This window comes from Hymenobacter sp. 15J16-1T3B (assembly GCF_020711235.1).
Taxonomy (GTDB): domain Bacteria; phylum Bacteroidota; class Bacteroidia; order Cytophagales; family Hymenobacteraceae; genus Solirubrum.
The window spans coordinates 1-112,733 of record NZ_JAJFAV010000013.1; the positions used below are offsets into that span (position 1 = coordinate 1).

Below are 112,733 nucleotides of genomic sequence, written 5' to 3' on the forward strand. Positions count from 1 at the left end.
AGTTGGTAGTCGTCGAGCAGGCGGTAGGGAGCGGCGCTGCCCGCCGGGCGCCACTCCACCACTTCTTTCACCACGTTATAGCGCATTTGGTAGCGCGTTAAAAGGTAGTCCTCCACGGCCCGCAGCTTCTGATCCACCTCACCTTGGTCGTGTTCCGAAACGCCGGCCTGTTTTGACGTCGTCTTCATAGGCCAGCCTGCGTGGTGAGTTGGGCCAGCGTTTCCGGGCGGCAAATCTGAGCGGGAATACGATGGCATTGGCCTTGGGGAGCGGGCCCACCGATGCGTACCACAACTTCGGTAAGAGTGGGATCTTGCTCCAGCAGACGGATCAATTCCTGCTCGATTTCGTGCCACATCTCCGGCCACAGCAATAGGGCTTCAATTGCCGAGGCTGGCATTTGCCCGCGCAACGAATGCACGAGGCAGTGAATTTCCTTCAAATCCTGGCCAAACTCCTGTTGCCTGGAGCGGGCCAGTTCCGACATCGTAGACTTCGGGCGTCCGGCCGTCCAGCCGGCCACCTTCAGGTGCAGTACCAGGCTTTTTTCTTCAATGGTGGTAATGGTGGTTAGCACGGCTGGCGCCCCTCCTTCGGCTTGGAAGCCTCCAGGTACGCGACCAACTCGCTGCGGCGGTAGAGCACGCGCTTGTCGGAGGAGTGGTACGCCGTGATGCGGCCCTCGCGGCGCAGCTTGTTGAGCGTGGGTTTGGAGAGGTGCACAAACGCCAGCGCCTGCCGGGTCGTCAGATATTCCGAACCGCCTTGCGTGGCGCTCAGGTGCACGGCGGCGAGCAAAGGCTGGAGCTTCTCGTCCAGCAGCATGCTCAGCAGCTCGTGCAGTTGGGGAAGCGACAGCATGACCAGTGCCACTTCGTGTAGGGTGTTGGGTAACTTCATTTGCCTTGTCTGTAAGGTTCAGGCAAATGTTTAGGCGGTGGGAAAGACGCAAGAGGGACGCCTTTCCCACAAAATGTCAGACTTACCTATTTCTTACGGACTTCACGTAGGTCGAACGCGTCGACGTCGATGCCAGGCATAATGCGGCGAATGTAGAGGAGGGCTTGATCGAAATTTTCCTGGGTATAGATGTATTCTTTCCCCCGTTCCCGCGCCTTCTCTGTCAAATTGGAGTTGAGGTAACGTCGGATCAGTCCCCTGTTGCCCTTGAGGGCCTTCACGATATAGTCTGCTTGCTGGTCAACATCGTTTCGGTTGGGCAGCTCAATGAGCCCGTACACGAACAACGTTTTATAAGCCAACACCTTCTGATTGATAAAAATATGCTTGGCCGGACCTTCCTGCTTAGCGGCGGCAATTCGCTCCGCTCGCATCTCTTTGCACAAGGCCTCGAACAAAGTCAGAGTGCCTTGCAACACAAATCGGGTGGTCTCCTGAAGTCCCGGCTCCAACACACGTTGCGTAGTTTGTTGAAGCAAGATTTCTCAGAAATACCCCTGCAACTCCGTCTGTGCTCGGGAACTGGTCAACTGCCGCAAGTGAAACGTGAGCAGTTCCATGTTGTACGCCTCGCTGGGTTGTACCCAGGCGCCAGCGCCGCCGACGTCTATTCCGCCCGTCCGTAAGCGATTGAGCAAAAAGCTTCGAAGGTTCGCTGGGAGGCTGGTTCGCAGCGCCCGGCCAAGTCTACTTCGTAGACGCAAGGAAAAGCCAACGGCTGCTTCAGTTTGCCTTCATCCGCGAGCTTTGTCGGCAAGGTGAAGTCCTCGCCTGCGGCAGTTGCTGCATCAAACGCTTGGACGACGCACGGAGCATACACATACTGCTTGACGTCCTGCTCTACGGTTAAGTGGAAGAACTTTACAGCCCCCTTCGACATACTCATTACAACAGCTTACCGCAATTTACGGGGCGGCTGAATACGACAGGCACAAACACAGTCTACCGCGGTCCCACTTGCGGCCCCAGTAAATAAAAAACCCTGTTTGCAAGTTGCAGACAGGGTTTTCAGTGATTCCGCTGGGATTCGAACCCAGGACCCATACATTAAAAGTGTATTGCTCTACCAGCTGAGCTACAGAATCGTTTTCTTTGCATCCGGCGACCTACTGTCGTCGATTGTGGCACAAAAGTAGTTGGCTACGCATCGAATGCCAAACTTTCCGGCAAAAAAAATTACCGTTTGCAGCCTGCTGCTCGTGTTTTTGACGCAAACAGCTCTCGTTCAGGCTGCTCCCCCTCATTCGCTCGTAGCCGATTCGCTGTTTGAGGCTGGCAAGCCCATGGAGGCCTACCAGCATTACCGCGCCCTGCTCCACCAACGCGTGGTCAGCCGCCAGCAATTGCTGCGCATGGCGGCCGTGCAGGAAAGCCGCGACCAATACCCCGCGGCACTGTACTACCTCAACCTGTACCAGGAATTCTACCCGAGCCCGGTGGTGTGGCGCAAAACCGCGGAGCTGGCGGCCTCCCACCGCCTCACCGGCTACCCCGACAACTGGCGGCAACAGTTAGCGTTGTCGCTGCGGCGCTACTACCCTACTGTGCTGCAGGGCTTGCTGGCCATCGGGGTGGCCGTGGGCACGCTGCTGCTGGTGCGTCGCCGCGGGTTGGCGCGGGGCTGGTGGCTGACGTACGGTTTCTACCTGCTCTTCGTGGCAGCGTTTCTCAACATCTTCACCACCAGCACCGTCGGGTTGGTGTGCCGGCCCCGCGCGGCGCTGATGAGCGCCCCCAGCGCCGGGGCGGCCTGGCTGACTACCGCCGCCGCCGGTGACCGGCTGCTGGTGCGCGGCCAGCAGGACATCTGGTACAAAGTGCTCTGGCGCGGGCGCACGGCCTACATCCGCCAGCACGACCTGCTGCTGGTGCAGTAACGCGCGCCTAGCGCACCGGCGAGTCTTTCTCCTTGCGAAACTCGTTGAGCACGAGCCGGTCCATAATGCCGGCGGGCAGCCACTTGTTCAGGAATACCGTCAGCTTGCCTTTGCCGGTGAGCACCAGCGTAGGGCTGCGTTGCTGCACGGCGCGCAGGATGTGGTCGGCCACTTCCGCGCTGCTCATCATGCTGGCCTCGTCGCGCGGCGACTCGCCCTGCTGCGAGCCGTCGGCGGCCAAGGCGGTGTTGCGGATGTTGGAAGCGGTGAAGCCGGGGCAAGCTGTGAGTACGTGCACGCCCTGGGGCGCGAGTTCCGTGCGCAACGACTCCAGGAAGCCGTTCATGGCAAACTTGGAAGCCGAGTAGCCCGTGCGGCCCGGCAGGCCGCGGTAGCCGGCGATGCTGGAAATGCCTACCACGCTGCCGCGGCGGCTGAGCAAATGCGGCAGGGCAAACTTGGTGGTGTAGACGGTACCGAAGAAGTTGGTTTGCATCAGCCGGCGGATGACGTCGAGCGAGGCGTCGGCGAAAACAGCGCGCATGGAAATGCCGGCGTTGTTGATCAGCACGTCGAGGCCGCCGAAGGCCTGCACGGTCTCGGCCACGGCGCGCTGGCAGTCGGCTTCCTCGCCCACGTCGGCGCGGATGGCCAGGGCCTGAATGCCCTGGGCGGTGAGCTCGGCGTGGGTTTGGGCGAGGCGCTGGGCGTCGCGGCCGGTGAAGGCGACGCGGGCGCCGGCCCGGCCGAATGCCACGGCGCAGGCCTGCCCGATGCCGGAGGTACCGCCCGTAATCAGAACTACTTTGTTGTGCATCTGCAAAAGCGAATTCGGACCGCGGCGGCAAGCCGCAGCCAGCGGACAAAACTACGGGCTTTTCGGGCAGGCACGGGGCACGGCGGGCATTAGTCGACAAATCCGGCGAAACCGTCGATTACGGGCCCCAAAAGTTGGATTAAGGGGCGTTAAGCTTTGTATTTAGTCGCTACATTTAAGGCGGTGAATTCCCTTCTCGCCGTTGACTTTATGACGCAGCATTTACGGTCCTGGCGCCTAGCGCCCTTATTTCTTGTGTTGGCCGGCTGGTTTTCGGCCCTCTCGGCGGCGGCCCAGTGCCCGGCCACGACCAGCAGCTGCACGCCCGGGTCGGCACCGGCCTCGTCGTACCCCTTCGCCATGGGTATTTTCAACGTGACGCTGGGCACCATCAACAGCACCACGGCCGGCGTGGCCGACGGCTACCGCGACTACTCCTGCACGGTGGGCACCTCGCTCACCATCGGGCAAAACTACACCCTGCAGGTGCGCACCAACGCCTCGGCCGACGAGAACGTGCGCGTGTGGATTGACCTGAACAACGACGGGCAATTCAACAACACTGCCCAGACCAGCGGCGGCGAGTTGGTGTTCAGCTCGTCGGGCCGCGGCACGCAGTCGGGCACGGTGCGCATCGGGGCGGGCGCTACTACGGGCGTGGCCCTGCGCATGCGCGTGGCCGCCGACTACGTGAACGTGGCCGTGCCCACGCCCTGCTCGACGCCGCAGTACTCGCAGACCGAGGACTACCGCGTGACCCTGCAGGCGGCCACGGCCGCGCCGGTGGCCGCCTTCGTGGCCGACCAGACGCTGACCTGCTCGGGCTGCGTGCAGTTTACCGACCAGAGCACGAACGGGCCGACCAGCTGGCTCTGGGACTTCGGCGACAACACCACCAGCACCCAGCAAAACCCGCGCAAGTGCTACACCACGGCCGGCACCTACACCGTGACCCTGACGGCTACCAATACCTCGGGCTCGAACACGAGCACCCGCACCGGCTACGTCACCTACAACAGCCAGGTGCCGGTGGCCGCTGCCTGCACCCCCACCACCCTCAACTACTGCTGCAACTACGGCATCACGGCCGTGAACCTGGGCACGCTCACCAACACCTCGACCGGGGGCTCGGCCGGCTACCAGGATTTCACCTGCACCGGCCGGGTGTCGCTGACGGAGGCCACCCGCTACCCGCTTACCATCATCACCAGCAGCAACCGCCAGGACACCCGCGTGTGGCTCGACCTGAACAACGACGGGCAGTTCGCGAGCAGCGAGCAGCTGCTGCAGTCGCTGGACCAGGCCTCGCCGGTGACGGGCTTCGTGACTATTCCGAACACGGCGGTGAAAAACGTGCCGCTGCGCCTGCGCATCGTGTCGGACTTCGTCGGGTCGAGCTTCACGGCCTGCGCCGGCGTGCAGCAGGGCCAGGCTGAGGATTACACCGTGACGGTGCTGGCCAACACCCAGCCGCCGACGGCCGACTTCACCTCCAACTACGCCACGACCTGCACCAACCCGGTGCAGTTTACCGACCAGAGCTCCAATGCTACCAGCTGGGCGTGGACGTTCGGGGACGGCGGCACCTCAACCCAGCAAAATCCCACGCACACCTACGCCACCTCGGGCGTGTACGACGTGAGCCTGACGGCGACCAACTCCTTCGGCAGCCAGACCATGACCAAGCGCGCGTACATTGCCGTGTCGGTGCCGTGCCTAACTTACTGCGCCTCCACCGGCACGAATCTTAACTCCTGGATTACGACGGTGCAAATCAGCGGCGGTTCGCTCGCCACGCCCTTCGTCAACACCTCGGCGGCGGACCCCAACGGCTACGGCAACTACACCACACGCGTGGCGGAGTTGCGCCTGGGCACGAGCTACACGATGAGCGTGGCCGCGGCCAACAACTTTCAGCGCACCACCACGGTGTGGATTGACTACAACCGCAACGGCTCGTTTACCGACGCCGGGGAGCAGGTGCTGAACATCGCGGGCACGACCACCATGACCAGCGCCTTCACGCTGCCCACCGCCGCGGCCGCCGCGGGCTTCACCCGCATGCGCGTGCTGATGCGCCTGAATGGCAACGCCCCGCAGCCCTGCGTGCAAAACCAGGTAAACGCCGAAACGGAAGACTACTCGGTGAATATTTCGCCGGCGCTGGCCACGGCCGCCCCCCGCGACCTGCCGGGCCTGGAAGTGTACCCCAACCCCACCCCCGACGGCCAGCTGCAGCTGCGCCTGGCCGCGGCCGGGGCCGGCCTCTACGAAGCCACCGTGGAAAATTTGCTTGGCGCCGTGGTGCTGCGCCAGCCGGTGCGCCTGGGCGCCGCCGAAACGGTTCTGAGCCTGGCGGCGCTGCCGCAGGGCGTGTACGTACTGCGCCTGCACAGCGCCGGCGGCCAGCAGGCCACGCGCCGCATCGTGCGCAATTAAGTAGCTGCATCCGGTTATCCGGCCGAAACGAGGGTTTCGGCCGGCTTTTCTTGTTTTCCTCTCCCCACTATATGATCAAACTTTTCCTCCGCTACGGGTTGCTCCTGTTGCTGCTGGCCGGCCTGGCCGCCCCGCAGGCACGAGCCTCCCACCTGCTCGGCGGCGAAATGACGTACAGCTACCTGGGCGCGCTGGGCTCCGGCTCGACCCCGTTTCGCTACCGCGTGACGGTGCTGATTTACGTGAATGCCGCCACCGGGGGCTCGACGCCCTCCAGCGTACCCGACGGCCGCCCGACGATTACTGTCAATTTCTACAACAAGTCGCAGAACGGGGCGCTGATTCGCACGCTGACCATGAACCGGTTGAGCAACCCGCTCATTGTGCCACCGGGCTGCACCTCGGCGGGCACGCCGGTGCCGGTGCGCCTGTGCCGCTACGAAGCCACGGTGGACTTGCCCGTGTCGTTCGATGGCTACTACGCTACCTACACCGACGGCACCCGCAACCGGGGCATTACCAACCTGGCCAACCCGTCGGATTCGCAGCAGCAGACCATTTACATGGAAATGGCCCCGCCGCTGCTGCCCAACACCTCCCCTACCTTCTCCGACACGGCCGTGGTGGTTATCTGCCAGGGCGACACCAGCCTGTTTTTGAACAACGCCGTGGACCCCGACGGGGACCGGCTCGTGTACTCGCTGGTGACGCCCTACGACCGGTTGGCCAACGTCAACCAGTTCACGCCGCCCCCCATTGCGGTGCAGTACGCCCCGGGCTACGGTCCGACCACGCCGTTTGGTACGGCCGCGGGCAACTTTGCCACCCTCAACGCCAGCACCGGTCTGGCGACTTACGCCGTCACCCAGCTGGGCAATTTCGTGGTGTCGGTGGAAGTCAAGGAATTCCGCACCATCAACGGGCAGCAGGTGCAGGTGGGCTCCACCAGGCGCGAGGTGCAGCTGGTGGTCCGAACGTGCCCGCCGAACAACTCACCGCAATTTACGCCCAACACCGTGGCCCAACACCTTTTCACGGTGGAAGAAGGCCAGACCCTGAACTTCACCGTGGGCACCACCGACGCCGACGGCAACACCATCACCCTGAGAGCCAACAGCGTCCTGCTTGACGGCGCCGGCGGCTACAATACTACGTTTGGCGGGCAGGCGGGCATGGTGCTTCCCGGCGCGCTGACCGGCAGCGCCACCGTGGTGGGCAGCGGCGGCAGCGCCAGCGCCTCGTTCCGCTTTACGCCCCGCTGCGGCGACGCCCGCGCCAACCCCTACGACGTGGCCATTACGGCTACGGACCAAGTCAACTGCAATTCCAAAACCATTGCCGACGTCTTCCAGATTCAGGTAACGCGCACGCCGGCGCCCACGGCCCTCAACGGGGACAGCGTGATTTGCGACGCGACCCAGGTGCGGACCTACACCGCTACCGGCCCCGCGCCGGCCGGGGGCTACACCTGGCGCGTGCAGGGCGGCGCCATCCAAGGCTCGGCCTCGGGTTCCGCCATTCAGGTGCGCTGGAACGGCACGGGCCAAGGCCGCGTGACGGTGCGCAACCTCTCCGCCTTCGGCTGCCAGAGCGACTCGGTGAGCCGCACCATCAACATCCGCCCGGCCAGCAACCTCGCCGTGACGGCCTCGCAGCCGAGTATTTGCGTGGGGCAGTCGGTGACCTTGACGGCGACCAACGGCACCACTTACACCTGGACCGGCGGCACGGGCACGCTGCCCAGCGGCGCCACCATTACCGTGTCGCCCACCCAGACGACGACGTACACCGTGACGTCGGGCGACGGGGTGTGCACCGCTTCGCGCACCGTCACCGTAACGGTGAACCCGCTGCCGCAAGCCAACGTGGGCGCCAGCCCCACCCCCAGCCTGTGCTCGGGCGAGTCGATTTCGCTGGGCGCGGCGGCCGTAACGGGCCTGACCTACCAGTGGAGCCCGGCCACCGGCCTGAGCAGCGCCACCGTGGCCAACCCCACCGTGACGCTGACCAACTCGACCGGCGCCCCCGTCACGCAGACCTACACGCTGACGGTGACGTCGACCAGCACCGGCTGCAGCAGCACGGCCACGGTAACCGTAACGGTGAAACCCGGCGCCACGGCCAGTGCAGGCCCCAACCGTACCTTCTGCTCCGGCGAGTCGGCGCAGCTGGGCGCGGCGGCCGTGACGGGCTTGACTTACCAGTGGAGCCCGGCCACCGGCCTGAGCAGCGCCTCGGTGGCCAACCCGACGGTGACGCTGACCAACACCACCGGCGCCCCCGTCACGCAGGTGTATACCGTGACGGCCAGCACCAGCCTCGGCTGCCAGGCCACCAGCCAGGTGACGGTGACGGTCAATCCGGCCATTGTAGCCCAGCCCGGCGCCAACGTAGCCATCTGCTCGGGTGCTTCGGCGCAGCTGGGCGCGGCGGCCGTGACGGGCTTGACTTACCAGTGGAGCCCGGCTACGGGCCTGAGCAGCGCCACCGCGGCTAACCCCACCGTGACGCTGACCAACACCACCGGCGCCCCCGTCACGCAGACCTACACGCTGACGACCACCTCCAGCAGCACGACCTGCTTCGGCACGGCTACGGTGACCGTAACGGTAAACCCGCGGCCGCAGGTAGCCCAGAACACGGCGCTTACGGTGTGCTCGGGCCAAACTGCCACGCTGACCGGGGCCACGGCCGCTCCCGGTGTTACCTACGCTTGGACTTCGGCTACGCTCGGCGACCTGGACAACCCGGCTTCCGCCAGCCCCACGGCCACGGTAACCAACCCGACCAATGCCCCCATCGTGCGCACCTACACCCTGACGGCCACCAACCCCGCGGCCGTGGGCGGCTGCACCAACACGACGGTATTCACGCTGACCGTTAATCCGGCCGTTGTCGTCAATGCCGGCGGCAACGTGACGGTGTGCTCGGGCGACACGCCCCCGCAACTCGGGGCCGCGCCGCTGGCGGGCTACACGTATCAGTGGAGCCCGGCTACCGGCCTGAGCAGCGCCTCGGTGGCCAACCCCACCTTCACCCAGACCTTGCCCACGGGTGCCGGGCAACAGGTAGTTACCTACACGCTAACGGCCACCACGCCCCAAGGCTGCTCGGCCACCGCGCAGGTTACGGTGACGCTGAACCCGGCAGCCGACGCCCAGGCGGGCAGCGATAAAACCATTTGCACGGGCACGACCACGCAGATTGGCGCCGCGCCCGCGACGGGCTACACGTATCAGTGGAGCCCGGCCACCGGCCTGAGCAGCGCCACCGTGGCCAACCCGACGGTGTCGCTGACCAACGCCAGCACTACGGCCCTGCTCACCCAGCGCTATATCCTGACCGTACGCAACAGCTTCCAATGCGAAGACCGAGACACGGTGGTGGTGACGGTGAACCCGACGGTGCTGGTAACGCCCGGCCCGGCCACCCGCTCCGCGTGCTCCGGCGAAACGATTACGCTGGGCGCCGCGCCGCTGGCGGGCTACAGCTACCAGTGGAGCCCGGCTACCGGCTTGAGCAGCGCCTCAGTGGCCAACCCCACCTTTACCCAAACGCTGCCGGCCGGCTCGGCCCCGCAAGCCCTTACGTACACGCTGACGGCAACTTCGCCGCAGAACTGCTCGGCTACCGGCCAAGTCGTCATCACGCTGAACCCGGCAGTGAATGTGGATGCCGGCCCGGCTACCATGGCCATCTGCGCCGGCAAGTCGCTGCGCCTGGGCACGCCGACGGTGGCGGGCTACCAGTACCAGTGGACCCCGGCAACCAACCTGAGCAGCGCCGCGGTGGCGCAACCCCTGTTTAGCACGCCGCTCAACAGCGCCGCCCAAACGCTGCGCTACGTGCTGCGGGCCACCACGCCGCAGGGCTGCTCGCTCACCGACACCATCGTGGTGACGGTGAACCCGCGCCCGGCCAACGACAGCATTCAGGGCTCGGCCTCGGTGTGCCCCACGGTACAAGGCGTGGCCTACAGCATCCGCAACCCGCGTAACTCGGCCTATCAATGGATTGTCACCGGCGGTACCATTGCCAGCGGGCAGGGCACGCCGAACATTACCGTGAACTGGGGCACGGCCAGCAGCACCGCCCGCGTGCGGGCTTACCAGCTCAACGCGGCGGGCTGCTCGTCCGACACGGTGAGCTTCCCGGTGCGCATCAACCAAGTGCTGCTGACCCAGAAGCCGGCCGGCCCGCTGCGCGTGTGCCAGGCCGACGGGCCCTACACCTACGCCACCCAGCTGACCGCCGGCTCGGTGTACGGCTGGCAGATCATCGGGGGCACGCAGGTTAGCACCAGCGGCGCCTCGGTGGTGGTGAACTGGACGCGCGCCGGCATCGGCAAGATTGTGGTGACGGAATCGAGCAACCCGGCCGGCGGCCGCTGCCTCGGCACCTCCGACACGCTGTTTGTGACGGTGCTGCCCTCGCCGGCGCTGCCGCAGCTGACCGGGCCGGCGCGCATCTGCACCGGCACGGCGGCTACCTTCTCGGTACCGTCTATCACCAACCCGCTCTACGAGTGGAAACTAAACGGAGTGGTGGTACCGGGCGCTGTCAACAGCATCATCACGCTGCCGACAACGCTGGCCCCCGGCACGTATACCCTTTCGGTCACGACCAGCACCAGCGCCGGCTGCAGCAGCCCCACCGCCACGCGCACCTTCACCGTCGACCCGCTGCCTGTAGCGCCGGCCGTAACCGGGCCGCGCTCGGTGTGCCCCGAAGGCCTGAACGGCGTGACCTACAGCATTGGCAACGCCAGCAGCACCAGCACCTACCAGTGGACGGTGGTGGGCGGCACGGTGACCAGCGGCCAGGGCACCGGCACCGTGCAGGTGAACTTCGCCGCCACGGCTACCACCCGCAGCGTGGTGGTGACGGAAACCTCGCAGTTTGGCTGCGCCGGCCCGGCCACTACCCTCATCCTGCCGCTCGACAACGCCACGGTGGCGCTGAGCGCAGCCTCGGTGGACCAGGCGTCGGACCGCAAAATCACGCTGGCGCTGACCGTGGCCGACCGCGCCAACAACGCCGGGCAGGTGCGCATTCTGCGCCGCAACGCGGGCAGCACCGCCGCCTTTGCGCAGGTGGGCAGCGCGGCCAACTCAGCCACGAGCTTTGACGACACCAGCGTTGATGCTGACGCCACGGCCTACGAGTACCGCCTGGAGCTGCTCAACAGCTGCGGCACGGTGCTGAACAGCTCGAACCACACCACGATGCGCCTAGAGGTAACGGGCACGCAAACCGGCTCGGGCCGCGCCGAGGACGCCGTTAGCCTGCGCTGGAATGCCTACCAGGGCTTCGCGGTGCAGCGCTACGAAGTGTACCGCCAGGCCGACGGCGGCGCCGCGACGCTGGTGCAAACGGTCACGCCGACCTCGGCCGCTGACTACACCGTCAGCTTTGCCACCAGCGCGGCCGGCTTCGACCAGCACTACCGCGTGAAAGCCGTGGGCGCCGCGCAGGCGTCGTTCTCGAACGAAGCGGGCCGGGCCTTCGCCAACGACCTGGAGTTCTACAACGTGATGACGCCCAACAACGACGGGCTGAACGACCAGCTCACCATCAAGAACGTGGCGCTGTACCCGGGCAACACCTTGGCCATTTACAACCGCTGGGGCAAGCAGGTGTACCAGACGCGCAATTACTTGAACACTTGGACCGGCGACGCCCAGCCCGCCGGCACCTACTACTTCCTCTTCACCGACGGCAGTGGCAAGGTGACCAAGGGGTGGTTTGAAATCCTGCGGTAACAGCCGCGGAGGATCAGGTCACAACGGCCGCCCGGAACATCTCCGGGCGGCCGTTGTGCTATACGCCCGGGCCGGCGGTGGGCGTTGGTATGGAATCCGGCCCGTCCCGGCATCTATCCGACACAAACCCTTTCGTGTTATGCCGACGCTCGTTTCCTTATCCCCGCTACTGGCCCTGCTTGGGCTGAGTTTATCCGTCTTGACACCGTCGACTCAACCGGCTGCCCCTGCGCCGCAGCCGGCCCAGGGCCCGGGCCACCCCACGGCGGCCGGGACTCCGCCGCCCGGCGCGCTCAACCTCACGTACATGCGCCGCGCTTCGTACACGGTGGCTTCGTCGTCGCGCCTGCGCCAATTCGCCAACCTCGGCGGCTGGGCTGATTCCGGCAACCGGCCCCGCCTAGTGGGCGCGGCCGAGGCTGGCCCCCGTACGTTGCGGGTAACGGTGGACGCGGCGGCCAGCACCAGCGGCGGCCCGGCCAGCCACCGCCTGCGCATCATCAACGGCTCGACCGATACGGTGCTGTTCGGGGCGCAGGACAGCCAATTGTCACTGAACCTGCAGGCCCTGGACCGCCAAGGCCAGTGGCAGGACATCGAGTACGTGCCCCGCAGCTGGTGCGGCAACAGCTACCACACCGTGTTCCTGGCGCCCGACCAGTACTGGCAGCTGACGGCCCCGGTCTACACGGGCGAGTTTGCCACCAAGCTGCGGGCCAAACTCCTGCGCCAGGATCCGCAAAACCCAGGTAACACGCTGGCCGTGTACAGCAACGAGTTCGAGGGCCGCGTGAACCCGGGGCAGTTTGGCCGCAAGGAAGGCCACGCGCCGCAGGACATCATGGACCCGTACAACGAGTAAGGCCCGTTGGCTCCGCCGCCCGCGTCCCGCTTTTGCAATGGGCGCGGGCGGCGTTTTTCGGCTTACCAGGAGTCCACATGCCTTATCCTCCCCCGCGCCGACCACGAAATCCGACGACGGCGAAAAATCTGCACGCATCCGCGGGTTATCTTTGCCCCGTGAATCAGTTGATGCCCAATCCGAAGAAAATCCCGGCGGAGGACCTCCGCAACGTGGAAATCCAAGACATGGTGGCCGAAGGCAAGTGCCTGGTGCGCCACAACAACCTGGTCATTTTCGTCTCGGGCGTGGCGCCCGGCGACGTGGTGGACCTGCGCGTGACCAAATCCAAGAAGACCTACCTCGAAGCCGAGCCCGTCTTTTTCCATAAGTACAGCGAGCTGCGCGTGCAGCCCTTCTGCCAGCACTTCGGCGTGTGCGGGGGCTGCAAGTGGCAGCACCTGGCCTACGAAACCCAGCTCATGTACAAGCAGCAGCAGGTCAACGACACGCTGCAGCGCATCGGCAAGGTGGAGCTGCCCGAAATCCAGCCCATCATGGGCTCGAAGGAGACGACCTACTACCGCAACAAGCTGGAGTACACCTTCAGCTACCAGGGCTGGCTGACCTCGGAGCAGATCAAGGACGAAACCAAGCAGTACGACCGCCGCGTGCTCGGCTACCACCTGCCCGGCCGTTTCGACAAGATTATCGACATCGAGCACTGCTGGCTGCAGCCCGATCCGTCGAACCAGATCCGCCTGGCCTTCCGCGACTACGCCCGCGAAAACCAGCTGCGCTTCGGCAACCTGATGAAGCACACCGGGCTGCTGCGCACGCTCACCATTCGCACCGCCAAGAGCACCGGCGAAGTGATGGTAGTGGCCCAGTTCTACCGCCAGCACCAGATGATTCCAGTGATTCTGGACTACCTGCTGGAGCAGTTCCCCGAGGTGGCGTCGATGAACTACGTGCTCAACGACAAGGGCAACGACTCGCTCGAAGGCCTGGAAGTGGTGTGCTACCACGGCCTGCCCTACATCCACGAGGAGATGGAAGGCCTGCGCTTCCGCGTGGGGCCGAAGTCCTTCTACCAGACCAACTCCGAGCAGGCCTACGAGCTGTACAAAGTAGCCCGCGAGTTTGCCGGCCTCACCGGCCAGGAGCTGGTGTACGACCTCTACACCGGCGCCGGCACCATTGCCAACTTCGTGGCCAAGCAGGCCCGCGAGGTTATCGGCGTGGAGTACGTGGAGCAGGCCATCGAGGACGCCAAGCTGAACTCCGAGCTCAACGGCGTGCTGAACACCAAATTTTACGCCGGCGACATGAAGGACGTGCTCACCAAGGACTTCACCGATGAGCACGGCCGCCCCGACGTCATCATCACCGACCCGCCCCGCGCCGGCATGCACGTCGACGTGGTCAACCGCCTAATCGAGCTGCGTGCCCCCCGCGTGGTGTACGTGAGCTGCAACCCCGCCACCCAGGCCCGCGACCTGGAGCTGCTGGCCGACACCTACCGCGTGACGCGCGTGCAGCCGGTGGACATGTTCCCGCACACCCACCACGTGGAGAACGTGGTGCTGCTGGAGCTGAAGTAACGTCCTGTCATGCGGCTAGCGTTTCTGCTTCTCCTGCTTGCAGCTGCGCGTCCCAGCGTTGCTCAAAACAGCCTGAAGGCAACGCTGCTGAATGACTTTGCCACCAGTAGGAAGGGTCCCTATTCAGTACATTCAGAGTGGTGGGTAAAGGATTCGGCTAATATCAGCACCAGAAACACCATTGTTTTCCACAACAAACCAAACTTCTATTTGGAGGAAACGGGAGCTTGTTCTTTCCTGACCTGGTCTTTCACATCAGGCAATACGATTAGCCAGTCCTCCTACTTTCCCTGCGTAGGTCATGGATATTTCACCTTGGCTATGAATGGCAGCGGCACATACAGATTCAAACTCAAGGAAGCTGCCGGCTGTGCTTACCTGAAACTTATTGACCATAAGTCTCAGGTAAGCTGGTTTGAAGTTTCACGGTCATGGGAATACGATTCCTATAACACGGCTTACCCTGTAATGACTTTGGTGCGTTTGAAAAACAAGCCCATTTAACACCCCATATGGACTACGCCAACGACCCCGAGCTAAGCGGCAAGTACCTCGGCACCATCACCAAGGACTTCGCCATCGTTTCGGATACCCTGAAGGAAGCCTCCTACCAGATCCGCCGCAACGACATCAAGTACCCCATTTTCATCTTCTCGCGCGTGCCGGTGCCCTTCGGCTCTCTGCTCCTCTCCCCCGACGAGGTAGCCACCGAGTGGTACGTGCTAGCCTCCTACCTCGACATCTTCGTGCAGCAGGGTCTGGTGGCCGAGGACAGCGAAGCCGCGTTCCAGGCCGCTTACAAAGACCCCGACGAGTTCTGCTGCCTGTTCGTGGTCGACGGTGAGTTTACGAAGTTCGTCTTCGTGCCCTACCCCGAGGACTAATCTTCGACCCAACCCATAGCAAAAACGCCCGCAGTTCCAGCCGCGGGCGTTTTTGTTTTCCGAAGAAGCAGGCCAGGCTTACTGGCCTACTGGCCGAAGTGCGACCAGCCCTGCGCCCGCAGCGGCACGGCGTTGCCGCCTTTCGTCGCCAGGATGGCGCCCTCCGACGCCTCCGTGATTTTGCCGATAATGGTCACGTCAGGGTGGTTTTTGAGCTTGTCGAAGTCCGAGAGCGGGACGGTGAAGAGCAGTTCGTAGTCTTCGCCGCCGTTGAGCATGCACATCACCGGGTCGAGGCGGAACTCGTCGGCCACGTCGTACACCTGCTGATCGGCGGGGAGGCGGTCGGAGAAAATGGTGGCGCCCACGCCCGAGGCGGCGCAGAGGTGCATGATTTCCGAGGCCAGCCCGTCCGAGACGTCAATCATGCTGGTGGGCGTCACGCCCAGGTCGCGGAGCATGTGCACCACGTCCATGCGGGCTTCGGGGCGCAGCTGGCGCTGCACCACGTAGTCGTAGGCTTCCAGGTTGGGCTGGGTTTCGGGGTCGGCCAGATAGGCCTGCTTTTCGCGCTCCAGGATTTGCAGGCCCAGGTAGGCCGCGCCCAGGTCGCCGGTGACGCACAACAGGTCGTTGACGCGCGCGCCGGAGCGCCGCGCCGCCTGCCCGCGGGCCACCGTGCCCAAGGCCGTGACCGAAATAATCAGCCCCGCGCGCGAGGCCGTGGTGTCGCCGCCCACCACGTCGACGCGGTAGGCTTCCGAGGCCAGGCGCACGCCTTCGTAGAATTCCTGCACGGCTTCCACCGAAAAGCGGCTCGGCAAGGCCAAGCTCACGGTAATCTGCGTGGGCAGCGCGTTCATGGCCGCAATGTCGGAGACGTTGACGGCCACGGCCTTGTAGCCCAGGTGCTTGAGCGGGCAGAAGGCAAGGTCGAAGTGCACGCCTTCCACCAGCAGGTCGGTGCTGACGACCACCTCGTGCTCGGCCGGCGGCGCCAGGATGGCGGCGTCGTCGCCGATGCCGAGCACGGTGCTGGGCTGGTGCAGGGTGATGGAGTCTTGAATAAGGCGAATCAGGCCGATTTCGCCGACTTGATTGAGCGGGGTTACTTGTTCTGACATGGCTTTCTGCACTACGGTGCGGGGGCGGCAAAGGTAACGCGCCGCCCGCCCGAATCAGCTATTGGCCCAGGTCCTGCTCGATGCCGCTGGGATAAATCGTGTTGATTTTCGTGGAATCCCCCGCGTCCGTCAGCTCCAGGATCAGGCTGCCAGTGCCGGGCAGCTTCACCCGCGCCTGCCACTGCGGACCCGCGCCCGGCACGATGTCGATCCGCCCCCGCTGCAATGCCGTAGCCACCACCACGGCCGGGCGCGGCGTGTAGAGAATCCAGCCGTACTCGAAGCCCACGGGTGGCCCGTAAGCCTGCCGGGTGCGCCGAAAATCCGCGTCGCGGCGCCCAAACTGCTGACGCTGGTCGTCGATAAACTCGGGGCTAAACCAGCCCGCCTGCCGCAGGTACTGCAAGTAGGCAGTGGCCCGCGCGGCGTCGACTTGGTAATGCGCCGTGTCGCCCTGGCCGGCTTTGCGGACCGTGGCCGTCAGCAACTGGTCGAGCCGGGGCTGGGCCTGTTGGTACCACCGCAGAAACCGCCGCACCGTTTCCGTCCGCTGGCGTTGCTGGGCCGGATTGGCGGCCACGGCCGGCGGCGCCGGGGCCTCTTCCACCGGCGCTTCACCGCTGGGTTGCCCGGGGCCGCAGCTTGTGAGGGCGAAAAAAGCCAGTAGCTGCCCCAAACGTTTGCGAAAAACCATATGAGAATGAAAAAGATAGTCGTATTATGCTTCAGCAAACTTCTAGAGTCCATGGAAAATCCACAACTTTAATTTGCTAACGAACGTTAGGAACCAGTATATTTGATGGCTGTTACGCCTCCCATGGAATCCACCACGCCCACCCTTTCCCGCAAAGCCCAAATCGACCAGACGGCCACCGCGCTGTTTCGGCAACGCGGCTACGCGGCCACCAGCATGCGCGAGCTGGCGGCGGCCCTGGGCATCGAAGCCGGCAGCATTTACTCGCACATCCGCTCCAAGGAAGAGTTGCTGCACCGCATCTGCTTCCGGGTAGCCGATGAGTTTATGGCGGGCCTGCGCACCGCCACTGTCGACGACCTAGCCCCCGCCGCCGTGCACCTGCGCCGCGCCATCGACAGCCACGTACGCGTGCTCATCCGCGACACCGACGCCTCGGCCGTGTTTCTGCACGAGTGGCGCCACCTGAGCGAGCCGGCCCTGTCGGAGTTCGTACAGCTGCAGCGCGGCTACGAAGCGGCTTTCCGCGACATGATTGCCCGCGGCGTGGCCGACGGTGCCCTGCGCACCCCCGACCCCGCGTTTGCCACGCTCACGCTTTTTGCCAGCCTTACTTGGTTGCCCAACTGGTACCGCCCCGACGGCAAACTGAATCCCGACCAGATTGCCGAACGCCTCACCGACCAGTTGTTGGGCGGCTTGGCCACCGGTGACCACCTCCCAACCTGAGCGCAGCGGGGCCCCCGGATGAGCATTCCCCCCTGCTTTTCCCCGTTAGCCGGGTGCCCTGCTGCTGCTCTCGTCGCATTTCCCTGTTCCCCGTTCATGCCGCTCCGCCGTCCCACGCGGGGCGGCATGAATTTTTTTGGGACTCGTCCGCTGGTTGTCCGGGCCTTGGCTGCCACCTTCGGGGCGGCCGGGCCTGAAATTTGCGGTTTTTCCGCTGTCCCGGGAATATCCACTCCCGCTCCTGCGTTTGATGGCTACCATGCGTAAACTGCTGTTTTATTTCCCGCTGCTGGTCTTGCTGGCAGCCGCTTCCTGCCGCAAAACCGGCGACAACGTCGTCGTAGATCCTACTTCCCCGGCCGCTGCCCAAGCCCAGCTGGCGGTGCTGCGCGACACGGTCAATGTGCGCTGGCAGCGCATGATTGACAGCGACAACCAGAAACTGGTGGCCACCACCGCCGTGCTGCAAACGCTCAAGCAACTGCCCGGCACCGACAAAACCCAGGCCGATCAGTTGCGTGCCGCCAACGACCAGCTGCTGGGCCTGCGCTACGACCAGAAAACCATGGCTGAGTCGGCCAAAATCGACGCGTACGACAACGCCCAGACCCAGGTGCTCAACGCCGTGTACGATTTGGCCCGGCCCCAGCTGGAGCGCAGCCAGGACGTGCAAGCCCTGACCGAAACCATCAAAGAGGCTGATAGCCAAGTTATCGGCTTTCGGGTGCGCTACGACCAAGCGGCCAAGAAATACAACCAGTACCTGCAGTTGCACGGCGCCACGCTCAAGAAAGCGGGCCGCAAGTACTCCAATCTGCAGCCCTTGCCGCTGTTCGAGTTGCAGCCTTAACCGGTACCGAATGCAGTGTGAAAAAGCCCGCAGCCTCTGCTGCGGGCTTTTTCGGTTTTTAGCCCCAGCACGGTGCAACCTTACACCCCGTCTTACGCCTCCTGCTGGTATAGTTAACCCGTTTGTCTTATGCGACGCCTGCATTTTCTGCTCGTTTTGGCCGTCTTCGTTCCGCTGGCATTCGGCTGCCAGGACGACCAGGACGCTCCCAACCCCGACTGCAAAACCGCCGCCACCATCCGCGACCTGACCGGATTCGACGGCTGCGGCTTCGTGCTTGAACTCAGCAACGGCCAGCGTTTGGAGCCGCACGGCCCCCTGTGGCAGAACTACGCCAAGCACGACGGCGAGCGGGTGACCATCAGCTACGTCAGCGCGCCAACTCCCAGCATCTGCATGGTGGGCGAAGGCGTGACCCTCAACTGCATTCAGCAGATGAACTAGGCCGCTGCGCTTTTCGCCGCTGCTTTATTGCGTCATTTATTCATCCCTGCCCAACTGCCATGCGTCCGTTTTTGCCGTTGCTTGCCGCCGTTACCAGCGCCCTACTTACGAGTTGCGAGCTGTGTAACGACCCGATGGAACCCGAACCGGCGTGCGCCACCCCGGCTACGGTGCGTTACCCCATCTGCAACGTGGCCAATTGTCCCGAGCACCCCATTCTGCTCGTGCTCAACGACGGCAAGGAACTGCGCCCCTTCGGCGGGGAGTGGGACGCCTTTCAGGCCACTTACCCCAGCGCGCTGCCTGAGCAAGTGCTGATTTCCTACAAGCCCGAAGTCACGCCGGCTGTGCATACCTGGCAAAACGCTACGCTCACCTGCATCAGCACCGTGGCAGAATAACAACCTGATTTAAAGCAAGAAGCCCCGGCTGAACGACTCCAGCCGGGGCTTCTTGCTTTATAGGGTATCGGCCTACAGCTGGGCCATTTCCGCGTGCACAAAATCGGCCAGGGTGCGCAGGTAATCGGTGCTGAAGTCAAAGCGGATGCCGGCGGCCTGGTAAATCTCGCCGATGGTGGCGGTGTAACCCAGGGCCAGGGCGCGCTTGTAGGCTTCAAGGCCGGCCTGCGGATCGAGGCGGAAATTGCGCCACACGGCAATGGCCCCGAGCTGGGCCATGGCGTACTCGATGTAGTAGAAGGGCACTTCGTAGAGGTGTAGCTGCTTCTGCCAGAGCCAAGGCTTGTAGCCTTCCAGCCCTTTCCAGCTCACGGTGCGCTGGTTGAACTCGTCGAAGATTTCCGTCCAGCGCTGCTGACGCTGCTCCGAGGTGTGCGCCGGGTTTTCGTACACCCAGTGCTGGAATTTGTCGATGGTGGCCACCCACGGGAACGTCTCCAACACCGATTCCAAGTGAGTTTTCTTGGCCCGGCGCAGCTCATCGGCGTCGGTGAAGAACACGTCCCAGTAGTCCATGGAAATCAGCTCCATCGACATGGAGGCCAGTTCGGCTACCTCGCTCGGCGGATGCTTGTCGGCGCCCATGGGCAGGCGGCGCGTCAGGAAGGAGTGTACGGCGTGGCCGCCCTCGTGCAGCATCGTAATGACGTCGCGCAAGGAGGACGTAGCGTTCATGAAGATGAACGGTACACCGGTTTCGTCGAGCGGGTAGTTGTAGCCGCCCGGCGCCTTGCCCTTGCGCGACTCCAGGTCGAGGTGGCCCATGTCGCGCATGGTGGTGAGGCAGTCCCCGAGGAAGGGGTCGAGGCGCTGGAAGACGGTAATGGTCTTTTCCAGCAGCTCCTGCCCGGTTTCGAAGGGCCGCATGGGCGCTTTGCCGGAAGGGTCGACGTCGAGGTCCCAGGGGCGCAGCTCGGGCAGGGCTAGGTCCTGGCGCCGCTCCAAATCCAGCTCGTCGATGAGCGGCACCACGGTTTCGCGGATGGCGCGGTGGAAGGCAAAGCAGTCCTCGGGCGTGTAATCGAAGCGGCCGAGGGCGGCAAACATGTAGTCGCGGAAATTGCTGAAGTCCGCGTTGCGGGCCATCTGGTCGCGCAGGCCGATGAGCTGGGTGAAGAGCAGGTCGAGCTTTTGCGCGTCCTGCACGCGGCGGTCCTGAATGGCCTGCCAGGCCTGTTCCCGCTTGGCGCGGTCGGTGTCCTTGAGACGGTCGGCGGCGCGTTGCAGGGTCATTTCCTCGCCGTCGAGGGTCACCGTCATGGCGCCCACCGTGGCGGCGTACTCCTGCTGCTTGGTGCTGATTTCCGTCTTGAGCGGAATGTTCTGCTCGCGGTAGATTTCCAGGGCCCGGCGCACGGAGCGCAGGAAAATGCGGTATTTCTGCTGGTCCAGCTCGCCGGCGTAGGGCGAGGCCACCAGCTTTTCGTTCAGGGCGTGGTCGTAGGGCGCCACTTTGGGCTCAATCTCGCTGACGAAGTACTGAAACGCCTCGGCGCGGGCGGCATCCTGGGTGTCGCAGGTCATGCGGATATAGCGCCAGGCCAGGTCTTCGCTGAGCACGGCCTCCAGCTCGGAACGGTCGAGCAACCACTGCTCCAGCGCGGCGCCGGAGCCAACGGCCCGGTCACGCAGCTCGATAAAGTAGGGTTCGATGGTCGCCCAATCGGTGACGGTGAAAGCCTCGGGCAGGTAGTGCCGGGCCGGCCGGTTGGGCGAAGTAACGTCGGCGGAAATTTCCAGAGGAGAAGAAAGCATGGGCTAGGGTGCGGCGGGCGGGAGGTTGGAACCTATATGCTACGCAGAAGCGGCGCAAAAGACGGGAATGCGGCGCAAAAAATTAACCGGCGCGCCGCCTAGTTAGTCAATCTCGATGACCACGTCGTCGGTGAGCGGGTGGCCCACGCACATGAGCACGTAGCCCTGCTGAATTTCGCGGTCCGACAGGCCTTCGCGCTCGTCGAGGTGCACCTTGCCGGTGAGGCATTTGCCGCGGCAAGCCGTGCAGAGGCCGGCCTGGCAGCTGTAGGGCAGGTCGATGTCCTGGTCGAGGGCGGCCTCCAGCATGGTCTGATTGGGCTGCACTTCCACCACGTACTCGGTGCCTTCGTACTGGATGGTAACCTTGCGGGCCGAAATTTCATCCTTGTCGTCGGCCATAACGGTGCCGTGGCCCTCGGGCTGGGCCGCGGCGGCTTCGGCCGAATCGGCGGAGGCCACGAAACTCTCGCGGCGGATGCGGTCGGCGGGCACGCCGAGCAGCTCCAGGGCCGCTTTGGCTTCGGCCATCATGCCCTCGGGGCCGCACATGTAATACTCGGCCTGGGCGGGCGCGGTTTGCCAGCGCTGTTCGAGCACCCGCAGCAGCATGGTGCGGTTCAGGCGGCCGGTGTGCTGGTGCTCGGCCGCGGGCTGCGGCGCCGAGGAGCCGCCACCGAACAGGCGGCCCAGCAGCCCGCCCCCGCTCTTGGCGGCTTGCTTGGGCTGGCTGAACACGTGCTCCACCTCGAAACGGCCGGCGTACTGCTGCTCCAGCTGCTTGAGCTGCTCGCGGAAAATCACCGTGTCCTCGTTGCGGTTGCCGTACACGAGCAGCACCTGGCTCTGCGGTTCCTGCTGCAGCACCGTTTTGAGAATCGACATCAGCGGGGTGATGCCCGAGCCGGCGCCGATAAGCACCAGCTGCCGGGCCGTCTGCGGGTTGGCTTCGAGGGTGAAGTTGCCCAGCGGGGCCATGGCCTCGATGGTCTGGCCCACGCGCACCGTGTCGAGCAGGTGGTTGCTGACCAGGCCGCCGGGCACGCGCTTCACTGTCACGGAAAGGCGCGGGGCATCGGCGGGGGTGCTGCTGAGCGAGTACGAGCGGCGCTCGGGCCGCTTGCCGCTGCCGCAGGGCACGATGAGGGTCAGGAACTGGCCCGGCTGGCTGGGCACGGGCTGCCGGTCGGCGCGTTCGAGGTGAATGGTGATGGCGTCGGCGGTTTCGCGGGTCAGCTCGACGACGGTCAGCGTCAGGTAAGGACTGGTGCTCATGCGGTTCTCGGCCGGCCGCAGCCGGCGCACGAAAACTTAAGGTTCGGGAAGGGGAAAACGGCTCCGCGGCCCAAGGGGCGGCGGGACTGCAAAATACGGGAAAAGCCGGCGAAGGGTGGCTTCGCCGGGCTGACGAAAGGGTTACGGCCGGGTTAGCGGCCCTGCCGAAGCCGGCTGCCCCGCGCCGCAACGAAATGCGTCGACCAAGTAAAGTATTTTCCCGCCGGCTGCGTCGACCCCGAAGCCCCCTTGCCCCTGCCCGCCTTACCGAGCTACGTCTATGGAGCACCTTTCCGCCCCGCCCCCGGCCTTCACCGGCTACCAAAAATTCCTGATTGCCGTGCTGGCCCTGCTGCAGTTCACGGTTATTCTCGACTTCATGGTGTTGTCGCCGCTGGGCGACGCGCTGATGAAGTCCCTGCAGATTGCGCCCGCCCGCTTCAGCCTGGTGGTATCGGCCTACGCGTTCAGCGCGGGGGCGGCCGGCCTGCTCACGGCGGGCTTTGCCGACCGCTTCGACCGCAAAAAGCTCCTGCTATTCTTCTACGCCGGCTTCACCCTCGGCACGCTGGGCTGCGGCTTGGCCACGAGCTACCCACTGCTGCTGGCCGCGCGGGTGGTGGCGGGGCTGTTTGGCGGCGTCATCGGCTCAATCTCCCTGGCCATCATCGCCGACGAGTTTGCCGTGCACCAGCGCGGGCGGGTGATGGGCGTGGTGCAGATGGCTTTTGCCGCCAGCCAAGTGCTGGGCATTCCGCTGAGCCTGTACCTGGCCAACCGCTGGGACTGGCACGCGCCTTTTCTGCTGATTGTGGGCCTTGCGTTGGTGATTGGCGCGGCCGTGTGGCTGCGCATGCGCCCCGTCGACGGGCACCTGCGGCTGCAAACGGGCACCAACGCCTTTGCCCACCTCTGGCACACCGTCAGCACGCCCAGCTACCAGACGGGCTTTCTGGCCATAGCGTTTCTGGCCGTGGGCGGCTTTCTGCTCATGCCCTTCGGCAGCGCGTTTCTGATCAACAACGTGCACATCCCGCCGGCGCAGCTCCCGCTGATTTACCTGTGCACCGGCTGCGCCTCGCTGCTCATCATGCCCGTCATCGGCCGCCTGAGCGACCGGTTCAGCAAGTTTCACCTGTTCACCGCGGGCTCGGTGCTGGCCCTGATTACGGTGCTGATTTATACCCACATCGGCCCGACGCCGCTCTGGCAGGTAGTGGCCTTGAACGTGGTCATGTTCATGGGCATCATGAGCCGCATGGTGCCGGCTACCGCCCTGAACACCAGCGTGCCGGAGCCCCAGGACCGCGGCGCCTACATGAGCGTGACGGCCTCGCTGCAGCAGGTGAGCGGCGGGCTGGCGGCCGTGGGTGCCGGCTTGGTGGTGACGCAGGCCACCAGCCACAGCCCACTGGTGCACTACAACTGGCTGGGCTACATGGCCTGCGTGGTGTTCGTGGGGTGCATGCTGCTGGTGTACCGCGTCAGCCGCTTGGTGGACCGCAAGCAGGCCGCCGCCGGGCCGGTACCTGCTCCCGCGCCGGTAGCCGCGCTGGCCGAGTAACTTCGCGCCGCCGCGCTGCCACTTCATTAGTCCTTTCCGTGTCCGAAACGCCCCTTTCCGCCCTGCTCCGCCGCCACGCCGCCGATTTCGGCCCGGTGCTGCCCGTCGACCTCAATGCGGCCGATGTTGCCCGCCTCGATTTTACCGCCGCCAACCCGCGCCTCGCTGCGGCCGACCTGCGCGACACCGTCGCCTTCGACCAGCTGGTGCACGAGCTGCTGCGGGCCGAGCAGGCCCGCATCGGCGTGGGCGGCTACCTCGAAAACCGCGTTATCTACCGCCGCAGCCCCGGCCTGTTCGGCGACCCGGCTGTGCCCGCCCGCTCCCTGCACCTGGGCGTCGACGTGTGGCTGCCGGCCGGCACGCCGGTGCTGGCCCCGCTGCCTGCCACCGTGCACAGCCTGGCCGACAACGACAACTTCGGTGACTACGGCCCCACCGTTATCCTGCAGCACGAGCTGGAAGGCGTCACTTTCTACTCGCTCTACGGCCACCTCAGCCGCCGGGAAGTAGCCGAGCTGCGCGAGGGGCGGCCGCTGGCGCAAGGCCAAGCCTTTGCTACCGTCGGGCCCTGGCCGGAAAACGGCGACTGGCCCCCGCACCTGCACTTTCAGCTCATGGCCGACCTGCAGGGCCGCCGCGGCGACTTCCCCGGCGTGGCCTTGCCGGAGGAGCGGGACTACTGGGCCGCGCTCTGCCCCGACCCCAACCTAGTGCTGCAGAGCCGCTGGCTGAGCTAGTCGGCGGCCGGCTATTACTTCTAACGGTAGTGCTGGCAGTCATTGCGAGCGAAGCGCGGCAATTGTTCCGCTAGTAGCACCGCCGACGCAATCCTTCCTGACCGAAAACAGCAGCGCCCGAAACCGGAGTTTCCGGTTTCGGGCGCTGCTGTTTTAAGTTTCTGCCGGCTGGCTCGTCTTGCCACTAGAGGAACAATTGCCGCGCTTCGCTCGCAATGACGGCCTAGCGGGTTGTTTTCAAGGCACCTATTTAGTCGAACTTGATGGCTACCACCGGCTTGATGCGGGCAATGAGGTAGGTCGGAATGAGCACGGCCAATTGCGAAGTGATGAACACGGCCAGGTTGATGAGCAGGATAACCTGCACGTCCCAGTGAATCGGCACCCGGTCCATGTAGTAGTTCTCGGGGTCGAGCGGGATGGGGTGGAAATAATACTGAATGGCGCAGAAGCCCAGGGCCACCACGTTGCCCCAGAGCATGCCTTTGAGCGTTAGATTCAGGCCGCGGAAGAAAAACATGCGGCGAATCTGGTTGTCGGTGGCGCCCAGGGCCTTGAGCACCCCGATCATATTGGTGCGCTCCAAAATCATGATGAAAATCGTCGCGACCATGTTGAAGGTAGCCACGAAGATGATCAGGATGAGGAAGATGATGACGTTGCGGTTGAGCAGCTGCAGCCAGTCGAACAGCTGGGCGTACTGGTCGGTAATCTTGTCCAGCTTCAGGTCGTAGGGCAGCGCGTTGAGGATGTTGTCGTAGGTCGGGTCGAGCTGGCGGAAGTCGCGCAGCACCACTTCGTAACCGCCCACCAAGGAGTCGGGCCAAGCATTCAGCTCCCGGATCTGGCGAATGTCGCCCATCACGTACACCTCGTCGAACTCGTCGAGGCCGGTTTGGTAGATGCCGGCCACGTGGAAGCGGCGGATGCGCGGCGGGTTTTGGATAAAGTAGAACAAGGCCTCGTCGCCCACTTTCAGGCGCAGCTTGTCGGCCATCTTGCGCGAAATCAGCACCTGGTCGGACGCGGCCGAGTCGGGGTAGCTCAGGAACTGGCCCGCCACCAGGTTCTGGCGCATGGGTGAGCGGCCGTTCGTCTCGTCGATGCCCTTGAGCACCACGCCCATCACCTCGTCCTTGGTCTTGATAATGGCCGTTTTGCGGGCAAAGGGCTGCATGCTGAGCACCTGCGGGTAGCGGCGCATCTCCGCCGAGAGCTTGGGCCCGTTGATGGGCTCCACTTCCAGGGAGTTGTTGTTGTCGTACTTGCTGACGGTCAGGTGCGCCCCGAACGAGAAGATTTTGGCCTGGATTTCGTTGCGGAAGCCTTCCAGAATGGCAAACGACACGACCATCACGGCCAAGCCCAGCGCGATGCTGATGATGGCAATTTTGGTAACCGACGACGTAAACGACCCCGAATCGGAGCCTGCAATCTTCTGGGATATGTACCGCGAAACGTTCACTGGGCGTAAAGCTACGCGAAGCCGGCTAGTTTTGTGAATCTCCCACCCTCTCGGATGACAACCATGATTTCCCTTGCCCTGCCCGTGCTCGGCACGCTGCTGTTGCTGCAAGATGCGGGCTGTACGCGCCCGCAGCCGGCAACGTTGCCACCAGCCCCGACCTCAACCGTAACCACCTCAACTGCCGCGGCTTCTAGTTCCGCCCCGGCCGCCGCGCCGGTGCAGGTCGGGGCCGCCCAATTCGACAAGTACCTGCCGCTGCTCAAGGGCAAGCGTGTGGGCGTGGTCGTGAACCAGACCTCCACCGTGGGCCGGGCCCTGCTGCCCGACACGCTGCTAAGCCGGGGCGTCAACATCACCGCCATTTTCGGGCCCGAGCACGGCTTCCGCGGCGAAGCCGCCGACGGGGCCACCATCAAAGACGGCAAGGACGCGCGCACCGGCAAGCCCGTGCGCAGCCTCTACGGGGCCACCAAAAAGCCCACCGCCGAGATGCTGCAGGACGTGGACGTGCTCATTTTCGACATTCAGGACGTGGGCACGCGCTTCTACACCTACATCAGCACCATGCACTACGTGATGGAGGCCGCCGCCGAGCAGGGCAAGGCCGTCATCGTGCTCGACCGGCCCAACCCCAACGGCTGGTACGTCGACGGGCCGGTGATGGAGCCCCAGCACAAGTCGTTCGTGGGCATGCACCCCATCCCCGTGGTGCACGGGCTGACGGTGGGCGAGCTGGCCAAGATGATCAACGGCGAGAAGTGGCTGGCCGGCGGCAAGCAGTGCCAGCTCACGGTGGTTCCCGTGGCGGGCTACACCCACAGCACCCGCTACCAGCTGCCGGTGCGCCCCTCCCCCAACCTGCCCAACCCGCACGCCGTGTCGCTCTACCCCACCATGTGCCTGTTCGAGGGCACCGACGTGAGCGTAGGCCGCGGCACCGACACGCCCTTCGAGGTCATCGGCGCGCCCACGCAGCCCAGCACCCGGCCCTACTCGTTTACGCCCCGCCCCAACGCCGGCTCCACCTCCCCGCCCCAGAACGGCAAACTGTGCTACGGCCAGGATTTGCGCCAGACCGGCAACGATGTGGGCTTTACGCTGAAGTACCTCATCGACTATTACCAGCAGAGTACGGCCAAGGATAAGTTTTTCGGCAAGTACTTCGAAGAGCTGACCGGCACGCGCACGGTGCGCGACATGATTGTGGCCGGTAAACCGGAGCCGGAAATCCGCGCGGCCTGGGAGCCGAAGCTCAGCCAGTACAAGCAGCTGCGCAAGAAGTATTTGCTGTACCCGGACTTCAAGTAAAGCCGTTGATGAGCGAGGTCCTTGACATCTTAGCCGACCGTAAACTAAGCGCAGTTGTGTTCGTGCAGGATTACTTGCAGCTGCAATTCGATGGGGATACGATGACGCTCTACGCTTGGCCCACCTTCTTGCTGCCGCAAGGCATCTGTAGCTTCGGCGATGTTGCTTATCGGAACGAACTGTGCTCGTTCATCACGCGAATAGTGCAACGCGTTGAATTGCTGGAGCAGCAATGCTTGACGCTCTACTTCAAAGGCACCAACGACGTCATCCGTATTCCACTGGATACTGGTCGCGAGGCTGTGTACTTTACGGAATATGACAATACCTCCTGGCTTACCCTCTGAGCTGGCTTCACGCAATTGTAGCTTCTAGCTAGTTTTGCCCGCTCATTTCTGACTTGATTATGCCCGAATCCGCCCCCCTCCGCATTGTGTTCATGGGTACGCCCGAGTTTGCGGTGCCCACCCTGGAAGCCCTGCTCACCTGGCCCGGCTGCCAGGTCGTGGCCGTCGTGACGGCGGCGGACAAGCCGGCGGGCCGCGGGCAGAAGCTGGCCGAATCGGCGGTGAAGCAGGCGGCCGTGGCGCACGGCCTACCGGTACTGCAGCCCACCAACCTCAAGGCGCCCGAGTTTCAGGCGGAGCTACGCGCCTACGCGGCCGACTTGCAGGTGATTGTGGCGTTTCGGATGCTGCCCGAGGCCGTGTGGAGCATGCCGCGGCTGGGCTCCATCAACATCCACGCCTCCCTGCTGCCCCAGTACCGCGGCGCGGCGCCCATCAACTGGGCCATCATCCACGGCGACGCGGTGACGGGCGTTACTTCGTTTTTCCTGCAGCACGAAATCGACACGGGCAACCTGATTTTCCAGGACGAGGTGCCCATCGAGGCCGCCGACGACTTCGGCACGGTGTACGAAAAGCTGCAGCACGCCGGCGCCGCCCTGGCGTTGCGCACGGTGCAGGCCATTGCTGCCGGCACGGCGCCGAGCATTCCGCAGCCCGCGGGGCGCGGCGAGCTGCGCCCCGCGCCCAAGTTGCAAAAGGAAACCGGCCGCCTCGACTTTCAGCAGCCCGCCGCCGCGCTGGCCAACCTGGTGCGGGGCCTCTCGCCCTGGCCCACGGCCTTTACCCAGCTGCCCGACGGCCGGGGCCTGAAAGTGTTCCGCGCCCAAGCCCTGCCCGGCGCCCCCACCGCCGACGCGCCCGCCGGCCGCTGGCTGACCGACGGCCGCAGCTACCTGCGCGTGCAAACCCCCGACGGGCAGCTCGACCTGGTCGACATCCAGCTCGAAGGCAAAAAGCGCATGCCCGTGGCCGATTTCCTGCGCGGCTTCAACGCGGCTGTGCTGACTGCGTAGCCCGGCCGACCAGCCGTTTCTCACCACTTCACCTCGCTTTTCCGCATGATTGCCATCGTAGTAGCCCGGGCCGACAACGGCGTTATCGGGCGCGACAACCAGTTGCCCTGGCACCTGCCGGCTGATTTGCGCCACTTCAAGCAGCTCACCAGCGGCCATCCGGTGGTGATGGGCCGCCGCACCTACGACAGCATCGGCCGGCCCCTGCCCAACCGTCGCAACGTGGTGGTGACGCGCCAGCCCGATTGGCGGGCCGAGGGCGTGGAAACGGCCCCGTCGGTACTGGACGCGCTGGAACTGGCCCGGCAGTCCGATGAGGACGTTTTCGTTATCGGCGGGGCCGAAATCTACCGCGAAGCCCTGCCCGCCGTGGACACGGTGTACCTGACCGAGGTGCACCACGCCCCCGCGGGCGACGCGGTGCTGCCCGAGTTTCCGGCCGAAACCTGGCGCGAGGAAAGCCGGGAACGGCACGAGCCCGACGACAAGCACGCCTACGCCTTCAGCTTCGTGACGCTGCGCCGCCGCTAAAGCCCAATTGCCCGCGCTTATTTCGCAAAAAAGCCCGGTTCAGCTGAACCGGGCTTTTTTGCGGGGTATGTCTTGGGCGCTAGCGCAGCAGCACGAGCTTGCCCCAGCCGTTGTGGAAGGCTCGGTCGGCGGCGGTGCGCCGGTGCTCGACCTGGCCCTCGGGGTCGTCGAGCACCACGCGGTAGAGGTAGGTGCCGTTGGCCAGGCGCGCGCCGTACTCGTCCGTGCCGTCCCAGGCGTAGCTGGTCACGTTGTTGCCGATGCGCAAGGGGCCCAGCTCGCTCTGCAGGATTTCGCGCACCACCTTGCCCGACACGGTCAGGATCTGGATCTTCAGGTTGCGCGGCGGCGTCGAGCCGGTGAGCGTGAACACGAAGCGCGCCGTGCTCGTGATGGGGTTCGGGTAGGGAAACACGTGGGTGATGCTGGTTTTGTTCACCACCTCGAAGGTGACCCCGTAGCGCTGCGCCGCCGCCGCGTTGTCGCCCATGTCCTTGGCCTGCACCTCCAACTTGTACACCCCGTCGGCAAGCGGCACTCGTTTGCCGTCCAGTTGGGTATCGGGCAGGTAATACACGCGGGTGCGGCCGGCCGCCGCGTCGTTGACCAAGTGGATGGCCAAGTTATTGGTCATCGGCACGACTTCCGGGGTGGTGCTGCCGGGGCGGGTGAGCAGCAGCTGCACCTTGCTCGGGTCGGTCAGCGGACGGCGCTTGTCTTCGTACTTCACGTCGACGGCGACTTCCGGCGCGGGCGAAACGATGTCGCCGTTGAGGATGTGGATGCCGTCGAAGGCCACGTCGAGCACCGGCGGCACGTTGAAGTCGGGGGCCGTGAAGCTCAGGTTCAGCTCGTTGTTGTAGTACACCTGCTCGGGCAGCTCCTGCTCGTTGGCCACAATGCGGATGGTAGCCGGCCCGCGCACCGAAGTCACGTTCAGGCGGAAGTTGTAGACGGCGGTGGAATCGGCCCCGGGCCGCTGCGAGAAGCCCGCTACCCGGCTGGCCTGTACCGTGGTCGTTTCGGACCGGCCGCTGCTGGTTTCCGTCACGATGGCCTTGGCCCGCGCCAGATCGGCAAAGCCGGTGGGCGCCACGTTTTCGAAGTACACCGGCACGTTCAGCATCCCCGTGCTGGTGGCCGCCGCGTTGAGTGTGGCGGCGGAGTAAGCACCGGCCGGAATGCTGGGATGGTCGCGGCGCACCACGCCTTCGGGCAGGCCCTGGTAGGTCACCAGCCACTGCTTCAGCTGCGGGGGCGTGAGGTTGACGGTATCGCGCAACTCGAGTTCCAGCGCCAGGTACGGGTACTGCCGGGCATCGACGCTGGCCAGCGACAGGGACGGGCTGGTCACGCTCGGGTTGAGTACGGTGCGCGCGTTGCTGGCGTCGTAGCCCACCAGGCGCAGCGTGTAGCGGTCGGCCGCGGCCCCGTCGGGGCGTTTGATGGTGTGGTAGAGCGTCTGCCACTGCTGGGCCGGCCCAATGCGGGTGCTGGTGAGGGTGCCGGCGGTGTTGCGGCCGGTGAGCGTGGCGTGCAGGGTGATGATCTGCTCGTAGCGGGGCGTGGGGTCGGCCGGCGAATAAGTGGATTCCTGGGTTTGCCCGGGGAAGCCTTTGCGCAGCAGCAGCAGCAGCGGGTCACCGTCCTGCGCCGTGTTGATGAGCTGGGAGCCCATGGCGCCGAGCTGGGCTTTGAGCGCCGGCAGAAAGGAGCTGAATTCCACCCGGTTCATCGACACCAGCGCCACGTACGCCCCGGTCGGCACGTTTTGCAGGAAGGTCAGCAGTTGGGCCTGCCGCTGGGCGCTGTTGATGTTGTCCGTTTGCAGCGTCGGCCCCCAGTTATCGGTGGTGGCGAAGTGGTAAAACGGCTTGCCGACTTCGCCGCACATCTGGTAAGGGCCGCCCGGCACGTTGCCGAGCTGCCGGATGCTCACCGGGTCGAACACCGCGGCAATGATGTTGGCCGGCGACACCGTGGGCGGTATCACGGCCTGCCCGCACCCGCCGGCCGACACCAGCGCGCCGTTCACGGTGATGCCGTAGGACTGCAGAAACGTAGCCTGGCGCACCACGTCGACGTTGTTGGAGCCCACCGTTTGCAGCTGCAGCGGCACGTTGATGTTGCCAAACTCCCAGCGGCCGCTCGGCACCTGCTGCGCCACCTGCGTCTTGGCATTGTCCACCATCTGTCCGTAGTGGCTCTGCGACCAGCCGCCCGGGCTCCCGTTGATGAAACGGAACGAGCTGCGCACCCAGGAGGTATCGAGGCCGGAAGGCGCGCCGGCGGGCGCAAAGCGCACGCGCCAGTAGTACACCAGCGAGTCGCGGCCGTTGGGGCGCAAGGGCAGGTTGGGCGTCCAGGACGCTACGTCGAGGGCGTTGAGCGTGGCGCGGGCCACCGGCGCCCCGAACGAGGGAATGGTATCCAGCTGAAATTCGTAGGCGAGCGGGTTGAGCTGCGGCGTGTTGCTCTGGCCCACCAGCCGCACATTCGTCCGCCCCACAATGGCGTAAGGCGAAGGGTTCAGAATGGTGATGCCGCCGTTGAGGAAGTTGTAGGTCAGCGAGGCGGAGTTGTTGGTTTCCAGCAGCTCCGGAATCACGTTGGGGTTGTCGATGCGGACGGTGAACGTGTTGTTGCCAAACACCGCCGCCGCGGACGGGTTAGTCAGGGCCACCACCAGTACGGTATCCCGCAGAAAATACGGGATGACAACCGGGGGCACCGGCAACGTGGTGCTGCCGCTCGGGCCCACCACGGTCCGGTCCACGGTGATGCGGATGCTGCGCACGGGCTCGATTCGGCCGTAGTTGCTCAGGCGCAGGCGTAGGTTGAAGCCCGGCGAGGAAGCCAGCACCCGCCCGCCGCTGGTGGCCTCGATGCTGATGGGCGCTACGCCCGGGGTGAACTGGTAATCGGGCAGGGCCGGCGAAAACAGCCCCACGGCCGGGTCGCCGTGCCAAGTGAAGTTGGTCATCATGGCCTGGCCCGTCAGGCTGGCCGGAATGCTGCTGTAGCGCGGAATGGTGTGCAGCCGCCGCAGCACCTCGGCCTGAATGGCCGGAATGGGCTTGCCGTGCCACGCCGCTTCGCGGAACATCACCCGGTACACCAGCTTCATGTACGTGTCCAGGTTGGGCGCATCGTCCAGGTCGGATTCGGCCAGCCAGCCAATGGCGCCTTTGCCCTCGGCCAGAATCCAGTCTTCGGGCAACGAGCCCAGGGCGGCGGACGCGGTGCGGCCGATTGCGCAGCCGGCCGCCATAAACACGGGGTACTTGCCGCCCTGCGCGTAGCCGCTGCCGGGGTGCTTGATGGACGGCGGCTGCATGTCGATGGTGCCGTCGGAGCCGTGACCGAAATAGGTCATCAGGGCCACCCCGGCGTTGATCTGGGGCACAATGTTGGCGCTGCCGGGGCCGTTGACGGGGTTGATCAGGGTCGTGACGTTGGCCCCGAACAGCGGCTTGCGGGCCGTGTCGGCGTAGGCCTGCAGGTAGCTGCTGAACAGCTGATGTTCGTTCGCGTCGTGCCCGCCGGCGAGATGCAGCACGTTTTTGCGCCAGGCCGCCGTCCCGGTCGCTTCATGGTCGCGCAGCTTTTCCAGGTAGGCCACCACTTGCGCGGGTGTGCGGGCCGGCACCCGGCCGGTAAACATGCGCGGCACGTAGTTGCTGTTCTGCCAGTCGGCCGTAAAGAAGATGTCGGAGGCGCCGCGGGTGCTGGCGGGCACCAGATCGGGGAACAGCGCCCGCTCGTTGGCCGGCGCTTGGCGGTACCGGCTGTTCAGCCCCAACGCGGGATTGGATTCGGTGATGAAGATGCCCCGGCCCAGCAGCAGCAAATACCGGTCGGTGCGGGGGGCCGTGAGCAGGTACTGGGCAAATTGGCGCACGGCCAGCGGCGACCGTTCGCCGTAGTGAAACTGTTCGTAGAGCAGCTCGGAAGTCACCACCAGCGTATCGTAGGCCGGGTGGCCCGGCCCGGCCGTGGCGCGGTAGCTGGCGTAGGCCCGCACCGGGTTGGGGGTGCTGCCCGCCGGCTGCATCAGCGCCGTGCTGGTGACGATGATGAAATTGGGCTGCGCGGGGTTGAACACGCGGAAGCCGACACGCTGGGCGGGCATGGGCGTCAGGCTGCGCGCCGCATCGGCCAGCACCAGCTGGCGCGTGCTGCCCACGGCAGTCGCAAAGCCGTAGGCGCGGCGCTGCCCGCTCAAGGCCACGCCCGAGGTGCGGCGCACGTTGCCTGGGTCGGTTACGTCGTAGCCCACCACGGTGGCGGGTATGCTGTCGAGCTGGTAGTAAGCGGCGCCGGCCAGGGTGGAGTCGTTCCAGAAGTGTACCGCCCGGCTGCCGCTGGGCCAATGCGCCGCCTGCGGACTCACGATGCGCACGTACCCGACGCAAAACTGGTCGTTGTTGGCGGTGCCGGCCCGCTCGAACCGCACGCCCAGCTGCCCGTTGCTGCCGAAGTCGCTGGGTTGCAGCCGCAGCGTCACGCGGCGGTTTTGGTAGGGCGCGTAGGTGATGGGGGGCGTGGTCAGGATGCGGGGCGTGCCGCTGCCGCCCGGCAGCGCGGAAATAATGGTGTTGTGAGTGCCCGTTTGGGCGCCCACCAGCACCGTTTCCAGCCAGGCCTGGGCCCCGGTGGCGGCCCGGCGAAACAGCGAATCGACGGTAATGGTCGTGCTGCCGTTGACGTCCGGGCTCAGGAAGGCTTCTCCTTTGTCGGCCCAGCTCAGGTAGGCTTGCTGCCCGTCGGTTTGGCCGTAGTTGTATTCGCTGGTGAGCAGCTTTAGGCGGTTCAGCAGCCAGTTCGCGTGCACCGTACCCGTGGCGGCCGTGGTCGTTTCCGTCATCCGCCGCCCGGCCGTGGTGGCCGACACGGTCAGGAAATACGCCGCGGTATCGGTGAAGAGACTGTAAAGCTGGTGCGGCTGGTCCCCGGGCTCCTTATACATGCCGCGGTCCAGCTTGCCGTCGTTGCGCTGGCCGTAGAACTCGAAGTAGGTGGTCGGGTCCAGCTGCCCCTGGTTGCCGCCGCCGTAGAGGGCTACTTCGCGGCCCCGGCGCCAGAGCTGCACCCGCTGCAGGTTGGTGCCCGCCCCGATACCGGCACGCGAGAGGTAGGTATGGTCGAGGCGGTAGATGCCGTCCTTGGTGATTTTGATTTTGTAGTACGACTGCGTGGGCACTATCCACTCGTTGCCGTACGTGCTCGATTGCGCCTGCAATCGGGTGGCGCCCAACAGCCACAGCAAGGCTGTCAGGAAGCTCACCCACCTGGTAAATCGTTGTGTCATAATCACCTATTCTATGAAACCGGGTATGCGTTTATTCGACCTGTGACAATTATCTACTGCAATAATTCCGGGGCCCCGAGCCCCTTTACCGGCCCTTTGAATTGCTCAGCGCCCAGCCGACTGCTGGCTCACCAACCCCGAACGGCGTGACAATTTACTTAAGCTCACCGCTTTTGACCTGGCCCCGCACCGCAAAAAACCGGTGCCCCAGCTGTCAGCCAGAGCACCGGTTTGTATTGCGGGGTATGTCTTGGGCGCTAGCGCAGCAGCACGAGCTTGCCCCAGCCGTTGTGGAAGGCTCGGTCGGCGGCGGTGCGCCGGTGCTCGACCTGGCCCTCGGGGTCGTCGAGCACCACGCGGTAGAGGTAGGTGCCGTTGGCCAGGCGCGCGCCGTACTCGTCCGTGCCGTCCCAGGCGTAGCTGGTCACGTTGTTGCCGATGCGCAAGGGGCCCAGCTCGTTCTGCAGGATTTCGCGCACCACCTTGCCCGACACGGTCAGGATCTGGATCTTCAGGTTGCGCGGCGGCGTCGAGCCGGTGAGCGTGAACACGAAGCGCGCCGTGCTCGTGATGGGGTTCGGGTAGGGAAACACGTGGGTGATGCTGGTTTTGTTCACCACCTCGAAGGTGACCCCGTAGCGCTGCGCCGCCGCCGCGTTGTCGCCCATGTCCTTGGCCTGCACCTCCAGCCGGTACACCCCATCGGGCAGGGTCCCGGGCGTGTAGTACACGCGGGTGCGCCCAGCGGTGGAGTCGTTCACGAGGCGAACCAGCGCGCTGTTGGTCATCGGCACGGTTTCGGGCACCGTACTACCGGGGCGGGTGAGCAGCAACTGCACCTTGCTCGGGTCGGTCAGCGGGCGGCGCTTGTCTTCGTAGCGCACCTCCACCAGCACCTCCGGGTTCGGCGAGACGATGTCGCCGTTGAGGATGTGGGTGCCGTCGAAGGCCACGTCGAGCACCGGCGGCACGGTGATGTTGGGGGCCGTGAAGCTCAGGTTCAGCTCGTTGTTGTAGTACACCTGCTCCGGCAATTCCTGCGAGTTGGCGATGATGCGGATGGTGGCCGCGCCCCGGACCGCCGATACGTTCAGGCGGAAGTTGTAGACGGCCGTGGAGTCAGCCCCGGGGCGCCGCGAGAAGCCCGCTACCCGGCTGGCGCGGATGGACACGGTATCGGGCCGGCCGCTGCTAGTTTCCGTCACGATGGCCTTGGCCCGCGTCAACGCCGAGAAACTGATCGGCGACACGTTCTCGAAGTACACCGGGATGTTCAGCATGCCCGTGCTGGCCGCCGCCGCGCTCAGCGTAGCGGCGTCGTAGGCCCCGTTCGGAATGCTGGGATGGTCGCGGCGCACCACCCCTTCGGGCACGCCCTGGTAGGTCACCAGCCACTGCTTCAGCTGCGGGGCCGTGCGGTTGGTGGTGTCGCGCAGCACCATTTGCAGCTGCAGGTACGGGTAGGTGTTGGCGTCGACGTTGGTCAACGAGTAAATCCCGTTGCGGGGCTGCACGTTGCGCCGCAGCACCACGCGGGTGTTGTTGCGGGTGTAGCCGATCAGGTTCAGCGTGTCGCTGTCGGCCAGCGGCTCGGGCAGCTTCACGGTGTGGAAGAGCGTCTGCCAGCGCTGGGCCGGCCCGATGAGCGTGCTCGTGACCGTGCCCGACCCTTCGCGGGTGCGCAGGGTATCGGCCAGGCTGATGGCCTGCTCGTTGCGCGGGATGGGGTTGCTGGGCGAGAACGTGACTTCGCGGCGGTCGGCGGGGAAGCCTTTGTGCAGCACCATGGCCAGCGGGTCGCCGTCCTGGGCCGAGCCAATGAGCTGGGAGCCCAGGGCCTGCAGTTCGGCTTTCAGGGCCGGGCTGAAGGAGCTGTAGTTGACCTTGTTGATGGTCAGCAGCGCCACGTAGGCCCCGTTGGGCACGTTGCGCAGCAGCTGCAGCAGCTGGCCCTGCCGCCGGGCGGTGTTGATGTTGTCGGTCAGGCTGTCGAGGCTGCGGTCGTAGGTGCTGGCGAAGTGGAAGTAGGTAATCGACCCCACGGCGCCGCAGGTGCTGTACGCGCCCCCGGGCAGGCTGTTGAGCTGCCGCAGGTTACGGCCTTCGAACACGGCCACCATGATGTTGGGCGAGCGAACCGTCACGCCGTTGTACACGCCGCAGTTGTCCACGCGCACCGGCTGGTTGTCGACGATGATGCCGTTGGAGAGCTGGAAGGTCGGGTTGGCGTCGGGGGCGCCTTTGGTCGACAGCTGCACAGTTCGGGTCCGTGCGTCAAACTCCCAGCGCCCGCTCGGCGCCGACTGCGTTACCCGGCTTTTCTCGTTGCGGGCCATCTGCCCGTAGTGGCTCTGCGACCAGCCGCCCGGGCTGCCGTTGATGAAGCGGAACGAGCTGTTGGCCCAGGTCACGTCGAGCCCGGCCGGAGCGGTGGCCGGCGAGAAGCGGAAGCGCCAGTAGTACACCAGCGAGTCGCGGCCGGCCGTGGGCAGCGTGGTGGTCCAGCTGGCAATGTCGCGGCCCGACACGGGGCCCGACTGCCGCCGGAACGCGGAGGTAAACGTCGGAATCGTGTCCAGCTCGAACTCATAGTTGATGGGCTGGAGCTGCGGCAGGTTGCTTTGGCCGACCAGGCGCACGGTGGCCCGGTTGACGATGGCAAATTCGGTGGGCTGCAGCAAGGTCACGCCCCCGTTCAAGAAGTTGTAGGTGAAGGTGGTCGAGTTGTTGGTCTCGTCCAGCTCGTCGATGACGTTCGGGTTGTCCAGCCGCACCGTGAAGGTGTTGGAGCCGAGCACCGACGTGCCCGCCGGGTTGGTCATCGAAATGTACACGGTGGTGTCGCGCAGGTAGTAGTGCAGCTTCTCCACCTTGCCGGGCAGGGGCGTGCCGTTCAGGGTGCGCTCCACGGTGATGCGCACCGAGTCGGTGACGATTTTGCCGGGGTTGCTGAGCTGCAGCTTCAGCCGGAAGGTGGGCATGTTCGCCAGCACCGGCCCGGCCCCATCGTCGACGCGGGCGGCCGTGGCGTTCGGGGTGAACTTGTAGTCGGGCTTTTCGGGGGCAAACAAGCTCAGCGCCGGGTCGCCCTGCCACGTCAGGTTCATCAGCAGCGAGAGGTAGTAGCGCCGCCCCTGGTTGTCGGCTGCGGGCGGGATGGTCAGCGACATGCGCCGCGCCACCTCGGCCTGCACCGCCGCCACGGATTTGCCGTACCAGTTGGGCTCGTTGAAGAGCGCCGAGTACATCTGGTTGCAGAAGCGGTCCTGGTCGTTTTCCAGCCCGAAATCCGAGTCGGCCAGGAAGCCGATAATGCCCTTGTTGGCAATCAGCAGCCAGTCCTCGGCAATGGAGCCGCCGGTGGTGTAGGTGTTGCCGGCCGCGCAGCCGTTGACGTAGAACACCGGGTACTTGCCGCCGCCGCTGGGGTAGTTGCTGCCCGGGTCGTTGATGGACGTGGGCAGCAGGTCCAGGTAGTTGGTGGAGCCGTGGCCGAAGTAGGTAATCAGGCTCAGGCCCTTGCGCAGCTGCGGGGTAATGTCCACGGAAACCACCCCGCCATTGACCAGCGGCGTGGTATTGTAGATGTTTTCCACGTTGGCCCCGAAGAAGGGCATTTCCGCCTTGCGCTGGTAGCCCCGCAAAAACGACTGGAAGCGCGTAAACTCGCTGGCGTCGTGGCCGCCGGCCATGTGCAGGATGTTTTTGCGCCAGGGTTCGGCGCCCAGTGCCTCGTACTGCTTGAGCTTGTCGAGGTAATTGAGCACCTGCTGGCTCGTCACGGCCGGAATGCGCCCCGTCGGGATGCGCGGCACGTACGAGCCGTTTTGCCAGTCGGCGGTAAAGAAGATGTCGGAGGCCCCGCGGGTGCTGGTGGGCACCAAATCGGGCCACACGGCGCGGTTGGCCGCCGAGGTCTGCCGGTAGAAGCCGCCCGCCGACTCGGTGATGAGCACACCCTTGCCCAGCAGCAGCAGGTAGCGGTTGGCCCGCGGCGAGGCCAGCAGGTAATTGGCGAAATGCTTGATGGCCAGCGGCGACCGTTCGCCGTAGTGAAACTGGTCGTAGAGTTGGTCGGAGGTCACCACCAGCGTATCGTGGCGGCCGCCGGCCGCGGAGGCGCGGTAGGTGGCGTACTCGCGCACCGGGTTCACCTGGCCGGTGCCGGTGCGGCGCATCAGGGCCGCATTCGATACGATGATGAAGTTGTGGCTGGCAGCGTTGATGGAGCGGAAGCGCATGGCCTGCGCGGCCGCCGGGGCCAGCGGCTGGGCAGCGTCGGCCAGCACCAACGCGCGCATGCGCCCGACGGTGCCCGGGAAGCTGAAGCCGCGCCGCGTGGCCGAGAGGCTGGCGCTGCTCACGCGCTGCACGTTGTAGGGGTCGGCCACGTTGTAGCCGTACACCGTGGCCGGGATGCTATCCAGCTCGTAGTAGGCCCCGCCGGCGAGGGTGGAGTCGTTCCAGAACTGGAAATACTGGCGCCCGGCCTTCCAGTGGGCCGTCTGCGGGTACATCACCCGGGCATACCCGACCCGGAATTTGTCGGTGGGCGGGTTGACCGGCGCGGCCACTTCCTGGCGGATGCGCAGGCTGTTGGTGGTGCCGAAGTCGCTGCGCTGCAGTGCCAGGCGAGTGCGCAGCACATCGTAGCTGCCGTAGTTGAGCACGCCGAGCACCCGCGGCGCTCCGGTGCCGCCGGGCAGCACCGATACCACCGTGCTGTGGGGGTTGGGATACGCGCCCACCACCACGTAATCGAGCCAGGCCTGCGCGCCGCCGGGGGCAAGCCGCGACATGGTTTGGGTGCCGTAAGCAAACCCCGTCAGCACGTAGGGCGGCCGGGTTTCCCCGACTGCTCCCCCCAAAAACCCTTCGCCGGTATCGGCCCAGGGTAGAAAGGCTACTTGCTGGTCGGTCTGGCCGTAGTTGTAGTCGCCGTTGTCCAGAATCAGGTTCTGCTGCAGCCAGTTGGCGTGCACGGTGCCGGCCGCCGAGGTGTTTTCGGCCATGTCGCGGCCGTTGGCTGTGGCCGACACCGTCAGGAAATACGCCGCCGTGTCGGTAAACAGGCTGTAGAGCTGGTGGGGCTGGTGGCTGGCCGCCAGGTACATGTCGCGGTCGAGCTTGCCATCGTTGCGCTGCCCGAAAAACTCCACGTAGGTCGTGGCGTCGAGCTGGGTGCGGTTGCCGCCGATGTAGCGCGCCACCTGTTGCCCGCGCCGCCACAGCTGCAGGCGCTGCGGGTTGACGGCCCCGCTCAGGCCCGCCTGCGTGAGGTAGGTGTAATCGAGGCGGTAGATGCCGTCCTGCGTGACTTTGATTTTGTAGTAGGTCTGCGTAGGCACTATCCATTCGTTGCCGTACGGCCCCGATTGGGCCCGCGCAACCACCCCGCTGGCCACCAAAGCCAGCAGCAACCCCAGGCAGCGAGTCAGTAGCCGGGTATATCGTTGAGTCATAGTCAAATTGCTAGATGCGAAGCCAGTACGTCGCCGGGCCATCTTCCGTTCCTTCTCCCCTTATTTAAAGCCGTAGCCCAACGACACCATGATGGAGTTGGCCTGGGAGCTGGCGCCTAGCCGCTCGATGGCCAGGCGCGACAAGGCCAAATCGAGGCGCAGGCCGCTCAGGGCCACGCCCACGCCCAGCGTGGGTTGCACCTTCCACTCTTCCTGGCCGCTGAAGGATTTGATTTTTTGCACGTTGGTGGCCCCACCGCGCAGGAACAGCAGGTTCTTGTAGCCGATTTCGGCGCCCACGTGCGGGGCAATGCTCACGAAGTCACTCGACACGGGCGTATTGCGCTTGCCGTCGGTGGTCATTTCCAGGTCGAGGGCGGCCACGGCGGTCAGGTCGGCGGGCAGCTTGAACGAGCGGCTCACCCCGAGCACAAAGCGCGGCAGGGTAATTTCGGTGCTGTTCTTGGGAATAAAATCCAGCGTATCCTGCGTGGGCTTGAACTTGTCCGTGTTCATCGACCAGGCGTTGAACGTGGTGGTGATGTCGCGGGCCATCAGAGCCAGGCGCCAGTTGCCGCGCTGGTACTGCGCGCCTGCGTCCACGCCGAAGCCCCAGGCGTTGGCGTAGTCGCCCACGTTGCGGTAGATAATTTTGGCGTTGGCGCCGATGCTCAGGCCCTCAATGGCTTCCAGCTTGCGCGCGTACGAGAGCAGCAGGCCGTAGTCGGCCACCGAGAAGTAGGTAATCCGGTCGTAGCTGATCTGGTTGTACTCGTTGACCAGCGCCCGCGTGTCGGGAATGTCGTCGACGCCGACGCGGATAATGCTGGCCCCGATGGCGCTGCGCTCGTCCAGCGGCATGGAAAAGGCCGCGTAGTCATTCTTCACGATGCCCGAAAACAACTCGGAGTGCATCAGCACCGCGTCGTACTTGGTTTTTTGGCCGACCAAGCCGGCCGGGTTCCAGTAACCGGCGGTGGCATCCTGCGCCAGGCTTACTTGGGTACCACCCATGGCCAGGGCGCGCCCCCCTACCCCGATGGAGAGGAAGTCGTTGCTATACTTCGGCGTGTTGTCTCTGGTGGGCGTGGTGGTCTGGGCCAGCGCGGCACCAGTCCCTACCAAGGAAACCGTCGAGAAGGCGAGGATACTGCGGCGGAAAAAGTGTGGCATAGAGTAATGAAGTAGAAGCCGGGCGTTGTAAGCAGGCTTCACAACGCAAGTTACTTATTAATAGTGCGGCGGCCCGGGGCAAATGTACCCGACCGAATTGGCTGACCGTGAAACCGCCGGATTGGTTGCCCTATTCCGATAATTTCTTGCTTAACCGCGGCGCGGCACCTTCTTCCCCTCACATGATCGGGTGAGGCACCGAGTAAGTATTCGCGGCGCCGGCCTCTCAATCAAGCTTTTAGCCCGGTTGCCATTTCGACGATATCGTGCAACCAAAATTATTCTAACCAAGTACCTTGCTTTACAAAGTACCTGCTTTTATATTTGTACCATTCTTCACCGACTACCGCCCGCAAGCCCATGAAAGTCGAAAACACCCAAGTGCAGATGCGGAAAGGCATCCTAGAGTTCTGCATTCTGGAAATCATTGCGCGGGGCGAGGTGTATGCCTCCGACATGCTGGAGGAGCTAACCCAAGCCCGTATGATCGTGGTGGAGGGGACGCTTTACCCCCTGCTCACCCGCCTCAAAAATGCCGGCCTACTCGATTATACCTGGAAGGAATCGAGCAGCGGCCCGCCCCGCAAGTACTATACCCTCACGCCGGTGGGGCAGGACTTCCTGCACGAGCTGCGCCTGACCTGGGAGGAAATCGAAGATTCCCTGCAGATCATCCGCAACAAACCCCAGGGCGCTGTGCCGGCCGCCCCGGCCGCCTACCCGCCGCCCGCGCCCGCGCCGTCCTCCGACGAAGACGCGCTTATCTAGCCACCGCTTTAGTTGCAGCACTGCGATGAAAAAGAATATCAGCATCAACCTGCAGGGCCTCATCTTCCACATCGAGGAAGATGGTTACGAAGTCCTCCAACGCTACTTGCAGGACGTGAAGGCGCACTTCAACACCTTCCGCGGCCACGAAGAAATCGTAGCCGACATCGAGGGCCGTATCGCCGAAATCTTCGCCGCCCGCACCTCCGCCACCAAGCAGGTCATCACCTTCGAGGACGTGGAGGCCATGATGAGCAAGATGGGCCGGGTGCAGGACTTCCAAAACGACGGTTCGCTCGACGAGGACGACGACGTGGCCGACACCGCCAGCTACGGCCAGCCCCTGGGCGGTCAGCAGCAGGCCTACGCCGGCGCCACCAGCACCGCCCGCCCCGCCACCGGCACCGTGCCGCCCGTCGTCGACGAGCCCCGCCGCCTCTACCGCGACATGAGCAACCGCCGCATGGCCGGGGTGGCCGCCGGTCTGGCCCGCTACTTCAACGTGAACCCGCTCTGGATTCGCCTAGCCTTCGTGCTGACCTTGCTCTCCCCCATCGTCGGGGACTTCGTGGGCGCGCTGCCGGCCATCAGCATCCTGACCTACGTGGTGCTCTGGATTTCCTTGCCCAAGCGCTACGACAACGACAGCCCGATGCCCGACGACGACGTGACGCGCAAACTGTACCGCGACACCGACAACGGCTCCATCGGCGGGGTGGCCAGCGGCCTGGCCCATTACCTGGGCATTGAGGTAGCCATTGTGCGCATCGTGTTCGTGCTGCTGGTACTCTTCGGCGGCAGCGGCTTGCTGCTCTACCTCATCCTCTGGATGGTCGTCCCCCCGGCCCTCACGCTCAGCCAAAAAGCGCAGATGCGCGGGCAGGCCGTGACCCTCTCGGGCCTGGAAAACAGTCTGCGCAACCCCGCGCAGCCCGCCAACCGCCCGGTGGGCGCCTTTCTGGAAGAGGTAGCTCGGGCCGTGCGCCCCATTGTCAAAGCCTTGGGGACCGTGGCGCGCATCTTCGTGGGCCTGATGTTCCTGCTGACGGGCTTCGCGCTGCTGATGGGCCTGCTCGTGCTGGTCGGCGTAGCGCTGGGCTTGCTGCCCGAGTCGCAAAACATTCACCTGGGCGACGCGCCGGCCTACACCGTGCTGGCCGGGGTACCGTGGTGGTTCGTGGTGAGCGGCTTCCTGGCCGCCGGCGTACCGGTGCTGTTGCTGCTCTTCTCGGGCGTGGGCCTCATCGTGCGCCGCTGGCTGCTGGGCCGCACCCTCACGCTGGTGCTGCTGGGCCTCTGGATGCTGGGCATCGTGGGCTCCATCATGGGCGGGGTGCGCTACTCGCAGGAATTCCAAGAGGAAGGCTACTTCACCGCCACCCGCAACCTAGGCACCATTGCTAACCCGGTGGTGACCCTCGACACCCGCACCTTCGACTACGACGGCTGGGACATGCGCCCCGACCTGACCCTGGCCGCCGCCGACAGCGGCAACACCATCACGCTGGTCGAAGACTACTCGGCCCACGGCCGCACCGAAGCCATCGGCGCTGCCCTGGCCCGCACCAGCATGGGCTACCGCGCCGTGGTGCGCGACACCACCGTGCTGCTCGATGACCGCTTCACCTTCAAGCCCGGCGCCATCTTCCGCGGGCAGGAACTGAACCTGACGCTGCGCATCCCGCGCAACAAGCGCATCCGCCTCTCCCGCGACTTTGAGCGCATGCTCGACGACGACAACTTCGTCAACGGCCACCGCCCCAACGAGCCCGGCCAGCACACCTACGAACTGGTAGGCCGCCAGCTGCGCTGCCTCGATTGCGCCCCCGGCGACATTCCCGAGGACCACGAGGACGAGGACTACAGCGGCGACGACGTGCACGTGGGCGACATGCGGGTGCACGTCGACACCGACAACGATGATGACGTGCGCGTGTCGGTGGACTACGACGGCGACGTGAACTTTTCCACCGAGCCCGGCGACTACGGCTCCGAGCAGCAAAGCTTTTCCTTTACCGACTTCGACGACGTGGCCGTGTCCGGCGCCTACCGCGTGGTGATTCGCCGCGCCGATACCTACAGCGTGAAGGCTTACGGCTCGGAGCGCGCCCTGCGCGAGCTGGACGCCGAAAGCCCCGGCGACGAGCTGCACCTGCGCCCCAACCACCGCGGCTTCTTCAACTTCGGTTCCCGCAACGACGCCCGCAACCGCGTGCTGCTGGTGGTGGAAATGCCCACCCTGAAGCAGCTCAACCTGAGCGGCGCCGTGCAAGCCAAAGTCACCGGCTTCGACAACTCGGATGATCTGAGCGTCGACCAGTCGGGCGCCAGCCACCTCTCCTTCGAGGGTACCGTGCGCCGCCTGGCCCTGGACATGGGCGGGGCCTGCCGCACCAACCTCAAAGGCCGCGCCGACCGCCTCGACATCGACGGCTCGGGCGTGTGCCAAGTACAGGCCGCCAACTTCCCCGTGCAAAGCGCCGACGTGGAGCTGAGCGGGGCCAGCAAGGCCCGCCTGAACGTGGAAAATGAACTGCGCACCGACCTCTCGGGCGCCAGCCAGGTCGACTACAACGGCAGCCCCACCAACGTGCGCAACCAAAAATCGGGCGCCTCGCGCGTGCGGCGCGTAGAATAAGCTACTGCGACAAAAAGCTTCCGTTCCAATAGCTTACCAAGCTAACTTATCCCTATATTGGGATGCATCCTTACTCGGCACGCTTCGTAAGCAACCCTTGTTTGGCTTGTTCGCATCTACTCTCTGACTGCTACGAGATTAGGGGCCCTTGGTGAGTGAATGGTTGCCCCCGAGGAAATCAGCGCTTTTCCGAGCTGCAACAGGAAGGCAACGATTTCCTCGAACTCGCAGTGACGGGCGTAGTTCGACCCGGCCTAACGACAAAGCCGGCTTGCTTCTGCAGGCCGGCTTTGTCGTTTTTGGCAGTGGCACCGTGGCTGGGGTTTTACTAGTCGGCCTGCGGCGCCGGCAGCTCTTGCTTCACCTCCAAGCCTTTGCGCTGCCCCAAGGCCAGCAGGAAGGGGTACGCCTCGCCGAACTCGTTGCGCACCTGCCCGTCGAGAATGGCTTCGAGCACCGCGTCCTTCAGCTCGCCAACCGCTTTGGATGGCGCGAGGCCGAAAGTCTGCATGATGACTTCGCCGGTGATGACGGGCTTGAAGTTGCGCAGGTGGTCTTTCTCCTCGACCTCCTTCAGCTTCTGCTCCACCACGTCGAAGTTGCGCAGGTAGCGGGCCACGCGCTGGTGGTCCTTGCTGGTGATGTCGGCCCGGCACAGCTTCATCAGCAGGTCGATTTCGTCACCGGCCTCGAAGAGCAGGCGGCGCACGGCCGAGTCGGTCACGGTTTCCTTCACCAGGGCAATGGGGCGCAGGTGCAGCCGCACCAGCTTCTGCACCATGCGCATTTCCTCGCCCAAGGGCAGCTTGAGGTCGGCAAAGATGCCCGGCGTCCAGCGCGCCCCTTTGTCCTCGTGGCCGTGAAAGGTCCAGCCCACTTTCGGGTCGAAGCGCTTGGTGGCGGGCTTGGCAATGTCGTGCAGAATGGCCGCCCAGCGCAGCCAGAGGTCGGCGCCGGCGTCCACCACGTTGTCGAGCACCTGCAGGGTGTGGTAGAAGTTGTCCTTGTGCGCGTGCTGGCCGCGCTTTTCCACGCCCTGCAACAGGGCCATTTTGGGGAAGATGAGCGGCAGCAGCCCCGAGGCAAACAACAGCTTGAAGCCGTAGCTCGGCTTCGGCGCCATGATAATCTTGTTGAGCTCCGTCGTAATGCGCTCCTGCGACACGATGCGAATCCGCTCCTTGTTGCGCGCAATGGCGTCGAAGGTGTCGGGGTCGATGTCGAAGTTGAGCTGGGTGGCGAAGCGAATGGCCCGCATCATGCGCAGCGGGTCGTCGCTGAAGGTAATGTCCGGATCAAGCGGGGTGCGGATGATACCGTCCTGCAGGTCCTGAATGCCGTTGTAGCGGTCCACCAGCGTGCCGAAGTCGCCGGCGTTCAGGCTCAGGCCCAAGGCGTTGATGGTGAAGTCGCGGCGGGCCAGGTCTTCTTCCAACGTGCCTGCTTCCACCTCCGGCTTGCGCGACTCGGCCCGGTAGCTTTCCTTGCGCGCGCCCACAAACTCCAGTTCAATCTCGGGCGTGGGCAACATGGCCGTGCCGAAGTTCTTGAACACCGTAACGCGCGGCCGGTTGGGCAACCGTTTGCCCACGGCCTGTGCCAGCTGAATGCCGTCGCCCACGCACACCACATCCACGTCCTTGCTGGTGCGCTCCAGCGCGAGGTCCCGCACGTAGCCACCGATGACGTAGGCCGGGTAGCCCAATTCCTGGGCGGCGTCGGCAATGGTACGAAACAGGGGCAGGTCGGGCAGCTGGGGCGGCAAGTTCATGCGAAAACGGGGTAAAACTGGCGGCAAAGGTACGGCACAAGCCGCTGGTCGGCGTTTACCGAGCCGTACTCCGCAAAGCGCAGGATCTTAGCACGCGTGAAATCCCGCCGGCAGGCGGTTACAGCATCACCCGGCAACATCCTTCGCACGGCTCTGAATGACAGCTTACTAGCCTAGTCCCGCAGCACTTCCAGTCCACCATCGGCCAGCACCCGCACCACCCGCGAGGGCGCGGCGCGGGTTTCGTCGTCCTGCCGCCAGTTCACCACGTACTCGGCGCCGCGCACGATGGCCGGCGCCACTTCCTTGTAAATGGCCGGCGTGGGCTCCCCGCTGATGTTGGCCGAGGTCGACACCAGGCCGTGGCCCAGGCGGCGCACCAGTTTATGCGTAAACTCGTCGCCCTGCACCACGCGCAGGCCGATGGTGCCGTCGGGCGCCAGCAGGTTGGGCGCCAGAAAGCGGCTGCCTTTCACCACGTAGGTGGTCGGCTTCTGCTGCGCGGCCAGCAGCTCGGTCAGGTTGTCGGGGACCTGTTCGGCGTAGCGGGCAAACATAGCTTCGTCGGCCACCAGCACGATGCAGGCCTTTTCGGCCGGACGCTGCTTGAGCTTGTAGATTTTCTCGACGGCCCGGGGCACCTCGGCGTCGCAGCCCAGGCCCCACACCGTGTCGGTGGGGTAGAGAATAACTTGCTGCGTCAGCAGCGCATCCACGGCGGCGTCGACTTCCTCGCGCAGGAATTTCTGACTCATGGCTTACTCCTTAATAGATTGGCAGAGCTCCACCAATACGCCGTGGGCCGACTTGGGGTGCACAAAACACACCAGCTTGTTGTCGGCCCCGCGCTTGGGCTCCTCGTTGAGCAACACGAAGCCCGCGGCCCGCAGCCGCTGCATTTCCGCCCGGATGTCGTCCACCTCAAAGGCGACGTGGTGTATCCCCTCCCCTTTTTTGGCCACAAACTTGGTGATGGCGCTGTCGGGTGTGGTGCCGCCCAGCAGCTCGATCTTGGAGCCGCCAACCTGGAAAAACACCGTGTCCACCCCCTCGCTTTCCACGGCTTCGCGCTTGTAAGGCGCCGCGCCCAGCAGGGTGGTATACAAGGCCGTAGCGGCTTCCAGGTCCTGCACGGCCAGGCCCAGGTGTTCGAGGTTGGTGAACATATAATAAGGAGTGAAAAAAACGTCCGAAGCCGGGGCGCCGACGTTATTTGGATTGTGTCTACTTTTGTGCGCACAAAAGTAAACCTCTGGCCTCGTTTCGCTGTTCTACCCGCGAATCATTCTCCGCTGGATTCCTCGCGGTATCCGCGGCCCAGTGGTTACCTTTGCCCGCGACAATACTAAGCACCATGCTCAAGCTGCCCATTTACCTCGACAACAACGCCACCACGCCGATGGACCCGCGCGTGCTCGAGGCTATGTTGCCCTATTTCACCGAGCAATTCGGTAACGCCGCCTCGCGCAACCACCCGTTTGGCTGGCAGGCCGAAGAAGCCGTGGACTACGCCCGCGAGCAGATTGCGCAGCTGATCAACTGCGACCCGAAGGAAATCATCTTCACTTCGGGCGCGACCGAGTCGGACAACCTCGCTATCAAAGGCGTGTACGAGATGTACGCCCAGAAGGGCAACCACATCATCACCGCCACCACCGAGCACAAAGCCGTGCTCGACACCTGCAAGCACCTCGAAAAGCAGGGCGCCCGCGTGACCTACCTGCAGGTCAACGAGGAAGGCCTCATCAACCTCGAGGAGTTGGAAGCCGCCATGACGCCGCAGACCATCCTGGTCGCCATCATGTACGGCAACAACGAAATCGGCGTGCTGCAGGACATCCGCGCTATTTCGGCCATTGCCAAGAAGCACGGCGCCCTCTTCTTCTCCGACGCCACCCAGGCCGTGGGCAAAGTACCCGTCGACGTTATTGCCGACGGCATCGACCTGATGGCCTTCACCGGCCACAAGATGTACGGCCCCAAAGGCATCGGTGCGCTGTACGTGCGTCGCAAGAACCCGCGGGTGAAAGTAACCGCCCAGATGGACGGCGGCGGCCACGAGCGCGGCATGCGCTCCGGCACGCTGAACGTGCCCGGCATCGTGGGCTTGGGCAAGGCCTGCGAGCTGGCCCGCCTGGAAATGGAGTCGGACACGGCCCGCATCTCGGCCATGCGCGACCGGCTGGAGCGCGAGCTGCTGACCTTGGAGGAAAGCTACGTGAACGGCTCCCGGGAGCACCGCCTGCCCCACGTGACCAACATCTCCTTTAAGTACGTGGAAGGCGAAGGCCTGATGATGGGCGTGAAGGACCTCGCGGTATCGTCGGGTTCGGCCTGTACCTCGGCTTCGCTGGAGCCTTCCTACGTGCTCAAGGCCCTGGGCTTGAGCGACGACCTGGCGCATAGCTCCCTGCGCTTCGGCCTCTCGCGCTTCACCACCGACGAGCAGATCGACTACGCCATCAATCACGTAAAAGAAGCCGTGACCAAGCTCCGCGAAATGTCCCCGCTGTGGGAGATGTTCAAGGAAGGCATCGACCTGAACTCCATCGAGTGGGCCGAGCATTAATAGTGCCTAGTGCTCGGTTGTCAGTGCTTGGCTCGTTCTGAGCACTGACAATTAAGTACAACCCTAAGCACCAACAACAAAGCACTTCAACAAAAGCCATGGCTTACTCCGATAAAGTAATCGACCATTACAGCAACCCGCGCAACGTGGGCACGCTGGACAAGAGCAAGAAAAACGTGGGCACCGGCCTGGTCGGCGCCCCCGAGTGCGGCGACGTAATGCGCCTGCAGATCGAGGTGGACGAAGCCACCAACGTCATCACCGACGCCAAGTTCAAGACCTTCGGTTGCGGCTCGGCCATTGCGTCTTCCTCGCTCGCAACGGAGTGGCTGAAGGGCAAGTCGGTGGACGAAGCGCTGAACATCGACAACATGGAGATTGTGGAGGAGCTGGCCCTGCCGCCCGTCAAAATCCACTGCTCGGTGCTGGCCGAAGACGCCATCAAGGCTGCCATCAACGACTACCGCGTGAAAAACGGCCTGCCGGAACTGGAAGCCGCCAAGTCGCACCACTAAGTGGAACTGAGAGCGTAGAAGTGAGAAGTCGGACTCCGAACCGGGGCTGACTTCTCACTTCTAAGTTCTAACCTCTCACTTCTGTACCGAATGGAAGTTTCCCCCGACGTGCACGTAGAGAGTGCGCGCCTGCAGCGGCAGATTGCGGAAGCCTTGGGCTTGCCGGCTGACCAGCTCGTGTTTGATTTCCGCCAGATCGACGGGCAGACGCGGCTCGACCTGATTACCGTCAACCCGCGCCACCAGCAGAGTTTCCTGTTTCGCTACGAGCTCGGCTACGACAAGCTCGACGCGCTGCGCAAGATGCTCGGTTACGTGCAATCCTCGCGCGACGCGGAAGCCTCCTACACCATTCAGTGGCGGGCCCGCGGCGACAAGGAGCTGCAAACCTCCTATTTCCGGGCCCACAACGCCTACGAAGCCCTCGACAAACTCTACTACGGCCGCGACCTGAACACCATTACCGTGTTTAGCGTCGTGCTGAATCCTTCTTCCTAGTTGTTTGTTATCAGACAGGACGCGCCACTTCCCAGCTGACGCGGCCGCCTGACAACTGGCAACCGACAACTGACAAGCGACATGATTACCGTTTCTGACAAGGCCAAAGAGAAAGTAACCGCCCTGCGCGCCGACGCGGGCCTTACCGACGCTTTCCGCCTGCGCGCCTCGGTGGCCGGCGGCGGCTGCTCGGGCCTGAGCTACAAGCTCGACTTCGACGACGAAGTAAAGCCCATGGACCAGGAGTTTGAAGACAAGGGCGTTCGGGTGGTGGTCGACATGAAGAGCTTCCTCTACCTGGCTGGCACCGAGCTGGACTTCTCCGACGGGTTGAACGGCAAGGGCTTCTTCTTCAACAACCCCAACGCCTCGCGCACCTGCGGCTGCGGCGAAAGTTTTTCGGTGTAGCCCCCCTGCTCCCGGGTTTTGATTGCCAACCCCTTCTGCCTTGCGGTAGAAGGGGTTTTTCATTACTCACACGGTTGGCTCATGCGAAGCTGCATAAAATACATTACACATCTTATATATACGTGAATGCGGTCGGTTGGCCGCGCCGAAGGTCAGTTGACCGAACCGGCGGCGGTTGGGGCCGCCGCCTGCCGGTTGGGAACGACGACGCCCGCGTTGCCGCGCAGAACGGTGCGCCAGGGTGGAAACTCGTCGCGTAGGGCCGACGACACCGTGCTCAAGGGCCGAAACGGCGCAGGCACACGCGGAAAATCGGAGCGCAGGGAGCCCAACCGCCTGGGCAGGAGTGGAAAACTACCTAGCAGAAGTGGAAACCCAGCGGCCAGGGTTGAAAACCGGATGCGCACGGCTGGCGCCCCGGGGCGGGTCGTTCGTTGGCGTGCCGCGGCATTCTTTTTACCTTGGCGGCCTTTCTCACTTCCTTGTGCTATCCGTAGTATGAAAAATGACCTGATCGAGGCCCGCCTGCGCCGTGACGAGGCGCTGAATGCGTTTCTTCTCGCCGACAAAGCGGTTTACGCCGATATCGAAACCGACGTAGCACCGCTGCGGCAGCAGCTCAGCGAGGCGCTGACCCAGGCCCAGGACATGGCCCAGGCCGTGCTGGCCGCAGACAACGACGGCAACGCCGAGCGCAAAAAAGGCCAGCGCAACCAACTCACCCAATTGCTGCGCCGCCTCGTGGTGGGCTTGCAGGCGGTGGCCACCAGCACCCGCGATGCGCGCCTGCTGGCCCTGGCCGGGCAGGTAAGCCGCTTGCACAAGCTGAGCGAATCGTCGTTTGTTGAGGAGGCACGCCGGCTGCTGAGCCTAGCTCCCGAGCGCAGCGAGGCGCTGACGAAGCGGCGCTTCACGCCCGAGCACTACCGCGAGGCCATGACGCTGACCAGCGAGTTGCGCCGCAACATCAACGAAGGCCGGCTCAACGACGCTGAGGGCAGCACAGGCCGTCAGGGCTTGGAGCGTCTTATCAAGCAGAACGCCCGCACCATCGAGCAACTGCGCACCTACTTCCGCGTGTACGAGCAGGACGAGCCCGACCTGTGGGCCCACTTCGAAACGGCGGCGCGGGTGGTGAAGCGCGGCGGTGCTGCCGGCAGCACCCAACCCGGCCAGTAAGCCACAGTTTCGTGCCCTCAGCAACGCGCCCCGCCGGTACTCCCGGCGGGGCGCGTTGCTGAGGGCACGAAGCCAATAGTTGGTGGCGTTATTCGGGCGCGTATTTGAGGAAGGTGCGCGTCGTGCGCAGGGTGCCCGTGCGTAACTCCAGCGTGTGGTTGCCGTTGCGCAGCCGCCGCACGTCGATGCGCTGCCCGGCCGCCAAACGGCCGGTAAGCACGGTGCGGCCCGCGGCATCCAGAATGCGGTACTCGCCGCTGGCGTTGCCGCAGCTGAGCCAATCCGTTGCCGGGTTGGGGCTGGGCTGCCACGCAACGTTTTCGGGGGTATAGGTGAGCACGGCGGACGTGCCGCTGCCCCCGGCCACCGGTTGCCGCAGCCGGTAATACACCGTGCCGCCGCCCGCACTGGTGTCCATAAACCGGTAGGCGCTGCCCTGGGCAGTTGTGACTACGCCGACTAATCGAAACACGCTGCCATCGGTAGACCGCTCGACTTCAAAACGCAGCGGGGTTTTGACGGGCGGAGCCGTCCAGGTCAGCAGCACGCCTTGAGGAGCAGCAGTAGCCGTCAACCCGCTGGCGGCCGACGGAGCCGCGGCAGTACCGGCCGGTTTGGTCGCTTCGGCGGGGGGTGGCCCTCCGGCGGCTCCGTCGCCGGAAACGCTCTGTTGGGCTACTGCCATTCCGGGGACGAAGCCCAAGGCCCAAAGAGCCCACGTAACCGACCGCAACACTTGGCCACGGCCATGGGAGGAAGTTTTCATGCGGGTTGTGGGGTAGCAGATGAAGCAGGACAATATAGTATTTTTTATACATATATTTATATTTAATTCACTGATATATACAAAAAAACGACCACCGCTGGAGCGGTGGTCGTTGCAAACAGCGCTTGATGCGCAGCCGTTAGTTGGTTTTGATCAGGGAACGAACGACGCGCTGGGTGCCGCTGCGGATTTCCAGCTGGTAGCTGCCAGCGGGCAGGGTGCTCAGGTCCACGGTAGCCTCGCCAAATGCCTTGCCTTGACGCAGGGGCTGGCCCAGCAGGCTCAGCACGCTCCACTGCACCGGGTTTTCGCCCAGTTGCAGGTGCAGCTCGTGCTGTACGGGGTTGGGGTAGGCCGACACGAGCAGCTGTTCCGAACCACCGAGTACCACGATGCGCGAGTCAGTAGCCGTGCCGTCGAGGTCCACCTGGTGCAGGCGGTAGTATACGGTACCGGCCGCGGCTTTGTCGAGGAAGCTGTAATCAATGGCACGGGTGCTGTTGCCTTGGGCCTGCACTTTGCCAATGGTCTGGAACTCGCGGCCGTCGCGGCTGCGCTGCACTTCAAAGTAAGCGCTGTTCTTTTCCAGGGCCGTGGTCCAGCGCAGCAGCGCGTCGGCATTGCGGCGCTCGGCCGTGAAGCTGGTCAGCTCCACGGGCAGCGGGTTGTTGCCGGGGGCGTTGCTGTAGTTGGTGGTGGCCAGCGTGAATTCCGTAATCGTGGTAATGGCCGTCGTGCTGGCAACGGTACCGGCCAGGAAAGACGCCCCATCAGCTTGCGCACCCGTTACCGAGCCGCCGATATCATTCCAACGCCCGAACGCACTCTGCGCAATACGCAGGGTAGCCGGAGCATCAACTTGGTCGATGCCGATGAAGCCCAGGGAAATCTGCGCGTTGGTGAACGAAGCGTTGGTGTAGCCACTGTAGTAGCGTACGCCCGACACGCGTTGCAGCGCATTGGCACCCGTGGGCAACGTGTACAGCGGGGCGCGGTCGGCAATGGCTTCAAACTGATAAGAGGCCGAGGCACTGGATTGCGTCAGGGACAACGTAACCGGGCCGTAACCGTTGGGCGTACCGATCGGGAAGAAAAGGCCGGTGCTGCTCGAAGCAGCGTACACGCCGCTGCCCGTAGCCGAGCGCACCATCAGACCTTCCACGTAGCTCGTGCGGCTGGCGCCGAGGACGGAGGCCGACGTCGGCATGCTCAGGTAATTGGTGCTGCTGCCGATGAGGTGGCCGCTCCGCCCCGTGAAACGCAAAGCTTTGGGAACGTCAATCGGGCGCAACAACCGAACACCCAACGGGTTGTCGAGCACCAGCGTGGCATTGCTGCCCAAAATCGTAGCCCCGGCCGTACCAATGGTTTGCACGGCGCCGGTGCCGTTGAGGGTAACATCAGCCGCAGTAGCCGGGTTGAAGGTCAGCTGCGAGCCGCTGCCAATCTCGATGTTGCCGCCGATGGTGACGCCACCGGTGTTGTTCAGGTTGACAATAGCGCCGCCCGAGGCGAGCAGGCTGTTTTGGATGGTGGTGGCAAAAGTGCCGGCCGTGGTGTAGCTCAACCGGAAATCCAGGTTGCCGTAGGTGCGGGCTGCTTCGGAGAAGGTGCCGCCGAAGTAGCGGTAGGTGCTACCGCCCTGGAAAACGGCTACGGCCGAGCCACCGTTACCGAACGGATCAAGGCCGCTGCGCTGCTCGAAGACCGAGCCGGATTCAAACACGACGGAACCTGCACCGGCTTTGCCCGTTGCCACGTTGCCTACGGGGTTTTCGGTGGTGGCGGTGGTGCCGAACGGATGACCCACTACTTCCGCCGAGCTGAAGAGCGACCCGCTGCGGAACCGAATGGCGCCGGCGTCGGCCGCAACGAAGCGCTGCGGAATGTTGGTGCTGGTGCCAAGCACGTTCTGGTACGAACCGCTGATGCTGGCCGTGCTGCCCGTGGGCAGGTTGACCACGATGTAGCGGTTGTTGGTGTTCGAGCCGGTGGTCATGGTGACGCCCGAGCCGGATTCAATTACAAAATCGTCTCCGGTGGTACCGGTATTGCCGATTTGCAGGGTACCGGCGGTGTTGGCAGTGCTCGGCGCGTAGAACGTCGGAACAGCGTTGTTAACGATATACAGCTGACCAAAGATCTGCTCGTCGCGGTTGCTGCCGAAGTCACGGGCAATTTGCACCGTCGGGGCACTGGTCACGGCGCCGTCAAATACCAATACGTCGTTGGCGTTGGGCGTCGGGTTGCCGGAGGTCGGGTTAGGCAGGATGCGGTTGGGCGACCAGTTGGTAGCCGTGCCAAAATCTGCCGGGTTGCTGGTGCTGGCGCTGGCGTTGTTCCAGGTATAGGTGGGCAGGGCCAGGAAAGACAGCGTGGACGGGTTGGTTTGGAGGTAATCGGTGCCGCTGCCGTCTTGGTTGTAGGCGTACACGTCGACCACGTAGGAAGAGTTGGCCGCCAGGCCCGCCACGGTGATTTTGTTGAACGTTGCCGCGGTGGGCGGCACGTCGGCGTACACCACGTAGTTGCCCGCGCCGGTCGTGCGGTTGGTGCCGGTGGTGCCGTAAGTCAGGCTGGGCGAGTAGGTCACGCCATCGGTAGGTGCCACGCGGCTTACGGTGCTCAGGCGCACCACAACCAGGTAACGAGTGCCGTCACCGCTGGTCAATTTCAGGCCGGCCGAAGGTGCAGTAGCAGTAGCTCCACTGACCGGGTTATAGCCCACCGTAGGCTGCGCAGTAGGTTCGGTAGCCGCGTGGGCTGCATACCCGATTCCTGACCCTAATACTATTAGGAGGAGCCTCGTAAAATTGTTAATCATGCAAAAGGAGTTGGAATGGAACGTCTCAGACAAGTAATGGGGGTTAGCGTGGTGGGTTTGCCTACTACCACGCTTATCTACTACTTGAAACCAAAATTATATAAATTTTCCTCTACTTGTGTATAGCTCAAATCATGACAGTTCCACAAATGATAAAAATCATACTGAATCTTCCCGTTTAGGGAAAATATAAGGCATACAAAAGCCCCGGTTACAAGGCGCAGCCAGGGCTGAGTGCAAAGGTAGGGCCCAAGCCCCCGTCTGAACAAGCGCCGAGAAATGTTGACGGGCTACGACCCAGCCTGCGGCCTGCTAACTGCCTTTCTTGGCTGATTTTCTTCAAACTACCGCTTCCGTTTCCTGCTTAGCGGCAGTGGCGCCGTACTTCCCGGTACTAGCTGCGCCTGCCTGCGGGTGGTGGTCCGTGGCCGCTCCGCTCCGGTTGGCCCGGCAAACAATTGCCGCAGCCCCGCAGGAGTGGAAGACAAACCCGGTGTTGTCCAGCTCCATGCTCATTTGGGCAACGCCTAGCCCACTGCCACCGCGCTTCCAATATGACTTCGCCGGCTGCGGCTACCCGAGTGACAAAAAAACGAGCAGCCCAGGCGTGGGCTGCTCGTTGCTAAAAGTCACCAGCGGCTTGCTGCCTACTGCTTCACAAAGCGCTTCCGCAAGTGAGTGCCGTCGGTCAGGGTCACATTGAGGCTGTAGGTACCGGCGGGCAGACGGGTCACGTCGATGCTGGTTTCGACGGAGCCTCCCTGCAGCACCACCTGACCAGCCAAGCCCTCAACCTGCCACTTGGCCACCGGGGCGCTGCTGCGCAGGGCCAAGCGCGCCGAGGTGGGGTTGGGATAGAGCGTTACCTCGGCGCCAAGGGCCTGCAGGGCCACGGCAGAAGAAAGCGTGGCCGTACCGTCGAGGTCGACCTGGCGCAGGCGGTAGTACACGGTGCAACCGGGGCGGCGGGCATCGAGGAAGGTGTACTGGCGGGCGCTGCTGCTGTGGCCTGCCGCCTGTACCCGGCCAACGGCCTCAAACTCCCGCCCGCCGTCGATGGAGCGCAGCACCTCGAAGTACGCGCTGTTTTTCTCTTGGGCGGTGGTCCACTCCAGCATGGCGCCGTTGCCCTGAGCCCGGGCAGTGAAATCGGTCAGGACCACGGGCAGCGGGTTGGTGCCGGGCGTGGCCGCATCGGTGGCCAGGCTGATGTCGCCCAGGGCCGTGCTGATGGCCGCCACGGTGCCGCTGAGGAAGCTGGGGCCGGTGCCCGTGATGGTGACGGTGGGCGAGCCCAAATCCGCGTACGGCGTACCCGGACCAGACGAGCGGGCCAGGCGCAGCGTGGCCGCGTCGTTCACGCCATCATCCTCGCCGAAGCTGAGCGTGACGGTGCCGCTGGTGAAGCTGGCCCCGCCGGTTTCTTTCGCCAGCGAGAAGTACCGAATGCCCGACACATTGGTCAGCGGAGCCGTTACGCCCCGGCCATTGCCCGTCAGTTCCTGAATCCGGGCCGTGTAGCCCGTTACCGACGTGCTGCTGCTCTGGGTGAGGGCCAGCGAGACGGGCCGGTAGAAACCCAGAGCGCCGCCGAGCGGGAAGCTCAGCGTCGCCGTGGTGGTGCTGGCGGGCGTCTGGCGCGTCATGGCGTTGGTGTAGCTGATGGCCGTGCCGCCCGTTACCGTGCCCGTCACGGTGAGGCGGGTGGAGCCGCTAAACGACAGCGACCCGCCCGTGAAAGTCACGTTCCCCACCGTCAGGGTTTCGGTCAGGGAAATCAGGTCGTTGGTGGTGCGGTTGAGCACAAGCGAGGCCAGCGAGGCGGTGGTGTTCACAAAATCCAGGGCGCCGATGCTGCCCGAGCCGGTGAACGTGAGGCTGCTGGCGGCGGAGCCGCGTAGCTGCCCGGCAACCGAATTGACCGGCCCGCTCAGCGTCAGTGCTTTGCCGTTCAGCCCGAGCACGCCGCTGGTCAGGTTCAGGGTAGTGATGGTGACGTTGCTGCCCAGAGTCAGTTCGTCGCCGCTGCCGGTGGGGGCCAGCGTGAGCGTGCCCAGCGTTTCACCGGTGCCGAAGTAGAGGGTGCCGGGGTCTGCGGCGCCCGACTTAGCCACGTTCACGGTGCCCGCGGAGGCGCCAATAATGGTGCCGGTGCCCGTGGAGGTGGCGTTGGCGGCGAGGGTAATGGTGTTGCTGTTCAGCGTCAGGGTGGTACCCGCCGTCAGCACCAGCCCGCCGCCGTTGCTGCCGGTGGTGGTGTTGCCCAGCACGAGGGTCGTGTTGCCGGCCGCGGTGAGCACGGCACCGGCTGTGTTGTTATTAATGAGGCGGTAGAGGCTGATGGGGCTGCCGTTGCCGGCCAGCGTCTGCGCGGCGGTGCCGTCGAGCTGCAGGGTGAAACCGTTGGCAACGGGACCGTAGGTGACGGTGCCCAGGCTGGTGAAATTGCCAAGCAGGCTCAGCGTGGTAAACGGCGAGCTGGCGCCGTTGAAGTTGGTCACGTTGTCGACGGTGAAGTTGCCGCGCACCACCAGGGTGCCGCTGCCCAGGGTCTTGGTGCCGCCGGTCAGCTTCAGGTTGCCGTAGCTGGGGGCCGTCGGTACCACGAACGTGCCGCTCTGGGCGAATTCAACGGTGCTGCTGGCGTCGATGGTGCCCAGGGTGTAGGCCACGGTGCTGTTTTGCATCACCAAGGTGCTGCCGGCCCCCAGGTCGAGCGGGCCGGTGTAGTTGAACGCGGCCGGGATGATCAGCGAGGCGTTGGGAGCCAGCACCAGCTTGGAGCCCGAGCCGGAAATTGCGAGGTTGGCGCTGATGGTGCGGCCGGTGCCCGTCACGTTGAACACCTGCCCGTCGGAGGTGAAATCAACCGGCGACATGCCCGAACCGTCGGCGTTGATGCCGAAGGTGGTCGGGTCGTTCAGGTCCCCGGTGGCCTTGGCGTAATACAGCCCCGAGCCGATGCCGGTGAAGTTGATGACGAAGGGGTTTTCGTTGTCCGTCGCGTCGTTGCTCGGAATGCTGATGGAGCCGGTGCGCGGGCCGGCCGCCGTGGGCGCGAAACGCACCGTGACGCTCACCGTGCCGTTGGCCGCCACCGTGCTGCCCGAGGGGTCGGCGCCGGTCAGGGCAAACTCCGCGTTGGCGGCGGTGATGGTGCCGAGCACCAGGGGCTGGCTGCCCAGGTTGGTGATGGTGAAGCTCAGGTCGGTGAAGGCCCCCACTTGGGCCGAGGCCACGCTCACCGTGTTGCCGGTGTTGACGTTGGTGCCCGCCGTCGTTTGCTTTACGCTGATTTCCGCCCCGGCCGGCACGAAGTCGGCAATGGAGAGGTCGTCGATGTTGACGCGGGTAGACGTGGAGCCGCCGATGGTGCGCACGCGCACGCGCACCGGGCCGGCCACGTTGGCGGTGAAGGTGTAGGCCGTCAGCGTGCCGGTTATCGACGTAGAGGCGCTGGCGTAGGCCGTGTAGCTGTTGCCACCGTCGTTGGACACTTCCACCACAAACGGAATGGCCGAGTCGCTGCCGTACGAGGCCGCGTACAGCGTGATGACGCCCGCACCGCTGGCCTTGTCAAAATCCATGGCAATGGAGGCATTGCCGCGCAGGCGGGCGGATTTGCTGCCGGTTTTCTTGTCGTTGGCGTCCGTCCCGAGCAGGGCGTCGGAGAAGGTCCAGCTGCCGGTGGTGATGGTTACGCTGGCCGCCGGATACCCCGTTTTCGTGCCGGTTTCGAAGTCTTCGATCAGGCCCGTGAACGGCGCGTTGACGGTAAAGGTGGCCGCGGCCGATTGGCCGCCCCCGGGCGCGGGGTTGGTTACGGTCACGTCGTAGGTGCCGGCCGTGGCAGGCACTGCTACGTTGGCCACGGTCAGGCGCCCGGCATTCACGAAGGTGGCCGTGTAGGCCGTGCCGGCGAAAGTCACGGTCGCGCCGCTGACGAAGCTGCTGCCGTTGATGGTCAGCGTGGCAATGGTGGCGCCGGTCAGGGCCGTGTTCGGCGACAGGCTGCTGATGCTCGGGATGGGGTTGTTGACGGTGAAGCTGGTGGCCGACGTAGCCGTGCCGCCCGGCGTGGTCACGGCCAAGGGGCCAGTGCTGACGCTAGCCGGGGCCGTGGCCGTGATGCTGGTGGCCGAGTTGACGGTGTAGCTAGCGGCGGCCACCCCGTTGAAGGTTACCGCCGTGGCGCCGGTGAAGTCAGTGCCCGTAATGGTCACCGGGGTACCCGCAACGCCGTTATCGGGGGTGAAGGTGGAAATGGTGGGGGCCGGAGCCGGGTCGGCTACGTTTACCTGCACGGTGTTGCTGGTAACGGTACCGCACGCGAAAATTGACTGAACGGCGACGAAGTAGGTGCCAACCGTGCTGAAGTTCGGGGTGTAGGTAGTGCCCGTCTGGGTGCCGATGGCCGTGAATGGCCCCGTAGCCGACGGGCCCGAAACCCATTGTCGCGCCGAAGACGAGCCAGTGGTGGTGGCGGTCAGCTGCGTGCCGTTAGCCCCCGTCACAATGTTCTGCGTAGCCGTGGGGGCGATACTGACGCCGGCAACGGTAAAGGTGCTGGACGTGGAGCTGGTAAAGGCAGGATTGTCGGCCGTAACACGGACGCGGTAGCCGGTACCGCCGGCAGTGCCCGTCGGAATAGTAGCCGTGATGGTTTGCTGGGCGGTGTTGTTGTTCTGCGCCGAACCGATGACGGGCGGCGAGGCCGCAAACGTGCCGGTCGGGCCGGACAGCTCCACGTTGAAGTTGTTAGCGGCGTCGAAAGTGCCGGCAGCGGTAAACGTTACGTCGAGGGTGCCGCCGGGGCAAGCGGTAGTGGCGCCAAGCGTCGGGGTATTAATAGGGCCGACTGCCTGAACTTGGAAGTTATCAACCCGGATGGTTCCGGTACCTGAGCTGGCAAACGTCAGCCTGAAATATACGGCAGACTGCAGGTTTAACGCCGTTACCCCCGATAGGTCAAACGTTTGCGCGTTGAAGCTGCCGTTGCCCAAGGTTAACGTGGTGGTAGTGAAATCGGTAAAGCTGGTCCCGTCGGTACTATAAGAGAGCGTAGCAACAGTAGGATTATTGGACGAACGCTGCGCCTGAGCATATACCTTATACGTTTTGTACGAGCTCAGCCCGGTCCCCGCAAGGGAAAACTGAAAGTACTTGCCATTGTTGGCGGCACTGGTCAATGCCACAGCCTGCCCGCTGGTGGAATTGGCAGTAAACGCCGCGGCCGTAGTAGCCACTCCACTGAATGACGTAACGCTGGATTCCGAACTAGAGAAAGTAGACGTAACTCCAGAGGCAGTAGCAAGCGGCGTCACTGCGCTGGGAGCAATACTGCCGCCTGCGAGGTTATTAAAATCGTAATTGACAATCGTCGTCTGCCCCCACCCTATCAGCGGAGAGCCAAATAACAACAGGGCGACAAGCCACCTCAAGTGTCGGAGTGAACCGGCGGAATTGCGGGTAAATCGTTGTGTCATGCAAACGGGCTGAAGTGAGAGAGAGTTGGAGCGAACTAAGATACAAAAGTACCATTCGCCTCCGCCGGCCTGTCGAGTTCATTGTTAACGATTTGTTACCTAGCAGTTACCTGTCTGAGTATAAAAAAAGGCCCCTACCGCGCTGGCAGGGGCCTTTTTTGAACTACGACGCGGCGTTAGCGCTTGGAAATACGGCTGGTAGCGGCTCCGTCTTTGGTGGCCACTTTCACCAAGTACTGCCCGGTCGGCAGCTGGCGCAGGTCCAAGCTGCCGTCGGCGGCTAGGCGGCCGGTCCACACGGGGCGGCCGAGCATATCCAGCACCGTTACTTCGGCAGCGGGCACGGCGCCGGCCAGGCGCACGTGCAGCACCTCGGTCACCGGGTTGGGGTACACGCTCAGCCCCTGCAGCTTGCCCGCGTAGGCTGCCGTGGTGGTCGTCACCGTGAAGGTTACCGTGCTGGTGGCCGTGCCGCCGGGCGTGGTCACCGAAATCGTGCCCGAGGTAGCGCCGGCAGGCACCGGCACCGTGATGCTGGTGGCACTAACCACGGTAAAGCCCGGGGCGTTGACGCCGTTGAACGCCACTGCCGTGGCGCCCGTCAGGTTGGTGCCCGTGATGGTCACCACCGTGCCCACGGCCCCGCTCGTCGGCGAAACGGCCGTGATGGTCGGAGCCGGCGTGGGCACCGTCACCGTAAAGCTGGCCGTCGAAGTGGCCGTGCCGCCGGGCGTGGTCACAGCAATGGTGCCGGAGGTGGCGCCCGTCGGCACGGTGGCCGTGATGCTCGTCGCCGAGTTAACCGTGAAGCTCGTCGCGGCCGTGCCGTTAAACGACACTGCGGTTGCGCCCGTCAGGTTCGTCCCGGTGATGGTCACCACCGTGCCGACCGGCCCGCTGGTGGGCGTGAAGCTGGCAATGGTCGGAGCGGCCGGCGTCGGGGTCGTGACGGTGAAGGTCACCGCGCCGGAGGTACCGCCGCCCGGGGCGGGGTTGGTCACGGTCACGTTGTAAGTGCCGGCCGTGGCAATAGCCGAGGCCGGCACGGTGGCCGTCAACTGCGTGGCCGAGACGAAGGTCGTGGTCAGGGCCGTGCCGTTGAAAGTCACCACCGCGCCCGATACGAAGTTCGTGCCGGTCAGCGTCAGCGTGAAGCCCGCACTGCCGGCCGCCACGGTGTTGGGCGAAAGGCTGGTCAGCGTCGGGGCCGGGTTGGGCGCCGTCACCGTAAAGCTGGCCGTCGAGGTAGCCGTGCCGCCGGGCGTGGTCACGGCAATGGTGCCCGAGCTGGCGCCAGTCGGCACCGTGGCCGTGATGCTCGTCGCCGAGTTGACCGTGAAGGCCGTAGCGGCCGTGCCGTTAAACGACACTGCGGTTGCGCCCGTCAGGTTCGTCCCGGTGATGGTCACCACCGTGCCGACTGGGCCACTGGTGGGCGTGAAGCTGGCAAGGGTTGGAGCGGCCGGCGTAGGCGTGGTCACGGTAAACGTTACCGCGCCGGAGGTACCGCCGCCGGGCGCCGGGTTGGTCACCGTTACATTATAAGTACCGGCCGTAGCAATAGCTGAGGCCGGCACCGCCGCCGTCAGCGAGGTAGCCGAGCCAAACGTGGTCGTCAGGGCCGTGCCGTTGAAGTTTACCACCGAGCCGGCGACGAAGCCGGTACCGGTCACCGTCAGCGTGAAGCCCGCACTGCCGGCCACGGCGGTGTTGGGCGAAACGGCCGTGATGGTCGGGGCCGGGTTGGGCACCGTTACGGTGAAAGAGGCCGTCGAGGTAGCCGTGCCGCCGGGCGTGGTCACGGCAATGGTGCCCGAGCTGGCACCCGTCGGCACCGTGGCCGTGATGCTCGTCGCCGAGTTGACCGTGAAGCTCGTCGCGGCCGTGCCGTTAAACGACACTGCGGTTGCGCCCGTCAGATCGGTGCCGGTGATGGTCACCACCGTGCCGACCGGGCCGCTGGTGGGCGCGAAGCTGGCAATGGTCGGGGCCGCCGGCGTCGGGGTGGTCACGGTAAACGTTACCGCGCCGGAGGTGCCGCCGCCGGGAGCCGGGTTGGTCACCGTTACATTATAAATGCCGGCCGTGGCAACAGAGGTGGCGGGTACGGTGGCCGTCAACTGCGTGGCCGAGACGAAGGTCGTGGTCAAAGCCACGCCGTTGAAATTGACAACGGAACCGGCGACAAATCCGGTGCCGGTGGCCGTGAGCGTGAAGCCGGCGCTGCCGGCCACGGCGGTGTTGGGCGAAAGGCTGGTCAGCGTCGGGGCCGGGTTGGGCGCCGTCACCGTAAAGCTGACCGTCGAGGTGGCCGTGCCGCCCGGGGTGGTCACGGCAATGGCGCCGGAGGTGGCGCCCGTCGGCACGGTGGCCGTGATGCTCGTCGCCGAGTTGACCGTGAAGGCCGTAGCGGCCGTGCCGTTAAACGACACTGCGGTTGCGCCCGTCAGGTTCGTCCCGGTGATAGTCACCACCGTGCCGACTGGGCCACTGGTGGGCGTGAAGCTGGCAAGGGTCGGAGCGGGCGTCGCCGAAGTTACCGTAAAAGGTAGCGGAGCCGAGGTGCCGCCGCCCGGGGCGGGGTTGGTTACGGTCACATCGTAGGTCCCGGCCGTAGCCACGGCCGAGGCCGGCACCGCCGCCGTTAGTTGAGCCGTGTTTACATAGGTGGTCGTCAGGGCCGTGCCGTTGAAGTTCACCACCGAAGCCGCCGAGAAATTCGAGCCGGTCACCGTGAGCGTGAAGCCGGCGCTGCCGGCCACGGCGGTGTTGGGCGAAAGGCTGGTCAGCGTCGGGGCCGGGTTGGGCGCCGTCACCGTAAAGCTCAGGCTGGACGTAGCCGTGCCGCCGGGCGTGGTCACGGCAATGGTGCCCGAGCTGGCGCCCGTCGGCACCGTGGCCGTGATGCTCGTCGCCGAGTTAACCGTGAAGCTCGTCGCGGCCGTGCCGTTGAAGCTGACGGCCGTGGCCCCGGTGAAGTTGGAGCCGAGAATGGTCACCACCGTACCGGCCGGTCCGCTCAGGGGCGAGAAGCTGGCAATGGAAGGCGTTTGGCTAGCCGCATTGACGGGCGCAAACGACACGCCCCGGAACACCGTATTTGCCGCCGCCGTCTTGATGGTGGCCAGGGAAGAACCCGCGGCGGGCGCCGCGTTGTAGCCGGTCACATCGGTCGTCGAGTACAACGCGTCAGTAGCCGTGGCGTAGAGCGTAGCCGAATTGCCCACCGCCTGCACAGCCAAGCCGCGCAACCCCACCGTGGACGCAATGTTGCCGTTGTAGACCCAGGTGCCCCCGACCAACGAATACTTGTTGATGCCCCCGCCGGCGCCCGTGGCCACGCGGTCGTCGGCTACATAAGCCACGTCGGGCCCAGCCACGGAAGCGTCCATGTCCACCAGCACGAAGCCGTAGGGCGAAGGGCTCGAGCCCTGGCCCGGAATTACCAGCGTAGTCGTCTGCCCGGCCGTAGTAGGCAGTCCCGTGCCCACGGCATTCACCCCGATGTTCGAGCCCGAAGCCGAGGAGTTGTACAGTTGCCCGCCGTAAATGCCGACGGCGCGCACGTTGGTCGGGGCGGTGCTCAGCAGCGTGGAGGTCGTAGCGCCCAGCGTCGCGTAGCGCGTGCCGCCGCTGCTGGTGGGCGAGCCGGTGCCCGCCAGCCAGTAGCGCGTGCCGTCGTCGGTGACGGCGCCGCGCGGGCTGCTGGCCAGGTATGCATCGGTTAGGCCGGTGGAGGTATCCACGTTGCCGTTGGCGTCGATGCGGGCCACTACCCGAGCTGCCGCCGAAGCCGTAACCGAAGCCGTAGCGGGCGCCGCGTCGTAGCCCACCAGCGTAAGGTAACGCCGGTCGGCCGAGAGAGTCAGCATGCCCTCCGAGGAGGCGCTGGCGGTTAGGGTGAACTGCTTCTGCGTGCCGCTGCCGGTGGTAGGCAGCGCTATGGTCTGTACCAGGTTACCGTTGGGCGTGTATTCATCCAGAAACACGGCCGCCGCCGTGCCAGTGGCCACGGCGGCGGTGCCGTCGCCCACGCGCACTAGTACTAGGTTGCCGGCGGTGAAGGGGGCGGCCTGGAGGCCAAGGGCAGTGGTGGTCAGCAGTGCTGCCAAGCAGCCCCGGTACCACCTGCTGTAGCTTGCGGTTGTAGTTGTTGTGTTCACAGGCATAGAGCCATTAAAAGGTGGAAAGTCAGTGTATGCCTCGATGGCCGCAGGGCCGTCGAGGGTCGGGCTTGATACTCATTTCGCCCCGGCCGCGTTGCTGCCCAGGGCATAAAAAAAAGCTCCCCGCCGGGTGGCGGGGAGCTTTCAATGCGGAAGGCGGCAGCGTTACTGCTTTATCACCTTGTGGCTAACCTTTTCGTCGCCGCTGCTGATGGTCACCACGTAGGTGCCCGACTTCAGGCGGCTCATGTCAAAGCCACCGTCCAAGGCGAGCTTGCCGCTCAGCACGGCGCGGCCCATCAGGTCGGTTACCTGCACCGTGGCTTCCGAGCTAGCCCCGCTCACGCGGATGGTCAGCTTGTCGGTTACCGGGTTGGGGTACACTGCAGCTTCCAGCTTGCCACCGTTGCGGATGGATACGGCCGGCAGGATGTGCGGGGTGCCGTCGGTGTCCAGCTGACGCAGGCGGTAGTAGGATACACCCATCAGCGGCTGCGCGTCTTCGGAGCTGTACTCCGTCTGCACCGTGGTGTTGCCACGGCCAGCTACGAAGCCGATGGTCTGGAAGTCGCGGCCGTTCTGGCTGCGCTGCACTTCAAAGCCACGGTTGTTTTTCTCCTGCGCCGTCAGCCAGTTCAGCTGCACGCGGCCGTTGCGAAGCTTGGCCGTGAACGACACCAGTTCCACGGGTAGCGGGGTCTGGGGCTGGTTGTTCGGCACTTTGTAGTTCTCGGCGTTCAGCAGGCCGTCGTCGTTGAACTCAAAGGCGAAGAAGTAGTAGTTCTCGTTCGGGTCGAGGTTGCCAACGGTGAAGGAGTTGGCGGCCCCGCTGAACACCACGTAGGTGCCGGTGCTGGCTTCGATGAGCGTGCCGGTGCCGTACTGGTAAGCGCCGTTAACCGTCGTGCCGGGGTTGAAGTTGGACTTGTCAACCGGGAAGAGGCTGGTGGGCAGCAGCGTGTAAGTGCGCGAGGCAATGACCAGACGGTTCTGGCCGTAGGTCGTGCCGGCGGGCGGGTTGCCCAGGTCGAAGGTGATGGTAGCGGTGGTGCTGCCGGTGGGGCGCACAATCTGCGCCGTCGACTGCGCCGTGGGCTCCTCAGCAATGGCGAAGCCCGAAGCTCGGCCGTTGCCGCTCAGCAGCATCAGCGGCTGGTTGTTGTTCAGCGCCTGGTTGGTGAACGTCAGTTCCTGGGTGGCGGCACCCACGCGGGTCGGGGCGTAGCGCACCAGCAAGTTCACGATGCGGTTGCCGTCGGCGTTGTTGAGCAGCGTGTCGGCGTAGGTGTACCCGTTGTTGGCCGATTGGTTGGTCGGGTTGCCACCGTTCACAATTTCGAACTCGTACTGCGGCGTGCCTACGGGGTTACGGCCCGGGTCTTCGGTGTCGTTCGGGAAATACAGGTTCAGCGGACCCGTCAGCAGGAAGGTTTCCAAGCGGATGGTCTTGGCAGCCGACTTGGTGTTCTTCACCGTCGCGTCGCCGAACGAGCCCAGGGGCTGCAGCAGGCGAATGGTCGGCTCGCTGATGCCGGTTACCGATACGTCACGGTCCGGAGCCGGGGAGCTAGTGGCACGGATCAGCGCGTTAACGGTGATGGCCTGGTTGCCGGGCACGAAGCGCACGTAAATGGCTTGCTGCGGCACGTTGTTCTGCCCATCACGCGTCAGGGTGACCGAGCTGAAGAAGTTCACGTTGTCGGTCGACACCTGGAAGTAGCTGCCGCTGGTACCGGCCGGGAACACGGTGATGTCCTGCAGCAGGTTGGTACCCGAAATCAGGAACGACTGCGACACCGAGAACGTGGCCGGACGGGTTGCAAACGTAAAGGTGTTGTTAGCCGGGTTCGTGATGGAGATATCCGACACGTTGCCGTTCGACGTAGCCGACACCGTTACCACTACCGGGGTAGCGCTGCCGCTAGCCGCCGTGATAGTTTGCGAGAAAGCACCACCGGCAATCGGGGCCACCAGACGCACTTCGATGGTGGTGGGCGACACCGTGCCGTTCACGGGCGTGAGCGTCAGCGGACCGCTGACGAAGCTGCCGCCGGCCGAGGCGTTGCGCAGCTGAATGTTGCTGCTGGAGGGCGTCAGGGTCAGGGGCGTGGTGCCCAGGTTGATGCCACCTACGGTCAGCGTGCGCGTATCGGCCGAGCCGCTTTGCGTTACGTTGCCGAAGGTAATCGAGGTCGGCGTTACCGATACCGTGGCGCCGCCGCCGCCGCCGTTGCCGGTACCCGACACAGCAACGTTTTGGCTCGTGGCACCCGGCGACGATACCACCACCGTCTGGCTGATGTTACCGTTGGTCGTCGGCGTAAAGCGCACGTCCACGGTCACGTTGCTCACGCTACCATTTACGGGCGTAATCGTGGCCGTCGAGTTGAAGGGATTCGAGCCCACGCGCACTTGGAAGTTCGAGGGAGCCGTAATCGTCACGTTGCCCGTCAGGCCGGTAGCGTTAACGGTGAACGACTGGCTGGCCGAAGCTTGGCCAACGGTCGTGTTGGGGAACGTAAGCGAGTTGGGGTTTACCGTCAGCACCACCGGAGCGGCCTGGCCAGTACCTGAAACCGATACCGTCTGCTGGGCAGCGCCGGTGCTGTTGAAGGTCACGTCGCCGACGTAGTTGCCGGTTTGCGTGGGAGCAAATACCACGTTCAGGGTACCGCCGGTGCTCGGCAGCGTAGCCGTGGTGCCGTAAGCCCCACCGTTGTAGCTGACCAGGAAGCCCGTCGGCGCTACGGCCGTAATCGAAGTCGTGAGCGAAGCGCCCGTAACGGTAATGTTTTGCGGGGCCGAGGTCGTGTTGATGACCTGACCGCCGAAGCCCAGGGCTGCGGGCGACACGGTGATGACCGGCGGCGGGGGCGTGCCCGTGCCTATTACTTCCACGTCGCTAGCCAGGGCTACGTTGCCGTTGCCACGCGAAGTGACTTCCAGGAAGTCATCGTAGCTGATGGCTTGGCTGGGAGCAAAACGCAGGTAAATGGTAGCCGTCACGCTGTTACCGCTCCGCGCCAGCGTGAGCGTGGTGCCGGTGTTGGCCGTGAACGTGGTGTTGTCGGTGCTGCCTTGAAAGCCAGCGGGCACAGTCACTGTTACGTCGCGGATCAAGCCCGAGCCGGACACAGCATAGCTGCGGCTCGCCGAGACCTGCCCTACCTGGACGCTGCCAAAGTTTTGCGGGTTGCCCGGATCCGAAACCGGCGTGATGGTCAACGTTTGTGCTTGAGCAGCAAACGAAAAAGTGAGAAGGGTGAGAATTATTGCGCAGAGACGCTGCCACGCAGGCCGTCGTAAGGCAATCTGGTAAGCGTTTTTCATATGAAAAAGCGAGGAATGGTTACAAAGTCAACGAAAACCAACAAGGTCTTCTGGGGCACATTACGCAGAACGCAGCCGTATGGATGATTGATTTATGCTTTTATTATTGCAAGTTTCCAAGTCTACATCGGCCAACAAGCATAGGTGACGAGCGGGCGCCCGTTAACACATTTCATGCCACACAAAGTTGCGAAGGTATTTCCCATAAAAAAACTTGTTTTTCTTCTTCCTGGTGCCTAGCACGTGGCTGCTACTGAAGTCGCCAACCAATATATTATATAATGAAATTACTATAATTGCATTATTGCTTCTTATGGTTTCAATTTGACTTGATTTGTAAGGGGTTTGTCGAAGAATACGGAGTAGACAGGGCACAAAATTATCAGAATCGCATTTACGAGCCGGGGCGTTACATGGAGTCGGGCACCTATACGCACGGCTTCGGTTGGGGTTAGCAAAAAACGCACACATATTTCTGGTAAGAGCTTGGTACAGATCATTTCTGCGTTAAGAAGTGGGCATGCTCAGTCATCATTGCCCTGCCACCATTCAGCGGTAAAGGTCTGGCGACTTTCTTGCTAGGCACCGTTCCTGCCACTTCTTCCAGATCGGCAGCTTTCGGCTCGGCCTCCACTCCTACTTGAACAGTGAGGCCCAACGTGGTGCGTGCAACTTGTCCGGCAGCACTAAATGTGCCCGATTAAACAGCCTCGCTAATTGACTCTAGCACTCTTACCCACTGCCGCAACCGCCGCTTCTTAACCTTCCACATTCCTCTGCCCAACCATGACTTAATAAACAAGGTGAAGTGTGACGAGTTTATTATATAATAAAATTAATATTATATATAAATATAAAGCATACGGCGCTTAAAATAGATTCTGATCATTACTCTAATTCAATTACGCGAAGGTGGTTGCCTGTTTCTTGCCGTGAGAGAAATACACATACGCTGTATCGTTGGACTTAGCTGTTATTCCACTGTTTGCGAAGACCAATTCGACCTTGTCGTTAATATCTTAAGCAAGCGGGCTTAGGTCTACAGACAGCCCCTAAAAGGAAGTTGCTGCCAATTTTGAACTGGCGGCCCCTTGCCGGAGCATAACGACCTTTCTTCAATAGTTTATACACCCTAGCATTATTACGGAGTACCTACTCGGTACTTCGTCCTGGCTACTCCCACAACGGGTAGTGCTCCAGGTTTACCTCTTGCCCGAAAAACAGCCGGGTGCTGTCGGCAAAGGAGGGAGTAAAGTCCGACACGTAGAAGTGGTGCTGGGGGGGCCGGGTAGCGGCCGGGGACGTCAGGCCGTGGGCCTGCAGAAGTTCGCGCAAGGCTTCGGCGACGATGTCGGAGGGGTCGAGCACGTCGACCTGCCCGCGGTAGTATTCTTCGATTTGCTCGCGGATGAGCGGGTAATGCGTGCAGGCCAGCACCAAGGCCTCGATACCGGCCAGAGCGGGGTCCGATAAATAGGTATCGATGACGCTCTGGCTAACGGCGCCCCGCACGAAGCCTTCTTCCACCATGGGCGCCAGCAGGGGCGTGGCCAAGGCGTGCAGGCGGATGTCGCGGTCGAGGGCGTCGAGCTTTTTGCGGTACACGTTGGAGCCTACCGTTTGCTTGGTGCCGATCAGCCCGACTTCGCGGCCGGCGTAATGGCGGCCGATGTGGCGCACGATGGGGTCGATAACGTTGAGCACTTTCGCCTTGGAGCCCACGTACTCGCGCACTAACTCGTAGGCGGCGGCCGAGGCCGAGTTGCAGGCAATGAGAATGACCTTGCAGTGCTGGCGCAGCAGCAGGTCGCAGATTTTCACGGAGTACGCCTGAATGGCGGCCGTGCTTTTGTCGCCGTAGGGCAAGTGAGCCGTATCGCCGAAGTACACCAAGCGTTCCTGCGGGAGCAACTGATTGACGGCGCGGGCCACGGTAAGGCCGCCGATGCCGCTGTCGAACACGCCGATGGGGCGCGCATCGAGGGCAGTAGCGGACGGGGCTGATGCGGGAGCTGACATGGCCCCGAAGGTACGGCACCGGTCGCTTTTGGGCACGGCAACGGCCGTAGCACACCACAAAAAACCCGTTTGGCCGCGCGGCCAAACGGGCTGGGTGGAGGATACCGGACCCGAACACCCGAACAGGCGTGGACAATCTCCGTTCAGGAGGCGGCTTTTTCGGGGTTGTGGGGGTGCGTATTGGACGCGGGTTGTTCGCCCGCGGCCAACGGTTGTTTTACCTGTGTTTTACCCAGCGAGCCGTACACCTGGCGCGCCGCGTCGTCGATGACGTGGGTGTCGAGGTCCTTCAAATAGAGCTGGGTGGTGCGCGTGTTGGTGTGGCCCAGCAGCCCGCCCACCTGGCGCAGGTCGCCTTTGAGCAGGCGCTCCGAGAAGGTGGCCAGCGTGCGGCGCGACACGTGGGAGCTGAACCGCTTCGTCCACTTGAGCCGGGCCGCGGCGCGGGCCAAGTTCATGTTGATCTTGGCCGTCTCCCGCTTGATGGTTTCGAGCTGCTGCTTGGGGTGCAGCTGCTCGAAGTCGGCCGGCAGAAACGGCAGAATGTAGCTCTCGGGGTGCGGCCGCGGCTGGCCCGGCGCCGGGGTGAACGTGTCGAGCAGCCCCTGCAGCTCTTCGGTTTCCTCCACCTCCTTGACCCGGCCGCCCTTGTCCATCACGAAGCGCAGGCGCCCGCCGCGGCGGTCCTTCCATTTGAGCTTGAGGATGGCCCCGATGCGGGAGCCGTGGGCGTAGTACTGGAGCAGGAAGACGGTGCGCGCCGCGTGCTGGGCCGGGGCCAGGGTGGCCGCGGCCAGCTCGTCCAATTCCTCGCGGGTCAACCAGACCCGCTTCGGCTTCGGGGTCGGGAAGTCGTAGAGGGCCATCGGGTCCTTGTCAAGCGTGAGCAGCTTCGCCCGGATGGCTTCCCGGATGAAGGTGTGCAGCACCCGTAGGTTTTTGTTGGTGGTCGTCGGGCCGTTGTCGAGGTCCCGCTCCAAGTGCTGCTGGTAGCGCTGCACCAGCTCGGTGGTGAGCAGCGGCAGCGGCAAGGGCTTGCCCCCGAGCCAGGCGGCCAGCTTGTTGATGACCGGCCGGTAGCCGTCGATGGTGCCTTGGCTCCAGCCCGTCGTCTCCCTCCCCTTCCGGTGGGCCTCGTCGAGCGTGGCCTGCTCCGCGTCGAGGCGCCGGTAGCAGAAGGTCAAGAAGTCCGGCGCGGCCGGGTCGATGTCGCCGTTCTGCAGCGTGGCCTTCAGCTGGTCGGCCGACCAGTCGGGGTGTGCCGTGGCCAGCTTCTTGCCGCGGCGCACCCAGCTGTAGAGCGTTTCGTTGTGCTCAGCGTGGTCGTGGTGGCTGGTTTTGATCCAGTTCTCTTTGTCGAGCGTCGCCTTCGGGTTCCAGTGCTTGGCCGCCACCGCCACGCCCGTGTTGAGGTAGCGCACCACGCGGTCGGCCGTCACGCGCAGGCGCACGTCGAAGAGGCCGTCGCTGTCGGCTTTCGCAGCCAGCACGATTTTAAAGGTGGCGGGCATGCTATCGAATCGGCACGTCTACGCCTCGGATTACACGCCACATGCCATGGATGTCGTCGATGATTACTTCCTCGACACCGCCTTCTGGATTGTCGGACTCAAGAAGCACCTTGCCAGTGCTTCGAAGGGTGTTGTGCTTGATGCGCTTGATGACAAAGTGATGTTTGAAAATCACGATGTAAACACCTGGGCGGGCATCTTTCCACGCATCTACGTTGGGCAGCTCTTCAACTAGCACTTTCATGCCTGAGCGAAGCTGCGGTTCCATCGAATCACCGTCGATATCGACGACCAGTCCTTCGTCTGGGTCGCCAACCATGCGAATGACTGGAAAGAGCGGCAGTTCATTGTAATTGTAATCGCTCATAAATGACTCGCTGAACCCGGCGCGGGCTCCTACTTCAAGACGGCGGTAATACACCATCTCCTTTTTATCAAATAGCGCGACGAATCGAGCATTGCTTTTGTCCGACATCAGCGGACCATATGGGTGGTCCTCCGGCAGCGCTTTCATTGCCGGCGCAGGGTGGCGCCCTGTCTCAATAAACTCCACGGTGGTACCGTATAGCTCAGCCAACTTGCGCAGCACTGGGCGCTTGATTTGAATAGAATCATCCGCTTCATATGCGGAGAGACTTGCGGCACTCACCTTGAGTCCTGCCTCTTTCAATTTCTCAGAAATCTTACGCTGAGACCAACCTGTTTCTAGACGCAGCTGCGTCAGTCGATCGGCCCGTTTTGCTGTCATAGCGGCTGTGGGAGGCATGTTCAGAAGAGCGGTGTGACTGAACAAAACAAGCCGGTATTGTTCGTATCGTGAAACTATTTCTAGTAACTACTAGTAATGTTCAGTATTGATAAGTATGTTTGCCACATCAGTTCACCCCAGACCGCTATGAGCATCAACGCAACTGCTGAAAAGCCCTACCATGTTCAACCGGAATTGTCGGAAAAGGCCAAAGCAGCATTGCTGCGGGCCCAGGGGCGCCGACTTCAAGAAGGGCAAAAGGTCCGCATAAAGGACATTGCGGCCGAGGTCATCGAGCGCTGGGCAGAAACTGCGCCCTAATTTTTTTTGCCTGTTATGACCAGTTTTGGTCAGTTTTGGAAATTTTTAAACACCACTTTTGTCCACCAAACGCTTCTTTCAGTTGCACATGAAAGCCACTTTCAACGCTCAAACGGGCCTCGACCTCTCCCCGAGCTGCATTCAGGACGCCACGCTGCTTGACCGCGTGGCGCTAGCCACGGCCAAGGCCGAGGTCGAGGGCCGCCGCTACATCCTGAGCACGAACCGCACGCCGGGCCTGAACTACGACGACCGGCTGCCCCAGCGCCTGGGCATTGGCAAAACGAAGGCCTACGAGCTGGTCAACTCGGGCGAGCTGCGCAGCCGCAAAATCGCGGGCAAGCACGTGGTCAGCGAGTCGGCCGTGCGCCGCTTCCTCGACCCGGAGGCCTACGCCGCCCCGGTCGATTCGTCGGACGCCCAAGCCGCCTAGTCCGATGCGCCTCTCCGTCATCAACGTGCCCCACCTCAAGGGCAAGGTCAACACCAAGGAGCTGGAGCTGGTGCAGGCGCTGCATATGCCCGCCGACAAGCTCCGCTGGGCCGCCGAGCCGGAAATCATCCGCGTGGCCCAAGAGGTAGCCACCGAATACCCCGAGCTGGCCGACGAGGCCGACCACGTCGCCAAGCAAGAACTCCACCGCCGGGCCGTGAAGATGGCCCTCACCGCCTAAGCCCCATGTCCACGTCCCTCGCCGACCTGGCCGAGCTGCCGGCCCAACTCTACGCCCTGCAGCAGCAGATGCAGCAGATGCAGGTGCGGCTCGATGCCTACGTCGAATCCATCGACGACGACGTGGACACGGCCACCGCCCTCAAGCTCACCGGCATTGCCAGCCGCACCACGCTGCTGGCCGAGCGCGACCGGCCGGGCACCAAGCTGGCCTACCGCAAGGAGGGCACCAAGTGCCTCTACAGCCGGCGCTCCTGCATCGACTACAAACTCAGCAAGCGCCTCGGCGGCCACGGCTCCGGCCTCATGCGCATCGCTGGCTAATCCACGCTTCCCCGCCATGTACCACGACGACTTCGACCCGACCGACTACCTCTCGGACCTGCTGCCCGACTACCACGAAGCCAACCCGCGCTGGGTGCGCCGCGCCCTGCTCGTGGCCGCGGCCCTGGTGCTGGCCGGCCTCAGCACCCTCGCTTACTGCCTCATCATTCTCTAACCCTTTTACCGCTCCAGTTGCACATGGACACCCCTACCAAAGTTCACCTTGACTCCCTGTTTCGCGCCTCGATGGCTGCCGCCGCGCGGTACTCGGGCGCCGCCAACGTCATCACCCGCCTGATCGAGGGCGGGCACCTGAGCCACAACACCCAGTTGGCGGCCAGCAAAGAACTCGACGGCCTGCGCAAGCTGGCCGACGAAGCCAACGACGCCTACAAAGCGGCCGACGCCGCGCAGCGGGCCGCCCGCACCCAGCCCCAGCCCGAGGACTACGCCCACATCGGCCAGCTGTAGGATGCAGTACACCGTCAACCAATCCGAGCGCGCGGCCAGCTACGAGCAGAAGCGCCGCGCCATGAAGGTGCTCAACGACGCCTGCTTCACGCCGCAGGAGCGCGCCCAGGGCCACATGCAGTTGCGCGCCGCCTCCGCGGCCGGCGCCGACCAGCTCTACACCCAGTTCGTGGCCACCCGAGACGAGCGCAATGGATAAGCGCAAGCTCCCCGCCCTCTCGTGGGCCGGCCCCCTGCCGCAGCTGCTGGCCGACGCCAAGAAAGCCGCCGACCGGCACGAGCTGCTGGGCCTGCTGGCCCTGCTGGCCTTGCTGCTGGCCACGGTCTACACCCGCTAAAACGCAACAGCCCCGGCCAGTTGCACCTGGGCCGGGGCTGCATCGGCGCCGCGGATTGCACCCCGCGGGCCTCTTCAAAATCACCTTAACTGCCCCAAAGGTAATGACTCTCAAGAAAACCGGCGCCCGCGCCGCCAAACCCGCCGCCCCGGCAGCCCCCGCCACCGTCGCCCCCGCCAAGCCGAAGGCCGAGAGCTACGACATTCGCCGCTCCGACGAGACGCTGGCCCTGGCCAAGGACCTGGCGAACTTCATCAAGGAAAACAAGCTCAGCACGCAGGTGCAGGGCAAGGAGTTCGTGAACGTGGAGGGCTGGCAGTACGCCGGCTCCCGCCTGGGCATCGTGCCGATTGTCGACCACCTGGTCAACCTGAGCACCGACACCGAACTCAAGTACCAGGCGAAGGTGACGCTCTTCGACCTGCGCAGCCAGCACACCGTGGGCGCCGGCTTCGCCATCTGCTCCAACAAGGAGCAGGGCAAGAAATTCTACCAGGAATTTGCCATCAGCTCCATGGCGCAGACCCGCGCCATCGGCAAGGCGTACCGCAACATCCTGGCCTGGATTATCCGCGCCGCCGGCTACGAGCCCACCCCGGCCGAGGAAATGGAGTACGGCGGCCACACCCAGCCCGAGTCGGCAAAAAACGCCACCGCCGGCGCATCGAAGCAGCCGGCTTCACCACGCCCGGCAGCCTCCGCTACGTCCGCCCCAAGCGCCGCCCCGGCCCCGATGCAGGCCGTGCCGGCTGAGCCGGCCCAGCCCGCCTACGCCACGGCTGAGCAGAAAGAGGAAGTCATCCGCCTGCTCAACCACCCCGTGGTCACCCGGCAGGAGAGGACCAAGATGCTGCTCAACATCAACAAGCTCGACCAGGAGCGCGCCGCCCAGGCCATTGCCAACCTCAAGAAGACCATCGAGAACCGGGAAAACGCACCGACCAAGCAGGTGCCCCCGGTGTCGGAAAAGGAGCAGCTGCAGCGCGAAGTGAACGGCGCCCGCCAAGACGTGCTGGAGTACCTCGACCGCAACGAGGCCTACTTCGACCACGACACGAAGAAAGAGCGGCAGCTGAAAGAATACGCCTGGAACGCCACCTCGCTGGCCGAGCTGGCCGAGGTGCAGCGCCTGGCCGAAGAGGCCGTGGCGGCGCTGCGCGCCAAAGCCGACGCCGCCTAACCCTGAAACCGTAGTGCCGGCCCCGCCTGCCGCCCAGGTGGTCGGGGCCGCTGTATTCATCCCCTTTCGTTGTACGCTATGGCAACTGCCACCACACCCGCCCCGGCCCTGCTGGCCACCCGCTTTATTGTCTCGTCCTCGGCCCTGCTGGCCCGCGTGCAGGACGCCGCCCAGTTCGTCACCGGCAACCCCGTGGTGCCGATTCTGGAAAACCTGCTCTTCGACGTGGCCGACGGGCAGCTCACCCTCACCGGCTCCGACCTGGAAAGCACCTTCATCACCGCGCCGCTGGCCGTGGAGGCCAGCAGCTCGGCCCCCATGCGCATGGCCATCCCGGCCCGCATCCTGCTCGACACGCTCAAGGGCCTGCCCGACCAGCCCGTTACGCTGGAGCTGAACGCGGAGAATTACCACGTGACGCTGCACTCGGCCAACGGCCGCTACAAGCTGGCCGGCGAGAACCCCGCGGACTTCCCGAAGCCGTCGGCCATGCACACGGGCAAGACGTCGGAGCTGCCGGCCGCTGCGCTGCTGCTGGCCCTGCGCCACACGCTGCCCTTCGTCTCCGGAGACGAGCTTCGCCCGGCCATGTGTGGGGTGCTCTTTCAACTGGAGATGGAACGCCTTACGTGCGTCGCCACGGATGGCCACCGCCTGGTGCGTCACCGCGCCTTGGGTCTGCAACTCGATGGCGCCTTCACGTTCATCGTGCCGAAGAAGCCCCTGCAGTACCTGGTGAAGCTGGTAGGCAACACGACCACCTTGCGCATGCGTCACCACGTGGCGGCCGTGCGCTTCGAGCTGGAGCGCGGCACGCTGCACACCCGCCTGATCGACGAGCGGTACCCGGATTACGAGAACGTCATCCCGATCAGCAGCGAGAACCACCTGCTCATCGACCGGGCCCAGCTGCTCGGCGCCGCGAAGCGCATCGGCATTTACGCCAACAAAAGCACCCACCAAACCCGGCTGGCGCTGGCCCCGGCCGAGCTGCAGGTGTCGGCCGAGGACCTGGACTTCAGCAACGAGGCTTCCGAGAAGCTGCCCTGCCAGTACGAGGGCGCCGACATGGAAATCGGCTTCAACGGCCGCTTCCTGATCGAGATGCTCAGCCTGCTGGACTCGGCCGAAGTGCAGCTGGCCATGACCACGCCCAACCGCGCGGCCCTGCTCACTCCCGTGCCCGCCCTCGACGACGTCGACCTGCTCATGCTGGTGATGCCCGTCATGCTCAACAACTACCGCTAAGCCCTTCCCTGCCATGAACCTGACTTTCTTCGACCGTACCCCGGCCCCGCTGCAGGTGGCCGCGCTGGTTACCATTGCCCACGACGGCAACATCACCTTCAACAACGGCGCCGTGCGCGCCCTAAACCTGCAGCACCGCGGGCCGGTGGCGCTGGTGCGCGACGACGATACACAGCGCTGGTACGCCTGCTTCCTCGACATACCGGGCCGCAAGCCGGGCATCCTGGGCGGGCGGGGCAAGCAGGGCGTAGCCCTGACGTTCTCGCAAACGCCGGCCGCCCGGGCTTTCTACGAGCAGTTTAAGGTATCGGCAGAACGCAAGTCGCTGAGCCTGCCGCTGGCCACCGCCGCCACGACCGGACCGGACGGGCTGCTGCTGCACGGCATCGACACGTCGGCGCTGGGCCTGGCTCCCCTGCCGCAAATGCCGGTGGAAGTGCAGGAGCTGTTTAAGCCCGCCGTGCCTCCCATGGCCGTCGTGCCCGAGCCGGCCGCGGCGCCGGCACCGGGGCCCGCCCCAGCTCCCGAGCCCGAGCCGGTGCCTGCTCCCGCGCCGACGGCCGCGCCAGCGCCGGCCGAGGCCGACGAGAAGCCCCTGCGGGCCGACGCCTACACGCCCGAGCAAAAGCGCCGCATCCTGGCCGAGGGTGGTACCAAGGACGGCCGGGAAAAGCTGGCCGCCGAATGGGGCCGCAAGCCGGGCGCCATCTACTCCACCTGGTACCAGCTCACCAAGTCGCAGCCCAAGGACGCGCCGGTGAAGCCTTACGTGCCGGTGGCCCAGCGCGCCGCCGCGGACGCCCCGCGCCTGGGCGACCAGCTGCTCGGCCACGACTTCAAGCGGGCCCACGAGCTGGCCATGTACTGGTACGAGCGGGAGCTGAGCATCGCCAGCACCCAAGAGTTTGAGGAGCTGGGCCAGGTGCTCAGCGCCGTGCCAGTGGGTCAGCGGGACTTCTTTATCAACCAGGTGCTGGAGCGGGCCAAGGCCGAGCAGAAGCGCCGCAAGCTCGCCGCGTAATGACCGCCGCCACCGACACCTTCATCTTCACGAAGATCAAGCTGGCCAAGCACGACTTCGTCGAGTACGAGGCTTCCGCCCGCGTGCACCGCGGCACCGAGCAGGTGCACGAGACCAGCAGCACCCACGTGGACAAGCTGCCGCACGAGGACCTGCTGCGCGCCTTCCACCGCCTCACCGTGCACTTCTGCCTGGTGACCGAGTCGCTGAACCGGGCCGACTTCGGCTGCGAAACCGACGACGAGCTCGAGGAGCAGATCCGCGACGACAGCGCGCTGGAGTGCGTGGGCCTGATCGGCTTCGCCTGCCGCGGCCTGAGCTGGGGCGCCAAGGGCAACGGCTTCACCCTCTCGGGCCGGCGCTGGCTGCGCTCGGGCAAGGCCGTGAACTTCAACACGCCCTTCATCGACGAGGAAAACGACGACTACCCCTTCCTCGGCCTGCTGCGCGACGCCATCCGCACGCTGCACCAGGAAACGAGCCTGTACCTGAACGGCAAGTTTGCGGTCGAGAAAGAGCCCGAGCCGGGGCAGCTGCCGCTCGACTTCACCGGCCCCCTGCAAGACGTCGTCGACAACGCCGCCGGCTTCACCAGCTTGACCATTTCCAGCGGGGGCCGCAGCGTGACGCTGGAGAAGGGCCAGAAGCCCAAGCGTACCTACAACGGCCAAGAACTCGACGACGATGAGTAGCCACGACAACGACCCGCGGCACTGTCACCCGACGAAGACGTGGGATCAGCTCAGCAAGTGGCAGCGCAAGGAGTACGCCGTGAAACCGGCGGCTCCAGCGCCGGCCGCTGCGGCGGTGGGCTTCCGTTTCAACGACATCGGAGTGTGTCTGAATCCCGAGGAAGTAACCTACTACGCCCACCCGAAACGCCCACATACTGACTACTGCAGCGTGAGGCTTTTCCTGCATCCGGACACTGCCGAGTGGATGGGGGCTCCCTCCTTTATGAATCATGCCCACTGCGCCGGCCATCATGGCTGCCCCTCGAAGCACAGCCTGCAACGCTTCCCGTCGCGGGAGGACGCGGAACGGCACTACCTGACCTACATGCTCAGTGACCAATTCAAGGGCCTGGGGGGCACCTATAGCGACCATAACTATCTGAGCCCAGCGGCCCGCAAAGCGGCCGAGGCCCGGCTACAGGAGTTAGCGCCGGTCGTCGGCCAACAACTCACCCTTTTCTGAGCCAGCCATGCATGCGCTTATGACCGCCACCCCCGGCGGCGCTTCCACCCATAAGAGTAAAATGCTTCCCATCCGCCAAGCCTTGTCGTCTCTCAAGAAGCTTCCGGCCGGCCCTAAAGCCGCGCTGATTGAAGTGTGCGAGTTGTACGAGAACGGCGGCAAGGAGAGCTGCTGGATTACAAACCAGGCGCTGGCCGAGCGCCTGGGTTCGCACCCCATCACCGTGTCGCGCAACCTGCTCTGGCTATTCGACGCGGGCCTGCTCGACGTGCGCCACCGCCCCGACCTGGGCAACCGCCGGGAGCTGGTGCCGACGCTGGCCACCCGCGCCGCCTACTCAGGCGAACAGGATGCCGCCGAGGCCCAGGCCCTCTTAGCGAATCGTTCAGGCTCTAAGCAAAACGCTAAGAGCCCCGAGCATAGCAAAGTGCTAAGACCCTCTTACCAAAACGCTAAGAGGGTCTTAGCAAAAACGCAAGGGGGTCTTAGCGAAACTGCTAAGAGTTGTCTACGAGCAATGACGAGCAATGACGAGCAAGAGACGAGCAAAGGGGGTGCGCCTCGGGCCGAGTCGGATTTGGGTCAGGTTGCCGACCTCCCCGGCGCCGCCCCTCTCCCCCCGGCCGAGCCGCAGCTGCCCACCTGGTTGCGCCGGCCGGTGTCGGACTTCTCGCCAGCGCTTAGCCTGCCCTTCGACACCGACACCTTCCGCGCCGCCTGGGTGAAGTGGCGCCTCAGCCTCCTCGAGCTGGGCAAACCCTACCGCGGCGACATCAGCGAGCAGCAAGCCCTACTGGAGCTGGGCCGCCAGGCTGCCGGCGACGAAGCCCGCGCCGTGGCCATCATCAACCAATCCATCGGCCGGGAATGGACCGGCTTTTACCCCCTGAAATCCGATGAAAACGCCCGTAAGCATAGCCGCAGTAATGGCCGCGTCTCCACCGCCGAGCGCTACCGAGCCCCCCAAAATGACAGTTACGGGGACCTCTGAGCGGCGCCCCGTGCTGCCGCCCTCGTGGAAGGACATCGAGCTGACCATTGCCGAGCAGCACACGGCCCTGGAGCTGGCCCAACAGGCCAAGTGGGACCAGCTGCGCATGGCTCAGTACCGCTGGGACGTGGCGCACCCGCCCAAGCCCGACACGTTCACGGCTGAGCAGATCCGCGACATCAAGCTCTACGAGGCCCAGCAGCTGGTGCCCGGCTTCTCGCTCGACCACGGCGTAGAAGAAGTCTTCTGGGCGCTGTGCCTCTACTTCGCCGGCGACGCCCGCTTCGATGCGCTGCGCCCTGGCTACTCCCGCCGGAAGGGCCTGCTACTGATGGGCAACGTGGGCCGCGGCAAGAGCTTCCTGATGAAGCTGTTCATGCGCAACCCGCTGCACAACTACGGCCTGCTCAGCACGCGCAAAGTGGCCGAGCGTTACCAGCAGTTGGGGCCGGAAGGCCTGGGCCCGTACCTCACCGCCGGCGCCACCGGTGTGTGCTTCGACGACCTGGGCGCCGAGTCGACCGACGTCAAGCACTACGCCAACGCCGTCAACCCGATGGCCGAGGTGCTGCTCAGCCGCTACGACGAGCTGCAGGCAGGCCGCCTGCACCCCTTCGCCACGCACATCACGACCAACCTCTCGGCCGACCAGATCGAGGAGCGGTACGAGAACCGCGTCCGCAGCCGGATGCGGGAGATGTTCAACACGATCAAGTTTTCGCCCGACGCGCCCGACCGCCGGGCCTAATCCTCTCTCCGCATGCCTACCCCCTCTTCTGCCGACGTGCACTACGCCGCCATCGGCGCCACCGCCCAGCAGTTGGCCCACCTGGCCACCGGCCCCGCGCCCGACTACCACCTCATGCGCAACCTCATCGGCCGGCTCACCGCCGAGCATTTGCACCTGGTACGCCTGCGCCTGAGCGCCCCGCCGCCCGCCAACCCGCGGCCGTGGCACGAGGTGCTCGGCCTGACGCCCAACGCTACCCGGCAGCAGGTCCAAGAAGCCTACGGGTGCCTGGGCCTGCGCGGCCCGGTGCCGCTGCCGGTGCTCAACCAAGCCTACGACGCTGCGCTGGCGGCCACCGAGCCCGCCGAGGACAGCCACGAACCGGACGCTGCCCCAGCCGGCACCTACGGCTGGGATGATGACGGGGACGACGGCGACGACTTCAACCCCGACGCCTGCCCCGTGTGCGGCGAGGATATAGCCGGGCACGCCATCTGCATGGGGTGCGGGTACATCGCTGGCCTAGACGGAGACGACGACTAAATGGGCCACATACGCACCGCTTCCCGCGTCGACCGCAACCAACCGCAGATCGTCAGCGCGCTACGCCAAATCGGCTGTAGCGTGCTGCACCTGCACCAGCTCAAGAACTGCTTCGACATTCTGGTGGGCTACCGCGGCCGCACCTTCCTCATGGAAATCAAGGCCACCACCGCCGACAAGCTCACCGAGGGCGAGGCCGCGTTTCAGGCCACGTGGCGCGGCTCCACCTACCACGTGGTGTATACCGTCGACCAAGCCCTCAAGATTGTCACCAGCCCGCCCGAACGCTTCACCTGCCCCACGTGTCAGCCATGAACCGCATCCACATCACCACGCCCCTCGATGAGAAGCGCCAGCACGCTGGCCCGAGCCCCATCGAGATGACGCTGTGCGAGTCCGCCAAGGCCTCCGCCTGGGGCGAATCCCTCCTGGCCGCCTTCGAGGTCGAAATCCTGCAGGGCTTTTGGTTTGACAGCGCCGACGGCAGTACCACCTACTGCTTCGAGCTGAACGACGAGAAGTCGCGCCACCTCAAGCAGGCGCTAACCCTGGCCTTCTTCCCGCCCGATACCAACTAGCGCCCGTCACGGTGCCCTTCTCGGCCTCAGAAACTCCGAGAAACTTCCCCTCTCTCAACAGCATTTCACCACCATGCTCTCCACCGCCAGACAAACCCGCCGGGCCTACACCGGCGCCGATTACCGCCATATCAGGCAGCACTACACCAGCGGAGCCAGCACCGCGCCCCAGGTGGCCCGGGAACTGGGCCGGAAGGTGGGCAGCCTCAAATTCTTCATCAGCAGTCATCCCGAGCTGCGCAAGCGTGCCCAGGTATGAAAAAGGCCCGTCGTGCTGACGGGCCTTTTTCATACTGTTTGCGGCTGAGCGCTTCGGCCTTTAGGAGCTGGTTTACTGGGCTCAACAGCCTTCAGGGCTTCACCAGGAAAGTCAAAACCATAGCTACCCCCATACAATATGCCATCATCGCCAAAGTAGTGCACTTTCACCCAGCCACCATTTTGAAGGTTAGTCACTGTCATACCGGGGCCGCCAGATTTGAGCTGAACCACATCACCAACTTTCCAATCCATGTTTTTAATGTTTAAAGTGAGCCACCAACCTACACATTTTAACTATCCTTTACTAGCCCCGCATGATGCTGAGAAGGAGTTTTAAACCTCTGTTTCTCCAACGAACGCGGTATAGCACAACGACCCAGCATCATGAATAAGTCCTTTTTGAAGTTTCTCTCCATCGTCGTCGCCCCGGTGCCTTATCCGGCCGCCGCCGGCTACCACAGCGTGGTCGGCTCGGCCCTCGTTTGGGCCCTGCGGGGCGCCCCGCGCGACTACAGCGGCGCCCAGTTCGTCAGCGGCCTGGGCATTGCTCTGGTGGTGGGCGCCGTGGCCGTCATCCTTATCAACGCGGCCAGCAAGGAGCAGTAGATGATTGCCCTGCCGTTCCAGCTGTTCGCCGTGCTCTGCGGCGTCATCGAGGCCGTGCTCTACTGCCGCCGCGGCGCCGAGTCGTTCACGCACAACGAGCACGTCGAAATGACCCTGCAGCGCATCAGCGTGGCGGTGCTGGTGCTGGCCGGTGCGCTGGCCTACCGCTGGCACGGCTCTGTGGCCATGGTGGCGGCCGAGCTGCTGCCGGCGGTGCTGCTGTTTCCCTTGTTCCACGACGAAGCCTACAACTTCACCCGCCTGTGGCTGCGCGAAGCCGAAAAGGCAGGCACCACCGCTGGGGCTGTTATCGGCATCTTCCCCACCTGGGCACTGCGGCTGCTGCCCACGGCCAGCCACGACGGCCGCGCATTCTGCCGGGCCTTGAGCCTGTACTGCTACGGCTACCAATCACCGACCACCACGGCCCGCAATGACTTCAGCGGCCGGCAGCGCACCGTCCTGGCCGCGGTAGGCGCCGCTTTGCTCATTGGCCTGTACGCCCTCTACCTATTATCGTGAGTACCCGCGAGAAGAATACCCAGAAGCGCCACGAGCGCATTCGTGCCGAGTTCAAGAAACGCTACACCGACGCCCCGCGCCCGCGCAAGTACAGCCGCGAGTACGTGGTGGCGCAGCTGGCTGACGAATTTGGGTATTCCATGGGCACCATTGAGAACATCATCTACGCCGCCTCGAAAGGCGCCGATACTTCCACCAAGCCCGCGTAAGGCCTTCGCTCAGGATGACATCAAAAAAGCCCCGCATCGTGCTGATGCGGGGCTTTTTATGGCAGGATGTACGCCTCGCCGTCGGCAAGGACTGGCGGCCGCATGCCCGGCTGCGCCTGTAGTCCCACGTCGCTGGCCTCTGTGTACTCCTTGGCCCCGTCGTGGTCGTAGAGCTGCGTCACGTAGCCCAGGGCAATGCACCAGGCCTCGGGGTGCTGCGGCCGGTCCCGGCGGTAGGCCGTGCGCACCAGCGGGCCGAAGCCCTCGCCCTGGTGGTGCTGCAGGGCCTTGTGCACCAACTGCACCACCTCCAGCTTCTCCATGGCGTCGCTGCGCTGCTGGCTGCCCTGGTAGGTCACCTCCGACACGTCGACGGCCACCGTGAAGCGCAGCACCGCGCGGCCGCTCTGGATGCCTTCGCCCAGGTCCGACCACGGCACGTCCTCCACGTCGATGAAGACGGCGGGGTATTGGATCGGCTCGGGGCCGTCCAAGTAGTCCAGCTGGGCCATGTCCAGGTCGATGGTGCCCAGCGTAGGCACGGCCGTGCGCAGGTGGTCGGCCAGTTGGGGAAAGAGCAGGTGCAGCATTAGCGGTCGGAGAATAGGCGGCGCACGCCGTTGTTGAGGTAGCGGGCGGCATCATCGCTGAGGGCCTTGCTGAAGCCCATAAACTGCCGCTGGGGAATGGTCGTGTTGACGGTGCGGGTGTGGGCCTTCACGTTCGAGTCGCCGATGTGCACGCGCACGTGCTTGGCCCGGCTCGAACCCGGGGCGCTTACTTCGTCGGACTCGAAGCGCCGGCGGCGGTGGGCCCGCACGTTCACCGAGCCGCTGATGGTGCCGCCCTGGTTGTGCAGCTGCGCGTAGGGCACGTCGGTGCCGATGGTGGCCGACGTGTCGGTGGTGCTGGTCACGCGGATGGAGCGGCGCAGGCGTCCCGACTTCACCAGCACGGCCCGGCTCTCCGGCGCGTCGCTGGCGAAGGGCAAGCGGCCCGAGACGCCCGAGCGGTTGCGGCCTTGGCCCCTGCGGGGTTTCCACGGCAGGAACACACCCCGCTCGTTTACCCAGCCCTGGCGCTTGAAGCTGCCCACGAACTCGCGCACGGCCAACTGCCCCAAGGGGCGCACGGCTTGCTTCAGGAAGCGGTCGATGCGGGCCGCGTCCTGGTGTAGTTGGTCACCGATGGCGCCCATATCAGATTAGCGTTGTGCGGCCCTGGTCGTCGGCTTCGGCGTGCTGGGCGGCGTAGCTGGTGCGGTACATGTGGCGGGCCATGGCTTCCTCCTCGCCATCGTCGGCGCGCAGCAGCTCCACGTACTCGTCTTCCGAGATGGTGCCCGCCTGGGCCTTGGCCCGCAGTTCGTCTACTCGCTCGTGGTTCGTGGTACCCATCGTTTCTTAACAAAAAGCTCGCGCATTGCGTCCCGCACAGGGGCGAAATCGTCGTCCTCCCACTGGTCGGGAATGACGTGCTTTCGGCCGCGGTCCAGGGCCTTAAACAGCCGCTCATCGTCCGATTGTTCAGCAATATACTGCGAATACGCACGCGCCCACACTTCGTAGGGCTGCTTCAGGTATTCGTTGATGTGGGCCCGGCGGGCGGGGCTGCACTTCGGGTCGTCCAGCAGGAGCTTGTACGTCTGCCACAGCTCGGTGTCCTCGGCCGCGTCCAGCACGGCCTTCATGTCGGTGGAGCTGAACACGAGGCGCGTCACGTCGCGCGGAATGTCCAGGTAGGTGTAGTCGATCCAGTGGCCCAGCTCGTGCAGCAGCGTGAAGCCGATTTCGCCCGCGTCGTCGATTTCCGCGTTCAGCGACAGAATCGGCGGCGGGTCGTCCCGCAGGCGGGCGAAGCTGAAGCCGCCTTGCGTGCCGCGGGCCATCTTCCGGAAGCCGATGGGCAGCGTTTTCACGCTGGTGGGCGACTCGGGCAGCAGGTGCACCTGGTTGATGGCGTTCAACGCCGCCTGCAGCCCGTCGCGCCGGGCGTCGGTCAGCTTCTTGGCGTGGGTCACCAGCTCGGGCACGCGGTGCAGGCCCTCCACCGCGTCCACCTCGCGCTTGGCCGCGGCCGGCAGCTCGGTGTAGTAGGGCACGCCCTTGGGGTAAATAACGCCTGTTTGGCCCACGTTGCCGTCGAAGCCGTCGTCGGGCCCGGGCAGCGCCGGCAGCAGCACCGCGGGCGTGGCTTTGCCCAGCGGGTTAGCCGTCACCGTGCAGCGGCACAGCCAGCCGTTGGGCGGGTAGTGCGTGGTCCACCACTCGTGCGCGGCCGGCAGCACCACCGCGTCCCAGGCCCGGTGCTCGGGCCGCACGCGGCTGTCGCCCACGGTGTGGTAGCTGAGCAGGTCCGTGGGCTCAAACTCTTTCCAGCGGGCCGCCATCTGCGCGCTGCCGATGGCGTGCTCGTACTCGGCCTGCAGCCAGCGCACGTTGTATTGGTGGTGCAGCTCCAGCGCCTCGGCCTTGAAGGACTGCCACGGCTTCACGTTGCCTTGCGCGTCCAGCAGCAGCTTGGTCAGTGCCTCGCCCTGGTGCGCTGTCTTGGCGGCCGAAAACCACTGCACGTTGCCCCGCAGAAAGGCGGTGGCGGCCTCGTCGGGCGAGTTGTAGCCGATGGACACGGCCTCCTGCAGCTTGGTGGCCGTGGCGTTCAGCAGGCCCACGTGCAGGGGCACGCGCCGGCCCTGCGCGCCGTGCACCTGCCGGCTCAGGTCCAGCAGGGCATTGCGCAGGGCGGTATCGTCCTCGGCGGCCATGCGAACGGCCGCCAGGCCGTGGGGGCCGTGGTTGTGGGTGCAGGCGCGGGCGTAGAGGGCCGTTACGCCCGCGCTGTAGGCTTTCCCGGCCGGGGCGGGTTGGTGCCGGCGGGGGCCGGGGTAGGTACTAGTTCGGGCTCGGGCTTTTCCTCCACCTCGATGCCGAAGTTGTCCTTGATGTACTGCGCCGGCACGCGGTAGCCCGAGTGCTGCATCACGCCCTGCACGATGTCCCACAGCTCTTTTTTCTTCAGCTGCTCGGTGTCGTCCCACTTGAACTCGAAGCCCGCCACCGGGTAGCCGTGCACCAGCAGCTTGTCCCAGAGCTTCCACATGATGAGGTTGCGCAGGTAGGTTTTGTCGGCCTGGGTGTACTTCTCGGCCACCCGCTCGTGTACCTCGCCCTGGCTGCGGCTGCTGCCGTCCTCGGTGGTCATCGTCTGGCCCAGCACGGCCTTGCTCATCTCCCGGTTGGGGTAGTCGATCATGCCGGCAAAGACGCCCTGCTGAAACGTCTGGGGCTGGTGGTACTGGAAGTTGCTCGCGCCCGGGGGCAGGATGGCGTAGGCCGCCCGGCCCATGTTGCGCAGCATGTTTTCCACCTCCACGCGGTCCTCGTCGTTGAGGTCCATCTCCACCGTGCGCACCGGCAGCGCGAACCGGTCGCAGTACTCGGCCCAGGCCTGCATGCTGTTTTTCTTCCACACCACGTGCGGAATCAGCTTGTGCAGCAGGCCCAGCTCGCGCGACTCGCCCAGCTGGATCAGCCACGGCGCTTCGGGGCCGTCGACGTAGCTCAGGCCGGTTTGGCTCAGCGGCGCGTCGCGGATCAAGCCCCGCTCCGGAATCACCATCTCGGGCTGGATCAGGTCGATGCCGGCGAATTCGCCGTCGACGGGCGGCCGGAACTCCAGCACCCGCGGGCCCCAAAAGATGGAGTGAACCGCCTCCATGCAGAGCGTGTAGAACCAGGGCGCCTGCAGCATGCGCGTCAGCTCCTCGTTTTCAGCCCCGCCCTTCACGGCCACCACCTTAAACGGCTGGCTGAGCAGGTTCAGGGCGCGGGTTTCCATCACGCTGGCGAGGTGCGCGTCGATGACGGCCTCGCGGTAGAGGCGCAGCAGCTCGGTGCGGTCAGGCAGGTGCAGCTGCTCGGCCATGCTCAGCGCGTTGCGCCAGTGCGTCAGGTCCGCCCGCATGCGGGTGGTCTGGTACTCGGCAATGCGGCTGGACACCGAGCGGCGGCCCAGCTTGGCGTTCAGGGTCGGGGTGACGTTCTGGGCCTCGGCGGCCAACTGGGCCTGTAGGCGTTGGTGCAGGTTCATGGCTTACCAGCTGAGGGTTTGTTTCGGGGCCGAGCCCCACTTGAAGCCGCCGGGGCGCTCGGCCGGCGGCAGCAGCGGTAGGTCGGCGGTGATGCTGCCTTTGCCGATGGCCTTCAGCCATTCGAGGGCCTGGTCGTAGCGCACGATGCGCTTTTCGGGCATCTGGGCCCGGCCGTGGCGCGAGTGCACGGTGTAGAGGCTGATGTCCACCATGTAGGTGACCAGCAGGGCCGAGCGGTCGTCGCCGGTGGCGGCGAAGATGGCGGCCACGTCGTAGCGGCTGCGCAGGTAGCTTTCGCAGAGCTGCTGGGCGTAGAGTTCCGCTTTGGGCAGCACCGTGCCGTCTTCGTCGGTGATGACGTGCAGCTGCTCGGTGCGAATCTGGGTGCCGTAGTCCTCGGGGGTCAGAAAGGCCATGGTTAGAAAGCGCGTTGGTGCACGTCGGACCGGTCCCCGACGGCGGGTTTGTTGGAGCCCTGGCGCTGGTAGGCCGACCATTCGGCCTTGAAGCAGCGGCAGAGGAAGTAGTCGTTGGCGTCGCTGGGGTGGCCGTAGGGCTCGTAGCTGATTTTGAGGGTCGGGTGCATGACCTTCTTTTTCTCCTTCGTCCCGTCGCTGGCCTTCTTCACCTTCTGGTAGTCCGTGCTGGTCACGTTGCACTTGCGGTCGAAGCGCAGCACGATGCCGCCGGCGCTGGGCTTGTCGGCCGGCGCCTGGCCGTCCTGCTCCAGCAGCTCGTCAATCCAGAGGCCGCGCATCGACACCGACGGCGCGGAGGCCTCCACCCGCAGCGTGACCTTGGGCAGCTTCTTCAGCTCCTTGACCACGATGGTGTAGTCGTTGCTGCCCTGCTCGGTGCGCGTGTCGCCGTGCTTGCCTGCCGGGTCGCCGTACACAAACACCTCGGCCCGGTGGCTGCCGTACTTGCGCATGAAGGCCTGGCAGGCCAGCGAGGTCTTGCCGTGCTGGCAGAACTCGTCTATCTGGGTGGCCACTTTGCCCTGCACCTGCCACACGTTGAGCGTGACGTAGGGCGTGAGGTTGAAGTCGAACGTGATGTGCAGCGCGAGGCCCGGGTCGTAGGTGTAGTCGCCCACGTGCCGCTCCGTGTCGTAGCTTGGGTAGAATTCCCCGCCCGTTTTCTCCACGGCGTTCCAGTCGCCTTCCAGCAGGCGCTGCCGGTCGTAGGGCTTCAGCTGCTCCAGGCTCTTTTTGTAGATGCGCACGAACTCCCGGTCGGGGTTGTCCGTCACCAGCGCCTGAATAACGCGCTGGTAGGGCTTGAGCTGGACGGGGTTGTTTTCCTTGTCGTAGACGTATTTCAGGCGCACCCAGGTGTAGCCCGGGTTGCAGGTGATGAGCATTTTCGGGATGAGCCCGAACTCGGCCAGCTTCCAGCGGATGCGGGATTTTAGGATGTCGGCGCCCTTCTCGGGCACGCCGTCGTTGGCCTCCTCGATCCACACGTCGGTAATTTCCAACGAGCCCAGGCGCTGGTAGTCTTCGTCGGCCGGGCTGAAGGCCAGCTCCTTGAAAATCTCCCGGCTGCCGTTGTTGAACACCAGCGCCTCCGGCGCGCCCGAGCGGGAAATGTAGCGGTAGTCCTGGCCCATCACGAGCCCCCACTCGGCCAGCACTTTGAAGTAGGTCACGAGGGTGGACTCCTTGATGTCGATCAGGCGCGTACGGGCCGTCACGCCGCGGCTGTCGTCGTAGCGCAGGCGGCGGTACACCTTCCACGAGGCGCCCAGGTAGCTCTTGCCGCCGCCGGCCGCCCCGCCGTACATCACTTCCTCCGTGGTGCCGTCCTCCAAGGCCTGCCAGGCCAGGTGCTGCTTCCAGCTGGGCCGGAAGTTGATGCCGGCCGACTCGAAGTGGGCCGCGTCCTCCCGGGCCTTCCGCTTCGCGGCCGCCTTTGCTTTATTGGCCATCGTCGTCGGGATTGGGGTTCGTCGGCACCACGTAATTCATGGTGAAGCCGCCCGGCACCTTGTGGTTGAGGTCCGTTTCCGATTTCTCCTTGAAGCCTTCCACCAGTTGCACAAAGAGCTTGGCGGCCGCCGTGTCGGGCGGGTAGTGCTCGGTGTAGTCCACTTCCTCGACCCGCGAGCCCATGCCCGCGCCCAGGGATACCGTCATGATTTTGACGGCGGGGTGCGAGTAACCCACGGCCCGCTCGTAGAGCTTCAGGATGACGTTGGGCGTCAGGGCCTGGAACACGTTGGCCTTGCCGTCGCCGAGCTTCACCCGCTTCAGGTGGGCCTTCACGGTTTTGTCCGACAAGCCAGTAGCCTCCACCAGCTCCTGCACGGTGGGCTTGCGCATTTCCTGGCGGATGATGCGGGCAATGGCTTTCTGAATTTTCGCCCGGTTGCGCTGGCTGTCCTGGCGTTCTTCGTTCGGGTTCGTGGGCATAACAGCCACAAAACTGGCCTGAAAGGCCCTTGCGGCGCTATTTGTGTTTTGCACTCGTGGAAATATTTCCACGAATCATGGAAGTATTTCCACGACAACGGGCGCCGATTTGCCGCCCGTTGCGCCCAGGGGGAGTTTTGAGGCGCAATGGAGCGCACCATCCTCATTTTTGACGCCATCGACCCGCAAGTGGCCACCCTGCTGGACGCTCAACTGAGCCAGTGGGAGCAGTCGGGCGCCCGGACCTGCACCGTGCGCATCAACTCGCCCGGCGGGTCGTGGATGGCCGGCCAGCTGATGCGGGCCCGCATGCTGCAAAGCAAGCTCGTCATTACCACGGTCAACGAAGGGCTGGTGGGCTCGGCGGCTACGCTGGTGTTTGCCGGCGGCACGAAGCGCCAGAGCCAGGCGCACGCCAAGTTCATGATGCACCAGGTCTCGGCCGAGGTCGGCGGCAACGTCAAAGCGCTGGAGCAGGCCCTGAACGCCCAAAAGGCCCTGAACCGCTCCACGGCGGAAATGTACGCCGCGGCGTCGACCAAAAAGACCGAGGAGTGGGAGCAGATGATGGAGGCCGAAACGTGGCTCAGCGCGGACGAAGCGCGGGCCATGGGCTTTGTCACCGAGGTGCTGCCCGCTCAATCCGGTGTTGCCGCGCCCGAGGCCACGATGGCCGCGGCCGACATGCACCGCTACTACATGTCACTCATCCCCCAAACAGCCGAGATGAAGCTCGAAGATGTGAAGAATGCGCTGGCCAAGGCCGGCGTGAAGCTGGCCGACAACGCGACCGAGGCGGATGTGCTGGCCGCGCTGGAGAAAGTCCAGAACCAAGCCCCCGCCGCTCCTGCCGCCAAGCCCGCCACGCCGCCCGCCGAGGACGAAGACGAGCTGACGCGCCTGCGCCGGGAAAACCAGCAGCTGAAGGCGCAGCAGACCAACGACCTCGACGCCCGCGCCACCGAACTGGTGACCAACGCCGTCAACCTGGGCAAAATCACCGCCTCGCAGAAAGACGGCTTCCTGGCGCTGGCCAAAACCGACTACACCAACACGGCCAGCATCCTGGCCGGCATGCAGGCCCGCACGTCGGTAGCCGGCGCGGCCAACGGCGCCGCGGCCAACGGCGCGGCCAACGCCCGCAACGACTGGGGCTTCAAGGAGTGGAGTCAGAAGGACTCGGCGGGCCTGCTGAAAATGAAGCAGACCGAACCCGAGAAGTACAACGCCTTGCTCACGGCCTACACCGGCTAATCCCAGCCCGCTCGATCATCGGCCCCTACGGCCTGTCCCCCTCTGTCTCTATCCGTTTTTTCAGATGAAAAACCTGCTTCTCCTCGGTCAACTGCTCTGCACGTTGCTCCTGACCGCCCTGCTGGGCTCGGTGGTGGCCTCGGCCATCGGCGTGGCACCCGAAACCGGCGCCGCCGCCGTGGTGGTGCTGCAAGTCCTGCGCCTCGTGCTCGTGGCCCCGCAGGCCGGGGTGGCCTTCGAGGACCCGCTCACCACCATCTTCACCCGCGAGCTGCAACCGCTGCTGTTTCCGGACAACTCGTTCTACAAGCAAACCCACGCGCTGGCAACGGGCGTCGGGGTCGACGCGGCGTTCTACGAAATTCCGCAGGAGAGCCAAGCGCCCTCGGCCGTCATCGACCCGACCACGTGGCCGCTGCAGGTGGAGGAGCTGGAAGGCGACAACAACATCGTGGGCCTGAACCTGCTGGCCACGAAACCCACGCGCCTGGGCGACCGGGAGCTGCTGGAAGTCGCCTACGACAAACGCAGCTCCACGCTGCGCCTGCACTCCGACGTACTCGACAACCTGGTGGCGCAGGTCGCCCTTAACCGCATGTCGGCGGTCGACTCGGCCGCCATCATCCCGACCACCGGCGCGGATGCCGCCGCCTCGCTGGCCGGCCGCACCGGCACCCGCAAGAAAATCACCAAGGCCGACTTTGTGAAAGCCAACGAGGTGCTGGACCGCATGGAAATGCAGGGCCCGCGCTTCGGCCTGATCGGCGCCACGCAGTACGCTGAGCTGCTGATGATCGAGGATTTCATCGATTACAACAAGACCGGCAACGCCGGCATGTTGGCCACCGGCGCCATCGGCGAAATCCTGGGCACGAAGTTCTACAAGCGCAGCACGGCGGGCATCTACACGGCCGCTAATGCGCCCAAGGCCGTGCAGGCTGCCGCGGCTGCCGATGACAAGGAGGGCCTGCTCATCTGGACCCCGATGGCCATCGGCCGCGTGGAAGGGGCGGTAAAGCCCTACATCAACGCCGGCCAGGCGCAGTACCTGGGCGACATCATGAACGCCGCCGTGCGCTTTGGCATGAAGCTGATGCGCAACGACAAGAAGGGCGTGGTGGCCATCGTGCAAGGCTAAGCAGTACCGGCCATGCACCTGACCCTTGCCCGCACCATCAAGACGAGCCAGTCGACCGTTGGTCGGCTGGCCGTCGACGGCGCTTTCGAATGCCACGTCCTCGAAGACGTGGTGCGCCCGACCGGGGTGAAGGTGTATGGCAAAACCGCCATTCCGGCCGGCACCTACCCGGTCGTCATTACCTACTCCAACCGGTTCCGCCGGCTGATGCCCTTGCTGGTCGGCGTGCCCGGATTTGCGGGCGTGCGCATCCACTCGGGCAACACGGCGGCCGACACCGAGGGCTGCCTGCTGGTGGGCACCTACGCCCCCAACCAACCCGACTGGGTGAGCAAGAGCCGCGACGCCTACGCGGTGCTCTACGCCAAGATCAAAGATGCGCTGGACCGGGGCGAGACGGTCACTATTTCTATCGCGTGATGGCTACCAACAATTCCGGTGAATGGGTGAAGTGGGCCGTGGGGGTGGCGCTGGTGCTGAGCAGCAGCGCCATTGGCTTCGCCCTGAACACCGAACACCGCCAGACCGCGACGGAAACGACGCTCGACAACCACGTGAAGGAGTCGGAGCGCACCAAGTCGGACGTTTACCAGCGCCTGAATTCGCAGGACCAAACCCAAAAGGAAGTGCTCCAGGCCGTCAACGATGTGAAGGTCGACATGGCCGCCATCCGCGGCGCCCTGGGCATTCCGAAAGCTTCCGCCAAATGAGACGCCTTGCCCTTGTAACCGCCCTGTTGCTGGCCTCGGTGAGCAGCTGCAAACTGCTGGACCGGCCCAGCCCGCAAGAGAAATTGGCGGCGCTGGTGGAGCAGCATCCAGAGCTTACCGCGCCGGAAACCCTGCGCCTGCAGGTGCCCGTCGTGGTGCCGCAGGTGGAAGTGCGGACGGTGTACCGCCCCAGCCCGGCCGACTCGGCCCGCCACGCCTTCGACCTGGTGCGCCTCGATTCGCTGCTGCACCGGGCGGAAGTCTCGCTCGACAGCGCCCAGCGGGCCGCCGCCACCAGCCGCATCCGGCAGTGGATTCGCGCCCAGCCGGTGCCGCTGGACACGCTGTGCTTCGACACGCTCGGCGTGCAGGGTAATGTCTGGTACGCCCGCGGCGCCTACCAACTCTGGCTGGTGCGCAAGGAGTTACACACCACGGCCCCGGCCACGGTAGTACAGCAGCAGCTGCGGCCCTGCCCGGCGGCCCCGGTTTTCGCGTGGTACGACCCGCAGGGCTGGCCCTGGTACTGGGTGTTTCTGGCCGGCATCGTGGTGGGGGTGGGCCTGAGCTACGGCCTGTTTTACGCCCTGCTGCACTTCCTCAGCCGCCGATGAACCCGCTGCGCCGCTTCGTCTCCGCCACGCCGGGCTTCTGGCGCAAGGTCCAGGTGTTGAGCCTGGGCCTGCTGGCCGCCGTCAAGGCGCTGCAGGCCGCGCCCGAGAGCATCCCGGCGGGCCTCGTGCCTTACCTGGGCTACGCCTTCGCGGTGCTGACCACCATTACTGTAACCGCTCAATTCACCTGCACCGACCATGGCAGATCAGACCAACCAGCAGCCCCAGACCCCGGCCAAGAAGGCTAAGGCCCCCAAGTACGACAACGTGTTCAAAGCCAATCCCAAGGCGGATAAACTGCACGTCACCAGCGACGGGCAGGTTTTCGTGGAGGAACAGTGGGCCAAGTCGCACGCCAAAGGTCTTGAAGACAAGGCCATCAAAGTGGTGACCCGCAATGGCGAAGCCGAAACCGAAGAAGCCGAGTAAGGCCGATCTGGCCCACGCCCGCACCGTCATGCGGGCGCTGGGCGTGGGCCAGCTCCACGGCACCGGCGACGGGGCCTACTTCACCACCCGCGAGGCCGCGGCCGACTACGCCGGCCCGACGGATACGCTCATCCTCTACACGCTCGCCTAAATGGGAGTTACCATCATCAAGGGCCGCGGCGGCTTGGGCCGCCAGAAGCCCACCGACGACGGCATCAGCGGCCTGGTTACCCAGGGCGTGACCGTGGCGGACGGCCTGCAGCTGAACACCAGCTACGAAATCCGCTCCCTGCGCCAGCTCGAAATGCTGGGCGTGGATGCGCAGTACGACGCCGAAAACAGCGCCGACCTGCACTACCACGTGCGCGAGTTCTTCCGCCGCAACCCGGCGGGCGTGCTCTGGCTGCGCGTGGTGGCCCGCACCGTCACCCTGGCCCAGATGGCCGACAACACGCTGCTGCACGCCAAGCAGCTGCTGGTCGACGCCGGCGGCGCCGTCAAGCAGTTGGCCCTCTGCCTCGACTCGGCCGCCGACTACGTGGGTACCACCACCAACGGACTTGACACCGACGTGGTGGCGGCCATCCCGAAAGCCGCCGCCCTGGTCGTCGACGAATTCCGTCTGCACCGGCCGGTCTTCGTGCTGCTGGGCGGCCACGGCCTGGCCACCAACTACGGCGGCCTGCTAGACCTGCGCAACCTGGCTGCCGGCGAGGCGGAAGGCGTGTCGGTGGTCATCGGCGCCGACCACACCCCGGGCGTGGGCCGTCCGCTGGTGCCCGCTGTGGGCACGCTGCTGGGCGACATTTCGGCCGCCGCCGTGCACGAGGACATCGGCTGGCTCGACAAGTTCAACCTGGCCAGCGACGGCTATTTCCTCAACGCGGGCCTGTGCAACGGCAAGACGCTGGCGGAGCTGGCGGAGGGCGACTTCACCGGGCTGGACAGCAAAGGCTTTATCTACCCGACCAAGGAAACCGGCTTCGACGGCTTCTACTGGAACGACTCGCACACCTGCGCCGGACTCGACAGCGACTACGCCTACATCGAAAACGTGCGCACCCACAACAAGGCCGCGCGCGTCATCCGCCGCGCGCTGCTGCCCGCGCTGAAGGGCCCGCTGCTGCTCACCGGTGCCGGCCAGCTCCGGCCCCAGGTGGCCAGCGAGCTGGAGGCCAAGGGCACCACGGCGCTGCAATCCAACCTGGGCCGGGCGGACGAAATCAGCGCCTGCGACGTGTTTGTGGACCCCGATCAAGACGTGCTCAGCACCTCGTTGGTCGAAGTCAAATTCTCCATCGTGCCCGTGGGTGTGGCCCGCGAAATCCGCGGCACCGTGGGCTTCGTCAAATCCCTCTCGTAACCCGCCATGACCCCACTCATCAACGGCGTGGCCCACAGCTGGGCCGACATCAACGTGCAGTGCCTGGGCAAGACCATTCCCGGCATCACGGCCATTTCCTACGAGGACGAGCAGACCAAGGAGGACAACTACGGGCAGGGCAGCAACCCGGTGAGCCGCGGCTATGGCCAAAACAAGGCCAAAGCCAGCATCACGGTGGAGGCCAAGGAGGTGGAGCGGCTGCAAGAGGCCGTGCCCACTGGCCGGCTGCAGGACATTCCGCCCTTTCCCGTCGTGGTGGCCTTCGTCAACCCGGCCAACAAAACGGTGATTCACAAGCTGATGAACTGCGAATTCACCAAGAACAGCCGCGACGTGAAGGCAGGCGACACCAAGATCGAGGTGGAGTTGCCGCTCATCGTCTCGCACATCGAATGGAAACCGGGCGCCACGCCCTTACTCTAATCCGCTATGCCTACTCCGCAGCACGCGCCCGAAGATTGGTTTGAGGCCGCGAAAGACCCATCGGAGTGGAACGGCCAGCCTCTCAACCCTCTCATGGCAGACACCCCCGCCACCAAGCCCGACAACGCCCACTACGAACTGACCGTCACCACCGAGGGCGGCGAAACCGTCACCGGCTACCTGAGCAAGCCCCAGCGGGCCCACGTGGCCCGTTCGATGTCGCTCATCGGCCAGAGTCAGATTTACGAAGCCGGCGAGTTCCTGCTCGAAAACCTGCTCATCGCCGACGGCTCCGACCCGCGCATCCTCGCTGACGAGGACGTGAAAATGGCCGCCGCCATGCAGGCGGTGCAGGCCGTGAAAGTGCTCGACGGCAGCCTAAAAAAAGTCTAGCCCCGCTCGGCGTCGACGAGCGGAAAAACCACGACGGCATCCGCAAGGCCGACGCGCTCATCAGCCACTACCTGCACATTCCGCATCCGGAGCTGCTGCCGGACGAGGTGTGGCAGGAGAAGGCGGGGCAAGCCCAATGGCTGCACCGGATGCTGAACCCCGAATCCTAACGAGGCGGGCCGCCCTTGGGCCGCCCGCCTCTTTTGTTTCCCATGAATAGCCTGCTCACCTACACGCTCCAGCTGAAAGACCTCATCACCGCCCCGCTGCGCCGGGCCGGCGTGGTGGGGGATTCGTCGCTCGGCAAGGTGACGCAGGCCGCCCAGCGGGCCCAGCGCGCCGCCGGCAGCGTAGGAACGGGCTTCACCGCGGCCATGGCCAAGGTGTCCAGCGCCACCACGAAGGCCACCACCAACCTGACGGCACTCGAAATCAAGCTCAACACGCTCCGGCAACAGCGGGCCGTCTCGCTCGACATCAAGGACATTGCCCGCGCCAACCGCGCCATCCAGGAGGTCGAGCAGCGCATGGAGCACCTGGAAAACGTCGGCCGGCGCAAGTCGGGTGGCGGCTTCGGCATGGGCGGCCTGCTCGGGGGCCTGACCATCGGCGCCGGCGTGCTGGGGCTGCTGGGCGGCGTGCGCGACACGGCAGCGCTGCAGGGCCAGCGCAACGCCATCACCTTCGCCAGCGGCACGGAAAAGCAGGGCGCGGCCACGTTGCAATACCTCAACCGCACCAGCGACCGGCTGGGCCTGAACCTGCAGGCGGCGACCGAAGGCTACAAAACCTTGTCGGGCGCCATGATGGGCACCACGCTGCAAGGGCAAGCCACCCGCAAGATTTTCGAAGGCGTCTCGGCGGCCGGCACGGTGATGGGGCTCGGCGCGGAAGATCAGAAGGGCACCCTGCTCGCCCTGGGCCAAATGATGTCCAAGGGCAAGGTGAGCGCCGAAGAACTCAACGGGCAGCTGGGCGAGCGGCTGCCCGGGGCCTTGGGCATTGCCAGCCGCGCCATGGGCGTGACCACGGCGCAGCTCATGGACATGATGAAGGACGGCAAGGTGCTGAGCCAAGACTTCCTGCCCAAGTTCGCGGCCGAGCTCCAGCGCACCTTCGGGCCGGGGCTGGCCAAGGCGACCAATTCGCTGCAGGCCAACCTGAACCGCTTCGACAACGAGTGGCTGGATACCAAAACCATTCTGGTGGAGGCCTTGCTCCCGGCCGTGTTGAAGACCATGCAGTGGCTGCGTGGGCTGATGGTCGTGGTGCGCGACGGGACCACGTTCGTGCGGGACTACGCCGCGGTGTTCGTGCCGCTCGTCTCGGGCATTGCGGCTTACATCGCCTACGTGAAGGTGGCCGCCGTCGTGACCAAGGTCTGGGAGGGCGTGATGTGGCTGCTCGACGCGGCCATGGCCGCCAACCCCATCGGCCTGGTGGTGGCCGCCATCGTGGCCCTGGTGGCCGGCATCATCTATTGCTGGAACACCTTCGAGGGCTTCCGCAGCTTCATCTACGCCTTTGCCTACGGGGCCATGGAGCTGTTTCGGGGCCTGGGCAACATCATTCAGGGCGCCTTTACCATCAACCCGGCGCAGATCATCCAAGGCGTCAACCAGCTGAAGAACATCAAAAGCCGCTGGCAGACGGGCTGGGAGGACGGGCGCCGCTCGATGACCAGCGGCAGCAGCCTGGCCGAGTTCATGGGCGGCGGCAAAGCCCCGGCCGGGGTCGGCGCGGGCGGCAGCGCCGCCGGCGTGGGCCTGGGCGACACCAAGGGGAAAGGCGGCGCGGCCGGCTCCGGCGGGGGCATTACCCACATCACCATCAACGTGGGCACGCTCGGCCAAATCACCCTGCACACCACCAACATCCAGGAAGGTGCGGACCAGATCAAGCAGCGCCTGCACACCGCCCTGCTCGAAGTGCTCAACGACGCCAACGCCATGACCACCGCCCACTAGCCATGCAGTACAACATCAACCTCAAAGCGTTGGCGGTGGAGGCGTTCGGCTACGCGCCGCTGATGCGCTACCAGGTGCCGCCCAAGCCCGAGCCCGCCGCCGACCCCTATTCCGCCTTCGGCACGCCCCTGGCCCCGAACAAGGACGGCACCGGCTTGCTGGGCCTGCCCATGTTCCAACGGGTGCTGCTGGGCCCGGTGGGCGGCGAGGTACTGTTACAGGAACCCATCGTGACCATCGACCGGCCGAAGCTCATCGTGACGACCGAAATCCAGGGGCGCGACGGCTCGGTGAAAGAGTACATCAGCGACGGGGATTTCCAACTCACCATCAAGGGCATCCTGGCCCCGCCCATCAGCAACGGCCAGTACGCCCGCCGCTACCCCGAGGCCGAGGTGCAGGCCCTCAAGCGCGTGCTGGACCTGCCCGAAGCGCTGCCCATTGCCTGCCGGCTCTGCGGCCTGCACGGCATCCACAACGTGGTCGTGAAGCACCGCAGCTGGCCCCCGCTGCCGGGCTTCACCAACCTGCAGGCCTACGAAATCCAACTCGTCTCCGACAACGCCCCCGAACTGCTGATCTGACATGCTGCGCCTCGTCTCGAAAATCACCATCGGCACGCTCGTGATTCCGTTCGTGCACGCGCTGGACATCGACAGCTCGTGGCAGACGCTCACCGACACGTGCACCATCAAGCTGCCGCGCAACATCCGCCTGCTCAACCGGGCCGGCCAGTTGCCCGACGCCATCAAGGTGGGCGACCGGGTGGTGGTGCAGTACGGCTACGCCCCGGCGCTGCGCACCGAGTTCACCGGCTACGTGGTGGGCGTGAAGGAAGGGCCGCCCTGCGAAATCCAATGCGAGGACGAGATGTGGCTGCTCAAGCGCAAGCCGCTGACCCATTCGTGGGGGCAGGTGTCGTTGCAGCAGCTGCTGGAGTACGTACGCACCCAGAGCGGCCACGCGTTTGAGATCCAAACGCTCGGCGCCACCGACCTGGGCAAGTTCGTGGCCAACAAAGCCACCGGGGCCCAGATTCTCGACTCGCTCCGGAAAGATTACGGCATCCGCTGCTTTTTCCGCGGCGGGGTGCTCATTGCCGGCGACCCGTACCAGGCGCTGACCGGGGCGCCCCGCCACCAACTGGCCTTCCGCCGCAACGTCATCAGCAGCGATTTGCAGTACGTGCGCGAGCAGGACGTGCGGGTGAAAATCCGCGCCATCAGCCACGTGCAGGGCCGCAAGAAAGGCCGCAAGCGGCTGGTGGCCGAGGCCGGCGACAAGCTGGACGGCGAGCTGCGCACCTACAACTACATGGGGCTGGACCAAGCCCAGCTGCAGGCCCGCGCCGACGCCGAGGCCAAGCGGCTGCGCTTCGACGGCTACCGCGGCACGGTGACCACGTTCGGCGAGCCGCTGGTGGAGCACGGCCACGTCGTGACCATCCTCGACCCCGACTACCCGGCCCGCAGCGGCGACTACGCCGTGGATAAGGTCACCAAGAGCTTCGGCGTGGGCGGCAGCCGGCGCGTCATCACCCTGGGCCCGAAAGCATGAGCAGCATCAAGGAAGCCATGGAGCGGCTGCAGGGCCCGGTGCCGGTGTCCATCGTGTCAGGCACGGTTACGGCCGTGCGCCCCGACGACGAGGCGTGCGACGTGCAGCTCGACGACGACGGCCCGGTGCTGCCCGACGTGGCGCTGCTGGGCGGGCTGTACCCGGCCGCGGGCTCCCCGGCGCTGGTGGGGCTGGTGGAAGGCCGGCTCACCGACGCCTTCCTGCTCACCGCCGACGAACTGAGCCACATTCAGCTGGCTACGGCGCAGGAGTCCTTTCTCACCTGGGCGCAGGACTTCATTGACGAACTGCTGCGCCTGACCGTCACCACGCCGCTGGGCCCGAGCGGCACGCCCATCAACGCGGCGCAGCTCACCGCCCTGAAAAACCGCCTGCCCAACCTATTCCGCGCCTGAGTCATGCCCCTGAATAAACCAGCCCTGAAAGCGGCCATCCTGCGCATCCTCTCCGACATGACCACCCGCACCAGCAACCAGGCGCAGGCCCGCGAGGACGCCGCGGAGCAGCTGGCAACGGCCATCGACACCTACGTGCGCACCGGCACGGTCACCACCACCGGCAGCGCCACCACCCAAACCGGCACCATCTCGTGACAGCCACCGACCTGCTACTCGACGCCAACGACGACCTGCTCGTGGAGCGCGGCGACTTCGTGGCCGGGCCCGCCGACGCCCAGCACATCGACCTGCTGCTGCGCACGGCGCAGGGCGACTGGCGGGCCGACCCGCTGGTGGGCGTGGGCATTGCCCGTTACCAGAAAGCGCCCTACGGCGCCACCCAGGCCGCCGCGCTGACCCGCGCAGTCGGCATTCAGCTGGAGCGCGACGGCTACCAGGTGCTGGCGCTGGACCTGACCGACCTCTCCGACGCCACCATCGACGCCGACCGCCCATGACGACCACCGTTTCCGCCGGGCAAAACCTGTTCGACGTGGCGCTGCAGGAGCTGGGCAGCCGCGAAGGGGCCTACGCCCTGGCCGCGGCCAACGGGCTGGCCGTCACCGACCCGCTGACGCCCGGGCAGGTGCTGGCCCTGCCGGCCGTGGTGGCCACCGACGTGGCCGGCTACTTCGCTGCTCGCGGCCAGCGCATCAACACCGGGGAGCAGCTGCTCCCCACGCCCCCGGCCCGCGTCATCCGGGACCACCACGAACTCGATTACGACACCCGCGACTTCGCATGAGCACCAGCAACGCCCAACTGATTATTACGGCCCGCGACACAAACCTGCGCGTGCGGGGCAACGGCATTGGCCCGATTACCGCCTCCGACCACCGCAGCTTCGCCAACGCGGTCATCGAAGCTGTGGAGAACCTGGACAACAAACCCAGCGGCGAAGACGCCGTGTTGTTTATGGACGCCACCGGCCAGCCGGCCGAGGAACTGGGCGCCGCCGACTCGGTAGTGGTCAACACGGTTACCGGCGACATCTGGCAGAAACAGCCGGACGGGGCGTGGCTGCACATGCTGACCATCCCGCTGGGGGCCGCCACGTTCACGCCGGTGACGGCCGCGGAGCTTAGCGCCAACGCCGTGAACGTGGCGGGCCTCGGCCTGCGCGCCGCCATTCTGGCGCTGGCCAATGCTGGCGGGGGCGGCACCACCACGCCCACGCCAGCGGTGACGCCCACCGCCCCCACCGTCACATTCAACAGCAGCACCCGCGTGCTCACCGCCAGCCATACCCAGTACGCCGCGGCACAGTTGGAGTACAAGCAGGGCGCCGGGGCCTATCAGGCTTACGCGCCGGTGAGCGTCGACGACAACGCCCACAACGCGGGTGAATGGCAGTTTCGGGTAAAGGCCGCCACCGGCCGCAACGCGGGCGCCCCCGCCGGCAGCCCGGCCATTACGGCCGCCACCGCGCCGCCCACGTCGGGCACGCTCACCGTGGCCGGCTCCGACTACATCGAAAACGTGTGGAACATCGCTCAGCCCGGCGGCTGGAGCAAGGTCGGCGCGCACGCCGTGCTGCCCTTCAGCACCAACGCCACCTCGCTAACCTGCGTGGTGAAAAACCTGCTGGGCAGCGGGCCGCTGGTCACCATCTCGGTGTTCACGGCCGCGGGCGTGTACTGCGGTTATTTCCAGCCCTCGGGGCCGGTGGATGAAACCCTCACCTTCGTGGGCACGCTGCCGGGCACCGGCACGCGCGACTTCTACCTGCGCCTGGGCGGCACCTCGTCGGTGGGCCTGGGGCCGACCGAGTTCAACGGCGTAACCGTTACCTCGCTTACGGCCGTGAACGGCACCATCGGCCTGCGCACCGTGGCGCGCAAGGCCAAGCGGGCGTTCAACCTGGGCGACTCGAAGAGCATCGGCGACAAGTCGACTAATGCCTCGCGCCTGGCCATGATGCCCCAGCTGCAGGGCGAGCTTGGCGACAACTGGGAAGTGGCCGCGGCCGGGGCCGGCGCCTGGTACCCGACCGGCATCCTGGGCAGCCCGGCCTTGGTGGACGACATGGCCCAGCGCACCAAAACGTACCTGGAGGGCGCCGCTGAGCAGCACGTCATGTACACGCTCGGCACCAACAACATCTGGTACACGCCGGCCTCGCCCGCCGCCGCCGCCGCGGCCGGCGCCGCCTACTGGGACGCCGTGCACGCGCTGCTGCCCGGCGCCGTCATCCACGTGCAGAAAATCCCGCCGCGCACCGACCACGCCGAAACGGAGGCCAATAGCCTGGGCTACGTGTTTGCCGACTACAACGCGGCCCTGCAGCAAGCCGTCTCGACGCGGCCGTACTGCGTTTTCGAGAACAACGACGGCGTTATCGACCCGGCTACCGACCTGGCGGACGGCTTGCACGAAAAGGACCAGGGCTATTTGAAAATGGCGTGGTGGTGGGCCAGCATCCTGACCGGGCAAGCCACACGCACCACCATCCGCGTGGGCGAAACCGTGCAGGACTACGACCCGCGCCTCGTGTATTCGGCGGGCTGGACCCCGTTCAGCAACGCCGGGGGCGGCGTGGTGTTCCGCGGCGGCACCATCAAGTACACGATGACGGCCGGCGCCACCTGCGACATTCCCACCGAGGGCGGCACCCAGATAGCGTTGAACGCTTACACCGACAACTCGGGCGGCATGCTGGAGCTGCTGCACAACGGCGCGGTGATTGGCACCTACTCGATGAAGTCGAACGAGGTCAACAACGCGGCCCGCATCGTGTCGCCGGTGGTGGCCTACGCCGCCGTGAACACCTTCCAGGTGCGCAAACAGGGCAGCGCCGACATGATTTGGATTGACGAAGTGGAGGTAACGGACGGCACGCAGGTGCCTACGCCGCAGTACACGTTCGTCTTCCAGGAGGGTGACGAAATCCGTGCTTATAACGCCACCGAGGTAAGTTTCTTGCCGGCCGGGGCCTGGGCCAATAACAGCAACTTGCCCACGGTGTACGGCTCGCAGAAGCTGGCCAGCGCGGGCGCCGACCGCGCCTACACGTTCACCATGAACGCCAGCCAGCTGCGCTTCAAGCATACGCTCTACGAGCTGGGCGTCACCTTCGAAGTGCTGTTCGACAACGTGGTGGTGGCCGAGTTCAGCCAGTACGGCCCATCTACAACGGGCGAAACCGGCCACGGCTACGTGACGCCGGAGGGGCTGGCCAAGCAACAGCGGGCCGTCACGGTGCGCATCAAAGCCGGCCAGACCTTCGCCAACCGCTACGGGTGGGCCGATGTGATTGAGGTATTGGTGGGTAACAACACCCCGGCGGGGGCATTCTAACGCACTCTGACTTATGGCCCGTAGCCTCGCCACCATCCGCGCAAGCCTCGACGCCGCGCAAGCCGCGCAACCCGCGCTGGCCCCGCTCAACAGCCCCTCCGCCACGTCCATGCCTTCGCTATGGAAGAACGTAGTGGCCTTCTGCAGCTTCCAGCTCGAAACGCTCTGGGACGTGTTTCGGGCGGAGGTGGACGCCATTATCGACCGGGCCCGGCCCGGCACGCCCGCGTGGTACGCCGACCAGGCCTACAAGTTCCAGCTGGGCGACACCCTCACCGTCGATGACAACGGCATCCGTTACCCGGCCGGCAGCACCGGCGCGCGCATCATCACCCGGGCCGCGGCCAAGGAGTCCGACGCCAACGGCGTGCTGAAGCTCTTCGTGAAAGTCGCCAAGGACGGCACGGCGCCCGGCACGCTGGCTCCGCTCAGCGACTCCGAGCGGGTGCAGGTGCAGGGCTATTTCGACCGCATCCGGTTTGCGGGCACGCGCCTGGAGGTAGTGAGCCGCGCGGCCGACCGGCTGCAGGTGTTCGGCCAAGTGTACTACGACCCGTTGCTGAGCGTCGACGGGGTGAAGGCCGCGGTGGCTGCTTCCGTCCGCGCCTACCTGGGCCGCCTGGAATTCGACGGCCTGGTGTACGTGGCCCAGATCGAGGACGCCATTCAGGCCGTGGCCGGCGTCAAGGACGTGCGCCTGACGGACGTCAAGAAGCGGGTGGGCTCGGCCGCCGCCGTGGCCATCACCCGCGTGTACGAAACCGAAGCCGGCTACATCACCGAGGACGCGGCCCCGCTCGACTTCGCCACCACCCTGCAATTCCTGCCCCATGGCGCGTAACCCGTACCCCGGCAACGTCATCGACCCGCTCCAGCCGGCCCCGACCGCCTACCGCGTGGACTGGGCCCGGCTGGTGCTGCTGCTGCTGCCGGCGCTGCTGCGCCGGCCGCGGCAGTGGGCCTGGCTGCAGGTGCTCACCGCGCCTGTGGCCCGCTTGCACCTGGACTTCATCAGCTACCTGTTTGCCAGCCGGCGCGAACTGAGCTACAGCAGCCAGGTCCTGCTATTCGAGCGGGCGCTCAACGACCGCTTCGACCCCATCCGGCGGCGCATCGTGATTCGCAACGCCGACACGGAGTACGCCATCACCTACTGGAACTTCGTGCACGAGCAGCAGCCCGTCACCGAGTACCTGCCCCAGCGCCACGAGGCACCGCCCTTCCCGCGCCCGTTCCGCTACTGGGCCGAATACGCCGGCCAAACCGACTTCACGGTGATTGCGCCGCTGGTGCTGCGCCCGCGGGCCGTGGAGCTGCACGCGCTGATCCGCCGGCTGAAGCTGGCCACCAAACATTACTCCCTGCTTTTCCAGAACCTATGAAGCGCTTACTTTATGACGACGGCGGCCGCCCGCCGATGAACGACGATTTCGCGGCCCTGCAGCAACTGACCTTGTTCAGCGCCGCCGCGCCTTGGCTGGGCCTGCCCACCTGCGTGCTCAGCGGCGGCGCCGTCACGGCGGCGGGCGGCACCTACAACGTGGCGCCGGCTTTCGTGTGGCTGGCCGACGCCGGCCAGCTCTACGACTTCCAGGGCGCGCAGGGCGTGGAGCTACCCGCGACGTTCCAGCTGGGCACGGCCGTGGTCGTTGACCAACGGCCCTACCAGACCGGTGGCACGAAACCCTGCATCACCGAGACGCAGGCCGTGTTGGTGTCAGTGGCCGCCGGCGACCCGTTCGCGGTGGACGCCGAGGGGCCGGTGTTCTGGTACGACCACACGGCCGCCCGCACCCGCATCATTGGGGAGTTAAAGCCGCTGGCCATCAACCCGGCCAACTTTGACAACACCGGCAAGGGCAAGGGCCGCAACCGCGGCTGGTGCTACGCCAACGGGCAGAACGGCACCGTGGACATGAGCGGCGTGTTTCCGCTGGGGGTCAACGCGGCCAACCCGCTGCTCACGCAGCGTGCCGTAGGGGATACGGGCGGCGAAGAAACCCACCAGCTGACCGTGCCCGAGCTGCCCCGCCACAACCACGCTTTCAATGTCTACGACAACGGCGACAACGGCGCCTTTGGCCGGCGCGCCAACAACACCGGTACGGCCCGCGGCGCCATCACCAACGATGCCGGCAGCGACCAGCCCCACAACAACATGCCGCCCTTCCGCGTGGTGGCCTGGTGCCAGTGGATGGGGTTGTAGGTAGTAGTAGCTTCTGTGTACTTTGGCAGCCCGCTTGGATTTCCGGCGGGTTGTTTCATTTCCCTCTGTACTATGCGTCAACTACTACTCGCTGCTGCCATGCTGGTTAGCACCGCCGCCTCGGCCCAGATTACCTACGAAACCACTTACGTGACGACGGGCACCACTCAGGACCTAAGCTTTTTTAAACTTGCCAACGGAGATGTGAAATTTGCCAAGGTCGACGTCACGGCGCGGCAAATCACCGTCTACAACCTCAACCACTCCGTACTCCGGAGCTTCGCCATCCCGGCGCTGCCGGCGGGCAATACCTTGAGCCCGGGCGTGGAGTACATGAGCGACAAGCTGTTTAACCAAGACGCCAACTTCGAATACATCATCAACAGCTACCGGCAGGTGGGTAACGATTACGTGAGCAAGTCTTGGGTTTTTTCCGAGACTGGCACGCAGCTATTCGCGGCTGACTCGGCTGACATCGACATCTTCAACACGCCCAACGGCGCGAAGATGGTAACGTACCACTACCCGCTGCCGGCCAACAACGTGCAGAAGCGGCAAGTGTACGCCCTGGCCGGCACGCTTACGTCGGTTCGACCCGCTGGGGCCGTGGACGCCGCCCAGCCGTTCCCAAACCCGGCTGTTGGCGCCATCAACCTGCCCTACCAGGTGCAGCGAGGCCAGCAGGCCACGTTGGAGGTGCTGGACATGACCGGCCGCGTGGTGAAGCGGTTCACCGTTGACTCGACGTTCGACCACCTGCTGCTGCAGGCCGGGGAGCTGCGCCCTGGGGCCTACACGTACCGCGTCGGAGCCGTGCCCGGTAAGAAGTTTGTGGTTGGGCGGTAGTGAACTTACAATGCATCCACAAAATACCTCGGCCAACAGGCCGGGGTATTTTGCTTTATTGGGGGTGCTGCCGGACAAAGGCAGCAGTCCGCCACGTCAGCCGAAGGGTTTCTCCCTTTGGCAAGGCCTGGCGAGTTACCTCGTACAAACCCGTCGAATCTGCGGGAATAAAGCGCCCTGGCTTATGCGCTGTTACCGCCTGGGGCAATCCGGGCGCCGCCGGAACCTGTAAATCCTTTTGCCATTGCTCCGCTACGGTTTCCAGAATAGTCCAGCCACCTTTGGAGTCGGCTTTATCCAGTACGTCTACAGTAGCCTTCAATTCGCCCACGCGCTGGCGCTCGGCATTCTCGTAGGTTGCGTAAAGGGCAAACGTACTGCGGCGCCCGAACGGAACGTAATTCGTTGATGCTACCAGTTCAGTATTGCCAGAGCCTGCCTTAGCCGAGGCGTGCTGATCCTTGAATTCCTCGAGCACCGCCTCTGGGTCCTCATAGGGGTGATTGGTGGCTCCGCACGCAGAACAGAAGAAAGCCGCAAGACAGGTGGACATGAGTAACTGGTGGTTCATAGTTCGGGAAGATAGTAGGGTTTTCTATGAGTATCTTAGAGCCTCCTTGCTAGAGGACGTGGGTTCCATCCACACAACGAAGCCCCGGCCGCGCCAACGGCCGGGGCTTCCTTATTAACGCGAATACGGTTGCAACTATTCAGCAGGGTATATGCTAATCATTGCACAAGCCACGTACTGTGGCCCCGCAGGCGAATGCCTGCCCGCTGTCGGCAAACGCTACGTTGTCGGCATTCTGCCCCTTGGTCCCACCGCGTGCTTGGTGGGCTTACTTCAGCTTGGAGAATCCCGCGTAAACAGGAAAGCATATCGGTCTCAGCAGGCATTCAATGATGACTGGTCCGATTTCTTGCAGTGGGAAAACTGAGCCGTTATATTTTCTGTCATACTTTCAACCCCTTCCCCGCACGGGGAGGGGCTTTTTTATGCCCCTCACTCATTACGCCTTCCGCGCCCTCGGCCTTTTCGACCAGTGCTTCCACGTGCTCGACGAGGGCCAGTTCCTGCAGCAGCGCACCACGGCAGACGAGGGCGTGAAGCTCTACCACATGCCGGGCGGCAACCAAGGCAACGCCTACAACATCACGCGCTTTGCCAAAACGAGCCTGCTAGCGGCCCGGCGCACTCCGTGGAGGATTGCTCAGCCCCCCAACGTTCGACGTATCCCCGTAGGCGCAGAAGGTGCACCAACGGGCACCACCACGCGTGAGGCAGCTGCATGCATATTTTGGCTTACAAAAGAAGCTTTTAGTTAGGCATACTTAGAATATCATCAAGATAGTCTATCGCCTTTCTCACACTTAAATACGCATTGGTAGCCTCAATTGAATTTGCTGTAAATTTACTTCCATGTACAATTAAATTTCTAGGTGTCAACGCATTTTGCTTTAACTCTTTGTACACGTCGGTATTTACGAATTCAACTCCAGTCAATTCCAAAACAACTGAATCTAGAATCATGCTCATCGGCTTAGGATGACTATTATTATCTGCATCCTTGAACTTCATTAGCCGATCGAAGCTCTTTCTAGACATCTTTTTGACACCTAACGCCATATAGCGAATCCTTGGCTGTACCCAGCTTTCAAACAGAACAGCACTCTCAATAATAGCAATCTTCCATTCTTGCAACTCCAGTCTTTGCCTGATATTAATATCAAGTGTATCCAAAATATCAGGTGATGATATTTTGGATAATTCACTTCTTAAAATTCTGTCTTCTTCGTCTGGAAGTTTATTTTCATCATAATCACTTATGGTCAGCTTTGGCACAGTCAGCTCAGACAACACTATATTTTGAGCATCTCTCCACGCTATTCTATAGGGCGAACACATATTCTCAGTAACATTTGTGATAAAATATGAATCGTTTAAAATCTTATATTGTTCAATGAACCTATTTACAGCATAAATTGCCGTCTTGATGTATACATCACCGGAGTTAAATTCACGACTTACACCTCCACCTTTTTCATTGAAATTATCTCTAATATGCATATAGTGCTTTGACGAGTCGTTTTCTATTGCCAGCTTGACGTATTCATTAAAGTAAGCAGGGAATAATTCAACAAACACGCTCGAATACATAACCCTACCTGCGATATCCCCTCTAGGAAAGCCAATCATTACTGGATCTTGAGCCTGATTTATTCTAGGAACAAACCCCATGTATACAAAAGAACCTGAATCGTTAGTCGCAATTCGATATGGCTTTTTTATGTCATGCGGAACATAGACACCGTGTTTTACGTGCTTGCCTAAATCAGACACTTGAAGCGCCAATAACTTAGTGCCTTTAAAACCTGACTTTTCTAAAGACTCAGGAGTAACTAAAGGCAGGTAATGATACTGATGTTTAAATTCCTCTCCAGCGTCTTTAGCTTTTATATATTCCGAAATAATCCCACAACTAAAAGTATCATTGACAGCCACTAAAAATGGAAGATCAAAAAATACTTGGATCCGATTGGTGCGTTTTCGTATTAATTCCCATTGCTGGGAATAATCCAGCGGATTCTTCGGATGGGAACTGAATTGTTGGAAGGAACGCTCTGCGTCTGAAATGGACATAACGAGGAAGATTGTATGTAAGGGGAGATGTTGCGCTTGAAACTATCGTTTCACAAGCACTCCACCATAATGCAAAAAAGGCCCAGAATGGCCAAGTCTCTTTCAGTGGGATAGTCGCTCAGACGCGCACCACCAGCACCTCGGCCGGGTTACCCAACTTGGCCACGGCCGAGGCCCAGGACTGCTGCACGTCCCACAAGCCGCGGTGCGGGTCGTCCGGAAATTGGTAGTTCATGTAGCCCACCCCGACGTAGAAGCCGGCGAGGTTGCGGTGCTGCCCAACCCAGTTGCGCAGGCGGTACAGCGGGGCCCGGTCGGGCGCATCGGCGAAGAGCACCTCGCCGCCGTTGGCCTGGATTTCCTTGCGGGCCCGCCATGCCGGTTCGCCCGCGCGCGGCGCCACCAAATAGAGCTGGCGCGACGCAGCGCCGGGGTACTGCGTGACGAGCAGCAGCCGCGGCCGCGGGCTGGGTGATGGAGAGTCCATGCTAGTACGTGCTCCAGCCGGCGGCCATGATGCGCTGGTGATAGTCCTCTAAGAGGTCCGGCTCCACTTTCGTGTCTCGGCAGGTGACCACCGCCGACTTGCGAATCGGGTCGTAGTGGGTAGCATACACGGCGACGGCCCAGATGTGGCTGATCGGGGTGGTCAGCAGACTATGCGGGGGCAGGATTACCAGCTCGTCCACCTGCAGATAATACTCGCGGTGCTCGTCTGGGGTCACCAGGGAAAAGGTGAACTTGGTTGGCATGCGTCGAAGGTATCCGCGTTTTCACTACGTTACAAAATCCGGGTTGCGGTAGGCCAGGCCCAGCAGCTGCCGGCGGCTGAGCTGCACCGGCTTGCCGTCCTTGCGCAGCGTGTAGGTGTCGTAGCCGTTTTTCACTACGTTACGAATCAGCTGCCAGCCCCGCTTGCGGCCGTGCGCGGTGGTGTAGGGCAAATGCCAGAGGCGCTTGCGCGCGTCGACGCCGTAGCCGTCGTACGGCGCCCGCAGCAACCATTTTAATTGCTCGATTCCGGCAGGCGGCTGGGGCTTGGCCTGGGGCAGCCGGGCCACGCGCTGGCCGTTGACAAAGTAGTAGTGTTTCATGCGGCCCGGCCGCCCCAAAGCCAGTGCGGGCGGCCTGTTGTTTTACCGATGTTTTACCTACTGCTCAGATAATTGCCGTAACGCGCTGAAAATATGGGTCTTTTCGGGGTACGTTGGTGGAGGATACCGGATTCGAACCGGTGACCTGTTGCGTGCGATGCAACCGCTCTAGCCAGCTGAGCTAAACCCCCAACGTTCGGACTGCAACATACTGGCTTTAGATGCCCGGCGCAAGTCCCGGGCAACGGGCTATTCCGCCGAAATGCGTATGTTGCTCAGCAAACCACTTTGCCTAGTATGCACCGAAGCGTCATTCTGGAGGAAATCGACCAGGCGCTGGCTCACTACGATTCTTCCCACGGCCGTCCCGTTGCCATCGAGCTGGGCGAACGAAAATACACCCAGCTCATTCTGGACGTGGCCGGGCTGCACGCCGACGGCGGCGACCTTACCACCAACACCGGCCGCCCCCTCGCCTACCGCGGCCTGGAAATCCTGCGCGACGACGTACACCGCGACCGGGTACGGGTGATTTAACACTGGCAAGGCCGACTTCCGCGTGGGGCTGCCTTCTTAGCCGTTGGCCGCCGTACCTTTGCGGCTATGAATCTGCTTTCTGGCGAAAATCTCTCTAAAAATTACGCGGACCGCTGGTTGTTCCGCGACTTAGCGTTTGGGCTGCAGCAAGGCCAGCGCGTGGCGTTGGTGGGTATCAACGGCGCGGGCAAAACCACTTTGCTGCGCATTCTGGCCGGCATCGAGCAGCCCGATACCGGACTGGTGTCGGTGCGCAAGGGCATCCGAGTGGCTTTTCTGGGCCAGCAGCCGCAGTTCGACGAAGAGCTGACGGTGGAGCAAACCATTTTCGCCTCGCAAAACGACACGCTGGCCGCCATCCGAGACTACGAGCACGTGGTCAACGACCCGAATCACAAGTCGGAGGAGTTGCAGCGGGTGATGGAGCAGATGGACGCGCTCAATGCCTGGGACTACGAGGCGCAGGTCAAGCAGATTCTGGGCCGCCTGGGCATTCTGGGGCCGCTGCTGGACCGGCCGGTGCGCCTGCTTTCGGGCGGGCAGCGCAAGCGCGTGGCCCTGGCGCGGGTGCTCATCGAGGAGCCGGAGGTGCTGATTCTGGACGAGCCCACCAACCACCTGGACCTGGACACCATCGAGTGGCTGGAAAACCGGCTGGCCTCGCCCTCCCTCACCCTGCTGATGGTGACCCACGACCGGTACTTCCTGGATAAAGTGGCCAACGAAATCGTGGAGCTGGACCAGGGCCGCGTGCACCGCTACCAGGGCAACTACTCTTACTTCGTGGAGAAGAAAGCTGAGCGGGAGCAGATGGAAGCGGCCGAGGTGGAAAAAGCCCGCAACCTGCTGCGCAAGGAACTGGAGTGGATGCGGCGCCAGCCGCAGGCCCGCGGCACCAAGCAGAAGGCCCGCATCGACGCTTTCTACGAAACGCAGGAAAAGGCGAAAACCAAGCTCAAGGGCCCCGAGCTGGAACTGTCGGTGAAAACCACCCGGCAGGGCGGCAAAATCATCGAGGTGGAGCACCTGCACAAGCAGTTCGGCGACAAAGTGGTGCTCGAGGACTTCAGCTACGTGTTCAAAAAGAAAGACCGCATCGGTTTGATCGGGCCGAACGGGGCCGGCAAGTCGACGCTGCTGAACATGCTCACCGGCAAGCTGCAGCCCGATTCGGGCACCGTGGACGCGGGCCAGACCACCGTATTCGGCTACTACACCCAGAACGAGCTGGAATTCGACGAGTCGCAGCGCGTCATCGACATCGTGAAGGAAGTAGCCGAGGTGGTGGAAATGGCCAACGGCGACGTGGTGACGGCCTCACAGTTTCTGCAGCACTTCCAGTTTCCGCCGGCCCAGCAGTACACGCTGGTGAGCAAGCTGAGCGGGGGCGAAAAGCGCCGCCTGCAGCTGCTGCGCGTGCTCATCAAGAACCCCAA

At 64.2% G+C, this 112,733-nt stretch carries 111 protein-coding genes and 2 tRNA genes (1 of these 113 running past the window's edge); 72 read left to right on the top strand and 41 right to left on the bottom strand.

Features of this window, described 5'->3' with window-relative positions:
- The 5 genes from LJ737_RS19450 to LJ737_RS19470 all read right to left on the bottom strand — a co-directional run.
- Window positions 1-188 (bottom strand): hypothetical protein (locus tag LJ737_RS19450; protein WP_227768419.1); only part of this gene is annotated, 188 nt, incomplete at its 3' end.
- Window positions 185-577 carry a hypothetical protein gene (locus LJ737_RS19455; RefSeq protein WP_227768420.1) on the bottom strand — a complete coding sequence of 131 codons (393 nt, stop codon included), beginning with the start codon at window positions 575-577 and terminating at the stop codon, window positions 185-187. The genes LJ737_RS19455 and LJ737_RS19450, both read right to left, overlap by 4 nt.
- Entirely contained in the window at window positions 571-900 is a 330-nt protein-coding gene (locus LJ737_RS19460) for a helix-turn-helix domain-containing protein (protein ID WP_227768421.1), read from the bottom strand. Before LJ737_RS19460 ends, LJ737_RS19455 begins: the two co-directional genes overlap by 7 nt.
- A gap of 86 nt (window positions 901-986) precedes the next feature.
- On the bottom strand, window positions 987-1,439 hold the full coding sequence (locus LJ737_RS19465) for a hypothetical protein (protein WP_227768422.1): 453 nt from the start codon (window positions 1,437-1,439) through the stop codon (window positions 987-989).
- Between the two features lie 533 nt (window positions 1,440-1,972).
- A tRNA-Lys gene (locus LJ737_RS19470) sits at window positions 1,973-2,045 on the bottom strand.
- Window positions 2,046-2,165: 120 nt separating this feature from the next.
- Here LJ737_RS19470 and LJ737_RS19475 point away from each other — a divergent pair.
- Window positions 2,166-2,837, top strand: coding sequence for a hypothetical protein (locus LJ737_RS19475; protein ID WP_227768423.1), 672 nt, complete (start codon window positions 2,166-2,168; stop codon window positions 2,835-2,837).
- Window positions 2,838-2,844: 7 nt separating this feature from the next.
- On the opposite strand, the gene LJ737_RS19480 is transcribed toward LJ737_RS19475, so the two are convergent.
- Window positions 2,845-3,654, bottom strand: coding sequence for an SDR family oxidoreductase (locus LJ737_RS19480; protein WP_227768424.1), 810 nt, complete (start codon window positions 3,652-3,654; stop codon window positions 2,845-2,847).
- Between the two features lie 210 nt (window positions 3,655-3,864).
- Here LJ737_RS19480 and LJ737_RS19485 point away from each other — a divergent pair, with 210 nt between their 5' ends.
- From LJ737_RS19485 to LJ737_RS19510, 6 genes are all read left to right on the top strand, one after another.
- Window positions 3,865-6,093 (top strand): GEVED domain-containing protein, encoded by a 2,229-nt coding sequence (locus tag LJ737_RS19485; protein ID WP_227768425.1) that lies wholly within the window; start codon window positions 3,865-3,867, stop codon window positions 6,091-6,093.
- 71 nt (window positions 6,094-6,164) lie between these two features.
- A complete protein-coding gene (locus tag LJ737_RS19490; RefSeq protein WP_227768426.1) occupies window positions 6,165-11,855 on the top strand; it encodes a T9SS type B sorting domain-containing protein in 5,691 nt (1,896 codons plus the stop codon).
- 139 nt (window positions 11,856-11,994) lie between these two features.
- Window positions 11,995-12,717 (top strand): hypothetical protein, encoded by a 723-nt coding sequence (locus LJ737_RS19495; protein ID WP_227768427.1) that lies wholly within the window; start codon window positions 11,995-11,997, stop codon window positions 12,715-12,717.
- A 167-nt stretch (window positions 12,718-12,884) separates the two neighbouring features.
- On the top strand, window positions 12,885-14,300 hold the full coding sequence (rlmD, locus tag LJ737_RS19500; protein ID WP_410779960.1) for a 23S rRNA (uracil(1939)-C(5))-methyltransferase RlmD: 1,416 nt from the start codon (window positions 12,885-12,887) through the stop codon (window positions 14,298-14,300).
- A gap of 9 nt (window positions 14,301-14,309) precedes the next feature.
- Window positions 14,310-14,804 (top strand): hypothetical protein, encoded by a 495-nt coding sequence (locus LJ737_RS19505; protein WP_227768428.1) that lies wholly within the window; start codon window positions 14,310-14,312, stop codon window positions 14,802-14,804.
- Between the two features lie 8 nt (window positions 14,805-14,812).
- Window positions 14,813-15,184 (top strand): hypothetical protein, encoded by a 372-nt coding sequence (locus LJ737_RS19510; protein WP_227768429.1) that lies wholly within the window; start codon window positions 14,813-14,815, stop codon window positions 15,182-15,184.
- Between the two features lie 86 nt (window positions 15,185-15,270).
- On the opposite strand, the gene thiL is transcribed toward LJ737_RS19510, so the two are convergent.
- Together thiL and LJ737_RS19520 are read right to left on the bottom strand one after the other, a co-directional pair.
- Complete coding sequence (gene thiL / locus LJ737_RS19515; protein WP_227768430.1) at window positions 15,271-16,308, bottom strand: thiamine-phosphate kinase; 1,038 nt, start codon at window positions 16,306-16,308, stop codon at window positions 15,271-15,273.
- Between the two features lie 58 nt (window positions 16,309-16,366).
- Window positions 16,367-17,002, bottom strand: a complete 636-nt coding sequence (locus LJ737_RS19520; RefSeq protein WP_227768431.1) for a hypothetical protein — start codon at window positions 17,000-17,002, stop codon at window positions 16,367-16,369.
- A 105-nt stretch (window positions 17,003-17,107) separates the two neighbouring features.
- Here LJ737_RS19520 and LJ737_RS19525 point away from each other — a divergent pair, with 105 nt between their 5' ends.
- The 4 genes from LJ737_RS19525 (at window position 17,108) to LJ737_RS19540 (ending at window position 19,426) form a co-directional block, all read left to right on the top strand.
- Window positions 17,108-17,731: a TetR/AcrR family transcriptional regulator gene (locus LJ737_RS19525; protein ID WP_227768432.1), complete on the top strand. Its 624-nt coding sequence runs from the start codon at window positions 17,108-17,110 to the stop codon at window positions 17,729-17,731.
- 259 nt (window positions 17,732-17,990) lie between these two features.
- The gene (locus LJ737_RS19530) at window positions 17,991-18,581 is read left to right on the top strand and encodes a LemA family protein (RefSeq protein WP_227768433.1); all 591 of its coding nucleotides are present in this window, start codon (window positions 17,991-17,993) and stop codon (window positions 18,579-18,581) included.
- Window positions 18,582-18,710: 129 nt separating this feature from the next.
- Window positions 18,711-19,025 carry a hypothetical protein gene (locus LJ737_RS19535; RefSeq protein WP_227768434.1) on the top strand — a complete coding sequence of 105 codons (315 nt, stop codon included), beginning with the start codon at window positions 18,711-18,713 and terminating at the stop codon, window positions 19,023-19,025.
- A 59-nt stretch (window positions 19,026-19,084) separates the two neighbouring features.
- The gene (locus LJ737_RS19540; protein ID WP_227768435.1) at window positions 19,085-19,426 is read left to right on the top strand and encodes a hypothetical protein; all 342 of its coding nucleotides are present in this window, start codon (window positions 19,085-19,087) and stop codon (window positions 19,424-19,426) included.
- A 72-nt stretch (window positions 19,427-19,498) separates the two neighbouring features.
- Here the strand turns inward: LJ737_RS19540 and LJ737_RS19545 are convergent, their stop codons facing one another.
- Both LJ737_RS19545 and LJ737_RS19550 read right to left on the bottom strand, forming a co-directional pair.
- A complete protein-coding gene (locus LJ737_RS19545) occupies window positions 19,499-21,241 on the bottom strand; it encodes a M3 family oligoendopeptidase (RefSeq protein WP_227768436.1) in 1,743 nt (580 codons plus the stop codon).
- 102 nt (window positions 21,242-21,343) lie between these two features.
- Window positions 21,344-22,516, bottom strand: coding sequence for a ferredoxin--NADP reductase (locus LJ737_RS19550; RefSeq protein ID WP_227768437.1), 1,173 nt, complete (start codon window positions 22,514-22,516; stop codon window positions 21,344-21,346).
- A 280-nt stretch (window positions 22,517-22,796) separates the two neighbouring features.
- On the opposite strand from LJ737_RS19550, the gene LJ737_RS19555 reads away from it, so the two are divergent.
- Window positions 22,797-24,080: an MFS transporter gene (locus LJ737_RS19555; RefSeq protein ID WP_227768438.1), complete on the top strand. Its 1,284-nt coding sequence runs from the start codon at window positions 22,797-22,799 to the stop codon at window positions 24,078-24,080.
- A gap of 38 nt (window positions 24,081-24,118) precedes the next feature.
- Complete coding sequence (locus LJ737_RS19560; protein WP_227768439.1) at window positions 24,119-24,820, top strand: peptidoglycan DD-metalloendopeptidase family protein; 702 nt, start codon at window positions 24,119-24,121, stop codon at window positions 24,818-24,820.
- Between the two features lie 250 nt (window positions 24,821-25,070).
- On the opposite strand, the gene LJ737_RS19565 is transcribed toward LJ737_RS19560, so the two are convergent.
- Complete coding sequence (locus LJ737_RS19565; RefSeq protein WP_227768440.1) at window positions 25,071-26,285, bottom strand: ABC transporter permease; 1,215 nt, start codon at window positions 26,283-26,285, stop codon at window positions 25,071-25,073.
- A gap of 63 nt (window positions 26,286-26,348) precedes the next feature.
- Here LJ737_RS19565 and LJ737_RS19570 point away from each other — a divergent pair, with 63 nt between their 5' ends.
- From LJ737_RS19570 to LJ737_RS19585, 4 genes are read left to right on the top strand one after another with little or no spacing between them, the layout of a single operon-like run.
- Complete coding sequence (locus tag LJ737_RS19570) at window positions 26,349-27,596, top strand: exo-beta-N-acetylmuramidase NamZ family protein (RefSeq protein ID WP_227768441.1); 1,248 nt, start codon at window positions 26,349-26,351, stop codon at window positions 27,594-27,596.
- Between the two features lie 8 nt (window positions 27,597-27,604).
- Window positions 27,605-27,943 (top strand): hypothetical protein, encoded by a 339-nt coding sequence (locus tag LJ737_RS19575; RefSeq protein ID WP_227768442.1) that lies wholly within the window; start codon window positions 27,605-27,607, stop codon window positions 27,941-27,943.
- A 59-nt stretch (window positions 27,944-28,002) separates the two neighbouring features.
- Entirely contained in the window at window positions 28,003-28,959 is a 957-nt protein-coding gene (gene fmt / locus LJ737_RS19580) for a methionyl-tRNA formyltransferase (protein WP_227768443.1), read from the top strand.
- Between the two features lie 45 nt (window positions 28,960-29,004).
- Entirely contained in the window at window positions 29,005-29,490 is a 486-nt protein-coding gene (locus tag LJ737_RS19585) for a dihydrofolate reductase (RefSeq protein ID WP_227768444.1), read from the top strand.
- 79 nt (window positions 29,491-29,569) lie between these two features.
- Here LJ737_RS19585 and porU2 (LJ737_RS19590) read toward each other — a convergent pair whose 3' ends face one another.
- The 3 genes from porU2 (LJ737_RS19590) to LJ737_RS19600 all read right to left on the bottom strand — a co-directional run bounded on the left by porU2 (LJ737_RS19590) (window position 29,570) and on the right by LJ737_RS19600 (window position 41,436).
- Entirely contained in the window at window positions 29,570-34,801 is a 5,232-nt protein-coding gene (gene porU2, locus LJ737_RS19590; protein WP_227768445.1) for a putative type IX secretion system sortase PorU2, read from the bottom strand.
- Between the two features lie 257 nt (window positions 34,802-35,058).
- Window positions 35,059-40,263: a putative type IX secretion system sortase PorU2 gene (porU2, locus tag LJ737_RS19595; RefSeq protein WP_227768446.1), complete on the bottom strand. Its 5,205-nt coding sequence runs from the start codon at window positions 40,261-40,263 to the stop codon at window positions 35,059-35,061.
- A gap of 60 nt (window positions 40,264-40,323) precedes the next feature.
- Window positions 40,324-41,436 (bottom strand): putative type IX sorting system protein PorV2, encoded by a 1,113-nt coding sequence (locus tag LJ737_RS19600; RefSeq protein WP_227768447.1) that lies wholly within the window; start codon window positions 41,434-41,436, stop codon window positions 40,324-40,326.
- Window positions 41,437-41,796: 360 nt separating this feature from the next.
- On the opposite strand from LJ737_RS19600, the gene LJ737_RS19605 reads away from it, so the two are divergent.
- Entirely contained in the window at window positions 41,797-42,204 is a 408-nt protein-coding gene (locus LJ737_RS19605; RefSeq protein WP_227768448.1) for a PadR family transcriptional regulator, read from the top strand.
- Between the two features lie 25 nt (window positions 42,205-42,229).
- Window positions 42,230-44,842: a PspC domain-containing protein gene (locus LJ737_RS19610; protein ID WP_227768449.1), complete on the top strand. Its 2,613-nt coding sequence runs from the start codon at window positions 42,230-42,232 to the stop codon at window positions 44,840-44,842.
- A 328-nt stretch (window positions 44,843-45,170) separates the two neighbouring features.
- On the opposite strand, the gene LJ737_RS19615 is transcribed toward LJ737_RS19610, so the two are convergent.
- From LJ737_RS19615 to mce, 3 genes are all read right to left on the bottom strand, one after another.
- Entirely contained in the window at window positions 45,171-46,613 is a 1,443-nt protein-coding gene (locus tag LJ737_RS19615) for a CCA tRNA nucleotidyltransferase (RefSeq protein WP_227768450.1), read from the bottom strand.
- Between the two features lie 173 nt (window positions 46,614-46,786).
- A complete protein-coding gene (locus LJ737_RS19620; RefSeq protein WP_227768451.1) occupies window positions 46,787-47,368 on the bottom strand; it encodes an L-threonylcarbamoyladenylate synthase in 582 nt (193 codons plus the stop codon).
- A gap of 3 nt (window positions 47,369-47,371) precedes the next feature.
- On the bottom strand, window positions 47,372-47,779 hold the full coding sequence (gene mce, locus LJ737_RS19625) for a methylmalonyl-CoA epimerase (protein WP_227768452.1): 408 nt from the start codon (window positions 47,777-47,779) through the stop codon (window positions 47,372-47,374).
- A gap of 188 nt (window positions 47,780-47,967) precedes the next feature.
- Between mce and LJ737_RS19630 the strand changes: the two genes are divergently transcribed.
- From LJ737_RS19630 to LJ737_RS19645, 4 genes are all read left to right on the top strand, one after another.
- Complete coding sequence (locus tag LJ737_RS19630) at window positions 47,968-49,182, top strand: IscS subfamily cysteine desulfurase (protein WP_227768453.1); 1,215 nt, start codon at window positions 47,968-47,970, stop codon at window positions 49,180-49,182.
- Between the two features lie 98 nt (window positions 49,183-49,280).
- Window positions 49,281-49,697, top strand: coding sequence for a Fe-S cluster assembly scaffold IscU (iscU, locus tag LJ737_RS19635; protein ID WP_111480135.1), 417 nt, complete (start codon window positions 49,281-49,283; stop codon window positions 49,695-49,697).
- A 90-nt stretch (window positions 49,698-49,787) separates the two neighbouring features.
- Window positions 49,788-50,195: a hypothetical protein gene (locus tag LJ737_RS19640; protein WP_227768454.1), complete on the top strand. Its 408-nt coding sequence runs from the start codon at window positions 49,788-49,790 to the stop codon at window positions 50,193-50,195.
- Window positions 50,196-50,276: 81 nt separating this feature from the next.
- Window positions 50,277-50,603: a HesB/IscA family protein gene (locus LJ737_RS19645; RefSeq protein WP_227768455.1), complete on the top strand. Its 327-nt coding sequence runs from the start codon at window positions 50,277-50,279 to the stop codon at window positions 50,601-50,603.
- Window positions 50,604-50,755: 152 nt separating this feature from the next.
- On the opposite strand, the gene LJ737_RS19650 is transcribed toward LJ737_RS19645, so the two are convergent.
- Complete coding sequence (locus tag LJ737_RS19650) at window positions 50,756-50,905, bottom strand: hypothetical protein (RefSeq protein WP_227768456.1); 150 nt, start codon at window positions 50,903-50,905, stop codon at window positions 50,756-50,758.
- Between the two features lie 196 nt (window positions 50,906-51,101).
- On the opposite strand from LJ737_RS19650, the gene LJ737_RS19655 reads away from it, so the two are divergent.
- Entirely contained in the window at window positions 51,102-51,782 is a 681-nt protein-coding gene (locus LJ737_RS19655; RefSeq protein WP_227768457.1) for a TraB/GumN family protein, read from the top strand.
- Between the two features lie 88 nt (window positions 51,783-51,870).
- Here LJ737_RS19655 and LJ737_RS19660 read toward each other — a convergent pair whose 3' ends face one another.
- The 8 genes from LJ737_RS19660 to LJ737_RS19695 all read right to left on the bottom strand — a co-directional run bounded on the left by LJ737_RS19660 (window position 51,871) and on the right by LJ737_RS19695 (window position 72,650).
- The gene (locus LJ737_RS19660) at window positions 51,871-52,329 is read right to left on the bottom strand and encodes a T9SS type A sorting domain-containing protein (protein WP_227768458.1); all 459 of its coding nucleotides are present in this window, start codon (window positions 52,327-52,329) and stop codon (window positions 51,871-51,873) included.
- Between the two features lie 358 nt (window positions 52,330-52,687).
- A complete protein-coding gene (locus tag LJ737_RS27185; RefSeq protein ID WP_227768459.1) occupies window positions 52,688-55,159 on the bottom strand; it encodes a T9SS type A sorting domain-containing protein in 2,472 nt (823 codons plus the stop codon).
- Window positions 55,160-56,019: 860 nt separating this feature from the next.
- Window positions 56,020-60,120, bottom strand: a complete 4,101-nt coding sequence (locus tag LJ737_RS19670) for a choice-of-anchor Z repeating domain-containing protein (protein WP_227768460.1) — start codon at window positions 60,118-60,120, stop codon at window positions 56,020-56,022.
- A 914-nt stretch (window positions 60,121-61,034) separates the two neighbouring features.
- Entirely contained in the window at window positions 61,035-64,970 is a 3,936-nt protein-coding gene (locus LJ737_RS19675; protein WP_227768461.1) for a choice-of-anchor Z repeating domain-containing protein, read from the bottom strand.
- Between the two features lie 219 nt (window positions 64,971-65,189).
- Window positions 65,190-68,120: a T9SS type A sorting domain-containing protein gene (locus LJ737_RS19680; RefSeq protein WP_227768462.1), complete on the bottom strand. Its 2,931-nt coding sequence runs from the start codon at window positions 68,118-68,120 to the stop codon at window positions 65,190-65,192.
- 1,407 nt (window positions 68,121-69,527) lie between these two features.
- Window positions 69,528-70,373, bottom strand: a complete 846-nt coding sequence (gene murI, locus LJ737_RS19685) for a glutamate racemase (protein ID WP_227768463.1) — start codon at window positions 70,371-70,373, stop codon at window positions 69,528-69,530.
- 143 nt (window positions 70,374-70,516) lie between these two features.
- Window positions 70,517-71,884: a tyrosine-type recombinase/integrase gene (locus tag LJ737_RS19690; RefSeq protein WP_227768464.1), complete on the bottom strand. Its 1,368-nt coding sequence runs from the start codon at window positions 71,882-71,884 to the stop codon at window positions 70,517-70,519.
- 1 nt (window position 71,885) lies between these two features.
- Window positions 71,886-72,650, bottom strand: a complete 765-nt coding sequence (locus LJ737_RS19695; protein WP_227768465.1) for a LexA family transcriptional regulator — start codon at window positions 72,648-72,650, stop codon at window positions 71,886-71,888.
- Between the two features lie 129 nt (window positions 72,651-72,779).
- Between LJ737_RS19695 and LJ737_RS19700 the strand changes: the two genes are divergently transcribed.
- From LJ737_RS19700 to LJ737_RS19790, 19 genes are all read left to right on the top strand, one after another.
- A complete protein-coding gene (locus LJ737_RS19700; protein ID WP_227768466.1) occupies window positions 72,780-72,953 on the top strand; it encodes a hypothetical protein in 174 nt (57 codons plus the stop codon).
- Between the two features lie 88 nt (window positions 72,954-73,041).
- Complete coding sequence (locus LJ737_RS19705) at window positions 73,042-73,386, top strand: helix-turn-helix domain-containing protein (protein WP_227768467.1); 345 nt, start codon at window positions 73,042-73,044, stop codon at window positions 73,384-73,386.
- A 4-nt stretch (window positions 73,387-73,390) separates the two neighbouring features.
- The gene (locus tag LJ737_RS19710; protein WP_227768468.1) at window positions 73,391-73,627 is read left to right on the top strand and encodes a hypothetical protein; all 237 of its coding nucleotides are present in this window, start codon (window positions 73,391-73,393) and stop codon (window positions 73,625-73,627) included.
- A gap of 5 nt (window positions 73,628-73,632) precedes the next feature.
- A complete protein-coding gene (locus LJ737_RS19715; RefSeq protein ID WP_227768469.1) occupies window positions 73,633-73,950 on the top strand; it encodes a hypothetical protein in 318 nt (105 codons plus the stop codon).
- Between the two features lie 16 nt (window positions 73,951-73,966).
- Window positions 73,967-74,125 carry a hypothetical protein gene (locus tag LJ737_RS19720; RefSeq protein WP_227768470.1) on the top strand — a complete coding sequence of 53 codons (159 nt, stop codon included), beginning with the start codon at window positions 73,967-73,969 and terminating at the stop codon, window positions 74,123-74,125.
- Window positions 74,126-74,148: 23 nt separating this feature from the next.
- Window positions 74,149-74,421, top strand: a complete 273-nt coding sequence (locus tag LJ737_RS19725) for a hypothetical protein (protein WP_227768471.1) — start codon at window positions 74,149-74,151, stop codon at window positions 74,419-74,421.
- 1 nt (window position 74,422) lies between these two features.
- A complete protein-coding gene (locus tag LJ737_RS19730; protein WP_227768472.1) occupies window positions 74,423-74,620 on the top strand; it encodes a hypothetical protein in 198 nt (65 codons plus the stop codon).
- A complete protein-coding gene (locus tag LJ737_RS19735) occupies window positions 74,613-74,759 on the top strand; it encodes a hypothetical protein (RefSeq protein WP_227768473.1) in 147 nt (48 codons plus the stop codon). Before LJ737_RS19730 ends, LJ737_RS19735 begins: the two co-directional genes overlap by 8 nt.
- A gap of 103 nt (window positions 74,760-74,862) precedes the next feature.
- Window positions 74,863-75,939 carry a hypothetical protein gene (locus LJ737_RS19740; protein WP_227768474.1) on the top strand — a complete coding sequence of 359 codons (1,077 nt, stop codon included), beginning with the start codon at window positions 74,863-74,865 and terminating at the stop codon, window positions 75,937-75,939.
- 78 nt (window positions 75,940-76,017) lie between these two features.
- Entirely contained in the window at window positions 76,018-77,187 is a 1,170-nt protein-coding gene (dnaN, locus tag LJ737_RS19745; RefSeq protein WP_227768475.1) for a DNA polymerase III subunit beta, read from the top strand.
- A 13-nt stretch (window positions 77,188-77,200) separates the two neighbouring features.
- Window positions 77,201-78,208, top strand: coding sequence for a hypothetical protein (locus LJ737_RS19750; RefSeq protein WP_227768476.1), 1,008 nt, complete (start codon window positions 77,201-77,203; stop codon window positions 78,206-78,208).
- Window positions 78,208-78,900: a hypothetical protein gene (locus LJ737_RS19755; RefSeq protein WP_227768477.1), complete on the top strand. Its 693-nt coding sequence runs from the start codon at window positions 78,208-78,210 to the stop codon at window positions 78,898-78,900. The genes LJ737_RS19750 and LJ737_RS19755 overlap by 1 nt, the downstream gene beginning before the upstream one ends.
- Window positions 78,893-79,405 carry a hypothetical protein gene (locus LJ737_RS19760; protein WP_227768478.1) on the top strand — a complete coding sequence of 171 codons (513 nt, stop codon included), beginning with the start codon at window positions 78,893-78,895 and terminating at the stop codon, window positions 79,403-79,405. Before LJ737_RS19755 ends, LJ737_RS19760 begins: the two co-directional genes overlap by 8 nt.
- 19 nt (window positions 79,406-79,424) lie before the next feature.
- Window positions 79,425-80,396 carry a phage replication initiator YdaU family protein gene (locus LJ737_RS19765; RefSeq protein WP_227768479.1) on the top strand — a complete coding sequence of 324 codons (972 nt, stop codon included), beginning with the start codon at window positions 79,425-79,427 and terminating at the stop codon, window positions 80,394-80,396.
- The gene (locus tag LJ737_RS19770; RefSeq protein ID WP_227768480.1) at window positions 80,374-81,144 is read left to right on the top strand and encodes a P-loop NTPase family protein; all 771 of its coding nucleotides are present in this window, start codon (window positions 80,374-80,376) and stop codon (window positions 81,142-81,144) included. The genes LJ737_RS19765 and LJ737_RS19770 overlap by 23 nt, the downstream gene beginning before the upstream one ends.
- A gap of 12 nt (window positions 81,145-81,156) precedes the next feature.
- Window positions 81,157-81,669, top strand: a complete 513-nt coding sequence (locus LJ737_RS19775) for a bL32 family ribosomal protein (RefSeq protein WP_227768481.1) — start codon at window positions 81,157-81,159, stop codon at window positions 81,667-81,669.
- A complete protein-coding gene (locus LJ737_RS19780) occupies window positions 81,670-81,984 on the top strand; it encodes a hypothetical protein (RefSeq protein WP_227768482.1) in 315 nt (104 codons plus the stop codon).
- On the top strand, window positions 81,981-82,247 hold the full coding sequence (locus tag LJ737_RS19785; protein WP_227768483.1) for a hypothetical protein: 267 nt from the start codon (window positions 81,981-81,983) through the stop codon (window positions 82,245-82,247). The genes LJ737_RS19780 and LJ737_RS19785 overlap by 4 nt, the downstream gene beginning before the upstream one ends.
- A 73-nt stretch (window positions 82,248-82,320) precedes the next feature.
- On the top strand, window positions 82,321-82,506 hold the full coding sequence (locus tag LJ737_RS19790; RefSeq protein WP_227768484.1) for a hypothetical protein: 186 nt from the start codon (window positions 82,321-82,323) through the stop codon (window positions 82,504-82,506).
- Window positions 82,507-82,535: 29 nt separating this feature from the next.
- On the opposite strand, the gene LJ737_RS19795 is transcribed toward LJ737_RS19790, so the two are convergent.
- Window positions 82,536-82,760, bottom strand: coding sequence for a YodC family protein (locus LJ737_RS19795; protein WP_227768485.1), 225 nt, complete (start codon window positions 82,758-82,760; stop codon window positions 82,536-82,538).
- A gap of 132 nt (window positions 82,761-82,892) precedes the next feature.
- Between LJ737_RS19795 and LJ737_RS19800 the strand changes: the two genes are divergently transcribed.
- The 3 genes from LJ737_RS19800 to LJ737_RS19810 are packed head-to-tail and all read left to right on the top strand — an operon-like array spanning window position 82,893 to window position 83,845.
- Window positions 82,893-83,114 carry a hypothetical protein gene (locus LJ737_RS19800; RefSeq protein ID WP_227768486.1) on the top strand — a complete coding sequence of 74 codons (222 nt, stop codon included), beginning with the start codon at window positions 82,893-82,895 and terminating at the stop codon, window positions 83,112-83,114.
- Entirely contained in the window at window positions 83,115-83,636 is a 522-nt protein-coding gene (locus LJ737_RS19805; RefSeq protein ID WP_227768487.1) for a hypothetical protein, read from the top strand.
- Entirely contained in the window at window positions 83,633-83,845 is a 213-nt protein-coding gene (locus LJ737_RS19810; RefSeq protein ID WP_227768488.1) for a hypothetical protein, read from the top strand. The genes LJ737_RS19805 and LJ737_RS19810 overlap by 4 nt, the downstream gene beginning before the upstream one ends.
- Window positions 83,846-83,901: 56 nt before the next feature.
- Here LJ737_RS19810 and LJ737_RS19815 read toward each other — a convergent pair whose 3' ends face one another.
- The 8 genes from LJ737_RS19815 to LJ737_RS19850 form a co-directional block, all read right to left on the bottom strand.
- A complete protein-coding gene (locus tag LJ737_RS19815) occupies window positions 83,902-84,435 on the bottom strand; it encodes a hypothetical protein (protein WP_227768489.1) in 534 nt (177 codons plus the stop codon).
- Window positions 84,435-85,043 (bottom strand): phage virion morphogenesis family protein, encoded by a 609-nt coding sequence (locus LJ737_RS19820; protein ID WP_227768490.1) that lies wholly within the window; start codon window positions 85,041-85,043, stop codon window positions 84,435-84,437. The genes LJ737_RS19815 and LJ737_RS19820 overlap by 1 nt, the downstream gene beginning before the upstream one ends.
- 1 nt (window position 85,044) lies before the next feature.
- Window positions 85,045-85,242 carry a hypothetical protein gene (locus LJ737_RS19825; RefSeq protein ID WP_227768491.1) on the bottom strand — a complete coding sequence of 66 codons (198 nt, stop codon included), beginning with the start codon at window positions 85,240-85,242 and terminating at the stop codon, window positions 85,045-85,047.
- Entirely contained in the window at window positions 85,215-86,609 is a 1,395-nt protein-coding gene (locus tag LJ737_RS19830; protein ID WP_227768492.1) for a phage head morphogenesis protein, read from the bottom strand. Before LJ737_RS19830 ends, LJ737_RS19825 begins: the two co-directional genes overlap by 28 nt.
- A 62-nt stretch (window positions 86,610-86,671) precedes the next feature.
- On the bottom strand, window positions 86,672-87,934 hold the full coding sequence (locus LJ737_RS19835) for a phage portal protein family protein (RefSeq protein ID WP_227768493.1): 1,263 nt from the start codon (window positions 87,932-87,934) through the stop codon (window positions 86,672-86,674).
- Between the two features lie 3 nt (window positions 87,935-87,937).
- Window positions 87,938-88,351, bottom strand: coding sequence for a phage protein Gp36 family protein (locus LJ737_RS19840; protein ID WP_227768494.1), 414 nt, complete (start codon window positions 88,349-88,351; stop codon window positions 87,938-87,940).
- A gap of 2 nt (window positions 88,352-88,353) precedes the next feature.
- Window positions 88,354-89,865: a phage terminase large subunit gene (locus LJ737_RS19845; protein ID WP_227768495.1), complete on the bottom strand. Its 1,512-nt coding sequence runs from the start codon at window positions 89,863-89,865 to the stop codon at window positions 88,354-88,356.
- Window positions 89,855-90,349, bottom strand: coding sequence for a hypothetical protein (locus LJ737_RS19850; protein WP_227768496.1), 495 nt, complete (start codon window positions 90,347-90,349; stop codon window positions 89,855-89,857). The genes LJ737_RS19845 and LJ737_RS19850 overlap by 11 nt, the downstream gene beginning before the upstream one ends.
- Before the next feature lie 147 nt (window positions 90,350-90,496).
- Here LJ737_RS19850 and LJ737_RS19855 point away from each other — a divergent pair, with 147 nt between their 5' ends.
- The 23 genes from LJ737_RS19855 to LJ737_RS19965 all read left to right on the top strand — a co-directional run bounded on the left by LJ737_RS19855 (window position 90,497) and on the right by LJ737_RS19965 (window position 107,025).
- Entirely contained in the window at window positions 90,497-91,603 is a 1,107-nt protein-coding gene (locus LJ737_RS19855; RefSeq protein ID WP_227768497.1) for an ATP-dependent Clp protease proteolytic subunit, read from the top strand.
- Window positions 91,604-91,667: 64 nt separating this feature from the next.
- Window positions 91,668-92,741 carry a hypothetical protein gene (locus LJ737_RS19860; protein ID WP_227768498.1) on the top strand — a complete coding sequence of 358 codons (1,074 nt, stop codon included), beginning with the start codon at window positions 91,668-91,670 and terminating at the stop codon, window positions 92,739-92,741.
- A 12-nt stretch (window positions 92,742-92,753) separates the two neighbouring features.
- Window positions 92,754-93,161 carry a DUF5675 family protein gene (locus LJ737_RS19865; protein ID WP_227768499.1) on the top strand — a complete coding sequence of 136 codons (408 nt, stop codon included), beginning with the start codon at window positions 92,754-92,756 and terminating at the stop codon, window positions 93,159-93,161.
- Entirely contained in the window at window positions 93,161-93,451 is a 291-nt protein-coding gene (locus LJ737_RS19870; RefSeq protein ID WP_227768500.1) for a hypothetical protein, read from the top strand. The genes LJ737_RS19865 and LJ737_RS19870 overlap by 1 nt, the downstream gene beginning before the upstream one ends.
- Window positions 93,448-94,065: a hypothetical protein gene (locus tag LJ737_RS19875; protein WP_227768501.1), complete on the top strand. Its 618-nt coding sequence runs from the start codon at window positions 93,448-93,450 to the stop codon at window positions 94,063-94,065. Before LJ737_RS19870 ends, LJ737_RS19875 begins: the two co-directional genes overlap by 4 nt.
- On the top strand, window positions 94,062-94,313 hold the full coding sequence (locus LJ737_RS19880; protein ID WP_227768502.1) for a hypothetical protein: 252 nt from the start codon (window positions 94,062-94,064) through the stop codon (window positions 94,311-94,313). The genes LJ737_RS19875 and LJ737_RS19880 overlap by 4 nt, the downstream gene beginning before the upstream one ends.
- Window positions 94,264-94,494, top strand: coding sequence for a hypothetical protein (locus tag LJ737_RS19885; RefSeq protein ID WP_227768503.1), 231 nt, complete (start codon window positions 94,264-94,266; stop codon window positions 94,492-94,494). Before LJ737_RS19880 ends, LJ737_RS19885 begins: the two co-directional genes overlap by 50 nt.
- The gene (locus LJ737_RS19890) at window positions 94,463-94,645 is read left to right on the top strand and encodes a hypothetical protein (RefSeq protein ID WP_227768504.1); all 183 of its coding nucleotides are present in this window, start codon (window positions 94,463-94,465) and stop codon (window positions 94,643-94,645) included. Before LJ737_RS19885 ends, LJ737_RS19890 begins: the two co-directional genes overlap by 32 nt.
- On the top strand, window positions 94,646-95,857 hold the full coding sequence (locus LJ737_RS19895; RefSeq protein ID WP_227768505.1) for a DUF2586 family protein: 1,212 nt from the start codon (window positions 94,646-94,648) through the stop codon (window positions 95,855-95,857).
- A 6-nt stretch (window positions 95,858-95,863) separates the two neighbouring features.
- Window positions 95,864-96,301: a hypothetical protein gene (locus LJ737_RS19900; RefSeq protein WP_227768506.1), complete on the top strand. Its 438-nt coding sequence runs from the start codon at window positions 95,864-95,866 to the stop codon at window positions 96,299-96,301.
- A gap of 93 nt (window positions 96,302-96,394) precedes the next feature.
- The gene (locus LJ737_RS19905; RefSeq protein WP_227768507.1) at window positions 96,395-96,694 is read left to right on the top strand and encodes a hypothetical protein; all 300 of its coding nucleotides are present in this window, start codon (window positions 96,395-96,397) and stop codon (window positions 96,692-96,694) included.
- A 212-nt stretch (window positions 96,695-96,906) separates the two neighbouring features.
- Window positions 96,907-98,661, top strand: coding sequence for a tape measure protein (locus tag LJ737_RS19910; RefSeq protein ID WP_227768508.1), 1,755 nt, complete (start codon window positions 96,907-96,909; stop codon window positions 98,659-98,661).
- Window positions 98,662-98,663: 2 nt separating this feature from the next.
- Window positions 98,664-99,245: a DUF6046 domain-containing protein gene (locus LJ737_RS19915; protein ID WP_227768509.1), complete on the top strand. Its 582-nt coding sequence runs from the start codon at window positions 98,664-98,666 to the stop codon at window positions 99,243-99,245.
- A 1-nt stretch (window position 99,246) separates the two neighbouring features.
- A complete protein-coding gene (locus LJ737_RS19920) occupies window positions 99,247-100,218 on the top strand; it encodes a hypothetical protein (protein WP_227768510.1) in 972 nt (323 codons plus the stop codon).
- Window positions 100,215-100,634: a hypothetical protein gene (locus LJ737_RS19925; protein ID WP_227768511.1), complete on the top strand. Its 420-nt coding sequence runs from the start codon at window positions 100,215-100,217 to the stop codon at window positions 100,632-100,634. The genes LJ737_RS19920 and LJ737_RS19925 overlap by 4 nt, the downstream gene beginning before the upstream one ends.
- 3 nt (window positions 100,635-100,637) lie before the next feature.
- Window positions 100,638-100,832: a hypothetical protein gene (locus tag LJ737_RS19930; protein ID WP_227768512.1), complete on the top strand. Its 195-nt coding sequence runs from the start codon at window positions 100,638-100,640 to the stop codon at window positions 100,830-100,832.
- Window positions 100,829-101,134: a hypothetical protein gene (locus tag LJ737_RS19935; RefSeq protein ID WP_227768513.1), complete on the top strand. Its 306-nt coding sequence runs from the start codon at window positions 100,829-100,831 to the stop codon at window positions 101,132-101,134. Before LJ737_RS19930 ends, LJ737_RS19935 begins: the two co-directional genes overlap by 4 nt.
- On the top strand, window positions 101,131-101,421 hold the full coding sequence (locus LJ737_RS19940; RefSeq protein ID WP_227768514.1) for a LysM peptidoglycan-binding domain-containing protein: 291 nt from the start codon (window positions 101,131-101,133) through the stop codon (window positions 101,419-101,421). Before LJ737_RS19935 ends, LJ737_RS19940 begins: the two co-directional genes overlap by 4 nt.
- The gene (locus LJ737_RS19945) at window positions 101,418-103,973 is read left to right on the top strand and encodes an SGNH/GDSL hydrolase family protein (RefSeq protein ID WP_227768515.1); all 2,556 of its coding nucleotides are present in this window, start codon (window positions 101,418-101,420) and stop codon (window positions 103,971-103,973) included. The genes LJ737_RS19940 and LJ737_RS19945 overlap by 4 nt, the downstream gene beginning before the upstream one ends.
- A gap of 13 nt (window positions 103,974-103,986) precedes the next feature.
- The gene (locus LJ737_RS19950; protein WP_227768516.1) at window positions 103,987-104,814 is read left to right on the top strand and encodes a baseplate J/gp47 family protein; all 828 of its coding nucleotides are present in this window, start codon (window positions 103,987-103,989) and stop codon (window positions 104,812-104,814) included.
- Window positions 104,804-105,355, top strand: coding sequence for a hypothetical protein (locus LJ737_RS19955; RefSeq protein ID WP_227768517.1), 552 nt, complete (start codon window positions 104,804-104,806; stop codon window positions 105,353-105,355). Before LJ737_RS19950 ends, LJ737_RS19955 begins: the two co-directional genes overlap by 11 nt.
- Window positions 105,352-106,179 carry a hypothetical protein gene (locus LJ737_RS19960; RefSeq protein ID WP_227768518.1) on the top strand — a complete coding sequence of 276 codons (828 nt, stop codon included), beginning with the start codon at window positions 105,352-105,354 and terminating at the stop codon, window positions 106,177-106,179. The genes LJ737_RS19955 and LJ737_RS19960 overlap by 4 nt, the downstream gene beginning before the upstream one ends.
- A gap of 72 nt (window positions 106,180-106,251) precedes the next feature.
- Window positions 106,252-107,025 carry a T9SS type A sorting domain-containing protein gene (locus LJ737_RS19965; protein WP_227768519.1) on the top strand — a complete coding sequence of 258 codons (774 nt, stop codon included), beginning with the start codon at window positions 106,252-106,254 and terminating at the stop codon, window positions 107,023-107,025.
- Between the two features lie 55 nt (window positions 107,026-107,080).
- Here the strand turns inward: LJ737_RS19965 and LJ737_RS19970 are convergent, their stop codons facing one another.
- Window positions 107,081-107,596, bottom strand: a complete 516-nt coding sequence (locus LJ737_RS19970) for a hypothetical protein (RefSeq protein WP_227768520.1) — start codon at window positions 107,594-107,596, stop codon at window positions 107,081-107,083.
- 425 nt (window positions 107,597-108,021) lie between these two features.
- Here LJ737_RS19970 and LJ737_RS19975 point away from each other — a divergent pair, with 425 nt between their 5' ends.
- The gene (locus LJ737_RS19975; protein WP_227768521.1) at window positions 108,022-108,351 is read left to right on the top strand and encodes a hypothetical protein; all 330 of its coding nucleotides are present in this window, start codon (window positions 108,022-108,024) and stop codon (window positions 108,349-108,351) included.
- On the opposite strand, the gene LJ737_RS19980 is transcribed toward LJ737_RS19975, so the two are convergent.
- The 5 genes from LJ737_RS19980 to LJ737_RS20000 all read right to left on the bottom strand — a co-directional run bounded on the left by LJ737_RS19980 (window position 108,344) and on the right by LJ737_RS20000 (window position 110,951).
- Window positions 108,344-109,666 (bottom strand): hypothetical protein, encoded by a 1,323-nt coding sequence (locus LJ737_RS19980; RefSeq protein WP_227768522.1) that lies wholly within the window; start codon window positions 109,664-109,666, stop codon window positions 108,344-108,346. The two genes, LJ737_RS19975 and LJ737_RS19980, sit on opposite strands and share 8 nt — an antisense overlap.
- Before the next feature lie 118 nt (window positions 109,667-109,784).
- Entirely contained in the window at window positions 109,785-110,153 is a 369-nt protein-coding gene (locus LJ737_RS19985; RefSeq protein WP_227768523.1) for a hypothetical protein, read from the bottom strand.
- Window position 110,154: 1 nt separating this feature from the next.
- Window positions 110,155-110,418 carry a hypothetical protein gene (locus tag LJ737_RS19990; RefSeq protein ID WP_227768524.1) on the bottom strand — a complete coding sequence of 88 codons (264 nt, stop codon included), beginning with the start codon at window positions 110,416-110,418 and terminating at the stop codon, window positions 110,155-110,157.
- Between the two features lie 24 nt (window positions 110,419-110,442).
- The gene (locus LJ737_RS19995) at window positions 110,443-110,760 is read right to left on the bottom strand and encodes a hypothetical protein (protein WP_227768525.1); all 318 of its coding nucleotides are present in this window, start codon (window positions 110,758-110,760) and stop codon (window positions 110,443-110,445) included.
- Between the two features lie 114 nt (window positions 110,761-110,874).
- Window positions 110,875-110,951 (bottom strand) — tRNA-Ala (locus LJ737_RS20000).
- A 106-nt stretch (window positions 110,952-111,057) separates the two neighbouring features.
- Between LJ737_RS20000 and LJ737_RS20005 the strand changes: the two genes are divergently transcribed.
- Together LJ737_RS20005 and LJ737_RS20010 are read left to right on the top strand one after the other, a co-directional pair.
- Complete coding sequence (locus LJ737_RS20005) at window positions 111,058-111,297, top strand: hypothetical protein (protein ID WP_227768526.1); 240 nt, start codon at window positions 111,058-111,060, stop codon at window positions 111,295-111,297.
- 66 nt (window positions 111,298-111,363) lie between these two features.
- Window positions 111,364-112,733: the 5' portion of an ABC-F family ATP-binding cassette domain-containing protein gene (locus tag LJ737_RS20010; protein WP_227768527.1), read on the top strand. 535 nt of this gene lie beyond the right edge of the window; the window shows 1,370 of its 1,905 coding nt (coding positions 1-1,370); the start codon lies at window positions 111,364-111,366; its stop codon lies off the right edge, out of view.

Bases quoted from the DNA above. Each gene is read 5' to 3' on its own strand.
- LJ737_RS19840 (WP_227768494.1), bottom strand. From the start codon at position 88,351: ATGGCCTTTCTGACCCCCGAGGACTACGGCACCCAGATTCGCACCGAG.
- murI (WP_227768463.1), bottom strand. From the start codon at position 70,373: ATGTCAGCTCCCGCATCAGCCCCGTCCGCTACTGCCCTCGATGCGCGC.
- LJ737_RS19975 (WP_227768521.1), top strand. From the start codon at position 108,022: ATGCCCCTCACTCATTACGCCTTCCGCGCCCTCGGCCTTTTCGACCAG.
- LJ737_RS19850 (WP_227768496.1), bottom strand. From the start codon at position 90,349: ATGCCCACGAACCCGAACGAAGAACGCCAGGACAGCCAGCGCAACCGG.
- LJ737_RS19710 (WP_227768468.1), top strand. From the start codon at position 73,391: ATGCGCCTCTCCGTCATCAACGTGCCCCACCTCAAGGGCAAGGTCAAC.
- LJ737_RS19605 (WP_227768448.1), top strand. From the start codon at position 41,797: ATGAAAGTCGAAAACACCCAAGTGCAGATGCGGAAAGGCATCCTAGAG.
- LJ737_RS19930 (WP_227768512.1), top strand. From the start codon at position 100,638: ATGCCCCTGAATAAACCAGCCCTGAAAGCGGCCATCCTGCGCATCCTC.
- LJ737_RS19795 (WP_227768485.1), bottom strand. From the start codon at position 82,760: ATGGATTGGAAAGTTGGTGATGTGGTTCAGCTCAAATCTGGCGGCCCC.
- LJ737_RS19480 (WP_227768424.1), bottom strand. From the start codon at position 3,654: ATGCACAACAAAGTAGTTCTGATTACGGGCGGTACCTCCGGCATCGGG.
- LJ737_RS19460 (WP_227768421.1), bottom strand. From the start codon at position 900: ATGAAGTTACCCAACACCCTACACGAAGTGGCACTGGTCATGCTGTCG.
- LJ737_RS19740 (WP_227768474.1), top strand. From the start codon at position 74,863: ATGACTCTCAAGAAAACCGGCGCCCGCGCCGCCAAACCCGCCGCCCCG.
- LJ737_RS19640 (WP_227768454.1), top strand. From the start codon at position 49,788: ATGGAAGTTTCCCCCGACGTGCACGTAGAGAGTGCGCGCCTGCAGCGG.
- LJ737_RS19725 (WP_227768471.1), top strand. From the start codon at position 74,149: ATGGACACCCCTACCAAAGTTCACCTTGACTCCCTGTTTCGCGCCTCG.
- LJ737_RS19970 (WP_227768520.1), bottom strand. From the start codon at position 107,596: ATGAACCACCAGTTACTCATGTCCACCTGTCTTGCGGCTTTCTTCTGT.
- LJ737_RS19610 (WP_227768449.1), top strand. From the start codon at position 42,230: ATGAAAAAGAATATCAGCATCAACCTGCAGGGCCTCATCTTCCACATC.
- LJ737_RS19530 (WP_227768433.1), top strand. From the start codon at position 17,991: ATGCGTAAACTGCTGTTTTATTTCCCGCTGCTGGTCTTGCTGGCAGCC.
- LJ737_RS19550 (WP_227768437.1), bottom strand. From the start codon at position 22,516: ATGAGCACCAGTCCTTACCTGACGCTGACCGTCGTCGAGCTGACCCGC.
- LJ737_RS19945 (WP_227768515.1), top strand. From the start codon at position 101,418: ATGAGCACCAGCAACGCCCAACTGATTATTACGGCCCGCGACACAAAC.
- LJ737_RS19490 (WP_227768426.1), top strand. From the start codon at position 6,165: ATGATCAAACTTTTCCTCCGCTACGGGTTGCTCCTGTTGCTGCTGGCC.
- LJ737_RS19785 (WP_227768483.1), top strand. From the start codon at position 81,981: ATGAACCGCATCCACATCACCACGCCCCTCGATGAGAAGCGCCAGCAC.
- LJ737_RS19570 (WP_227768441.1), top strand. From the start codon at position 26,349: ATGATTTCCCTTGCCCTGCCCGTGCTCGGCACGCTGCTGTTGCTGCAA.
- LJ737_RS19995 (WP_227768525.1), bottom strand. From the start codon at position 110,760: ATGAAACACTACTACTTTGTCAACGGCCAGCGCGTGGCCCGGCTGCCC.
- LJ737_RS19815 (WP_227768489.1), bottom strand. From the start codon at position 84,435: ATGCTGCACCTGCTCTTTCCCCAACTGGCCGACCACCTGCGCACGGCC.
- LJ737_RS19505 (WP_227768428.1), top strand. From the start codon at position 14,310: ATGCGGCTAGCGTTTCTGCTTCTCCTGCTTGCAGCTGCGCGTCCCAGC.
- LJ737_RS19885 (WP_227768503.1), top strand. From the start codon at position 94,264: ATGGCAGATCAGACCAACCAGCAGCCCCAGACCCCGGCCAAGAAGGCT.
- LJ737_RS19950 (WP_227768516.1), top strand. From the start codon at position 103,987: ATGGCCCGTAGCCTCGCCACCATCCGCGCAAGCCTCGACGCCGCGCAA.
- LJ737_RS19895 (WP_227768505.1), top strand. From the start codon at position 94,646: ATGGGAGTTACCATCATCAAGGGCCGCGGCGGCTTGGGCCGCCAGAAG.
- LJ737_RS19645 (WP_227768455.1), top strand. From the start codon at position 50,277: ATGATTACCGTTTCTGACAAGGCCAAAGAGAAAGTAACCGCCCTGCGC.
- LJ737_RS19990 (WP_227768524.1), bottom strand. From the start codon at position 110,418: ATGCCAACCAAGTTCACCTTTTCCCTGGTGACCCCAGACGAGCACCGC.
- LJ737_RS19535 (WP_227768434.1), top strand. From the start codon at position 18,711: ATGCGACGCCTGCATTTTCTGCTCGTTTTGGCCGTCTTCGTTCCGCTG.
- porU2 (WP_227768445.1), bottom strand. From the start codon at position 34,801: ATGACACAACGATTTACCAGGTGGGTGAGCTTCCTGACAGCCTTGCTG.
- LJ737_RS19770 (WP_227768480.1), top strand. From the start codon at position 80,374: ATGACAGTTACGGGGACCTCTGAGCGGCGCCCCGTGCTGCCGCCCTCG.
- LJ737_RS19830 (WP_227768492.1), bottom strand. From the start codon at position 86,609: ATGGCCGCCGAGGACGATACCGCCCTGCGCAATGCCCTGCTGGACCTG.
- LJ737_RS19965 (WP_227768519.1), top strand. From the start codon at position 106,252: ATGCGTCAACTACTACTCGCTGCTGCCATGCTGGTTAGCACCGCCGCC.
- LJ737_RS19845 (WP_227768495.1), bottom strand. From the start codon at position 89,865: ATGGCCAATAAAGCAAAGGCGGCCGCGAAGCGGAAGGCCCGGGAGGAC.
- LJ737_RS19925 (WP_227768511.1), top strand. From the start codon at position 100,215: ATGAGCAGCATCAAGGAAGCCATGGAGCGGCTGCAGGGCCCGGTGCCG.
- LJ737_RS19760 (WP_227768478.1), top strand. From the start codon at position 78,893: ATGAGTAGCCACGACAACGACCCGCGGCACTGTCACCCGACGAAGACG.
- LJ737_RS19690 (WP_227768464.1), bottom strand. From the start codon at position 71,884: ATGCCCGCCACCTTTAAAATCGTGCTGGCTGCGAAAGCCGACAGCGAC.
- LJ737_RS19495 (WP_227768427.1), top strand. From the start codon at position 11,995: ATGCCGACGCTCGTTTCCTTATCCCCGCTACTGGCCCTGCTTGGGCTG.
- thiL (WP_227768430.1), bottom strand. From the start codon at position 16,308: ATGTCAGAACAAGTAACCCCGCTCAATCAAGTCGGCGAAATCGGCCTG.
- dnaN (WP_227768475.1), top strand. From the start codon at position 76,018: ATGGCAACTGCCACCACACCCGCCCCGGCCCTGCTGGCCACCCGCTTT.
- LJ737_RS19915 (WP_227768509.1), top strand. From the start codon at position 98,664: ATGCAGTACAACATCAACCTCAAAGCGTTGGCGGTGGAGGCGTTCGGC.
- LJ737_RS19615 (WP_227768450.1), bottom strand. From the start codon at position 46,613: ATGAACTTGCCGCCCCAGCTGCCCGACCTGCCCCTGTTTCGTACCATT.
- LJ737_RS19520 (WP_227768431.1), bottom strand. From the start codon at position 17,002: ATGGTTTTTCGCAAACGTTTGGGGCAGCTACTGGCTTTTTTCGCCCTC.
- LJ737_RS19900 (WP_227768506.1), top strand. From the start codon at position 95,864: ATGACCCCACTCATCAACGGCGTGGCCCACAGCTGGGCCGACATCAAC.
- LJ737_RS19620 (WP_227768451.1), bottom strand. From the start codon at position 47,368: ATGAGTCAGAAATTCCTGCGCGAGGAAGTCGACGCCGCCGTGGATGCG.
- LJ737_RS19735 (WP_227768473.1), top strand. From the start codon at position 74,613: ATGGATAAGCGCAAGCTCCCCGCCCTCTCGTGGGCCGGCCCCCTGCCG.
- LJ737_RS19600 (WP_227768447.1), bottom strand. From the start codon at position 41,436: ATGCCACACTTTTTCCGCCGCAGTATCCTCGCCTTCTCGACGGTTTCC.
- LJ737_RS19910 (WP_227768508.1), top strand. From the start codon at position 96,907: ATGAATAGCCTGCTCACCTACACGCTCCAGCTGAAAGACCTCATCACC.
- mce (WP_227768452.1), bottom strand. From the start codon at position 47,779: ATGTTCACCAACCTCGAACACCTGGGCCTGGCCGTGCAGGACCTGGAA.
- LJ737_RS19700 (WP_227768466.1), top strand. From the start codon at position 72,780: ATGAGCATCAACGCAACTGCTGAAAAGCCCTACCATGTTCAACCGGAA.
- LJ737_RS19755 (WP_227768477.1), top strand. From the start codon at position 78,208: ATGACCGCCGCCACCGACACCTTCATCTTCACGAAGATCAAGCTGGCC.
- LJ737_RS19705 (WP_227768467.1), top strand. From the start codon at position 73,042: ATGAAAGCCACTTTCAACGCTCAAACGGGCCTCGACCTCTCCCCGAGC.
- LJ737_RS19955 (WP_227768517.1), top strand. From the start codon at position 104,804: ATGGCGCGTAACCCGTACCCCGGCAACGTCATCGACCCGCTCCAGCCG.
- LJ737_RS19555 (WP_227768438.1), top strand. From the start codon at position 22,797: ATGGAGCACCTTTCCGCCCCGCCCCCGGCCTTCACCGGCTACCAAAAA.
- LJ737_RS19715 (WP_227768469.1), top strand. From the start codon at position 73,633: ATGTCCACGTCCCTCGCCGACCTGGCCGAGCTGCCGGCCCAACTCTAC.
- LJ737_RS19525 (WP_227768432.1), top strand. From the start codon at position 17,108: ATGGCTGTTACGCCTCCCATGGAATCCACCACGCCCACCCTTTCCCGC.
- LJ737_RS19485 (WP_227768425.1), top strand. From the start codon at position 3,865: ATGACGCAGCATTTACGGTCCTGGCGCCTAGCGCCCTTATTTCTTGTG.
- LJ737_RS19980 (WP_227768522.1), bottom strand. From the start codon at position 109,666: ATGTCCATTTCAGACGCAGAGCGTTCCTTCCAACAATTCAGTTCCCAT.
- LJ737_RS19880 (WP_227768502.1), top strand. From the start codon at position 94,062: ATGAACCCGCTGCGCCGCTTCGTCTCCGCCACGCCGGGCTTCTGGCGC.
- LJ737_RS19575 (WP_227768442.1), top strand. From the start codon at position 27,605: ATGAGCGAGGTCCTTGACATCTTAGCCGACCGTAAACTAAGCGCAGTT.
- LJ737_RS19775 (WP_227768481.1), top strand. From the start codon at position 81,157: ATGCCTACCCCCTCTTCTGCCGACGTGCACTACGCCGCCATCGGCGCC.
- LJ737_RS19545 (WP_227768436.1), bottom strand. From the start codon at position 21,241: ATGCTTTCTTCTCCTCTGGAAATTTCCGCCGACGTTACTTCGCCCAAC.
- LJ737_RS19960 (WP_227768518.1), top strand. From the start codon at position 105,352: ATGAAGCGCTTACTTTATGACGACGGCGGCCGCCCGCCGATGAACGAC.
- LJ737_RS19860 (WP_227768498.1), top strand. From the start codon at position 91,668: ATGAAAAACCTGCTTCTCCTCGGTCAACTGCTCTGCACGTTGCTCCTG.
- LJ737_RS19825 (WP_227768491.1), bottom strand. From the start codon at position 85,242: ATGGGTACCACGAACCACGAGCGAGTAGACGAACTGCGGGCCAAGGCC.
- LJ737_RS19870 (WP_227768500.1), top strand. From the start codon at position 93,161: ATGGCTACCAACAATTCCGGTGAATGGGTGAAGTGGGCCGTGGGGGTG.
- LJ737_RS19540 (WP_227768435.1), top strand. From the start codon at position 19,085: ATGCGTCCGTTTTTGCCGTTGCTTGCCGCCGTTACCAGCGCCCTACTT.
- iscU (WP_111480135.1), top strand. From the start codon at position 49,281: ATGGCTTACTCCGATAAAGTAATCGACCATTACAGCAACCCGCGCAAC.
- LJ737_RS19875 (WP_227768501.1), top strand. From the start codon at position 93,448: ATGAGACGCCTTGCCCTTGTAACCGCCCTGTTGCTGGCCTCGGTGAGC.
- LJ737_RS20005 (WP_227768526.1), top strand. From the start codon at position 111,058: ATGCACCGAAGCGTCATTCTGGAGGAAATCGACCAGGCGCTGGCTCAC.
- LJ737_RS19855 (WP_227768497.1), top strand. From the start codon at position 90,497: ATGGAGCGCACCATCCTCATTTTTGACGCCATCGACCCGCAAGTGGCC.
- LJ737_RS19890 (WP_227768504.1), top strand. From the start codon at position 94,463: ATGGCGAAGCCGAAACCGAAGAAGCCGAGTAAGGCCGATCTGGCCCAC.
- LJ737_RS19905 (WP_227768507.1), top strand. From the start codon at position 96,395: ATGGCAGACACCCCCGCCACCAAGCCCGACAACGCCCACTACGAACTG.
- LJ737_RS19940 (WP_227768514.1), top strand. From the start codon at position 101,131: ATGACGACCACCGTTTCCGCCGGGCAAAACCTGTTCGACGTGGCGCTG.
- LJ737_RS19780 (WP_227768482.1), top strand. From the start codon at position 81,670: ATGGGCCACATACGCACCGCTTCCCGCGTCGACCGCAACCAACCGCAG.
- LJ737_RS19820 (WP_227768490.1), bottom strand. From the start codon at position 85,043: ATGGGCGCCATCGGTGACCAACTACACCAGGACGCGGCCCGCATCGAC.
- LJ737_RS19805 (WP_227768487.1), top strand. From the start codon at position 83,115: ATGATTGCCCTGCCGTTCCAGCTGTTCGCCGTGCTCTGCGGCGTCATC.
- LJ737_RS19835 (WP_227768493.1), bottom strand. From the start codon at position 87,934: ATGAACCTGCACCAACGCCTACAGGCCCAGTTGGCCGCCGAGGCCCAG.
- LJ737_RS19720 (WP_227768470.1), top strand. From the start codon at position 73,967: ATGTACCACGACGACTTCGACCCGACCGACTACCTCTCGGACCTGCTG.
- LJ737_RS19585 (WP_227768444.1), top strand. From the start codon at position 29,005: ATGATTGCCATCGTAGTAGCCCGGGCCGACAACGGCGTTATCGGGCGC.
- LJ737_RS19730 (WP_227768472.1), top strand. From the start codon at position 74,423: ATGCAGTACACCGTCAACCAATCCGAGCGCGCGGCCAGCTACGAGCAG.
- LJ737_RS19865 (WP_227768499.1), top strand. From the start codon at position 92,754: ATGCACCTGACCCTTGCCCGCACCATCAAGACGAGCCAGTCGACCGTT.
- LJ737_RS19765 (WP_227768479.1), top strand. From the start codon at position 79,425: ATGACCGCCACCCCCGGCGGCGCTTCCACCCATAAGAGTAAAATGCTT.
- LJ737_RS19695 (WP_227768465.1), bottom strand. From the start codon at position 72,650: ATGCCTCCCACAGCCGCTATGACAGCAAAACGGGCCGATCGACTGACG.
- LJ737_RS19655 (WP_227768457.1), top strand. From the start codon at position 51,102: ATGAAAAATGACCTGATCGAGGCCCGCCTGCGCCGTGACGAGGCGCTG.
- LJ737_RS19750 (WP_227768476.1), top strand. From the start codon at position 77,201: ATGAACCTGACTTTCTTCGACCGTACCCCGGCCCCGCTGCAGGTGGCC.
- porU2 (WP_227768446.1), bottom strand. From the start codon at position 40,263: ATGACTCAACGATATACCCGGCTACTGACTCGCTGCCTGGGGTTGCTG.
- LJ737_RS19920 (WP_227768510.1), top strand. From the start codon at position 99,247: ATGCTGCGCCTCGTCTCGAAAATCACCATCGGCACGCTCGTGATTCCG.
- LJ737_RS19800 (WP_227768486.1), top strand. From the start codon at position 82,893: ATGAATAAGTCCTTTTTGAAGTTTCTCTCCATCGTCGTCGCCCCGGTG.
- LJ737_RS19985 (WP_227768523.1), bottom strand. From the start codon at position 110,153: ATGGACTCTCCATCACCCAGCCCGCGGCCGCGGCTGCTGCTCGTCACG.
- fmt (WP_227768443.1), top strand. From the start codon at position 28,003: ATGCCCGAATCCGCCCCCCTCCGCATTGTGTTCATGGGTACGCCCGAG.
- LJ737_RS19790 (WP_227768484.1), top strand. From the start codon at position 82,321: ATGCTCTCCACCGCCAGACAAACCCGCCGGGCCTACACCGGCGCCGAT.
- LJ737_RS19510 (WP_227768429.1), top strand. From the start codon at position 14,813: ATGGACTACGCCAACGACCCCGAGCTAAGCGGCAAGTACCTCGGCACC.
- LJ737_RS19630 (WP_227768453.1), top strand. From the start codon at position 47,968: ATGCTCAAGCTGCCCATTTACCTCGACAACAACGCCACCACGCCGATG.